Source organism: Nitrincola alkalilacustris (assembly GCF_008973755.1).
Lineage (GTDB): Bacteria > Pseudomonadota > Gammaproteobacteria > Pseudomonadales > Balneatricaceae > Nitrincola > Nitrincola alkalilacustris.
The window spans coordinates 57,672-172,503 of sequence record NZ_WBOM01000002.1; the positions used below are offsets into that span (position 1 = coordinate 57,672).

A 114,832-nucleotide genomic window follows, 5' to 3' on the forward strand; every position below is an offset into this window, starting at 1 on the left:
CATCTGGGCAAGCAGTTGCTGAGCTGTCAGCCTCACGACCTGACAGGCAGATCGGTGGCACTGTTGGCAATCCGTCCTGAAGAGATCCGGTTGCTGACACCGGTAAATGCGATGAACGAGGCGGATCTGATTACGGCAGAAGTCAGATATATCGAGTATCTCGGTGCCTGTCTGCGCCTGCACTGTCAATTGGAAGGTGCGCAGCAACCTGTACTGGTGGATATCGGCCAGACAGCGCTGGATTCGGTTCAGGCTTCTCGCGGCTCACGAGTCTATTTGCAGTTTCCAGAGAGCATGAATCGTATCTACGCACATGAGGGGCATTGAGATGCAGGCTGCGACACGCTATCTGTACGCTCCCGGCAGACTGCAATGGTTGAGAGGAGAGAGCGCCATCCGACTGCTGGCGCTGTTGGCCGCACTGCTGTTGATGCTGATCGGCCTGGCGTTGCCACTGATCACGATGCTGATGAAAAGTCTGCAGAACAGCAGTGGTGAGTTTATCGGACTGGCCAATTACAGGCACTATTTCGACACCCCGGCGCTGGCTGGATCGATTCTCAACTCATTGAAAATCGCACTTATCAGTACGCTGATTGTGGTGGGGCTGGCATTTGTCAGCGCCTATGGTCTGACCCGCACCTGCATGCCTGGCAAGAAGCTATTTCGCATGATCACACTGCTGCCAATTCTGGCTCCTTCGCTGCTCCCTGCGATCAGTCTGGTGTATATGTTCGGCAATCAGGGCTATCTGAAAGGTCTTCTGCAGGACAGCAGTATCTATGGTCCGATCGGGATCGTGTTGGGGATGTGTTTCTGGGTCTTTCCGCACGCTCTGATGATTCTGGTTACGGCGTTGTCGACCAGCGATGCGCGCATGTATGAAGCAGCACGGGCGATGAAAACGCCACAGTGGCGCACCTTTCTTACCATCACTCTGCCAGGTATCCGTTATGGCCTGATCTCCTGCGCATTTGTGGTGTTTACGCTGACGATCACTGACTTCGGAGTGCCCAAGGTGATCGGCGGGCAGTACAACCTGCTTGCGACCGACATATATAAGCAGGTAGTAGGGCAGCAGAATTTTCAGATGGGTGCAGTGGTCAGTGTGATTCTGCTGCTGCCAGCGCTCTTTACCTTTATTGCTGATCGCTGGGTGCAGCGCCGTCAGACGGCACAGCTCTCATCTCGTGCAGTTCCCTACCAGCCATCCCCCAGCCCATTGCGAGACTGGATGCTGGCACTCTTCTGCTATGCCATTGCCGGTATGATTCTGCTGGTGATCGGTACGGCAATCTATGCCTCTTTCATCCATTTCTGGCCCTATAACCTCAGCTTTACTCTGCGTCACTATCAGTTTGACGGACTTGGCGGCAGCGGTTGGGAGTCCTGGTTCAACTCGTTGAAAATGGCCTTCAGCGTGGCGGTGATCGGCACCCTGGTGATCTTCACTAATGCCTGGCTGGTTGAGAAAAGTCGGGATTTCGGCTGGTTGCGTCAACTGGTGCACCTGTTTGCCATTCTGCCGATGGCGGTACCCGGCATGGTGCTGGGTCTGGCCTATATCTTTTTCTTCAATCACCCGGATAATCCGCTGAACGTCATCTACGGCACGCTGACCATTCTGGTACTGAATACACTGATACATTTCTATACCGTCTGTCATCTGACCTCCATGACGGCACTGAAACAGCTGGATCCCGAGTTTGAATCTGTTGGATCATCACTCAAGGTGCCGTTCTGGACTACCTATACCCGCGTGACCCTGCCTGTGTCCTTGCCGGCAGTGCTGGATATATCGGTCTATCTGTTCGTCAATGCGATGACGACAGTATCTGCGGTGATCTTCCTGTATGGCCCGGACACGCGTCTAGCGTCAGTTTCGGTACTGCATCTGGATGAGGCGGGCTATTTTGCCAGTGCGGCGGCGATGGCAGTGCTTATTCTGCTGACCTCATTAGTGGTGAAGCTGTTGCATGCTGGCTTGAGTTGGTTGCTGTTGCGAAAGGCACAGTCCTGGCGACAGCGTTGACGTTAAAGGGCAGGCATCCCTGGGGTGTCTGCCCTGATCAGGCTAAAAAAATTTAATTCAATAATCTGGTATATACCAAATGAAACAAGTACCCTATTTATTGACTCCCGGCCCCCTGACCACCAGTGAAAGCGTCAAGGCGGCGATGCAACAGGACTGGGGCTCCTGGGATGAGGATTTTAATCGGCTGACAACCGGCATCTGCGAGCGGCTGCTGCAGGTGGCGGGTGTGGCTGAGGGTGAGGGCGAGCCCTATGCCTGTGTACCGATTCAGGGCAGCGGAACATTTGCCGTCGAGGCTGTACTGGATACGTTGCTGACGTCCGACAGTAAAACACTGGTGCTGATCAATGGGGCCTATGGACAGCGTCTGGCTCGGATACTGGCACGTCGTGGTCTGGCTCATGTTGTTATCGACAAGGGAGACTATGCGCCACCTCTGCCCGATGAAGTGGAAGCAGCGCTGATAGCTGATTCTGGCATCACACATGTGGCATTGATCCATTGTGAAACCAGCTCCGGTATCCTCAATCCCCTGGAAGCGATTGCAGCTGTTGTGAGTAGCCTGGGGCGGTTGCTGATAGTGGATTCGATGAGTGCTTTCGGTGCTCTGCCGGTGAATCTGCGCGAATTGAACCTTGCGGCGCTGATCTCCTCTGCCAATAAATGCTTTGAAGGCGTGCCGGGGTTTGGCTTCGCCCTGATCCGTCAGGATCTGCTGGAGCAAGCGGCCGGGAATGCACTGTCGCTGTCGCTGGATCTGCATGATCAATGGCAGTACATGCAAAGGGCTGGGCAGTGGCGCTTCACCCCTCCGACGCATGTGGTCGCAGCCTTTGTGCAGGCGCTCCAGGAGCATGAGCAGGAGGGAGGTGTAGCAGGGCGGTTGGCGCGGTATAGCCGTAATCGGGATAGGTTGGTGGCTGGCATGCAGGCGATGGGGTTCTCAACGTTGCTGGAGCCACAATGGCTGTCACCGATTATTGTGACCTTTCTGTCGCCGCAACAGCCCGCATTTGAATTCATGCGTTTTTATGATGAGGTGAAGCAGCGGGGATTTCTGCTATATCCCGGTAAGCTGACAGAGGTGGACAGCTTCCGCATCGGCTGTATCGGACAGTTGTTTGATGAGCAGATTGATGCAGTGCTGCTCGCGATTGGTGAGGCCTGCGAGGTGATGGGGGTAAAGATGAACGGTGTGGTGACGAAACCGAGTGAGGCCAATCATGTATAAGTTTCAGCGCCGATATACTGGCCCGATTCAGGCTGTCATCATGGATATGGCCGGCACCTGTATGGATTTCGGATCAATGGCACCGATCCGTGCTTTTCAGGCGCTCTTTGCTGATGCGGGAGTGCCGGTGACAGAGGCAGAAGCCCGTCGCCCGATGGGGATGGAAAAGCGGGACCATATTCTGGCGCTGTTGGCCGAACCCCGCGTGCATCAGGCCTGGCTGGCGCAATATGGCGAGGTTGCCAGCGTGGCGCAGGTGGATCAGCTGTATCGTGATTTCGTTGTTCATCAACAGCGCGCGATTGCCGAAACATCTGATCTGATACCGGGTGTCACGACGCTGCTTGATTTCTGTGCCGAGCAGCAGATAGGTGTTGGCCTCAACACCGGCTACAGTCGCGAGATGATTGAAGAGCTGCTGCCATTACTGGCTGAGCAGGGCCTGACGCCGCGATCACTGGTCAGCGCCAGTGATGTTCCTATCGGTCGGCCGAGCCCCTGGATGTGTCTGCAGAATGCGCAGGACCTGGGTGTCAATTGTGTTCAAGCCTGTATCAAGGTGGATGATACCGCCGTCGGCATCGAAGAGGGTTTGAACGCAGGTATGTGGACGGTTGCTGTGGCGGTGTCCGGGAATCAGACGGGGCTTACGCTGGCACAGTGGCAGGAGCTTACCTCTGACGAGCAGACAAGGTTATCGGCCAAGGCGCGACAGGCGTTGGCGTGCAGTGGTGCCCACTACGTGATCGACACAGTGGCGCAGTTGCCAGAAGTGATTCTGGAGATCAACCGTCGTCTGGCGATGGAAGAACATCCTTGAGCACCCTGGCCCTGACGTTAGTGCTGATATCCGCCGCAATGCATGCGGGCTGGAATCTGCTGGGCAAGCGTCAGGCGCCATCACTGGCGTTCTTTACACTGGCAATGCTGGCGGGAGGACTGCTGTTGTCGCCGCTGCTGTTGCTGGATCTGAGGTTTATGCAACTGCCAGCCAGTTTCTGGTGGATCTGGCTGGCATCGGGTCTTTGTCAGGCGGTCTATATGGCAGGGCTGGCCTGGGCTTATGCCCGCGGCGAGATCAGTGTGCTCTATCCTCTGGCGCGCGCATTACCGGTGCTTTTGGTGCCTGCTTTCAGTCTGATACTGCTCGACAGACTCAATATCAGTACCCAGGGCTGGTTTGGCATGGCGTTGATCCTGCTGGCCAGCCTGCTGCTGCCGTTGATGCATCTGCGTGATTTTCGGCCGTCGGTCTATCTGACCCCGGCACTGGGATTCATTTTGCTGGCGGCGCTTGGAACAGTGGGCTATTCACTGCTGGATAAGGCGGCGATCGATCTGATGACCGGCAGTGGCCAGTCAGCTGTGCTGGCCGGCACCCATTATATGATTCTGCAGGCTGGGGCAGCATTGATCTGGATGCTGCCGATGGTCTGGCTGATTCCACAGGAGCGTCTTGTACTGCGACAGCTACTATCCAGTAGCCCCATCCCATTTATTATTGCCGGCATCATGGTGCTCTGTACCTATGGTCTGGTACTGGTGGCGATGGCTTTCACTACTGAGGTGAGTTATCTGGTGGCACTGAGGCAAGCGTCCATTCCAATCGGGGCTCTACTGGGAATCTTCTGGCTCAAGGAAACAACCTCTCTACTGAAGTGGGGAGCACTGACAATAATGTTACTGGGGCTGCTGCTGGTTGCCCTGAACTGAAGAGACTCTACACCATGACCTGTAACGCCAATCTGGCTATTTTCGATCTTGATCATACCCTGCTTGCAGCAGACAGCTCCGAAAGCTGGGCTGCCGAGATGCAGCGTCTGGGCTGGATCAAGGATAACGACTTCTGGACACGTCATCGTCAGATGATGGATACCTATAACCATGCTGATCTGGATATGGAAGCTTATCTGGCATTGAATCTGTCCCCCTTGATCGGGCGCCAGATCAGTCAGGTTGAGCTGGCAGCTCGTGCATTTGTACGTGATGAGTTGCTGAAGCTGATCTATCCTGAGGCTAAAGAGCTGGTTGAATCGCATCGCGCGGCGGGTGATCATCTGCTGATGATCTCGGCGAGTGAGTCATTTCTGGTCTCGCCGATTGCTCAGGCGTTGCACTTCGATGGAGTGATCGGTATCGATGTCGAGCTGGATCAAGGCTGTCTGACCGGCAGACCACAGCTGCCGCTGAGTTATCAGGCTGGCAAGATCACCCATCTGCAGGCCTACCTGTCCCGGCAGGCAATGAAGCCGGGCAAAACCTGGTTTTACAGTGATTCGCACAATGACTTACCGCTGTTGCTTAAAGTGGATGAACCACGTCCTACCAACCCTAATCCGCGCCTGTTGCAGGAGTCAATGAGTCGGGGATGGTCCTGTCTACAACTGCAGCCACTGATAAAAGACACAGCCCTTGATCTGGATAGGCATATCACACAAGTGTTATGAGCTAGTATGCGAATGGCTGCGCTGAGGTTGTTGGCAGGTAAGGCGTGATCTGCTTGCTGGAAATCAACAAACTATTTAAGCGGGGATAAGCTACTATGTTATGTCAACCAAGTTTCGATAATGCACACGGGGGTTTTATGTCTGTATGCGCTGATGAGTTCCATATCGTGACTGAGCTGCGAAACAAAGCAGAACAACAGTTGCAGGCAGGCACCACACGGACTGATCCGCAGTGGCCACTGGGAGTTGATGCCCTGCAGATGTTATACCGCATGTCCAGTGATCCCGGCAGAGCGGAAGATGCGTTAAAACTGCTCCATGAATTGCAGGTTCACCAGGTTGAGCTGGACCTGCAGAACGAAGAAATGGCGATGAATGAGCGCGATTTGGCCGAGGATTTATCCCTTTATCGAGAACTTTATGATTCCGCCCCGATAAGCTATTTTGTTGTTGATCTCATGGGTAAAGTCATACAGGGAAATGATGCCGCAGCCGAGCTTCTTAGTCTTGAGCGTGACGAGTTAACAGGGCAGGACCTTAATACCTTCTTGCTTGCACAAAGTCGGCCCTTGTTGCTCGATTTGTTAAAACGCGTGGCGCATAGCGGTAACAAAGATTCCTGTATCGCAGAGCTGGTTAAGGATAAAAACGGATCGCGTGATCTGCGGTTTATGGCATCAACCTGTTCAAGACGTGAACATCTGCTGTTAGCTTGCTGTGAGTGCTGAGATCACGCGTATTGTAGGTCTTGGTGCATCCGCCGGTGGTTTAGCGCCGCTGGAGGCGTTTCTTGCCGGAATCCCGCCTAAAAGTAATATGGCCTATGTGGTGGTGCAGCACCTGGATCCCAACCATAAGGCGTTGTTGGCTGAATTGCTGCAGCGTGTCACCCCCTTGCCAGTGTGTGAAGCAACCCAGGGCATGTCCATCAAGCCCAACTGCGTGTATGTGATCCCACCGAATACCGAGCTGAGTGTGGTTGACGGTTCGCTGCACCTCGCCAAGCCGGTAGAGCCCAGAGGGTTACGTTTACCCATCAATGTGCTGTTTTCATCCCTGGCCAGTGCTCAGGGGGAGCATGCCATCGGAGTTGTGTTATCTGGCATGGGCTCTGATGGCACCCTGGGCCTGCAAGCTATCAAGAGTGTTGGTGGCTTAACTGCTGTGCAGCAGCCCGATACAGCGCAGTACGATGCCATGCCGCAAAGTGCCATCGCAGCAGACTGTGTTGATATCCTTGCCCCTCCCGGCGATTTGCCCGTCCGTATCCTGTCCTGTCTTGCCCAGAAACCGGATCAAGGCACCCCGGAAGTACATTCGGTGGAGCCAGAGGTGACGTCAACACCCTTGCAGCGAATTCTGCGCCTGTTACAAGAGCGAACCCGCCATGATTTTTCGCTCTACAAACCCAGCACACTGCACCGTCGCATGGAGCGGCGCATGGTGATCCACGAAATTGCCACTTTGGCTCTGTATGCGGATTTTCTGGGGAACAACCCCCAGGAGATCGACCTGCTGTTCAAAGAGGTACTGATTGGGGTGACCCGTTTTTTCCGTGATACAGCGGTTTGGCAGCATCTGGCGGAAACCACTCTGGCAGAACTGCTGGCACGAGAGCCCCGAGTGCCCAATCTGCGTGCCTGGGTGGTTGGTTGCTCAACCGGTGAAGAGGCCTACTCCTTGGCCATCATTTTCACCGAGGTGCTAGAAAATCTGCCGAAGCCTCATGGTTTTACGCTGCAGATTTTTGCCTCTGACCTGAGCCCGGATGCCATCGCCACTGCCCGACGCGGTTATTACCCTGCGGAAATCAGCAGCAGCGTTTCGGCGGAGCGTCTGGCACGTTTTTTCAGCCCCCGTAACGAGGGCTACCAGATTAATAGCGATATCCGCGACCTGGTGTTATTCGCCCAGCAGGATGTGGTGCTTGATCCACCCTTTACCCGCCTTGATCTAATCTCCTGTCGCAACCTGCTGATCTATTTTGATCCCAGCCTGCAGCGCAAACTCATTCCGCTGTTTCATTACAGCCTGCGAGACGGGGGAGTACTGCTGCTGGGAAGTTCAGAAACGGTCGGGCGTTATACTCAGTTGTTTGCCCCCATTGAATCAAAACTGCGGCTTTATCGACGCCAGAACAAGGTTCAGAGCGACGACATCCGGTTGCCGGTCAAATCCTTTCCACCCCTGCCACGGATATCCAAGGAGCTTCCTGTGCCCCCAAGTTATTCCCCCCCTACAACAAAGGATAACCTGCAAACGGCAGCCGATCAGGTACTACTGCAGGTTTATGCACCCGCCGCCGTGGTTGTTAACGACGAGGGAGATATTGTTTATATCAGCGGGCGCACAGGAAAGTACCTGGAACCTGCTGCTGGCAAAGCCAATTGGAATTTTCACGCCATGGTTCGGGAAGGCCTGCGAACTCCCATCGGCAGCGCCCTGCGTCAGATCGGAGATCAAAGTGAACCCTTACAACTGCAAACCCTGCAGGTGCAATTACCTGGTGGTGGCACACAGAGTGTTGATGTCACTGTACAAGCGCTGCGAGAACCCACCGCCCTGCGTGGCATGAAGATGATTGTCTTTCGCGACATCGCGCCGCCTCAGTCCGCCCCAATAAGCAAAAACCAATCAAAAACAGCCGCGCAGCAGACCCACACTGTAGAACTACAACAGTGTCAGGATGAAATTCAGGCGTTACAAGAGGAAAACCGCACCTCCAGGGAGGAATTGCAGTCAGCCAACGAAGAGCTGCAATCGACCAATGAGGAATTGCAGTCAACCAATGAAGAGTTGACCACTTCCAAGGAAGAGATGCAGTCGATGAACGAGGAGCTGCAAACCATCAATTCAGAAATGCAGACCAAGCTGGATGATCTCGCCCTTGCTCAAAGTGATATGAGAAATCTGCTTAACAGCATCGAAATTGCCATTCTGTTTCTTGACCAGAATTTGAATCTCCGGCGCTTCACCGACCGGGCCTCAAAAATCATCAGCATTCGAGAAGGTGATATTGGTCGACCGCTGAGTGACCTCACCACCACCCTGCAGTATCCTGAACTCAACGACGATGCCCGTAACACACTGAACACCCTGGTGTTTTCAGAGAAACAGATCACCACCACTGACAACCGCTGGTTTACCGTGCGAATCATGCCTTACTGCCGGTTGGATAACGTTATTGACGGCGTGGTGATTACCCTGCTGGATATCACCGCAACCAAAACCTTAGAGCATTCCCTGCGTGATGATTTGCAGCAAGAGTGAAGGTCATGCATATTCTGCTGCCACAGGTGATATCTCGCCGTTGAATGTCAGGCGACAAAACACTTCGTCCGCACCTGTCTGTACTGCAGCCACTGATAAAAGACACAACCCTTGATCTGGATAGGCATATCACACAAGTGATATGAGCTATACTAGACTCTTGTCTATACAGAGTGACTTGCACAATAGTGTTCAAGAGTGTCGTAAGACCTGTTGTTATTACCGATAAGGGAGAAGGACCGCAATGGCTAAAGAGCAGTATGAGACATTGAAAGAGATGGGCATCGAGGATGTCTCTGAGATCGAGAAATTTTCCTCTCGCATTGAAGGCGATATGGATATCCTGAAAATCTACTTTCACCGTGATCCGGGCGACTGGTTTGCGAAGAGCAAGAAGTTCAAGTTCAAGCGCCTGTACAAGAAAATCCGTGTTAATGAAGGGCTGGTCACTTACCGTGAAACCACTGAGTCCTCACCGCATTTTCTGCGTGCAATGGCCGAACTGGAACAGCTGATTGTTCAGGAAAGCACGACACGCGGCCGCAAGGAACTGCTGCTGGAAGAGATTGATCATCTGGAAAAAGTCGTTCAGCGCAAGATTACTGACCTGCGTCGTCAGATCGAAGAGCTTTGAACCAAGGCTCAGTTGATAAGTCTTTGCCAATCAAGCGTCTGGGGCGGATAAACCGCCCCAGAGCATATCAGGCTTTAACCTGAGTCTTGCCCAGTAACTGACTGATGGCAAAGAAGGGGACGAGCAGGTAGCCGATTGTGGTCCAGACCGGCAGTGGAATACCCAGCACATCTGCTGCCGTGGCGCAGTCTGCAGAGCCCTGCAGCATCTGCATGATCGCCTGACCGAGTGGCATGAAGGCCAGCAGTGTCTCAACATCCATACCGCAACTGGCTGCTTCCGGATTCATCTTGATGTAGATGTGGCGCATCGCGATGCCGATACCCGCCAGCGCTACGGCACTGAACAGTGCTACCAATGGCCAGCGCGCTGCTCGTACGTTCGATAACAGCATCCCCAGCACGGCTACTCCTGCCAGCGCCACGAAAACTCCACGCTGCAACCAGCATAAAGGGCAGGGCTCCATACCCATCACATATTCCAGGAAAAACGCGATGGCGAGAATGCCCAGTGATGCCAGCATGGCGATCAGCAGGCCATGGCGATTCAGAAAGGGCCAGATGCCCCCTGTCGAATGTGAACTCAAGCTAGACTCCGGACAGTTTCAGTTATAAAAGATGTGGATCTGACTGATATCAGGTTATGAAGTTCCAGCCGGATCTGTGGCTGCAGGAAAATTTGCAGTGGCATTAGGGGATTATCGGTGGTGAGCGCAGAACAGGCAAGTGGCGGCCGCAGATCCTGCAGCCGCGATATGTTATTTCAGATCTGACATGTAGCGCTGGCGTTTCTTACTCTTTACCTTGTCCACCTCTACCAGCACCAGACCATCGATACAGTAACCGAAATCGGCATCCACACTGAAATCCAGAAACCTGACGCCACCCGGCTCACATAGCTCAGTGTATTGTTTGTAAAGGGTTGGCACCGTCACACCATACAGATCCAGCCGCTCCTTCAGCGCGATGAAGTCGGTTTTAGCACACTCGTAGCCGAAGAGAATGTCAGCTTCAGCGATCCCGGCAGCGGTTGGTTGATAGGGGGCATTCGGCAGCACTCGTGCTGCAGTGTCGCCATATGTATTGTCTCCATAATAGTGACGATAATAGATCACCAGCAGATCGCGTGCCTGCTGCGGCAGCTTGCTGGAGATAGACACGGGGCCGAGCATGTAGCGTATATCCGGTCGCGAGCGCAAATAGGCACCGATGCCATACCACAGATAGTCCAGGCTGCGTTTGCCCCAGTAACGTGGCTGAACAAAGCTGCGCCCCAGTTCAACCGACTGCCGCAGTACCTCCTGCATGGCTGGCTGATACTGAAACAGGCTGCTGGTGTAGAAATGCTCCATTCCGTTTTGCATCAGCCTCTTTCCCTCGCCGATGCGGTAGGCGCCAACCAGCTCCATCGCTTCCTCATCCCAGAGCAGCAGGTGCTGATAATCACGATCATAGGCATCCAGATCGATACGCTGCCCTGTGCCCTCTCCCACGCGGCGGAAGGTCAACTCCCGCAGTCTGCCCAATTCGCGCATAACGGCTGAGTCTGGACGATAATCAAACAGGTAGATCTGCATGCCATCCTGAGTTTTTCCAAGGCACTCGGCAGATTTAAGCTCGCGTCTGAGCAGCAGTTTCTCTTCCGGGTGAGCGATCGGCTTTTCAGTGACAAACAGTGGTTTCTTTTTCTTGGGCAGACGATAGACATGTTTGCGCAGCAGTTTGACCTTGGTTTTCAGTGGCAGGTCGCTACCATCAAAACGCTCCAGCGGGATCACCTCACCAACGCGCACCGGCAGGTCTTCGGCATACTTCTTGAACATCTCATTGACCAGCATCAGGCCGCCCAGTGGGCGGTAGATCAGGGATAATGAATAGAAGAGTGCCGAGTTTTTGCTGCTCAGGTGTATCGGCAGTATCGGCGCATTGGTCTTGCGGGCAAAGTGGACGAAGCCGCTCTGCCAGGGACCATCCTTAATGCCGGTCGGGCCAGCGCGAGACACTTCGCCGGCGGGGAAAATAATCACCGCTTCATCGCGCATCAGGCAGCGTGTCACTTCGCGAACAGTCCTGCGATAGCCGCTTTGGGTCAGATTGTCGACCGGAATCAGCAGCGGGCGCAGGGGCTCAAACTGCCACAGCAGATCATTGGCAATGATCCTGACATCGCGCCGTACTTCGCCAATCAGCTTCAGCAGTACCAGACCGTCCAGTGTGCCCAGCGGATGATTGGCCACTATCACCACACGCCCCTCGCTGGGAATATTCTCTTTTTCGCGTGCCGACACCAGATAGCTGATACGGAAGTTCTCCAGTACCTTGTCTGTGAACTCGAAAGCGCCCAGACTCTGATGCGTGGTCAGAAACGCATTCACCTCAGACTCATGGAATAACTGACGCAGCAACTGAACGAAGGGTTGGCGAATAAGTGCAGGTTTGGTTTGCAGTGAAGGATATTTTTCGTCCACCAGCTGTTCGATATTGAGCATGATTCACCCCTCTAATCAGACTGGATTCAGCCTAAGGGGCGTCTGTGAAAGCGGCATGACAGGCAGATGTCTGTTTGATGTCAGTGCTTACTCGACTCAGAGACAGCAAAATGTTGCACTGCATTCATCTGCTGACTATTGTTTATGGCAGGGTTGCTCAATTTTGGTGGCACTCATTCCGGGAAGTCAGCATGGCAGAAAATATTGATGTTCATCCAGAGGATGATGCACTGCTGGTGTTTGCTGAAGAAACACCGGCCCTCGAACGTGCAGAGGCTTACTGGAAAGTACTCATAGTGGACGATGAGCCAGAGGTTCATAAAGTGACCAAAGTGGTGCTGCGTGATTTTCTGTTTCAGGGGCTGCATCTTGATTTTATCAGTGCCTACAGTGCCAGCGATGCACGGGAGGTGTTGCAGCAGGAGCCGGATATTGCACTGATCCTGCTCGATGTGGTGATGGAAACGGAGGATGCCGGGCTGCAGCTGGTGCACCATATTCGAGACGAACTGCACAATAAGCGAGTCAGAATCATTCTGCGGACAGGGCAGCCGGGGCATGCCCCTGAGCAACAGGTTGTTCAGGAGTATGATATCAATGACTATCGCTCCAAAACCGAGCTGACGGCTCATCATCTGTTGACCACTGTTATCTCCTCTTTGCGTGCCTATACCGTGATCCGGGATCTGGATACGCTGAACAGCCGGCTTGAGTCGGAAGTGGAGGCGAGAACACGTGAACTGCAACTGGCCCACGACAAACTGAAATCCTCACTGCAGGCGCTTGAGGAGGGTGAGCGCGCAGGAAAACGGGTGCAGTTCAAGTTGCTGCCCGAGCGTCACAAGCAGTTTGGTGAATATCATTTCAGCCACCGCCTGAAGCCCTCGGAGTTCATGAGCGGCGATTTTCTGGATTACTTTCGCATAGACGATGACCGTGTCGGCTTCTATATCGCCGATGTGTCCGGGCATGGTGTCGCCTCGGCTTTTGTCACGGTTTACCTGAAGCGTTTCATGGGCACCAGCCTGTATGGTTTTCAGTGCAAACAGCATGAACGCATTACCGATCCGGCGGCTCTGCTCAGTGAGCTTAACCAGGAGCTGCTGCGTGAACAGATGAGCAAGTATATTGCGATTTTCTATGGCGTCTTGAACATTCGTGACCACACCCTCCGTTATGCCAATGCCGGTGCCTACCCCTGGCCGCTTTACTTCGATGAGCACAATCGTGAGGAGTACATCGAACTCAAGAGTACCCCGGTCGGCATGTTTGATTTTTCCGTTTATCAGAATCACAGCAGGCCACTTCCACCTTCGTGCCGGTTACTGATGTTTTCCGATGGTGTGCTTGATCTGCTGCCGGGAGCGAACAATGACGACAAGCTGCGCAGGCTGACGAGTAGCATCTGCACACCTGAACGCTCGGTGGATGAGATCATCGAGAAGCTCTCCATACCAGAGGATCAGGCTTTGCCCGATGATTTGACCCTACTTAAAATCGAGCGCAGGAGTGACTGAGCCATGCAGGATCAGATACTGTTTGCCCGCCATGAGGGCGTCTGCTATTTCAAACTATGTGGTGAGCTGCGCTACACCCTGGCGAGTGGTCTGGATGATCTGATTGAACGGCTGTTCAAGCAGGATGAGATGGCCTGCTCGCAGGTGGTGATAGACCTGAACGAAGCGAGCTTCATGGACAGTACGCATGTTGGCCTGCTGGCCAGTCTGGCGCGGCACTGTCTGTCCCGCGGTCTGCCACGTCCGACACTCTTCAGCACCCATCCTGAGGTGAACGAGTTGCTGATCAATCTCAATCTGGATCAGGTGTTCGAACTGGTGGCACAGCCAACCGATCAAAAAGTCATCTTTGCCGCCGTCGATGAGGCTGATCATACTGAGCTGGATAAAGCACGGATGATCCTGAGGGCGCATGAAGCTTTGCTGGATCTGAATGATGCCAATCGGATGGCGTTTCAGCCGGTGGTGGATATGCTGCGCAAGGATCTAAGCGACAAGGAGGAGTGACGGGCCCTTACACGTGCTCTCCATATAAGTGATCGGTAAAAAATGTCAGCAAAGTGTGCAGCAGTAAAGAGCTAAGCAAAGAGTTTAACAAAGCGCTCGGCCAAGAGCTCAGTGCGGACTCAGCAGACCCGATGCGCGCGCCTGCTCATTCAGCCAGCGGCGTAAAATCTGTATCCCCGGTTCCTGACGACGACTGCTTTTATAGGCGACATAGAAGCGGTCATGGGTCTTCATGATATGGGTCGGCAGCATCACCAGGTCAGGGTCTTCCGACGGGATATACATGTAATCATTGGTCAGTGCTATGCCCTGATGATGCCGTGCTGCTTCAAGGGTTAATAGCATATGGCTGAAGTGCTGATAGCGTGTCGAGTCCGGGAGGTGAGTGCCAGCTTCCTGAAACCAGCGCCGCCAATCCTCCCCCTTCTCCCCGAAAATACTGTAAGTCGACAGCAGTGGCAGGCGCTTCAGATGCTCAGCCGAGATGCTCTCCGGTTCCATATTGCTGATGAGCCCCTGCTGCAGAAGATCGGCACACAGGCGCTGCCACAGGGTACGGCTGCAGACAGGAAACAGGCGCTCGGAATAGATCAGATCAAAGGTGAATCCGCGCTGCTCATGCTGCAGAGTGATGAAACAGTCAGATATGCGATCCGATAACTGAGGCTCGGCACTCATCATCTCCAGCGTCAGGTTGAGCTGTGGATACTGTCGTTGCAAGCCCGGCAGGCGTGGAATCAGCCAGCGCACGGCAAAGGAGCTGAACAGAGCCAGTCGCACCTGCATATCCTCATGTCCCTGCAGCTGCTCACTTGCACGCTCTATCTGTGACAGAGCTGATGCGATGGTTTCAAAGTAGCTTTTACCCTCCTCGGTCAGGCTCAGGTAGCGCCCGTTGCGCACAAATAGCGCTTCGCCCAGATAATCCTCCAGCAAGCGGATCTGATGGCTCACGGCACTCTGGCTGATGTGCAGCTCCTGCGCCGCACGCGAAAAGCTGTTCAGTCTGGCGACCGCCTCAAACACGGGCAGGGCTTTCAACGGAGGTAATTTCATTATTCAAATAACTAATACTAAGATTAAAAATATCATTATACATGATACAGGCTGCTGTCTATAGTGATCGCATATCAGACCAGTCGGTCAGTTTTTCGGAGAATCAGATGTCAGGCAAGACAGTCACCAGCGCCATTATTCTGCTGATCATCGGCAATGCGTTGGCGGTATTTTCAGATGCGATTATCAAATGGCAGGGCGCCGATATTCCGGTGTTCCAGTTCATCTTTATTCGTGCGCTCTGCACGCTGGGTTTTCTGCTGCCTTTTATCGGCAAGATTGATCGAGACAACCTGTTTGCCGGTAGCAAGGTGCATCTGGTGCGCTCGCATCTGAGTCTGTTTGGCATTTACTGCATGATTATTGCGCTGAACACCCTTCCCCTGGCGACGGCCAATGCGCTCTTCTATTGCGCGCCGTTGCTGGTGATGGTTTTTTCGGTGGTGTTTTTCCGTGAAAAGCTGACCACGCTCTCCCTGGTAGCAGTGGTCAGCGGCTTTTTTGGCATCATCGTTATTCTCAGGCCGCTTGAGATCAACTGGGCCAGCCTCAGCGCACTGGGCGTGGCACTTTCACTTGCGATAGGTGCTGTGTTGATCCGCAAGCTGCCGAAAAAACAGACACTGGTGCACAGCATGTTCATCAGCCATATCTATGTTCTGCCAGCCAGTCTGGCACTGGCGATCTGGGAAGGACACGCCTGGGTACCGGCTCTGTGGTTGACGGCAATAGGCTCTTCGCTGTTTATCATGGCCTATCATATGACTGTGCTGCTGGCCTATCGCCATGTGCCAGCCAACCAGGTCACCAGCGCTGAATACACTGGCCTGTTGTCGGCACTGGCGGTCGGCTGGCTCTGGTTTCAGGAGCTGCCGGATATCTGGTTTATTGCAGGATCGGTGATGATTGTCGGGCCGCTGGTGCTGATCGGATTGCAGGAGCGTCGGCGTACCCGCATGTTGCTGCGACCGACCCCGGGAGCGAAGAGCTCCAGTGCTACCTGAGTGATCGTGCACAAAAAAGGCCGGCAATTTGCCCGGCCTTTTTTACTTTGGGTGTTCAGACCCAAACAGGATTTACACCTTCACTTTGTAGCCGGTTCTGAAGATCCAGCCGATGATGCCCACGCAGGTCAGCATGAACATCAGAATCATGCCCAGGCTCAGGCCAACGTTCACATCCGCCACACCGTAAAAGCTCCAGCGGAAGCCGCTGATCAGATAGACCACCGGATTGAACAGAGTGATGGTCTGCCACACGGGTGGCAGCATGCTGATGGAGTAGAAGCTGCCACCGAGAAAGGTCAGAGGCATGATCACCATCATTGGCACGATCTGCAGCTGTTCAAAGCTGTTTGCCATGACGCCGATGATAAAGCCGAAGAGGCTGAAGGTAATCGCCGTCAGAATCAGGAAACCCAGCATCCAGAAGGGGTGTGCAATGGAGTAGTCGACAAAGATGCGTGCCGTGCCGAGTATGATCAAGCCCAGCAACAGCGACTTGGTGGCGGCAGCCCCGACATAACCCATCACGATTTCGACCGCTGATACAGGCGCTGACAGTATCTCGTAGATCGTACCTGAGAACTTCGGCATGTAGATACCGAAGGATGCATTGGATGTACTCTCGGTCAGCACTGTCAGCATGATCAGGCCGGGTACGATAAAAGCGCCATAGCTGATACCGTCGATCGCTACCATGCGTGAACCGATGGCCGAACCGAAAACGATGAAGTAGAGCGACGTGGAGAGCACCGGCGATGCGATACTCTGCATCAGGGTGCGCCAGGTGCGTGCCAGCTCAAACAGATAGATCGCCTTGATGGCGTGGATGTTCATGCTGTTTCCTCCAGCAGGCCGACAAAGATATCTTCCAGTGAGCTCTGAGTGGTGTGCAGATCGGTGAACTCGATCTCCAGATCCTCAAGCTTGCGCAGCAGATTGACGATCACCTTATGCTCGCTGTCGGAGTCATAACTGAAAATCAGCTGATGTTGATCCTCTGATAGCTGCAGGTTGTAATTATGCAGCTCTGCAGGGATTGTCGGCAGAGGGTGCTGCAGCTGCAGGGTCAGTTGCTTCTTACCCAGTTTCTGCATCAGGCTGTTCTTATCCTCCACCAGCACGATTTCACCCTTGTTGATCACTCCAATGCGGTCGGCCATATCCTCAGCCTCCTCAATATAGTGGGTGGTCAGAATGATGGTGACGCCACTGTCACGCAGGCGTCGGATCATCTGCCACATATCCCGGCGCAGCTCGACATCGACCCCGGCTGTCGGCTCATCCAGAAACAGTATGTCGGGTTGATGCGACAGTGCTTTGGCGATCAGTACGCGACGCTTCATGCCGCCTGACAGCGTGATGATCTTGTTGTTGCGCTTGTCCCACAGGGATAGATCGCGCAGTAGTTGCTCAAGATAGGCAGGGTCACGCGGTTTGCCGAACAGGCCGCGGCTGAAGGTGACGGTGTCCCAGACGGTCTCGAATATACTGACCGACAGTTCCTGAGGGACCAGGCCGATGCGCTGGCGTGCCTGTCTGTAGTCTCTGACAATATCCATGCCATCTACCAACACCTGACCCTCGCCCGGGTTGACGATACCGCAGATCACACTGATCAGCGTGGTCTTTCCGGCGCCGTTGGGGCCGAGCAGCGCAAAGATTTCACCGCGCCTGATCTCCAGCTCGATATTTTTCAACGCATGAAAGCCACCAGGGTAGATCTTGTTGAGCTGTTTAACCTGAATAATGGGTTGCATCTCTCCTCCTTAAGTTGCATCTGAGCCGGGGGCTCAAAACTGGTGTCAAGTATACTGCCATGAGTTCGTGAATTGATCATTTCTGCGGGACATGCTAGAAAATGGCAGCCGAGCAGGGGGCGGAGGTCAATTGATCAACAGAGAAAAGAGTGCATATGACACGATCTATTTTGCCATCCACCACGGCATTGCAGTGTTTTGAGGCGGTGGCCCGTCACTTAAGCTTCACCCGTGCTGCGGATGAGTTGTTTCTGACTCAGAGCGCGGTCAGCAAGCAGGTGGCGCAGTTGGAAGAGCTGCTGCAGCACCAGCTGTTCAGTCGTGCTCGACGTCATCTCAAGCTGACGCCCGCCGGTGTGCTTTATCTGGCTGAGGTTACTCGAATATTGAATCAGGTCGACAGTGCTTCGCGTTATATCCTCTCCTATGGCAGCGAGACCCAGGTGCTGAAAGTGGCGACTCAACCCACCTTTGGTGCACGCTGGCTGATTCCTCAGCTACAGGGATTCAATGATCAGCACCCCAACATACATCTGGATATTCTGAATCAGCTGGAGCCTTTTGATCTGCAGCAGGGTAAAGCGGATATCCTGTTTTTTTTCGGTCAGGGCAGTTGGCCCGGTGCGACCTGTATTGAACTGTTTGGAGAAGATGTAGTGCCGGTCTGTGCGCCCGGGTTGTGCCTTGCTGAAAACATCGAGGAGGCACTGCAGAATGAGAGCCTGACGCTACTTCAGTGTACATCTCGCCCAGAAGTTTGGCAGGAGTGGTTTCAGTATCAAGGTCTACAGATGCAGCAGAGCTATCAGGGGCCGCGCTTTGAAACCTTCTACATGTGTATCTGTGCCGCTCAGGCCCGCCTTGGTGTAGCCATGGTGCCGCGCTACCTGGTTGCTCAGGAGCTGGAGGAGGGAAAGCTCGTCATTCCCTGGGGGAATGCTATGCCCAGTAGTGGTGCACACTATCTAGCGTTTCCTGAAAATGCTGGTGAGGTCCCTAAAATAAAGAAATTTATCGCCTGGATTTTAGCGCGTGACGGGGTTGCTCGAGATGAAATGCAGGATCTGTTTAAATCGTAGTTCATAACTTTATGGAATGATAAGTTCATTTTTTTTCGTTTGAACCTGGCTCTTCTAACTGGTTTCATAGCACCCTGTTGATCCGTGAGATCATGAAACCCATTATCGTCTGATGCATCTGTAAGTTGTGTCGGGCATGAGCCAGAGATTCACCATGACCGTATCTTCTACTACCAATACTCAACCCTCCAACTCTGGGTTCGTCAGTTCTGATCTGATCAGAGCGCGCTTTGCCACTGCCATGTCGACTCTGTACAAGACTGAAGTGCCTCTTTATGGCGATCTGCTGGAGCTGGTTGCCGATGCCAATCGTATTGCGCTGGATCGAGACCCTTCTCTGACGGAAAGCCTGGCCAGTACCGGAGAGTTGTCGCGTATTGATGCTGAGCGCCATGGTGCGATACGTGTTGGTACAGCTGAGGAGCTGTCTACCCTGCGGCGGCTGTTTGCCGTGATGGGGATGTTTCCAGTCGGCTATTATGATCTTTCCACTGCTGGAGTACCGGTCCATTCAACCGCTTTCCGTCCGGTAAGCGAAGCGGCCCTGCAACAGAACCCCTTCCGTGTTTTTACATCATTGCTGCGTCTTGAGTTGATAGAGGATAGTGAGCTGCGTGAGCTGGCAAACGAGACACTCAATCGCCGTCAGATCTTTACCCCGAAGGCGCTGGCACTGATTGAACAGAGTGAGCAGGCAGGTGGCCTGATCGAAGAGGAAGCGGAGCAGTTTGTGCTCGAAGCACTTGAAACCTTCCGCTGGCATCAGCAGGCGACAGTGAGTGCCGAGCTCTATGAGCGGCTAAACCGGCAGCACCGTCTGATCGCTGATGTAGTGGCTTTCAAGGGGCCGCATATCAATCACCTGACGCCCCGCACGCTGGATATTGACCAGGTGCAGGCGCAGATGCCCACACGCGGGATTAATCCCAAGGCTGTGATCGAAGGACCGCCACCGCGTAAATGCCCCATTCTGCTGCGCCAGACCAGCTTCAAGGCGCTGCAGGAGGAGGTCTCCTTTGTTGATAGCGAAGGGCGGTTACAGGCAGGCAAGCACACGGCACGTTTTGGTGAAATCGAGCAGCGTGGTGCGGCACTGACTGAAAAAGGTCGAGCCCTGTATGATCAGTTGCTGAATCAGGTACGTGATGTGATCGGCGGTGCGCCGCACGAGGGTAATGCACAGGAGTATGCCGAGGTGCTGGCAGCTGTGTTTTCTGCCTTTCCTGATGATTATGAGATGCTGCGTCAGCAGGAACTGGCCTGGTTCCATTACAGTGTGACGGAGCTGGGGCTGGCCAATCGTGATAAGATTGAAGCTTCCGATACGCTGGAAGGCCTGGTGCAGGCAGGTTATATCCGCTTCGATCCGCTGGTGTATGAGGATTTTCTGCCAGTCAGTGCTGCAGGGATCTTCCAGTCCAATCTGGGTGATGATCTGCGCGAAGAGTATCGTGCCCGCTCCAGTCAGGCGCAGTTCCAGCAGGCGCTTGGTAGTTCGGTGCTGAATGAGCTGGAGCTGTATCGCGATGCGCAGCAGAACTCTCTGCAGGTGTGCGCCGAGCAGTTGGGGCTCATTGGACTGTTTGTTGCGGCCTGAGATGTTGTCAGCCATGCCTTACTTAAAGGTATGGCTGCCTCGCATTCTTGGGCAGCCCCCTGGTGATAGAGCAGCGTTATAGTGCACAGTTCTTGCACTTGGTTGCATTTAATTTGAGTCAATTCCGCTCTTGGATACAAAGTTGTCTTTAATTTCATGCGTGTCTATGCTATAAAATGCGCTCGAAAAAAATTGTGCTTCGGCACGACATTAAAATCACACACTTACCGACACATGTTCCTGGGTGCCGTTGATACGGTTGGAAGATGGGGTAAGTGGAGGTTAAACCCGTTAAATCAGGAATCAAGAACATGGCAAAAGTTTCAATGCGTGACCTGCTCAAGGCAGGTGTTCACTTTGGTCACCAGACTCGTTACTGGAACCCGAAGATGTCAAAATTCATCTTCGGTGCTCGTAACAAGATCCATATCATCAACCTGGAGCACACCCTGCCTGCGCTGAACAGTGCGCTGGATGTTGTTCAGGGTATGGCTGCAAACAAGAACAAGGTTCTGTTTGTCGGTACCAAGCGTGCGGCCAGCAAGGTGATCAAAGAGGAGGCGTCACGCTCCGGTATGCCTTACGTCAACCATCGCTGGTTGGGTGGCATGCTGACCAACTACAAAACCATTCGTCAGTCTATCCGTCGTCTGCGTGAGCTGGAAACCAGCATGCAGGATGGTACTTTCGACAAGCTGACCAAGAAAGAAGCGCTGATGCGTCGTCGTGAGATGGAAAAGCTCGAGCTGTCCATCGGTGGTATCAAGGATATGGGCGGTCTGCCTGACGCGCTGTTTGTTATCGACGTTGATCACGAGCGTATTGCGATCAATGAAGCCAACAAGCTGGGTATTCCTGTTATCGGTATTGTTGATACCAACAGTAACCCTGATGGTATCGATTACATCATTCCAGGCAACGACGATGCGCTGCGTGCGATTCAGATCTATGCCAAGTCTGTTGCTGATGCCTGCATTGAAGGCGCTGGTAATGGTGCGAATGACAAAAGCGAATTCGTAGAGGTTGAGGAGCAGGCTGCAGCTGAGTAATCAGTCTGTAAACTGTACCCGGTAACCTGGAAGGATTTCGTAGAGGGGGAGCAAAGCTCCCCTTTTTTGAATTCAGATTAACGCGATTAAAATTTAGAGGTAAACAACATGGCGAACATCTCTGCTGCGCAGGTGAAAGAGCTTCGTGAGCGCACTGGTTTGGGCATGATGGAGTGCAAAAAGGCACTGGTTGAAGCGGGTGGCGATATCGAAACTGCGATCGACGATCTGCGTAAATCTTCAGGTCTGAAGGCTGCCAAGAAAGCTGACCGTACTGCTGCAGATGGTGTGGTTGCGGTTAAGGTCGCTGAGGACAACAGCTATGCAGTTGTGCTGGAAGTGAACTCCGAGACTGACTTCGTTGCACGTGATGGCAGCTTCCTGGCATTTGTTGACTCCGTGTTGAGCAAGGCCTTTGCATCCAAGACTACTGATGTTGCTGAGCTGATGGCTGGTGAGCTGGAGTCTGCGCGTGAAGCGCTGGTGCAGAAGATCGGTGAAAACATCTCTGTTCGTCGCGTTGTCGTGGTAGAAGCGCCGGTTGTTGATGCCTATGTTCACAGCAATAACCGTATTGCAGCCGTGGTTGCACTCAGCGGTGGTAATGCTGAAGCGGCGCGCGATGTTGCCATGCACGTTACTGCGGTTAATCCGCGTGTTGTCAAGCCTGAAGATATGCCTCAGGAAGAGCTGGATCGTGAGAAGTCGATCATTATGGCTCAGCCGGATATGGAAGGTAAGCCTCAGGAAATCAAGGAAAAAATGGCTGTTGGCCGCGTCAAGAAATTCCTGGCTGAAAACAGCCTGAATGAGCAGGCATTCGTCAAGAATCCTGAACAGACAGTTGCGCAGATGGTCAAGGCAGCTGGCGCTGAAGTCCTCTCTTTCACTCGCTTTGCCGTAGGTGAAGGTATTGAGGTTGAGAAGAAAGACTTTGCAGCAGAAGTTGCCGAACAGCTGAAAGGCTGATCTGTCCGACTGCCCGCGCTCGTCGGGCAGCACTTGTCGCGCAGGAATTTTTTCTGCGCGACATCGCGTTTTCTTGTAAACTGTGCCATCTCATGAAAGAGCGGAGAATGCATTGATGCCTGCCACAGATAAGCAATCCCGATATAAACGTATACTGCTGAAGCTCAGCGGTGAAGCCCTGGTCGGCGAGGAAAGCTTCGGTATCGATCCGAAGGTGCTGAACCGCATGGCGCTCGAAATTGGCCAGCTTGTCGGTATCGGCGTACAGGTTGGTATAGTCATAGGTGGCGGCAATCTCTTCCGGGGCGCTGCACTGAATGCGGCCGGTCTTGATCGTGTTACCGGTGATCATATGGGTATGCTGGCTACCGTCATGAATGCACTGGCCATGCGGGATGCCCTTGAGCGCTGCAATATTGCTACTCGCGTCATGTCAGCCATTCCGATGAGTGGTGTTGTGGACCATTATGATCGTCGTAATGCCATGCGCTATCTGAGACAGAATGATGTTGTCATCTTCTCAGCCGGTACGGGTAACCCCTTCTTCACTACGGACTCGGCTGCCTGTCTTCGCGGTATTGAGATAGATGCGGATGTTGTGCTTAAAGCAACTAAGGTGGATGGTGTATATACTGCTGACCCATTGAAAGATCCTACCGCCGTCAAATATAGTCATCTGACATTTGATGAAGTGCTGGAAAAGCAGCTGGGTGTGATGGATATGACGGCGATCTGTCTGACACGAGATCACAATATGCCGATCCGTGTATTTAATATGAATAAACCGGGTGCGCTGGTCAATCTGGTTGTAGGCGGGGATGAAGGAACGCTGATCGATTCGGGTTCCTCTGCAGGAGTGGAAAAATGATTAACGAGATTATAAAAGACGCTGAATCACGGATGAAGAAAAGCACGGAGGCGCTGGTCGAGAATTTCAAGAAAATTCGTACCGGCCGTGCTCATCCGAGTCTGCTGGATAGCATAATGGTCCCCTACTATGGTTCACCGGTTCCTATTCAGCAGGTGGCCAATATCATGGTGGAAGATTCGCGTACTCTGACGATTATCCCCTGGGAAAAAAAGATGGTTCCTGAGGTGGAAAAGGCGATCATGAAGTCGGATCTGGGCTTGAACCCGAATACGGCCGGAGATGTTATACGTCTGCCGATGCCGGCGTTGACCGAAGAGTCGCGTAAGGGCTTCGGACGCCAGGCTAAGGTTGAGGCGGAAAACGCCAAGATCGCAATACGAAATATTCGTCGTGACGCTAACAGTTCCATCAAGGATCTGCTGAAAAACAAGGATATCACTGAGGACGATGAGCGTCGTGGTGAGGATCTGGTGCAGAAACTTACCGACAAGTACGTGGCAGAAGTGGATGTGCTGCTGAGTAAAAAAGAGTCGGATCTGATGGAAATCTAAGTGTAACGGAGCGGGGTGCATGCCCCCACGGCTCAATATGTCTGTTCATAATGATATAAACACGGGTGTGCACGCCGAGATACCGGAGCATATTGCCATTATCATGGATGGCAATAACCGCTGGGCAAAGCAGCGGCGCCTGCCGGGTCTAGCCGGTCATAAGGCTGGGGTTGACAGTGTTCGCAGCGTGATAGAAGGCTGTCTTGAACATGGGGTTAAAATCCTGACACTGTTTGCATTCAGCAGTGAGAACTGGAAACGCCCCGAGCTTGAGGTCAGAGGGTTGATGGACCTGTTCATGATCTCTCTTGAGCATGAGGCGAAGAAGCTGCATAAGCATGGTATTTGCCTGCGTATTGTTGGTGACCGCTCAAGATTCAGTTCCAGTCTGCAGCGCAAAATGGCAGAGGTCGAGCGTTTGACGGTGGGCAATCAGGCGTTGGTTCTCAACGTGGCCGCCAACTATGGTGGACGCTGGGATATCGTACAGTCAGTCAGAGCGATCGCATCTGCCTGCATGGCGGGTGACTTGAGCCCTGAACAGATAGATGAGCAATGTTTTTCCGATTACACCAGTCTGAACGGTGTGCCTGATCCCGATCTGTGCATACGTACGGGTGGAGAGAAGCGCATCAGTAACTTTTTGATCTGGCAGCTGGCTTATACCGAGTTCTATTTCACTGATCAGTTCTGGCCCGATTTCGGTAAGCCGGAGCTGACATCAGCAATTCAGGACTTTTCTAGCCGTCAGAGACGGTTTGGCCGAACCAGTGAACAGGTAGAGGCCCTGAAACGTGTTTAAACAACGAGTGATTACGGGCCTGCTGGTCGGGCCAGCGGTGCTGGCCGCGGTATGGTGGTTTCCGATCAGTTGGTTTGCACTTCTTATCGGGGTTGCAACACTCTATGGTGCCTGGGAGTGGTCCAACTTCTGCCGTTATGGGCTCAGAGAGCGTGTTGTATTTGTTGTGCTTATTGCACTGTTGCTGGGTGTTGTATACAGCTTCCTCAATGATGCTCTGGTGTCGACGGTCACTCTTATGGCCGTTCTTTTCTGGTTGGCGGCGCTGATCATGGTGCTGCGCTATCCATCCTCCTCCTTCTGGTCGAATCAGGCCAATAAAATGCTGATCGGTATTGCCGTGCTGGTGCCTGCGTGGTTGGCGATGACGGCTATCAAGGGATGGGTGCATGGTGAGTTTCTGATTCTACTTTTGCTGGCTCTGGTCTGGGGGGCTGACATAGGTGCCTATGCCGCTGGGAAGACATTGGGTAAGCGCAAGCTGCTGCCGGAAGTCAGTCCCGGCAAGACCCGTGAAGGCTGTGTCGGTGGCCTGCTGGTGTGTGTGCTGGTAGGGGTGGGCTACTCCATGTTTCGAGAACTTCCGCTGACGGCTACGGTCTATCTGGTACTCTTGTCACTGATCACAGGTATGGCATCTGTGCTGGGTGATCTGTTCGAGAGTATGCTCAAGCGTGAACGTGGCATCAAGGACAGCGGCCGTCTGCTGCCGGGTCATGGTGGTGTGCTGGATCGCATTGACAGTCTGACAGCCGCCGCGCCTGTTTTCCTCGCTGGGCTTTATATGGCCCCGCAGATCTAGGAGTAGTTGAGTAATGGGTATCGTACAGACGTTGCTGGCAACGTTGGTCACCCTGGGTATTCTGGTTACCATTCATGAATGGGGTCACTACTGGACTGCGCGTCGCTGTGGTGTCAAAGTGCTGCGCTTTTCCGTTGGGTTTGGTAAGCCTTTGTTCATGTGGAAGGGACGTGACGGGACCGAGTACGTTATCGCGGCCATCCCTCTGGGTGGCTATGTGCGCATGCTTGATGAGCGTGAAGGCTCTGTTCCAGAAGATTTGCGCGCCCAGGCATTCAACAACAAGCCGGTGATGCAGCGCTTTGCTATTGTGGCCGCGGGGCCTTTTGTGAATCTGGCTTTCGCAGTGCTTGCCTATTGGTTTCTGTTTGTCATGGGCACCAGCGTGGTTGTGCCAATGGTTGGAGATGTTCGGCCCGGTTCGCCTGCTGCTATCGCAGGTGTTGAGATGGGTTATGAGATTCTCGAGATCGATGGCAGTCCGGTGCGCTCATGGAATGATGTTAACCTGCGCCTGGCGGCCCGGGTAGGCGAAACCGGTGTCATCGAGATGGTGGCAGGGCAGCCGGCTCGCTCATCAGCACGCACCTATCAGGTTCAACTGGATCAGTGGCGAGTGGATCTGGAGCGTGAGTCGCCCATCAGCGCACTGGGGTTGATACCCTGGCGGCCTGATGTGACGCCGGTGCTGGGTCAGTTGGTAGAGGGGGGCGCGGCCGTCGAAGCGGGTCTGCGCAGCGGTGATCAGGTACTGGCTGTTGATGGGGAAACCATTTCGAGCTGGTTGATGCTGGTTGAGCGCATACAACTCAGTGCCGGGACGCCCGTGGATCTGACAGTTGACCGCGATGGCCTCAGAATGACGTTTACTGTGACCCCTGCGTCTCGTGTGGGAGATGATGGTACGGTAACCGGTTTTATCGGTGCAGGGGTTCAGTCAGTCGAGTGGCCGCCCGAGATGATTCGGGAGATCAAGTATAATCCGGTGACTGCCTTGGTCATGGGTTTTGAGAAGACCGGGCAGATGATCGGGCTGACGCTGGATGCGATCAGAAAGATGTTTGTCGGCATGTTGTCCGTAAAAAACTTGAGTGGCCCGATAACCATTGCTAAAGTGGCGGGTGATTCGGCAGCGTCTGGCCTTGAAACCTTTATCAGCTTTCTGGCCTACCTCAGTATCAGTCTCGGGATACTCAATCTGCTCCCGATTCCCATGCTGGATGGCGGACACTTGATGTACTATCTGATCGAGATGGTCAGAGGTAAGCCAGTCAGTGAAAAAACGCAGTTGATCGGTTTGAAAATTGGAATGGCGATGCTCTTCACCTTGATGGCATTTGCGATTCTTAATGATATTGCCCGTCTCTGAAACATCGGACTCTTGATCACATGATGGAACTGAAAAGAATCTTCTCTATGAAACGCTACCTTGCGCTGTTTTTGATTACGCTTTTCTGGGGACTTCAGGCAACTGCATCCTTATCCTTTACTGTCAGCGATATCCGTATCGAGGGCTTGCAGCAGGTTTCGCCAGGTGTCGTGTTCAGGAATTTTCCAATATCGACGGGCGATCAGATCAGTCAGGGTGAACTGACTGCGGCGACCCGAGAACTGTTTCGCTCCGGCTTCTTTGAAGATGTCCAGTTGCTTCGGGATGAAGGGGATGTGCTGGTTGTCCGCGTAAGGGAGCGCCCTTCCGTTGCGTTGATCAGAATTGATGGTAATAAAGCCATTAAAGAAGAGCAGTTACGGGAAGGGTTGCGCCAGGCCGGTCTGCAGGAGGGCGATGTGTTTCGTCGTGCTGCACTGGATCAGATAAGCCTGGAATTGCTGCGTGTATACGGTGCCCAGGGACGCTACAGCGCGGATATTGATACCGAGGTTGAGTATCTGTCCGGCAACCGTGTTGCTTTGAACGTCAATATTCGCGAAGGCCGTATTGCGACCATCCAGCATATCAATATTGTTGGTAACTCTGTCTATTCCAATGAAGAGCTTACAGGTCTGTTCTCTCTGAGCCTGCCGGGGATGTTCAACTTTTTTACCAAAACGGATGAATATTCCCGCGAGAAGCTTGCGGGTGATCTGGAGCGGTTGCGCTCTCATTATCTTGATAATGGTTATATCAACTTCGCCATTGACTCAGCACAGGTGTCGATTACGCCGGACAAGCGCCATGTCTACATCACTATCGATGTGACAGAGGGCGAGCAGTATACGGTTCGTGAGATAAGCCTGGTCGGTAACCTGGTGCTTCCGGAAGATGAACTGCAGGGCAAGATCACAATCGAGCAGGGTGATGTATTTTCGCGTCGTGAAATGACAGATATACAGGAGCGCCTTGTCAATGCGCTGGGTGATCAGGGCTACATGTTTGCCAATATCAGCCCGATGCCTGAGCTGCATGACGATAATACCGTTTCTGTTCGTTACTTTATCGAGCCGGGCCGTCAGACCTTTGTCCGCAGGATCAATATCCGCGGTAATACGCGGACGGCTGATGAGGTGATCCGTCGTGAGCTGGAGCAGATGGAAGCGGGTGTCGCTTCAACCAGAGCCATTGAGCGCTCCAGAACACGTCTCGATCAGACGGGGTACTTCAGAGAGGTCAATGTCGAAACACGTGCAGTTGCCGGAACCGATGATCAGGTCGATCTGGACTACAGTGTGGAAGAGGCTCAGCTGGGTCAGTTGAGCGCAAGTATCGGTTTTTCACAGAGTGACGGGATCATTCTGGACTTTGGTGTCTCTCAGGATAACTTTATCGGTACAGGTAAGAGTGTTTCCTTCAACATCTCCAACAGCAAGACCCGAACCGAATACAGCTTTGACTACCTTGATCCATATTATACGGTCGATGGTGTGAGTCGCGGTTTCAATCTTTACTATCGTGAGCGTGACTTCGAAGAGGATGATATCAGTACCTATACCACGGATGAGATAGGAGGTGGTGTAACCTTCGGTTATCCGATAGATGACTATCAGCGGCTAACTTTCAGTGGTGATGTTGAGTACATCAGGTTGAACACCTATGAGCGAACAGCAACTGAGGTCATTAGATTTATCGAACAGGAGGGTGATGACTTCCTGAACTGGAAGCTGACTGCCGGATGGAGTTATAACAAGCTTAACAGAGCACTGTTTCCGACCAGGGGCTTCTCGCAGGGAGCGACACTTGAGATGAGTCTTCCCGGCAGCGATCTTGGCTATTATCGTGCTCAGTACAATAATCGCTACTTCCACCCGATAGACAGAGATGAGGATTGGGTCGTCGGCTTGCGCAGCCGTGTCGGTTATGCGGATGCCTATGGCAGTAATGCATTTCCATTCTTCAAGAACTACTTTGCTGGTGGTCTTAGAACCGTGCGGGGTTATGACAATAACTCACTCGGCCCTCGTGACTCCAACAACGATGCACTTGGCGGTAATGTACTGATCTCCGGCAGTGCCGAATTGATTTTCCCGATTCCATTCCTGAGAGATAAAACGGCCTGGCGGACACTCCTGTTCATGGATGCGGGTAATGTGTACACCTCCAAGTGCCTGGTTTCAAGTACCAGATGCAGCTCTGGCATAGAGCTTGGTGATCTGAGATATTCAGTAGGTGTCGGGCTGAGCTGGCTGACACCAATAGGCCCGCTCTCCATATCACTGGGTAAAGGCTTGAATTCGAAGTCAGGTGATGATGAACAGGTTTTCCAGTTTGCTCTTGGTCAGACATTTTAAGGGGTTATGATGAAATATTTGTTGGGTCTGGCAGTGGTTCTGTTGACTGCCGGTATGCAGGTGCAGGCTGAAACCATCCGTGTACTCGGTGTTCAGGAGGCACTGTTGAGTTCCAGGGCTGCTGTTGAGTTCAGCGAGCAGTTGGAGAGGGAGTTTGCGGCAGAGGAGCGTCAATTGCTGGAGCTTGAAAAAGAAGCCGTTGGCGTGCGTGAAAGAATTCAGCAGAATATGGGACTGGCATCTGAAGAAGAGATGAACAGAATGCAGCTGCAGTTCCAGAAAGCCGTCAATGAATACCATGAACGTGGTGAAGCGCTGCAGCTCAAACGCATGGAGCGCGAAGAGGCTTTTCTTGCGCAGATGAGACCGCGTCTGGACCAGGCAATACGTACTCTGATAGAGGGTGAGAACATCAATATCATTCTTGCCAAGCAGGCAACAGTTTACAGCAGTGGTACGATTGATCTGACACCTCGTGTCATAGAACTGCTGAACCAGCAGTAAGCGGATGAATGATGACAGCCAGGCACCACTATTCGCTGGTTGAACTGGCTGCCATCGTTGATGGCAGCGTTCAGGGCGAAATCAATACTGTTATTACAGGCCTGGCCACATTGAAATGTGCTGGCCAGGGCCATCTTTCGTTTTTTTCCAATACACGCTATCTCAAGGACCTGCAGTCAAGTGATGCATCTGCCGTGCTTGTGCATGCCGATCATGCAGCGGATGTCCGTCATGCAGCAGTGGTTGTAAAGGACCCTTATCTGGCCTTTGCGAAACTCAGCGCATTGTTTGACTGGCGTCAGCCCCTGGTGCCGGGAATTGCTGCTACAGCGGTTGTCGAGCAGGGAGCCAGGATAGAGCCGAGTGCCGAGATCAGCCATCATGCCGTAGTGGGTGAAGGTGCTCAGATCTCTGCTGAGGTCTATATCGGGGCAAACTCAGTGATCGGCAGTGGCTGCCATATAGGTCCGGGCAGTCGGATTGAGGCGGGGGTGGTTGTGTACCCCGGCACAAAAATCGGCGCACGAGTGATTATTCACAGTGGTGCTATCGTAGGCTCTGATGGCTTTGGGTTTGCCCCTGAAGCAGGTACCTGGCGTAAGATTTATCAGACCGGTGGGGTCAGTATCGGTGATGATGTCGAGATAGGTGCTGGGGTCACAATTGATCGTGGGGCGCTGGATGATACCGTGATCGATAGTGGTGTAAAGCTTGATAATCAGGTTCATGTAGCACATAACGTGGTTATTGGTGAACATACGGCAATTGCCGGTTGTACCGGTATTGCCGGTAGCACTAAAATTGGCAGTCACTGCACCATTGCTGGCATGGCGGGTATTGGAGGGCATCTGAATATTGTTTCAAATACCCATATCACCGCCATGACCATGGTCAGTAAGTCCATCAGCGAGCCTGGAGTCTATTCATCCGGCATCGGGATGGGGCCGCATAAGCAATGGAAGCGCAATGTGATCCGCTTTCGTCAACTTGATGAGATGGCAAAACGGATTCGTACTCTGGAACAGTCGCTCGAGCAAAACTCTACTGAAGGTTGTAATGATGATGGATGTAAATGAGATCCGGGAATATCTGCCACACCGCTATCCGTTCCTGCTGGTAGACCGGGTTATTGAGTTGATACCGGGCGAGTCGATTGTAGCCATCAAGAATGTCACGGTAAACGAACCCTATTTCAATGGCCATTTCCCTGGCCACCCGGTCATGCCGGGTGTGCTGCTGGTTGAGGCTATGGCTCAGGCAGCTGGTATTCTCGGTTTCAAAACCATGAATAAGCGGCCTGAGGATGGCTCCATCTATTATTTTGTCGGCGCAGATGACCTGCGTTTCAAGCGTCCGGTTGTTCCGGGGGATCAGGTCAAGCTTGAGGCTCGAGTGATTTCGGATCGCCGTGGGATCTGGAAATTTGATGTCAAGGCCAGTGTTGATGACAACCTGGTGTGCAGTGCAACTATTCTGTGTGCTGACAGGAAGGTGTGAGATTGATACATCCACAGGCAATCGTTGATCCGTCTGCCAGACTTGCAGATGATGTTGAGGTCGGTCCCTGGACAATCATAGGGGCCGATGTCGAAATTGGTGCCGGTACGGTTATCGGCCCGCATGTCGTTATCAATGGTCCTACTCGTATCGGCAGGAACAACCGGATCTTCCAGTTCGCTTCGGTTGGTGAAGAGTGTCAGGATAAAAAGTACAAGGGTGAGCCTACACGTCTGGAGATTGGTGATAACAATATCATCCGGGAAGGCTGTACGATTCATCGCGGTACCATACAGGATCAGGGACTGACACGTCTTGGCAGCCATAACCTGCTGATGGCCTACACGCATGTCGCGCATGACTGTGTGGTGGGTGATCATGTGATTCTGGCCAATAATGCGGCGCTGGCAGGCCATGTTCATGTGGGAGATCATACCATTCTGGGTGGTTTTACTGCGGTGCATCAGTTCTGCCGTATCGGTGCACATGTGATGTGCGGCGCCGGTAGTGTCGTACTCAAGGATATTCCGGCGTTTGTCATGGCAAACGGCAACAGTGCCAAACCTCATGGCATCAATGCAGAAGGGTTGCGTCGCCGTGGATTTGATACGGAGCAGATCCGTGCCATACGCCAGGGTTACAAAATTCTCTATCGTCAGAACCTGATATTGGCTGATGCCCTTCAATCCCTGCATACACTGGCGGCACAGGTTCCTGTTATCCAATTACTGATCGATTCACTGGTGGTTTCCGAACGCGGCATCATCCGTTAAGGTGCTGCAACGTTAAGGTACTGCCATGAGCGAAGTGTTATGAGCCGCGTGCTGAAGGTCGCAATCGTAGCTGGTGAGGCATCCGGAGATATTCTGGGTGCCGGTCTTATTCAGGCACTTAAACAGCAATATCCTCAGCTGCAGGTTGAGGGTATCGGTGGTGAGCTGATGCAGGCTCAGGGCTGCGAGAGTCTCTACCCGATGGAGCGTCTATCGGTAATGGGGCTGGTTGAGGTGTTGGGGCGTTTGCGTGAACTGCTCAGCATTCGTCGAGGGCTAGTCAGGCGCTGGACACAGCAGCCGCCAGATCTTTTTATCGGCATAGATGCCCCGGATTTCAATCTTGGTCTGGAGCAGAGCCTGCACGATGCAGGTGTCACGACCGTACACTATGTCAGTCCTTCAGTCTGGGCATGGCGCAAAAAACGTGTGCACAAGATCAAGCGCAGTACCGATCTGATGTTGACTCTCTTCCCATTTGAAGCAGCCTTCTATCAGGAGCATCAGCAGCGTGTGGCCTTTGTCGGGCACCCTCTGGCTGATCAGATTCCGCTGCAGCCGGATCGCCTTGCTGCACGTATATCCCTGGGGCTGGATCAAAACGCCGAGGTGATTGCGCTGCTGCCCGGTAGTCGTGCCGGCGAGGTTTCTCAACTGGCAACACCTTTTCTTGATGCGGCACGGATACTGACACAGAGGCGTCCCGGCGTTGCCTTTGTACTGCCAGCGGCAAGCCAGCAGCGCTATGATGAGCTGCTGAAACTGATTCAGAGCCACTATGACGAGCTGAAGGTTCACCTGTTTCTGAAACAATCGCATAAGGCGCTTTATGCCTGTGATGCGGTTTTGATTGCATCCGGAACGGCCACACTCGAGGCAATGCTGTGTAAGCGCCCGATGGTGGTTGCTTATCGCATGTCTCCTATCACCTTTCGCATACTCTCTTATCTGGTATCCATCACCTCTGTGTCGCTGCCGAATCTGCTGGCAGGACGCCAGTTGGTTCCTGAGGTGCTGCAGGATGAAGTCACCCCTCAGAGACTGGCAGATGAGATCGAGCGCTTGCTGGATGACAAGGCGGAGCGTGAGGCGCTGCTGGCGGAATTTGCGCACTTGCATCAGTCCTTGCGGTTGAATGCTGATGTGCAGGCAGCCAGAGCGATCACTGAACTGCTGGAACAGAAGGGGCAGTTGTGATGGAGCCCTTTACGCTTGATCATATCCCGACACACTTGATTGCCGGTGTGGATGAAGTGGGTCGTGGCCCGCTGGTGGGTAATGTGGTAGCTGCTGCCGTGATTCTGGACCCGGCCAGGCCTGTTGCTGGTCTGATGGATTCCAAGAAGCTCAGTGCTGTAAAGCGCGAAGCGCTGGCTATGCAGATACGGGAACAGGCTCTGTGCTGGTCGATTGCCTGGGCCACGCCTGCCGAAATTGATGAATTGAATATTCTGCATGCCACCATGCTGGCAATGCAGCGTGCCGTTGCATCCCTGGCACCTGCTGCCGAGTTTGCCTTGATCGACGGCAATCGCTGTCCGGCGCTGCCCTGTCCCTCGCAACCTGTAGTCAAGGGAGATGCGCGCGTCCAGTGTATTTCTGCTGCATCAATCCTGGCGAAGGTTTTCCGTGATCAGGAGATGGCCCAGCTGGATCAGCAATACCCCGATTATGGGTTTGCCCAGCATAAGGGCTACCCGACACCTGAACATCTACAGGCACTGAAGGCATATGGTGCGCTGGCTGAGCATCGGCGTAGTTTCCGGCCGGTGCGTGAACTGCTGACAGAAGGTTTTACTGATGACTGATCCCGCTTTTGTCCATCTTCGTGTGCATACGGAGTTCTCTCTCTATGATGGGCTGGTCAAGGTCAAGCAACTGGTGGCCGAGGCAGCGCGCCAGAAGATGCCGGCCGTTGCGGTGACCGATCAGACCAACCTCTATGCTCTGATCAAGTTTTATAAGGGGGCGCTGGGAGCCGGTATCAAGCCGATCTGTGGTGTGGACTTCTGGGTGCATGATCCAGAGGAGCCCTTGGCAGATCCGGCCAGAATAACGCTGCTGGTCCGTAATGGACGAGGCTATCGGAACCTGATGGAGCTGGTTTCGCGTGCCTATGCTGAAGGGCAGAACCTGGTGCAGGATCGTGCCGTTATCCTGTTTGACTGGATTGCAGAGAAGTCTGAGGGGCTGATAGCTCTGTCCGGTGCGCGTGAGGGGGAGATAGGACGTGCGCTGCTGGCGGGTCATGAGGCGCATGCCAGACAGTCTCTGCAGCGCTGGATGGAGCTGTTTCCGGATGCTTTTTACCTGGAAATACAGCGCACAGGGCGTGTCGGTGATGAAGAGGTGGTGCATGGCAGTGTTGAGCTGTCGCATGAAACAGGCTGCCCTCTGGTCGCCACCAATGAGGTGATGTTTCTGCGTCAGGATGACTTTGACGCCCATGAGGTACGTGTCTGTATCAACCAGAGTGTTACTCTTGAAGATCCTACTCGGCCACATGCCTATTCGGATCAGCAGTATTTTCGTACTGCTGATGAGATGGCTGAGATTTTTGCTGATATTCCGAGTGCTCTGGCCAACAGCGTCGAGATAGCCAAGCGCTGCAATATCGAGCTCGAGCTGGGCGTCTACTATCTGCCCAAATACCCCGTGCCCGAAGGGATGCTGATGGATGACTACTTCCGTCTGGTATCCAAAGAAGGTTTGGAAGAGCGGCTTGAGGTTCTGCTGGATCGGGACGCTCCGGATTATGCAGAGCAGCGAAAAGTGTATGAGGAGCGCCTTGATTTTGAGCTGGATATCATTATCCAGATGGGTTTCCCCGGCTACTTTCTTATCGTCATGGACTTTATCCGCTGGGCCAAGGATAACGGTATTCCGGTTGGTCCCGGACGTGGCTCGGGTGCCGGCTCACTGGTGGCCTATGTGCAGAAGATCACCGATCTGGATCCGCTGGAGTATGACCTGCTGTTTGAACGTTTCCTTAACCCGGAACGTGTCTCCATGCCTGACTTTGATATCGACTTCTGCATGGATAATCGCGATAAGGTGATCGACTATGTGGCCCAGACCTATGGCCGTGATGCGGTGTCACAGATCATCACCTTCGGTACCATGGCGGCGAAGGCAGTGGTGCGAGATGTGGCCAGAGTACAGGGTAAACCCTTCGGTCTGGCGGATCGTCTCTCCAAGCTGATCCCCTTTGAGGTGGGCATGACGCTAGGCAAGGCCTGGGAGCAGGAGGAGGCGCTGCGTGACTTCGTCAACTCCAGCGAAGAGGCCCAGGAGATCATGGAGATGGCCTATAAGCTGGAGGGCGTGACGCGTAACGTCGGCAAGCATGCCGGTGGTGTTGTGATTGCCCCGACCCGGCTGACCGACTTTTCCGCAACCTACTGCGATGAGCATGGCCAGGGTCTGGTGACCCAGTTTGACAAGAATGATGTCGAGGAAGCAGGGCTGGTGAAGTTCGACTTCCTCGGCCTGCGTACGTTGACCATCATCGACTGGGCACTGCGAACGGTGAATACCCTGCGCAGACGCCAGGGTGAGGTGGATATCGAGATAGAACATATCGATCTTGAGGATCCGACTGTTTTCAAGCTGCTGCAGCGGGCAGAAACGACGGCGGTGTTCCAGCTTGAGTCGAGCGGCATGAAGGATCTGATTCGTCGTCTGCAGCCAAGCCGCTTCGAGGATATCATCGCACTGGTGGCGCTGTTCCGTCCCGGTCCACTGCAGTCAGGCATGGTGGATGACTTCATCAACCGTAAGCATGGCCGTGCCGAGATGGCCTGGCCTCATACCGATTACCAGCTCGACAGCCTGCAGCCGGTACTGGAGCCGACCTACGGTATCATCCTGTATCAGGAGCAGGTGATGCAGATAGCGCAGGTGATGGCGGGTTACAGCCTGGGCGAAGCAGACCTGCTGCGTCGTGCGATGGGTAAGAAGAAGCCCGAAGAGATGGCCAAGCAGCGTCAGGGCTTTCTGGATGGATCGGCTCGTAATGGGATAGATGTCGGGCTTGCCGGCAACATCTTCGATCTTGTGGAGAAGTTCGCCGGATATGGTTTCAACAAGTCGCACTCTGCCGCCTATGCACTGGTTTCCTATCAGACAGCCTGGCTGAAAACGCACTATCCTGCGCCCTTTATGGCGGCGGTCATGTCCTCGGATATGCAGAACACCGACAAGGTGGTGATCTTCATTGAAGAGTGCCGTCAGATGGGGCTGACACTCAGATTGCCCGACGTCAATGCCGGTGAGTTCATGTTCACCGTTAATGATGCCAATGAGATCATCTATGGCCTCGGTGCGATCAAGGGAGTGGGTGAGGGGCCGGTTGAGGCAATAGTCGAGGCGCGCAGCGAGGGCGGTCCATTTATCGATCTTTTTGATTTTTGCGCCCGTGTCGGTGCCAAGAAGCTGAACAAGCGCGTGCTTGAAGCCCTGGTGCGCTGCGGTGCGCTGGATAGTCTCGGACCACACAGAGCGATCCTGTGGGAGTCGATAGGTGCGGCGCTGCAGGCGGCGGACCAGGCTGCCCGTAACGTCGATGCAGGGATGTTTGATCTGTTCGGTGAAGTCGAGGCAGAATCGCCGTCTGATCCCTATGTCGAATTTGCGCGCGCCCGTGAATGGACTGACAAGGAGCGCTTGCAGGGCGAGAAAGAGACGCTGGGGCTCTATGTTACCGGTCATCCCATTGATGAGTATGAGCGAGAGCTGACATATGTGATCAGCAAAAAGCTGGTTGAGATACAGCCCGCCCGCGGGCGTTCGCAGAAGATGGCCGGACTGGTTGTGGATCTGCGCATGAAGAAAACCAAGAAAGGGCATCCTCTGTGCTTCATCACCCTGGATGATCGCAGTGCGCGCATGGAGGTGACACTCTTTGGTGAAGCCTATGAGCAGTTCAAGCACCTGGTGGCTCGCGATGTGATACTGATCATTGAGGGTGAGGTGGCGCAGGATGATTATAATGGTGGCATCAAGGTGCGTGGTAACTCAGTGGCCACACTGGCACAGGCACGCGCTCGCTATGCCGAAGCCGTCCGGGTTGATTGCACGGAAAAGCAGTTGGGTCGGTTACAGATGAAGCAGTTTTCTGAACTGCTCAAGCGCCATGCCACACCGGCGGATACGCTGCCGGTAGCACTGCGTTACAGGCGGAGGGACGCTCAGGGGCTGGTCCAGCTGGGCGATAAATGGCGCGTTGCAGCCAGCGATGAATTGCTGATAGCGCTCAAGGATCAGTTTGGTGACAAGGCCGTTTCTCTGGTCTATCCGGGTTCATGATCAGGCTGGTGATCCCTGCTGGCAACAGGTAGAATCGTTTGCTTAACTGAGCTCTGGTATTTACACTCAAAAAGTTTACATTTAAAAAGATATGGAAGCACATGAATCCTAACTACCTCGATTTTGAACAGCCTATTGCGGATCTGGTAGCCAAAATCAATGAGTTACGCCATGTTGGTGCAGGTAACGAAGAGCTCAATCTGTCAGAAGAGATTGAGCGCCTGCAGGAGAAAAGTCGCAAGCTGACCCGGTCGATTTTTGCAGACCTGAGTGCCTGGCAGATCTCTCAGCTGGCGAGGCATCCTCAGCGCCCTTATACACTGGATTACGTGGCTCAGGCCTTTGATGATTTTGACGAGCTGCATGGCGATCGTCACTTTGCCGATGATCAGGCGATCGTAGGTGGTCTGGCACGCCTGGATGGTCGTCCGGTGGTTGTGATAGGTCATCAGAAAGGGCGTGAAGTCAAAGAGAAGGTAAAGCGCAATTTTGGTATGCCACGCCCTGAAGGCTACCGTAAGGCTTTGCGACTCATGGAGATGGCAGAGCGCTTCAGCCTGCCGCTGCTGACCTTTATCGATACGCCGGGTGCTTATCCAGGCATAGATGCCGAAGAGCGCGGGCAGTCTGAGGCGATCGCATTCAATCTGGCGAAAATGTCCCAGTTGAGAACGCCGATTATCTCTACCGTCATCGGCGAAGGTGGCTCGGGTGGAGCGCTGGCTATCGGTGTCTGTGATGAGCTGCTGATGCTGCAGTATGGTACCTATTCCGTGATCTCTCCTGAAGGTTGCGCGTCTATTCTGTGGAAAAGCGCCGAGCGTGCTTCTGACGCAGCCAAGGCGATGGGGATCACCTCCGACAGACTGCATGAGCTGGGACTGGTGGATCAGGTCATTCCCGAGCCTCTGGGTGGCGCACATCGTGATCCTGCGGCTATGGCGCAGAGCATCAAGCAGCACCTGCTGGAAACGCTGGATCGTCTGGATCGCTTTTCACATGATGAGTTGCTGGAACGTCGCTATGCTCGCCTGCTCTCCTACGGCCTGCATGAAGATTAAACAGCGCATCTGTTGAGCGCCATGTCGGATCTGCTGTCTGAATTTCGACAGGCGCTTGCTGATCAGCATCAGGTCAGTCGCTGGGTCATCGGCTACAGCGGCGGCCTCGACTCTACCGTTCTGCTGGTCCTGGCGGCCAGACTTTTCCCGCCTGCTTCCCTGCATGCACTGCATATCCATCATCAGCTGCAGCCCCAGGCTGATGCCTGGGCTGATCATTGCGAAGCGATCTGCAATCAGTTGGGTGTTTCATGTACGGTGATCCGTGTTCAGCCTGAGGGGAGTTCCGAGAACGCAGCACGTGAAGCGCGTTATCAGGCGTTCACTCAATGGCTAACGCCAGGTGATTGCCTGCTGCTTGGGCACCATGCCGGTGATCAGAGCGAAACTCTGCTGTATCGGCTGATCCGGGGAGCCGGGGTGAATGGGTTGGCCGGCATTCCGGTCAGGCGTACCCTCGGGAAGGCGTTGTTGCTGCGTCCGCTACTGCAGTTCAGCCGTTCACAGCTTGAGGGCTGGGCCAGAGATCAGGGTTTGAACTGGATAGAGGATCCAAGTAATCAACTTGAACATTATGATCGTAACTTTCTGCGGCATCAGGTGCTGGATCCACTGCGTGAGCGCTGGTCCCATCTTGATCATCGCTTCGCTGAAACCGCTCAAATGATGGTTGAGGCACGTGATCTGCTTGAACAGTTGGCCCGGCAGGATCTGCTGCTCCTGCAGAGTGAGGCAGGAGCCCTGGATCTGGTTGCTCTGAAGCAGCTGGCTGAATCACGCCAGCATAATCTGCTCAGATACTGGGTGGGAGAGTCGGGTTATCTCCTTAATCGCAAGGATCTGCTGGCGATCAGGCGGCAGTTTCTGGAATCAAAAGAGGATGCTCAGCCGCAGATGCGACTGGGTCGAGCCTTGCTCCGGCGCTATCGCCAACATCTGTTTCTGCTGCAGGGTGAGTCAGTCTCGCAACCGACGGCAGATTCGGCGTCTGTCCGGATAGCGCTCGACAGGGCAATGACGCTGGAGTTGCGTGGCGGAGAGCTTGAAGTGGTGCCGGGTGACTATGCCGACCAGGCAGATCTGGCGGATGAGACGATGCCGCAACTCTCGATTCTATACAGATCCGGGGGGGAGGTGCTGTGCCCGCTGGGTAAAGGGTTTTCGGTCAGTCTCAAGCAGTTGTTTCAGGATGCGGGTGTGCCGCCATGGTTGAGACAGGAGTGGCCTCTGCTGATGTTGGATAATCAGATTGCGGCAGTGCCGGGTATCTGTAACACGGAGCTGCTGGCCGACTATCCGGGGCTAAATTTTATCTGGCGCCCTTTTTCGTTGTCGGGACGTGCTTTTTTTGTTAGTCTGTAGCCCCATCTTGATTACGTTTTTTCCCTCCAAACATCACGATCTTACGGGTTTTGCATGACGCGCTATATATTCGTCACCGGCGGTGTAGTGTCCTCTTTGGGCAAAGGTATCGCTTCAGCTTCGCTGGCGGCCATCCTTGAGGCCCGCGGGCTTAAAGTTACCATGCTCAAGCTGGATCCCTATATTAATGTGGATCCCGGCACTATGAGTCCTTTCCAGCATGGCGAGGTTTTTGTCACCGATGATGGTGCTGAAACCGACCTTGATCTGGGTCATTATGAGCGCTTCATTCGTACCACCATGACGCGTCGAAACAACTTCACGGCAGGCCGGGTTTACCAGCATGTACTGAGCAAGGAGCGTCGCGGCGACTACCTGGGCGGCACGGTGCAGGTGATTCCGCATATCACGGATGAGATCAAGCGTCGCGTTATTGAGGGAGCCAGTGGTGCGGATGTCGCACTGGTCGAAATCGGTGGAACAGTGGGCGATATCGAGTCCTTGCCATTCCTTGAGGCGGTCAGGCAGTTGCGTACCGAACTGGGAATAGGTAAGGCGATGTTCATGCACCTGACACTGGTGCCCTATATCGCCACGGCCGGTGAGACCAAAACCAAGCCGACCCAGCACTCCGTCAAGGAGTTGCGCTCCATCGGTATCCAGCCGGATATTCTGGTCTGCCGTTCCGAGCAGCCTCTGCAGGACTCATCCCGTCGCAAGCTGGCCCTGTTCACCAACGTTGAAGAGCGTGCGGTGATCTCCCTGCCCGATGCCAACTCCATCTATGCGATTCCTCGAATGCTGGCTGAGCAGGGGCTGGATGAGATCGTTATTGATCGCTTCCGTCTTGAGTGCAAACCGGCCGATCTGAGTGACTGGGATCGTGTAGTGGATGGTATGCTGAACCCCGATGGCGAGGTGAAAATCGCCATGGTCGGCAAGTATATGGAGCTGCTGGATGCCTACAAGTCGCTGATAGAATCGATCACTCATGCTGGAATCGCACTGCACAAGAAGGTTCGAATCGAGTACATCGACTCCGAGCGAGTTGAGAAAGAGGGTGTCGATATACTCAGGGATGCACATGCGATTCTGGTGCCGGGTGGTTTTGGTGAGCGTGGTGTGGAAGGCAAAATTCTGGCGGCGCGTTATGCCCGTGAGAACAAAGTCCCTTATCTGGGTATCTGTCTGGGCATGCAGGTCGCTGTTATCGAATATGCGCGGCATATGGCGGGGCTGGAAGGTGCCAACTCGACCGAGTTCAATAAGCAGTCACCGCATCCTGTGATAGGTCTGATTACAGAGTGGACTGACCTGAGCGGCAAAGTAGAGCAGCGTTCTGATCAAACCGATCTGGGTGGAACCATGCGCCTCGGTGCGCAGTTGTGCCATCTGCTCGAAGGCTCCAAAGTGGCTCAGGTGTATGGCTCGACTGAAGTTCGCGAGCGCCATCGTCATCGCTATGAGGTGAACAACCATTACGTTCCCCTTCTGGAAGAGGCTGGGCTGGTGATTTCCGGTCGTTCCGAAGATGGTGAGCTGGTAGAGGTGATTGAGGTGCCTGATCATCCCTGGTTTGTTGCCTGTCAGTTTCATCCGGAATTTACCTCGACGCCACGTGATGGTCATGGCCTGTTCACCGGTTTTATTCAGGCCGCACTGGATCATCAGGCGCAAAGCTGACCGTTTTTTGATTTAAAACCTGTTGGAGAGTTGTGGAAATGCAGATCGCAGATATCAAAGCCCGTGAAGTGCTGGACTCGCGCGGTAATCCGACCGTTGAAGCCGATGTGATCCTGAGCAATGGCATCACCGGCAGTGCTTGTGCTCCCTCTGGTGCATCCACCGGTTCGCGCGAAGCGTTGGAGCTGCGTGACGGTGACAAGGGACGCTATCTGGGTAAGGGTGTTCTGAAAGCTGTTGCTGCAATCAAGGGCGAGATTCGTGATGCCTTGCTGGGTATGGATGTGACCGACCAGCGCGCACTTGATGATAAGATGCTGGCACTGGATGGCACCGAGAACAAATCCAAGCTGGGTGCCAATGCGATTCTGGCTGTCTCTCTGGCTGCGGCCAAGGCTGCTGCAGTCGCCAAGGGTATCCCTCTCTACGCGCATATTGCAGAACTTAACGGTACTCCAGGCCAGTTCTCCATGCCGGTTCCGATGATGAATATCATCAATGGTGGTGAGCATGCCGACAACAACGTCGATATACAGGAGTTCATGGTTCAGCCTGTGAACTTCACCTCTTTCTCTGATGCGCTGCGCTGCGGTACGGAAATTTTCCATGCCCTCAAGGCTGTACTGCAGTCTCGTGGTCTGAGCACTGCTGTAGGTGATGAGGGTGGATTTGCTCCGGATCTCGGCTCCAATGAAGAGGCACTGGTGGTCATTCGTGAAGCGGTGGAAAAAGCCGGTTACGAGCTGGGCAAGGATGTCACGCTGGCTCTGGATTGCGCATCTTCCGAATTCTACAAGGATGGCAAGTATGATCTGGCGGGTGAAGGTCAGGTGTTTGACCCTGCCGGCTTTGCAGATTATCTTGCGCGCCTGAGCAATGACTACCCGATCATCTCTATCGAAGATGGTATGGATGAATCCGACTGGGCTGGTTGGGCTGATCTGACCAACAAGATCGGTGACCGTGTGCAGTTGGTGGGTGATGACCTGTTTGTAACCAATACACGTATTCTCAAGCGTGGTATTGATGAAGGTATTGCCAACTCCATCCTGATCAAGTTCAATCAGATAGGGTCCTTGTCTGAAACCCTGGATGCGATCAGAATGGCGCAGGCTGCAGGCTTTACTGCCGTTATCTCTCATCGCTCCGGTGAAACGGAAGATACCACGATCGCTGACCTGGCCGTTGGAACAGCGGCCGGGCAGATCAAGACCGGCTCTCTGTGTCGCTCTGATCGTGTCGCCAAGTATAACCGCCTGCTTCGTATCGAAGAGGAGCTGGGTGTGAAGGCGATCTATAAAGGCCGCTCCGAAATCAAGGGTCAGAGCTGAGAAATCACTGAACAGATAGGGGGGCTACGGCCCCCCTATCTATATGTACATGAGGTATGGCGTGTTTCGGTGGCTGTTGATTCTTCTGGTGTTGATGCTGATCGGGTTGCAATACCGACTCTGGTTCGGTGAGCCAAGCCTGCGCCAGGTATGGGAGCTGGAAAAACAGATCCAGTCTCAGATTGAGGAAAATCAGCAGTTGGCTGAGCGCAATCAGCGTCTGGAGGCTGAGGTAATGGATTTGAAACAGGGGCTGAAGGCGATTGAAGAGCGTGCGCGCAGCGAGATGGGTATGGTACGTGAAGGAGAAACCTTCTATCAACTGGTTGAACCTGCTCCTGAAAGGCGTCGGCGATGACACTGTTGAAGGCTGATCCGGAACAGCTGCCCTGGCTATATGAGAAACCTCAAGGCAGTGCCCGGATAAGGGTGCAGCCAGAGGACTTCTGTGTGACTGAAGAGCTGGGTTTCGAGCCCTGTGGAGAAGGTGAGCATCTTTTCCTGCAGATCCGCAAGACGGGTGAGAATACCGATTGGGTTGCGCGCCAGTTGGCTAAGTTCTGTGCCATCGATCCGCGTCATGTCACCTATGCTGGAAAGAAGGATCGTCATGCCATAACCGATCAGTGGTTCTGTGTACACTGGCCGATCGCTTCACGCGAGCCTGCCTGGTCGCTGTTCGAATCTGATAGCATCAAAGTGTTGCGTAGCATACGCCATCAACGCAAACTCAAGCTGGGTACTCTCAAAGCCAATCACTTCAGTATAAGATTACGTGATGTGACGCATCCCGATGAGCTGGAAAGGCGACTCGGTTTGATCGCATCCGGGGTGCCAAACTACTTTGGTGAACAGCGTTTCGGTCATGCCGGGGGGAATCTGCTGAAGGGTGATGCGCTTATCAGTGGAGCGCTCAAAGAGCGGCAGCGGCATAAACGCGGCCTGTATATCTCGGCACTGAGGTCCTGGTTGTTCAACAGCGTGGTTGCAGGGCGTATCCGTCAGGAGTTATGGGACAGGTTGCTGCCTGGAGATGTGCTGATGCAGCGTGAAGGGCAGAGCTGCTTTGTCGAGGATGGCAGTGCTGGCCTGTCTGACAGGATCAGAGCAGGAGAGCTGCACCTGACGGCACCCATGTGGGGCCGGGGCGATCTGATGACGCAAGGTGTCGCCGCAGATCTGGAACGCAGTCTGATTTCGGACTGGCAAGCCTGGGCTGATGGCCTGGTACAGTTGGGATTGAACCAGGAGCGTCGTGCAATCAAATTGATACCGGGTGATATGAAGGTGTCTGCCGAGAAGGACCGGCAGTGGGTGGTCAGCTTCAGTCTGGGAACAGGTTCCTTTGCAACCAGTGTACTGCGCGAAGTGTGTCATCTGGAAAATGAACAGCAGATTCATACCTTAACAGACTAACGTTATATTAGAATAAAATCAGAAAATTATTGGCGTCACTGTGCAGACGCGTGAGAGTTGAAATGAAAATACTGATCTCCAATGATGATGGAGTCTATGCGCCGGGGCTGGCTGCCCTGGCGGCTGCTCTGGCAAAGGATGCCGAAATTTGTGTTGTTGCACCTGATCGCAATCGTAGTGGTGCGAGTAATTCACTGACCCTGGATCGACCGTTGGAATCTCATCTGCATGAGAATGGTTTTTTCAGCCTGAATGGTACACCGACAGACTGTGTGCATCTTGGGCGAAGCGGTCTGTATGTTGAGGGCTTTGAACCGGATATCGTGGTGTCGGGCATCAACGCCGGTGCCAATCTGGGGGATGATGTCCTGTATTCGGGTACGGTGGCCGCTGCAACAGAGGGGCGAACCTGTCGATTGCCACCTATCGCGGTTTCTTCCAACAGCTTTTTTCCGGAACACTATGAGGTTGCTGCCGAGGTGATCAGAATGCTGGTGCGCAATCTGGAGTCGCTGGTCGTTGCACCGCGTACTGTGTTGAATGTGAATATACCGGATCTGCCGATGGAGCAGATTCGTGGTGTGCATGTCACTCGGTTGGGGCACAGGGTTGCAGCAGACAAGCCGGTTGAAGTGCTTGACCCCCGCGGGCGCAAGCGATACTGGATAGCAGGTGCCGGCGATGCCGCGGACCGTGAGCCCGGTACTGATTTTTTTGCAGTCGAAAATGGATTTGTCTCCGTGACTCCGTTGCAGATCGACATGACTCACTACTCAGGGATGGATAATCTTGCCAGCTGGTTAGAGGAAAAACTGTGACCGAGTTTGATGTTCAGGGGATCGGCATGACATCTCGCCGTACTCGCGAGCGACTGATACAGCGTCTGCGGGAGCAGGGTATCAGTGATATGCGTGTTCTGGATGTCATGCTCGATACACCGCGTCATCTTTTTCTGGATGAGGCGTTGGCCCACAGAGCCTATGAAGATACGGCCCTGCCGATCGGCTTTAACCAGACTATCTCCCAGCCATATATCGTTGCACGCATGACAGAGGTGCTGCTGGCAGCAGGTCCCTTGGACAAGGTGCTTGAGGTGGGGACAGGGTCAGGCTATCAGACCGCCGTGCTGGCACGTCTTGTGGGTCAGGTCTATTCCGTCGAGCGGATACGTCCGTTGCAGGAAAAGGCCAAGGATAGATTCAAACGACTGAAACTTTATAACATCATCTGCCGTCACAGTGATGGTACGATGGGTTGGCCCGAAAAAATGCAGTTTGATGGTATTCTTGTAACGGCCGCGCCCGAACAGGTGCCTGATGAGTTGCTGCAGCAGTTGGCTCCAGGCGGGCGGCTGGTGATTCCGGTGGGTAGAGATCAGCAGCAACTGAAGCTGATCACACGACTGGATGGTGATGGCTTTGATACTCAGGTACTGGAATTTGTCCGTTTTGTACCGCTGGTAAGTGGCACAATTCGCTGAACAGGAAAGATCTATGCAGCAGCGTAATTTCCGTCAGTATCTCTGTCTGACGGGCAAGGGCTTGTTGATGGGAGCGGCAGATGTCGTGCCGGGTGTGTCCGGGGGCACTATTGCTTTTATCACCGGTATCTATGAAGAGTTGATTTTCAGTATCAGGCGTTTTGATATTCAGGCGCTCAAGATGCTTTTCCAGCAGGGCCCTGTGGCTTGCTGGCAATATGTCAATGGCAGCTTTCTGCTGGCGCTGGTCAGCGGTATCCTGCTGAGTATTCTGAGTATCGCTCAGGTGGTGCTCTATCTGCTGGAGAATCATCCCATTCCTCTGTGGTCCTTCTTTTTCGGATTGATTCTGGCTTCCTGCTGGACGGTGATGCGGCATATTGACCGTATCACGCTGGATCGCTTGCTGGCCTTCTGTTTTGGGGTGGTGGTTGCTCTGCTGATCACTTCACTGTCGCCTGCGATTGTGCAGCCGGGAATGGGGATGATCTTTTTTTCGGGCATGATAGCCATCTGCGCGATGATTCTGCCCGGTATCTCAGGCAGCTTTATTCTGCTGCTGCTGGGGATGTATGCGCCGGTTCTCTCTGCTTTGAGAGGGTTCGATCTGCAGTTCTTGATGCTGTTTACTACCGGTTGTATTCTTGGTTTGATGAGTTTTTCAAGAGTGCTGAGCTGGGCATTTACCAATTACCGTCCTCTCACACTGTCATTGCTGGGCGGGTTCATGCTGGGGTCGCTGAATAAAGTCTGGCCCTGGAAGTACACCATGTCCTATACCATCAATCGTCATGGTGATGAAATACCACTGGTGCAGGATAATATCCTTCCGGCAGCTTATGCCGAGCTGACCGGGCATGATCCGCTGGTCTGGTTCGCACTATGCCTTATTCTGGCTGGTGGTGCGCTGGTTCTGCTGCTGGACAGGAAATAGTGAAAGGAGGTGTGGGTGATCAAGTCTTGTGACTGGCTCAGGGTGCCATTGGCCGCATCTCTGGCAGTCTGGTTGACTGCCTGCTCCAGCGGTTATGCCCCCGTATCCGACCGAACCCGTTCGGCGACATCATCCACGCAGCCTGCCACTAGCTCAGGTAATCGGGCTGCGCTGCCCAATCCCGGAAGTTATACCGTAGTCCGTGGCGATACCCTCTATTCAATCTCCTGGCGCTATGGCCTTGATTATCGGCAGGTTGCAGCCTGGAATAACATAGATGGACGTTATCAGATATTTCCGGGACAGAAGCTGACGCTGCTGCCAGCCGGTCAGCCTGCAGCGGTATCTGCAACGCCGGCGCGTACACAGGCGCCTGCTTCTACAACCCCAGCACAGGCAGAAGGCTCCACGACACCGGCTGCTGCCGCACCAGCCAGACCGGCTGAGCAGACTGCCAGCAGGCCAGTGGCAACTCCATCTGTGCCTGCTGCGCGACCTGTCACGACATCAGCTCCGGCATCGACTGGGCCAGTCAGATGGCAGTGGCCAGCCGCCGGGAATATCATCGCAGGCTTTTCTACTCGCGCCGATGGCAATAAAGGCGTAGATATTGCCGGTAACGCTGGTGATCCGGTTTTTGCTGCTTCGGATGGGCGTGTGGTGTACGCAGGCAGCGGACTGCTTGGATATGGTAATCTGGTCATCATCAATCATAACCATCAGTTTTTAAGTGCGTATGCCCATAACAGTCGCATTCTGGTTAATGAAAATGATATGGTTAAAGGCGGTGAAAAAATTGCCGAAATGGGTAATACGGGAACTGACCGTGTCAAATTGCACTTTGAAATAAGGCAGGATGGAAAACCGGTTGATCCAGTGCGTTTTTTACCGAAAAGGTAGTAATATCAGGTAAATTCCTGAACAGCTAGAGGTGATCAGATGGAGTCGGTCGACAATAATGACAAGCATGATGATGAGTTTGGTCTGGATCTTGAGCTTGATGCTGAAGACACTGATGATGACTCGCTTGAAGATGCTGTCGATGATGAAGATCTGGCGCAGTTGATGGCGGGAGGTCGAGGTCGAGGCACGCCTGCCCACAAGGACCTTATGAATGCCAAAAGCCTGGATGCAACACAGTTGTATCTGAATGAAATAGGCTTCTCTCCACTGCTGTCCGCTGAGGAAGAGGTGTATTTTTCGCGTCTCGCGCTTCAGGGGCAGGAGGCTGCTCGCAAGCGGATGATCGAGAGCAATCTGCGTCTGGTCGTGAAGATTGCCCGCCGCTATATCAATCGTGGCCTGACACTGCTGGATTTGATTGAAGAGGGTAACCTCGGGCTTATTCGTGCGGTCGAGAAGTTCGATCCAGAGCGTGGTTTTCGCTTCTCCACCTATGCTACCTGGTGGATACGTCAGACGATTGAGCGTGCCATCATGAACCAGACCCGAACGATCAGGCTGCCCATTCATGTCGTCAAGGAGCTTAACCTGTACCTCCGTGCATCACGTGAACTGGCGCAGAAGCTTGATCATGAGCCACGGGCGGATGAGATTGCCGAACTGGTAGACAGGCCGGTGGCCAGTGTTGAACGGATGCTGGGGCTGAATGAGCGGGTGTCCTCAATCGACATCCCGGCTGGTGGAGGCAGTGACAAGCCACTGCTGGAGACCATTGCCGATCAGGAGTCTTCAGATCCTGAAACTCTGTTGCAGAATACCAATATCAGCGGCAATCTGAACCGCTGGCTGGATATGCTGCCTGAAAAGCACGCAGAAGTCCTGTCCAGGCGCTTTGGTCTGCGCGGCTACGAGATGAGTACGCTGGAGCAGGTAGGGCTTGAAATAGGTCTGACCCGTGAGCGTGTGCGTCAGATACAGGTAGAGGGGCTGCGCAAGCTGCGTGAAATCGTTGAAAAGAACGGCCTCAGTGGTGAAGACTTGCTGCAGTGACCTCTCATTCAGCCGGACGACAGTTAGCTCGTCCGGCTGAATGTGTCAGCGCTCAAGGTATTTGAACTTGTCTTTCACGCCATCCCACTCCTTGGCATCTTCCAGTGGCTCCTTGCGCTCGCTGATATTGGGCCATACCTCTGCCAACTCTCTGTTCAACTCATAGAAGTGCTGCTGATCTGCAGGCAGGTCATCCTCGTGATGTATCGCTTCTGCCGGACACTCCGGTTCGCATAGTGCACAATCAATGCACTCATCAGGATTGATTACCAGAAAGTTCGGCCCTTCATAGAAACAATCAACCGGACACACCTCAACGCAGTCGGTATATTTGCAACGGATGCAGTTCTCGGTAACGATAAACGCCATGTGTTGTCCCTCTGGCTGTATTGAATAGTTTAACTATAGTGATTGTTGCTGCGCCTGCTTGTCTTAGCGGGCAATTTTTTTCAGCTCATACAAAAGATCCAGTGCTTCTCTTGGTGAGAGGTCATCCGGTCGAATCTGTGCAAGCCTCTTTTCCACCTCGGATGGTACGGGGGCAATGAACAGGTCGGATTGCAGCGGTTGTTCTGATGTTCTCTGGCGCGTCGGGGCCGGGCGCATTTCGCTGGCGCGGCTGTCCTGCTCCAGTTGAATCAGCTTGTCCTGTGCTTCCTCTATGACGCTGCGCGGAACGCCGGCAAGTCTGGCAACTTGCAGCCCGTAGCTCTGGCTTGCGGCTCCCTCCTGAACCTCGTGCATGAACACGATATGATCATTGTGCTCCACAGCGGTCAGATGCACATTAGCGATCCCTTCGCCTTTCTCCGGCAGGGTGGTCAGTTCAAAATAGTGTGTTGCAAAAAGGGTGAAGGCACGAATCTCACGGGCCAGATACTCGGCGCAGGACCAGGCTAGTGACAGGCCGTCAAAGGTACTGGTGCCGCGTCCGACCTCATCCATCAGCACCAGACTGCGTTCAGTTGCATTATGCAGGATGTTGGCTGTCTCGTTCATCTCGACCATGAAGGTGGAGCGGCCACCGGCCAGGTCATCAGAGGAGCCCATGCGGGTGAAGATCCTGTCCACTATGCCAATACGGGAGCTGGCAGCGGGTACATGGCTGCCGATATGTGCGAGCAGCGTGATCAGAGCAGTCTGGCGCATATAGGTGGACTTACCGCCCATGTTCGGGCCGGTGATGATCAGCATGCGTCGCTCTGGGTTGAGGCGGAGATCATTGGCAATAAATGGTTCCGACGATACGGCTTCAACGACCGGGTGGCGCCCCTGAATGATCTCGATACCCGGCTCATCTGTCAGCACTGGGGCACTGTAGTTCAGCGTGTCGGCACGTTCTGCCAGGGTATTGAGGACATCCAGCTCGGCAAGAGCGCTGGCGCTGTTCTGCAGTGGTGTCAGTTGCTCAGCAATCTTGTCCAGCAGCTCATCATAGAGCTGTTTTTCTCTGGCCAGAGCGCGGCCCTTGGCACTTAATGCCTTGTCTTCAAACTCCTTCAGCTCTGGAGTGATAAAACGCTCGGCATTTTTCAGCGTCTGACGACGGATGTAGTCTGCCGGCACCGATTCAGCCTGATTGCGGCTGAGTTCGATGAAGTAACCATGCACACGATTGTAGCCAACCTTTAGTGTTGCCAGACCAGTCCGTTCACGCTCGCGCAGCTCCAGTTGCACCAGATAGTCACCAGCGTTCTCGCTGATACCGCGCAGCTCATCCAGTTCGGCGTCATAACCGGGAGCGATCACACCACCTTCACGCATCACCACGGGTGGTCCATCAATGATGGCAGTTGCGAGCAGTTGTGCCAGACCGGGGAATTCATGGATCTCGGATGCGATGCGCGTCACCAGCTCTGAGTCGGTGCTGCCCAGATGTGTCTGCAGCGCAGGTAAGGCATCCAGAGCATGACGCAGGCGCTCAAGGTCGCGTGGGCGGGCTGAGCGCAGGGCAACCCGGGACAGGATACGCTCGACATCACCGATAGGGCGCAGACCCTCGGCGATCTGCTCATGCCGATACTCCTGCTTGAGCCAGCGTATCGCATCCTGTCTCGCATGAAGCGCGCTGATACTGCGCAGAGGACGATGCAGCCAGCGCCTGAGCAGTCGGCTGCCCATGGGGGTGTGGCACTTGTCCAGAACGGAACACAGGGTGTTGTCACGACCGCCGCTGAGATTGGTATCCAGCTCCAGATTGCGTCGGGTAGAGGCATCCATGACCACTGCGTCCTGACGCTGCTCAACCTGCAGGCGGCGGATATGTGGCAGGGCGGTGCGCTGTGTATCGCGGGCATACTGCAGCAGGCATCCTGCGGCAGCAATGGCCAGCGGTAGGTGGCTACAACCGAAGCCACTGAGATCGCGGGTGTTGAACTGCTGGCAGAGCAGAGAAACGGCGGTATCCTGCTCAAACAGCCAGGGACCCTGCAAGCGCAGCCCACGGCGCTTGCGGTATAGTTCGGCAGCGCGACCCTGGTCCGGACAGAGGAGCTCGGCAGGTTGCAGTCGCTCAATTTCACTGAGTAACCCTTCTTCCGAATCCAACTCCAGGATACTGAAGCGACCGGAACTGATATCCACCTGAGCCAGGCCGTAATGCCCATTGTGCTCACTGATGGCCACCAGCAGGTTGTCGCGGGCGGAGTCCAGAAAGGCCTCTTCGCTGAGTGTGCCGGGTGTGACTATCCGCATCACCTGGCGCTCAACAGGCCCCTTGCTGGTGGCTGGATCACCTATCTGCTCGCAGATCGCAACTGATTCACCCGCCTTGACGATGCGGGCGATATAGTTCTCGGCGGCATGATAGGGAATGCCTGCCATAGGGATCGGCTGACCGCCGGATTTGCCGCGGGCAGTGAGTGAAATATCGAGCAGTTGCGAGGCGCGTTTGGCATCATCAAAGAACAGCTCATAAAAATCACCCATACGGTAAAAGAGCAGTTGGTGCGGGTGCTGAGCCTTGATGCGCAGATACTGCTGCATCATCGGGGTATGCTGTTGCAGTTGCGTGCTAGTATCTGAATTCATGGTAACCGGGATCTGCCTTGTCGGAGAGTTGAAACCGCGCATAGCGAAGAAAGCAAACAGGCATTCTACGTCAAACGGCAGTCTGATCGTAGTCGTGAAGAGGATGGAGTAATGAAAAATCTGGCAGAAAGAGTGGCACAGCATCTTATGCAAAGCGGTGCGACCATGGCAGCAGCCGAGTCCTGCACCGGTGGCTGGGTGTCACAAGCTGTGACAGCGCTACCAGGCAGCTCGCACTGGTTCGATTGTGGGTTTGTTACCTACTCGAATCATGCCAAGCAACAGATGCTGGGTGTTCCAGCGGCGCTGATTGATAGTCATGGTGCGGTCAGCGAGCCGGTAGTCGTGGCCATGGCCGAGGGTGCTCTGCAGCGGAGTCAGGCAACAATAGCGGTGTCCATCAGTGGAGTCGCTGGGCCGGATGGTGGGACGGAGCGCAAACCGGTCGGGACCGTCTGGTTTGCCTGGGCTGTGCGGGGGGGGGCGACTGTTTCCTGTCTGAGCTACTTCAGTGGAGACAGAGAAGAGGTGCGCAGGCAGGCGGTTGAGCAGGCGCTGGAAGGGATTATTGCTTATTTGCCACACTAGACTTGCATTCTGAAATCGATGTGGAATAATACTGTCCAGATATACAGTATTTTGACCGCAACGGGCAGAGGTGAGTAATGGACGATAATAGAAAGAAGGCGCTGGATGCTGCGCTTTCCCAGATCGAACGTCAGTTTGGTAAAGGCGCAGTCATGCGCATGGGTGATCATCCGCGTGAAGCGATTCCCAGCGTCTCAACCGGCTCCCTCGGTCTGGATATTGCTCTGGGGCTGGGTGGGCTGCCTTATGGTCGTGTTGTCGAGATCTACGGGCCTGAATCGTCCGGTAAAACCACTCTGACACTGCAGGTGATTGCTCAGGCTCAAAAGCAGGGTAAGACTTGCGCCTTTGTCGATGCCGAGCATGCGCTGGACCCCATCTATGCCGAAAAACTGGGTGTCAATGTCGATAACCTGCTGGTTTCTCAGCCGGACACGGGAGAGCAGGCGCTCGAAATCACCGATATGCTGGTGCGCTCCAATGCGGTCGATGTGATTATCGTCGATTCGGTTGCGGCACTGACGCCAAAAGCCGAGATTGAGGGTGATATGGGGGATTCACATGTCGGTCTGCAGGCTCGCTTGATGTCTCAAGCGCTGCGTAAACTGACCGGCAGTGTCAAGAATGCGAACTGCCTGCTGGTGTTCATCAACCAGATTCGTATGAAAATTGGCGTCATGTTCGGCTCGCCTGAAACCACTACCGGTGGTAATGCGCTCAAGTTTTATGCCTCAGTGCGTCTGGATATCCGCCGTATCGGTTCGGTGAAACAGGGTGAAGAGGTGGTCGGCAACGAAACCCGCGTCAAGGTGGTGAAGAACAAGGTTGCCCCGCCGTTCAAGCAGGCCGAGTTCCAGATCATGTATGGCAGCGGTATTTACCGCTTGGGTGAAGTGATCGATCTGGGTGTCAAGGAGGGGTTGGTAGACAAATCCGGTGCCTGGTATGCCTATAAGGGTGAAAAAATAGGTCAGGGTAAGGCGAATGCGGCCAAGTATCTGGAAGAGCATCCTGAAATGGGGCTGGAGATCGAGACTGAAATTCGCAAACGTCTGCTTGCGGTTGTACCACCCAAAGCGGAAGTGGAAGAGAAGGAATCAGCGCAGCTGGATCTTTCCTGATATGTTAAACCGGAGGGCAGGGATGCCCTCTTGTATGAGTAGAGGGATGGCAATGTCGGATACCGTCACTGATTCAGAGCTTAGAGTCTCAGCGATAGGGTTGCTGGCCAGACGTGAGTACTCACGTGCGGAGTTGCAGCAGAAGTTGCTGCGCAAGGGGTCAGTTGAACAGGTCGAGTCCGTTCTGGACCGGCTTCAAAATGATGGGTACCAAAGTGACAAGCGTTTTGCTGAGGTATTTATCCGCAACAGAATCTCCCAGGGTCATGGGGAGATCAAGATTCGCTATGAACTGCGCCAGAAGGGTATTACCGATGATATGGTCAGTGCTGCTCTGCAGGAGGCTGATCCCGACTGGTTTGCACTGGCGTTGAGCGTGCGTGAAAGGAGTTTTCCAGGTACCCCCTCTAGTGATCCAAAAACTCAGGTCAAACAGCTTCGCCATCTTGTCGGACGCGGATTTTCCTATGAGCAGGCGCGTTATGCACTGAGTGCATCAGATATCCCTGATTTTGATATATAAAAATTATCGTACATTTTCTGCACACGTTATATAATACGTCCCCATTTTTGCATCAAAAACACCGGTTGACGCCAGATCACTCGAGTCGTCCGGTTGGGCTCTGCAAACCGTACCCAGGCAACGGAACGTTATATGAAATACATGACAAGTGCACAGATACGTCAGGCTTTTCTTGACTACTTCAATCAGCAGGGACACGAGATTGTTCCCTCAAGCTCACTGATTCCGGGCAATGATCCGACTCTGCTGTTTACCAATGCGGGTATGGTGCAGTTCAAGGACGTGTTTCTGGGTACTGACAAGCGTTCCTACAGTCGCGCGGTGACTTCGCAGCGCTGCGTGCGTGCCGGCGGCAAGCATAATGATCTGGAAAATGTCGGTTATACGGCACGCCACCACACCTTCTTCGAAATGCTGGGCAACTTCAGCTTCGGTGACTACTTCAAGCCGGAAGCGATCCGTTTTGCCTGGACCTTCCTGACGGAGGTGATGGGCTTGCCGAAAGAGCGTTTATGGGTGACTGTCCATCACAGTGATGATGAGGCTGAAAAGATCTGGAAAGAGGAGATCGGTGTCGATCCGGAACGTTTCTCCAAACTGGATGAAGATAACTTCTGGTCCATGGGTGATACCGGTCCGTGCGGCCCTTGCACCGAGATCTTCTTTGATCATGGTCCTGAGGTGGCAGGTGGCCCTCCGGGCAGCCCTGATGAAGATGGCGACCGCTATATCGAGATCTGGAATATCGTTTTCATGCAGTACAACCGCTCAGGTGACGGCAGCATGACACCTCTGCCCAAGCCATCAGTAGATACTGGTATGGGGCTTGAGCGTGTCTCTGCTGTGCTGCAGCATGTTCACAGCAACTATGAGATAGATCTGTTCCAGAGTCTGCTCAAGGCTGCTGCAGCGGTGCTGGGTTATCAGGATACAACTCACAAGTCTTTGCGTGTGATCGCCGACCATATCCGTTCCAGTGTGTTCCTGGTGATTGATGGTGTGGTGCCCTCCAACGAGGGGCGTGGTTATGTTCTGCGCAGAATCATCCGTCGTGCAATTCGTCATGGCAACAAGCTGGGTGCCCGTGATGCCTTCTTCCATAAACTGGTGGCTGCACTGGTCGCCGAGATGGGTGAGGCCTATCCGGAGCTGGTCAGAATGCAGGCTCAGGTAGAGCAGGTGTTGCTGAAAGAGGAGCAGCAGTTTGCCCGCACGCTTGAAAATGGCATGAGTATTCTGGAGCAGGCGATTGCGGATCTGCAGGGCAGGATTATTCCAGGCGATACCGTGTTCAAGCTGTATGATACCTATGGCTTCCCCGTCGATCTGACCGCTGATGTTGCGCGTGAGCATGATCTGACGCTGGATATGGACGGTTTCGAGCGCGAGATGGAGCAGCAGAAAGCACGTGCGCGTGCTGCTGGGCAGTTCAATGTCGACTACAACGCACAGCTGGATATTGAAGGGGAAACCCGTTTCAGCGGCTATGAAGCACTGGAAGACCGCTCAACCGTGCTGGCACTCTTTCGCGATGGGCAGGAGGTGAAGCAGCTGGCCGCTGGCGAAGCCGGTATGGTAGTGTTGGAAAATACCGCCTTTTACGCCGAATCCGGTGGTCAGGTCGGTGATGCCGGTTACTTGCGTTGGGATCGTGGACAGTTCGTTGTCAACGACTGCACCAAGGAGAGTGGGCATCATCTGCATCATGGCCAGCTGGCTGAGGGTGTGTTGTCTGTCGGAGATACAGTGATCACTGAAGTGGATCGCGGCCGGCGTCAGGCAACAGCACTGAATCATTCCGCCACTCATTTGCTGCATGCGGCGCTGCGTCAGGTGCTGGGAGATCATGTGCTGCAGAAGGGTTCACTGGTGGATGCTGAGCGCCTGCGTTTCGATTTTTCCCATTTTGAGGCTGTCACGCCTGATCAGTTGCGTGAGATCGAAGCGCTGGTTAATGATCAGATCCGCATGAACAATGCTGTTGAAACCGAAGTGATGTCACTTGAGGATGCCAAGGCCAAAGGGGCTATGGCGCTGTTCGGTGAGAAGTATGACAATGATGTGCGTGTGCTCAGAATGGGTGAGTTTTCCATAGAGCTCTGTGGTGGCACACATGCGGCGCGCACCGGAGATATAGGCCTGCTCAAGATCACTGCGGAAAGCGGTATTGCTGCAGGTGTGCGCAGAATAGAAGCGGTGACGGGCGTGAATGCGCTGGCGCGTCTTGAAGAAGCTGAAAACACCATCAATGAGATAGCGGCCCTGCTGAAAGGGTCGAAAAACCTCGTGCTGGATAAAGTGCGTGCGCTGCATGAGCGCAACCGTCAGCTGGAAAAGGAAATTGAGCGTCTGAGTGCCAAGCTGGCATCAGCGCAAAGTGGTGATCTGCTCTCTCAGGCTGTTGAGGTCAAAGGCATCAAAGTACTGGCCACAAAGGTGGACGGTGTGGATGCCAAGGGGCTGCGTGAACTGCTGGATCAACTTAAAAGCAAGATTGGGAGTGGCGTGATCGTGCTGCTCGCTGAGCAGGAGGGTAAGGTCAGTATTGTTGCCGGTGTCACTCAGGATCTGACCGCACAGGTAAAAGCAGGAGATCTGGTGCGTGAGCTGGCTGCGCGACTCGGTGGCAAGGGTGGTGGTCGTCCGGATATGGCTCAGGGCGGCGGTATAGATGTTGCGGGTATTGCTGATGCGCTGGCAATGGTGCCGGGGCTGGTTGAGTCAGTAGCCTAGTTTTCATGTTGCCTGCAGGCCAGGCAGACCAGGAGAGAGTGATAAGATGGCATTGTACGTACAGAAGTACGGAGGTACCTCGGTCGGCTCTGTCGAGCGCATTGAGGCCGTGGCCGATAAGGTCAAGGGCTTCAGGGATCGTGGTGATGATGTTGTGGTGGTGCTGTCTGCGATGAGTGGAGAGACCAACCGTCTGATCGGATTGGCGAAAGATATCCAGGCACAGCCCAATGCGCGTGAGCTTGATGTGCTGGTATCGACCGGTGAGCAGGTCACGATAGCCCTGTTGTGCATGGCATTGCACAAGCGCGGTGTCGATGCTCGCTCCTACACTGGTGGTCAGGTGCGTATCAGAACGGATAATACCCATACCAAGGCGCGTATTCAGGATATCGAGACCGAGCGCATGCGTGCCGATCTTGATGCCGGTCGTGTTGTGGTTGTGGCCGGATTTCAGGGCGTGGATGATAATGGCAATATTACGACTCTGGGGCGCGGTGGCTCTGATACCACGGGTGTGGCTCTGGCGGCTGCTTTGAAGGCGGATGAGTGCCAGATCTACACCGATGTCGATGGTGTATACACCACTGATCCGCGAGTGGTGGAAGATGCCAGAAGACTGGATAAGATTACTTTCGAAGAGATGCTGGAAATGGCCAGTCTGGGGTCCAAGGTACTTCAGATTCGCAGTGTGGAATTTGCTGGCAAGTACAAGGTGCCCCTGCGTGTGCTGTCCAGCTTTGTCGATGGTCCGGGCACATTGATCACAATAGAGGATGACAATACTGTGGAAAAACCGGTTATCTCAGGCATTGCGTTCAATCGTGATGAGGCAAAACTGACTGTTATCGGCGTGCCGGATATACCGGGTGTTGCTTCGCGCATTCTTGGTCCTATCAGTCGTGCTAACATAGAAGTGGATATGATCGTGCAGAATGTGGCGGCTGATCAGACCACAGACTTCACTTTCACTGTGCATCGTAATGATTACGATAAAGCGCAGAAGATCCTTGAGCAGGTTGTGGCTGAGCTGGGTGCGCGTGAGTGTGCCGGCGATAACAAGATTGCCAAGGTGTCTATCGTTGGTGTGGGCATGCGTTCCCATGCCGGAGTTGCCAGCAAGATGTTTGATGCGTTGGCAAATGAGAATATCAATATACAGATGATCTCGACCTCTGAAATCAAGGTGTCGGTGGTTATTGCAGAGAAGTACCTGGAGCTTGCAGTCAGGGCCCTGCACTCTTCGTTTAACCTGGACTCTTCGGATACCGTATCGGAGTGACGAAAACAGCATGTTGCTCTATAGTGATATGCTGCAGGCCCGGAAAATGGAATGCAGCAAGCGCTGCGTTGAATCTGTATGTTGCCACGGCACAGACAGTTCACGAAAGTGGTGCGGTGTTCCATGAAGTGACGGAATTCAGCTAACAGGACATAAAAGGAGATTCATATGCTGATTCTTACGCGTCGCGTTGGAGAGACGCTCATGGTGGGTGACGATGTCACAGTGACAGTACTTGGGGTCAAGGGGAACCAGGTTCGTATCGGTGTCAATGCGCCTAAAGATGTTTCAGTACATCGTGAAGAGATTTACCAGCGCATTCAGCGCGAAAAGAGCGAAGGTGAAAATAAAGAGTAAGTTTTTGAAAATTTACCTTTTAATTTGCGCGAGTCTTTTGTAACATACGCGCCGTTGTCGAGGTGAGATGGCCGAGTGGCTGAAGGCGCGCCCCTGCTAAGGGCGTATAGGGGAAACTCTATCGAGGGTTCGAATCCCTCTCTCACCGCCATTTTTTGTGTATGCGCCCGTAGCTCAGCTGGATAGAGTACCTGGCTACGAACCAGGCGGTCAGAGGTTCGAATCCTCTCGGGCGCGCCACACAAGAAAATATTCAAGGCAACGGCATCATGTGTGCGCCCGTAGCTCAGCTGGATAGAGTACCTGGCTACGAACCAGGCGGTCAGAGGTTCGAATCCTCTCGGGCGCGCCATTTCTTCAAAGCTTCATACCTCCTGTGTCAGACCACTCCTATTCATACAATGTGATGCAGAATCTGGCAGACCTGATTCCATATCTGTAGCGGTTCAGCTTGTCCGTGGCTACCAAAAAGAATGCCCGCTTTTCCTGATCTGCATATCCATGTTTTGCAACTGCCGCACTGTAGCTCATTGATTTCATCTCATCTGTGTAAAAAAACTACATTCCGAGACAATTATTGCATCTGCTTGCAGATCTGAGCTTAAATAGACTAAAAGATGCTCTAGTAATCTGTATTCTGATAACTTTCGGGAGTCCACCTGATGGATGAACTGTTGGCTGAAGGCTTGACCCTCATGGCCTTTGGAATGGGTTTTGTTGTCGTCTTTCTGACACTCTTGATCATCGTCACCATGTTCATGTCATGGCTGGTGGTGCGCTTTGAGCCTGCACCTGTGATCAAACCGGTGAAAGCAAAGACAGCGCCTGCTCAGGCAGCTTCAAGCGATGCGCAATTGACAGCCGTCATGACAGCTGCCATACACAAATATCGCTCCCGCCGTAACGGTCAGTAATTTCCTTATTTCAATAATTAAAGAGAAAGGCAATCTCATGTCAGACGTAAAGAACCCGCTTGGCATTACCGAGCTCGTGCTGCGAGATGGACATCAGTCACTGTTGGCGACCCGTATGCGCCTGGATGACATGCTACCCATCGCCGACAAACTGGATAAAGTCGGCTACTGGTCTACTGAGAGCTGGGGTGGTGCTACCTTTGATTCCTGCATCCGCTATCTTGGAGAAGATCCCTGGGTGCGTATCCGTGAACTGAAGGCTGCGATGCCCAATACACGTCAGCAGATGTTGCTGCGTGGCCAGAATCTACTCGGCTACCGTCACTATGCTGATGACGTAGTGGCTCGGTTTGTTGAACGCGCTGCGAAAAACGGTGTGGATGTGTTCCGTATCTTCGATGCGATGAATGATCCGCGTAATCTTGAAGCTGCGATCAAGGCTGTCAAGGAAACCGGCAAACATGCGCAGGGCACCATGTCTTACACCACCAGTCGCGTTCATACGCTGGATATGTGGGTGGATTATGCCAAGCGTCTGGAAGATATGGGTGCAGACTCCATCGCCATCAAGGATATGTCAGGCATTCTGACCCCTTATGATGCCTATGATCTGGTGTCTCGTCTGAAGTCGCAGACACAGCTTGAAGTACAGCTGCAGTCACATGCAACGTCGGGTCTGGCGGATATGACGCTGTTGAAGGCGATAGAAGCGGGCATTGATCGCGTTGACGCCTCTATCTCTTCCATGTCGATGACCTATGGCCATACAGCGACAGAAACCGTTGTGGCCGCCTTGCAGGGCCAGGAGCGTGATACCGGTCTGAATCTTGAACTGCTTGAAGAGATCGCCGCTTATTTCCGCCATGTGCGGAAAAAGTACGCAAAATTCGAGGGATCACTGCGTGGTACCGATTCGCGCATCCTGCTGGCTCAGGTGCCAGGTGGCATGCTGACCAACATGGAGAGCCAGCTCAAGGAGCAGGGCGCTGCCGATAAGTTTGACGAAGTACTGGCCGAGATCCCCAAAGTACGTGAAGACCTGGGTCTGATCCCGCTGGTGACGCCGACGTCTCAGATCGTGGGTACCCAGGCGGTGATCAACGTACTGGTGGGTGAGCGCTACAAGTCCATCTCCAAAGAGGTGCAGGCGATTCTCAAGGGCGAATATGGTGCTGCACCGGCTCCTTACAACAAAGAGTTGCAGGATCGTGTATTGAATGGCGCCGAGCCGATCACCTGTCGCCCTGCGGATATGATCGATGATGAGATGGATAAGCTCAGCACGGAACTGAAGCAGATCGCAGCGGATAAGGGTGTCAAACTCGAGTCGGGTGAGCGTCTGGTGGATGATGTTCTGACCTATGCACTGTTTCCACAGATAGGCCTCAAGTTCCTCGAAAATCGCGGTAACCCCGATGCCTTTGAACCAGCTCCGACAGAGGCCGGCGTACCAGCTGTTCAGGCTGAAGCAGCGCTACCGGCAACCAAGGCTGCTGCTTCCGGGCCAGAGGTATATACGCTGACAGTCAACGGACAGAAGTATGTGGTTGAAGTGAACGAGGGTGGTGATATCACCTCCGTCAATCAGTCTTCCGCTGCGCCAGCCGCCGCACCGGCAGCAGCGCCTGTGGCAGCCGCTGCTGCCGGTGAAGCCGTACCCGCACCACTGGCCGGTAATATCTGGAAAGTCGAAGTCGCGGCCGGGCAGGCGGTTCAGGAGGGTGATGTACTGTTGATCCTTGAAGCGATGAAAATGGAAACCGAGGTCCGTGCCGCGCGTGACGGTACTGTGGTCACTGTTGATGTTAAAGAGGGTGATGCCGTGCAGGTTGGCGATACCCTGATTACTCTGGCGTGAGGCATCGTTTAAATGGATAATCTCCTGGAAATCTGGTTAGCCTCTGGGGCGTACAACCTCAAGGCTGGTCAGTTGGTGATGATCATAGTGGGTCTGTTTCTGCTTTATCTTGCTATCAAGAAAAAGTTTGAGCCACTACTACTTCTGCCGATCGGTTTTGGCGGCATACTTGCCAACATCCCGCAAGCGGGCCTGGCACTGTCGGCCGTTGAAAATGCGATCTACATGGGTGGGCCTCAGTTCCTGACCGAACTGTCCAGTCTGCTTGGTGTTGCATCAGGGGCTGTAACCGAGCTGACTGAAGCCTATCGAGGTGCTGAGCCATCGCTGAAGTCAGCGGCCACGCTGCTGGCTCAGGATGCCGGATACAATCATGGTATGCTCTACACCTTCTACTCAGTGACCGTTGCGTCAGGTGCTGCACCACTGATTATTTTCATGGGTGTTGGCGCCATGACCGATTTCGGTCCGCTGTTGGCTAACCCGAGAACTCTCTGGCTGGGTGCTGCTGCTCAGTTCGGCATCTTTGCCACAGTACTGGGTGCCATCGGCATGACCATGCTCGGCATAGTGGACTTCTCGATCCAGGATGCTGCTGCTATCGGCATCATCGGTGGTGCTGATGGTCCGACAGCGATCTATGTGGCAACTGTTCTGGCCCCTCATCTGCTGGGTGCCATTGCCGTCTCTGCCTATGCCTACATGGCATTGGTGCCGATGGTGCAACCACCGATCATGCGTCTGCTGACCACGCAGCGTGAGCGTCAGATCAAGATGAGCCAGTTGCGCCCTGTGTCTAAGACAGAGAAGATCCTCTTCCCGGTTTTGCTGATGATGCTGGTGGGTATGCTGTTGCCGGATGCAGCGCCGCTGCTGGGTATGTTCTGCTTTGGTAACCTGATGCGTGAGTGTGGCGTGGTTGACAGGCTGAGTGATACGGCCCAGAACGCGCTGATCAACATTGTCACGATCTTTCTGGGTCTCTCTATCGGTTCTCAGCTGGTGGCCAGCAAGTTCCTGGATATTCAGACTCTGGGTATCATGGTTCTGGGTATCGTGGCATTTGCCATCGGTACCGCGTCAGGGGTCATCATGGCCAAGATCATGAATGTCCTGATGGGTGGTAATGCGATCAATCCGTTGATCGGTTCCGCTGGTGTATCGGCGGTGCCTATGGCGGCTCGCGTATCCAACAAGCTGGGTCTGGAAGCCAACTCTCAGAACTTCCTGCTGATGCATGCGATGGGCCCGAATGTGGCGGGTGTCATCGGATCTGCGATTGCTGCAGGTGTGATGATCAAGTTCGTAGGCTGATCCGTTAAACGGACAGGCTGAATCACAGGCCTAAACCGATCGGGTGGTACCGATGGCAAACTGACTGATCTGCTGCCTTGCTTCCTGCAGGGCAGCAAACAGACTGTTCGGTACCGCCTGATGCTTGTCATGAGTCAGGCCAACGTGTCTGACCAGATGCACCCCCTCTATCTCACGAATACAGATATCCGTCCGTTGATTATGCGAATGCAGCGGAATAATGGATACGCCCACCCCCGCGGCCACCAGATCCAGTGCATACTCCTCAGTCTTGACGACTGCTTTCACGTTCAGTGAGATATGCTGACGCTGAGTCAGATAATTCCATTGTTGAATCACATCACAGGGTGTACGGCTGACAAATGGCATCTGATCGAGCTGATTGAGTGAGATCTGTTCCTGCTCAGACAGTTCATGGCCGACCGGCATGGCCAGAACATAGTGATCATCCCACAGGTGATGAAACGCCTCTTTCTGATTATTGCACAGACTCTGACAGGTCAGTCTGAGCTCTGCCGCCTCATCAAAGTCCACCAGCGTAAGATCAACACCTGGTATCGTTTGCAGCAGGGTTTTCAGCAGCAGGCTGACGCGCTGCCCCGAAAGAAACGGCATCAATGAGATGCTCAGTGGCAGCCGGTCGGCAGGTTCGTCAAACAGGGTTTTGATTGCCCGTGATGCTTGCAGCAGGCTGCAGGCTTGTGGATAAAGTTTAGTTGCCTGAGCGGTGGGGGTCACTCCCTTCGCGTGTCGGATGAACAGCGGCTGTCCGAGTTGATCTTCCAGTATCGAGATAGCTGCAGAAATAGAGGGCTGTGAGATAAAGCAGCGCTTAGATGCAGCGCTCAGGCTCAGTTCCTCGTAGGCCGCGACAAAGTAACGAAGATTTCTCAGTTCCATTTTTGCACACTCATCTGTCAGGATAGAGAACCAATATAGGCAATAGCTTCAAATATTTCCATATGGTAAAGCTTTTATCTATGCCTGATGCAGGAAAAGGATATTTCACTGTCACGTTTGAACGCGCTAAGGTGTTGTCATCAAGCATTGGGTGATAGGGGTTGGAGATGGATATGGGAGACAAAGAGATGGGCAAAGATTTTCTGGAGTCGCTGGGTGTCAATCAGTTGATGCATCAGGGTGAGTATTGCAGCCTGCTCAGTGGCGGCAAGGCAGAAGCAGGTAAGGGAGAGTTGTTCACTATCACGACCCCTGTGGATGGTTCAGTGGTTGGGCGATTCCGTGATGCAGGAGCCGATCAGCTTGACCAACTGGTAGCGGAGATGGAGCAAGCCTTTATCGAGTTTCGTACCGTACCGGCTCCACTGAGGGGTGAACTGGTGCGTCGTATCGGTGAGTTTGCGCGTGTACACAAGGAGGAGTTGGCGCAGGTGATCACGCTCGAAGCGGGCAAGATTCTGCCGGAAGCGCTGGGAGAGGTGCAAGAGTGGATCGATGTCTGTGATTTTGCGGTCGGCTTGTCACGTCAGTTGCATGGTCTGACCATCGCCAGTGAAAGGCCGGGTCATCGCATGATGGAGCAGTGGCATCCGCTGGGGCCAGTCGCTGTGATTACTGCTTTCAACTTTCCGATGGCGGTCTGGTCCTGGAACGCGATGCTGGGGCTGGTCTGCGGTAACCCGATTCTGCACAAACCTTCCGAAAAGGCACCACTGTGCGCGCTGGCCTGCTTTGCGATTGTTCAAAAAGCACTGGATACCATGCCTGAGCTGCCCAAGGCTATCTGTAATGTGGTCATTGGCAGACGTGCAACAGGCGAAGCAATTGCTGCAGATCGCCGTTTCCCACTGGTTTCTGCGACAGGATCAACCGGCATGGGCAAGGCGGTAGCGGCGACGGTCGGTGCGAGGCTGGGGCGTTCACTTCTGGAGCTGGGTGGCAATAATGCGATGATTGTCAGTGATGCGGCTGATCTGGAACTGGCTTCGCGCGCTATCGTGTTTTCTGCCGTGGGTACTGCGGGACAACGCTGTACGACACTGCGACGCTTGATTGTGCAGTCATCTGTGCTGGATCAGCTGTTACCGAAACTGCTGAAGGCCTATGGCTCTCTGCCTGTTGGCAACCCATTGGAAGAGGGGACTCTGGTTGGCCCGCTGATTGATGAGCAGAGTTATGGGGCGATGCAGAGTGCTCTGCAGCAGGCGCGTGATCAGGGTGGCGAAATCCTCTTCGGCGGCGAGCGTGTCACGGCTGGTGTACCTGAAGGCGGTTTCTATGTCAGACCGGCTATCGTCAGCATCGCACATGATGCCCCAATTGTTCATGAAGAGACCTTTGCACCGATTCTCTATGTCATGACCTATGATCGCTTTGAAGAGGCGATCGCGATTCAGAATGAAGTACCACAGGGGCTCTCATCGGCAGTGTTCACCGAGCGCATGCGTGAAGCCGAGCTGTTCCTGTCGGCTGCCGGTTCTGATTGCGGCATCTCCAATGTCAATATCGGTACATCCGGCGCAGAGATAGGCGGCGCCTTCGGTGGCGAAAAAGACACGGGCGGTGGTCGTGAAAGCGGCTCCGATGCCTGGAAGAACTATATGCGCCGTAGCACCAATACGGTCAACTATGGTGGTGACCTGCCGCTGGCGCAGGGCATCCGTTTCGAATAGCCGCTAGCCGCAAGGGGTTATCAGATGCAGCAGGCCGAAAGTCTATGGAGTGCCAGTGCTGTCGAAGCCGCAGTGGGTGATCCACTGCAGGAGTCGATGAGTGCGGATGTTGTGGTGGTCGGCGGTGGTTTTACCGGCTTGTCCACGGCATTGCATCTGGCGCGTCAGGGTGTCAGCGTCATTGTGCTGGAAGCGCAGGAGATAGGGCATGGTGGCTCGGGTCGCAATGTCGGGTTGGCAAACGCCGGGCTATGGATGGAGCCGGATCAGATGGCCAGTAAGCTGGGCGAGGGGCCTGGCGAGCGTCTCTATCATGAGTTGGCACAGGCGCCAGACCTGGTGTTTTCGCTGATCGAACAGCATCAGATCGCGTGTGAGCCGGTGCGTAACGGAACGCTGCATCTCGCCCACTCTGGCATGGGTGAGCGAGAACTGCAGCGGCGCTGGAGGCAACTCAATGCCCGGGGAGCACCTGTAACGTTGCTGGATCGTGCACAGACTCGCAAACGCACCGGCGCTGAAGGTTATCAGGCAGCGCTGTTTGATCCTCGTGCCGGCACGATACAGCCGCTTGCCTATGCAAGAGGTCTGGCGCGTGCGGCACAGGAGGCGGGTGCCATCATCGCAACGCAGACGCCGGTAACAGCGCTGGATCGCCAGGCACCTTCAGGCTGGCTGCTGCACACCCCCAGTGGCACTGTGGCAGCGGCTCAGGTAGTGCTGGCGACCAACGCCTATTCCGGACCGCTCTACCCATCACTGGTACAGAGCTTTGTACCGATCAACTTTTTCCAATATGCCAGCGAGCCACTGAGCGAAACACAGTTGGCACGTATACTCCCAGGCAGGGAGGGTACCTGGGATACGCGCAGTATCATGAACGCCTTCAGGCTGGATCAGCAGGGGCGTTTTATTCTTGGCAGCATGGGTGATCTGTTGCCGGCTGACCGTCTGGCGGACTGGGCCGATAACTGGATCACCCGCAGTTATCCTGAGCTGGGGCGACTCAGCTGGCAGCATCGCTGGGTGGGACAGATCGCTTTCAGTCAGGATCACTTGCCGCATTTTCATGAACTGGCCAGTGGTCTCTACAGTTGCATGGGATACAGTGGGCGGGGAATCGGACCTGGCACCTGGATGGGACGAGCGTTGGCGCAGTACCTGTGCACGGGGGATACCACTGTGATGCCCCTGCCGGTGACTCAGCCCTCGCGTGTTCCTTTGCGGGATCTGCAGGCGGCATTCTATGAGGTTGCCGCCAGAACGGCGCATCGCTTTCCACGGCTCAGTTAAAGGTGGTGTTGAAGGTGGTGTTGAAAGGGGAGGTAAAAGAGTGCTGAGCGGGATCAGTATCCCGCCAGCACCTCAATATGTGCCTGAACACTGAACGCCAGTGCGACTGGATTGTAGCCACCTTCTAGGACTGACACGATACGACCGCGGCTGTACTCCTCGGCAACGGCCATGATCTGTTGGGTCACCCAGCGATAATCCTCTTCATCCAGGTTCAGGTCGGCCATCGGGTCTTCCTTGTGTGCATCAAAACCGGCTGAGATAAATATCATATCGGGCTTGTGCGCTTTCAAAGCGGGCAGCCATCTGTTTTCCACCGCATCGCGAAAGAGTTTACTGTCACTGTGTGCCGGTAGCGGGCAGTTGACAATGTTGGGCCGCGCCAGATCGTGATAGCGCATCGGGTAGTAGGGGTGTTGGAAGGTGGAGCAGACCAGTACTTCCGGGCGATCCTTGAAGATATCCACAGTGCCGTTGCCATGGTGTACATCGAAATCGAGAATCGCAACCCGTTCAATACCGGGCTGCTTCAGCGCATAACCGGCGCCGATGGCGACATTATTGTAAAAGCAAAAGCCCATCGCCGCGCTGTATTCGGCATGGTGTCCGGGTGGGCGCACGGCACAGAAGGCGTTGTGATTATGGCCAGCCAGCACACGGTCAGCAGCCAGAATAACGCTTCCGGCCGCCAGGCTGGCAGCATGCAGCGAGTCAGGGCAGAGTGCCGTGTCGTCATCGGCATAGACGATGCCCTGTTGAGGGCTGAGGATCTCAAGTTTGCTGTGATGCAGTCTGGCATGCACCAGCTGTATCTGTTCCTGAGTGATGGCCACTGAGTCCGTCTGATCCAGGTGGTCAATCAATCCGGTACGCTCCAGCACCTTGCGGATCGCCTGAAGACGGATCGGACTTTCAGGGTGATCCGGTCCCATATTATGCAGCAGGCAATCCTGATGGCTGATGTAAGCGGTGTTCATTTTATTATTATCTCCCGGTGAAGCGGCCAGGAATATTCAATTAGAGGCGTGTCACACTTGTCATGAATATCAGGCCGCCAGACAGACATTGATACACAGCATTGTAGAGCAAAATGGGCTCTGGAGACGTTAGCCCTTGGTTGTATGCGATTTTTTTTGCTGCGCAGGCCAATACTTGATCCAGATCATGATTCGGAATCAGAACGGGGCGTAGTATTGGCCTTACAGCATAGAACTGTCTTGGGGCATCAGACGCTGTTCACCCTGCGTCCGGTGTCCCTCTTTTTTTCAGTGGTGCAAAACCGTCACTGATCACGCTGGGTTCTGCTTTTTTCTCCACTGACCTCTTCTCCACTGCCTTTTCTGCCGAAGGTACACGCCGTTTACCTATGGACTTCTGATCACGCAAGCGCTTCTTCACCTTGACGGTTTCCACGCTGCCCTTTCTGTCCGGCTCTTTCTTCTTACCGACCGCTTTGCCTGAACTGCGCACCTTTTTCGGTCCGGTATAGCTGCCTTTCAAACCCGGCAGGGCACGACGCTCGAAGCTGGTTTTCAGATAGCGTTCGATGCTCGACATCAGGTTCCACTCGTAATGAGCGATCAGCGTCACCGCCAGCCCTTCTTTACCGGCACGCGCGGTGCGGCCGATACGATGCACATACTCATCACCGCTGCGCGCCATATCAAAATTGATTACCAGATCGATACCGTCTATATCCAAACCACGTGCGGCGACATCAGTGGCGACAAGTACTTTGACCTTGTTCTGGCGCAGCAGGTTGAGCACCTGGCGGCGTTGCGGTTGTTGCATCTCACCATGCAGGACAGCTGCGCGATGCTTGTTATAGCGCAGTATGCCGCCCAGATGATCGGCTTGAACGCGGGTATTGGTAAACACCAGCGCCCGGTCGTAGGTTTCGTTGTTGAGAAGCCAGTTGAGCTCCTTTTCCTTATGCTGGTTATCATCTGCCAGTACGATCTGCTGGCGGACATGATCTGATGAGGTCTGTGCCGTACTCAACAGAACCTGAATCGGATCCTTCAGCACACGTTCGACCAGGTCGTTGATCTCGCGACGATTCAGCGTGGCAGAAAAAAGCATGGTCTGGCGTTCAGGCTGACAGGCATCGGTAATTGTCAACACCTCATCACGAAAACCCATATCCAGCATACGATCGGCTTCATCGAGTACCAGACATTCCAGATCCTTGAAGTCCAGGGTGTTGCGTTCGATATGCTCCACCAGACGACCAGGGGTACCGACAATGACTTCAGGATTGCGTCTTATACGTGCCGACTGCTCCTTGAAGCCTTCGCCACCGCAGACCTGTATCACCTTGATACTACTGAAGGCGACCAGTGATTCACAGACCTTGCAGACCTGCTCCGCGAGTTCCCGGGTCGGTGTCAGAATCAGTGCACGGGTACCGCTGCGAGGCGCATCTTTCTGCATCAACTGGTGCAGAATCGGCAGCAGGAAGGCCAGGGTTTTACCGCTGCCGGTTTCAGCACCGACCATCAGGTCACGTCCTGCCATGGCATCTTTGATGGTGCTGGACTGAACCGGGGTTGGCTCGGTAAAGCCGAGGGTTTCGATCGCCTTGTTCAGGCTGGAATCCAGGGTAATGTCAGTAAACACGCGTGTTAATTCTCACTGAGGATATATTAACCGTGATGCTAGCAGAAAATGAGGCGTTTGTCGGTCTGAGTTGGTGGTGATGACGTAGATAGTGGTACAGAGGCAGGCTTTTCAGCCCTGTTGATATCTGTCCTGTGAATCCTGTCCCATGACTGCTCTTTGACTGTATTGTGATTGCCTTGTGATTGCCCTGTGAATAGTCCCGTGGATTTAACCTGCCAGTGATGGATAAGTGCACGGGATTTCGCATTTATACAGGTCGGAAATGAGCTGTGGCTATAGGAGTGCAGGTTGAGTTGAAAATGGTTGTGCATAAAATTTCAACATCCTTCATTTACAAGCTCTTCTGTCTGCTATTTAAGGTAAATTAGCATTCTGGCCGGGTTGACTTTCTCGGCCTGTTTATAATAGTGCCGGGGGTGAGTATCTTTTGACCTGTTTTTTCAAAGCCAGTATTGACGGGGCTTGCAGCTCTGTCTCCTAGCCCTGTCCCTAACTTGTTCACTGTTTTACGCACAGAAACTGTGTGCAACCGCAGCAGTTGATATGGGTTGAGGATAAACTACCGTCAACTTAGCCTTATTTGTGTATAAGGTGTTGATGGAACTGCATGAGAAGTACCTTGTGGAAGCTCATTTCAGCTTCCGCATAAGTCTTCAGTGTTAGAAAGAGTGTTTGTGTATAAATAGCTGTGGAAATGTGTTTCTGGTTGCCGAATTCAGGCATGGCGGGCAGTTAGAAAATAACCCCCACCTTGCAACAGCAATAAAAAAGCCTCCAATGTGGAGGCTTTCGAGTTGATGGGGTAAATCAGTCTGCTTGCGATGCCGCCTCAGCGACCCATGCGGCGAATCGCCTGCGGGGTGAAGTCCGCATAGTCGAAGCGCTGGGTGAAGTCGAAACCGATACCCTCTTCGTTGGTCAGACTGCCGACCAGATAGCGACCGGACTGCAGATCGTACAGGGTTTCAGCGACATACCAGGGCACGTCGACATCTCGATACTGGAAGTGGTGGGCTTCACCGACACGCCATAGTTCGCCACGGCCATCATAGTGATCCACAACGGCAACCTGCCAGGTATCCTCGTCGATGTAGAAGCTGCGCTTGCCGTAGATATGGCGCTGGCCCTCTTTCAACGTTGCTTCCACATGCCAGACGCGGTGCAGTTCATAGCGGGTGTGCTCGGGGTTCAGATGGCCAGTGTGCAGAATATCGCTGTACTTCAGTGAGCGATCAGCCAGCTTGAAGCTGTTGTAGGGGATGTACATCTCCTTCTTGCCGACCAGTTCCCAGTTATAGCGGTCAGGTGCACCGTTGAACAGATCCAGGTTATCGGTAGTACGCTGGCCGTCAGTGGCAGTACCCGGCGCATCGTAGGCGATGTTCGGTGCCAGACGGACGCGGCGTTGACCGGCATTGTAGGTCCAGGCCTGACGTGGCTGGGTGATCTGATTCAGGGTTTCATGTACCAGCAGGATGTTACCTGTCAGGCGGGCAGGTGCTGTCACCTCCTGCACGAAGTAGAACAGGATATTGTCGGTACGATCTTCGCCGGTGGATTTCAGATAGTTAGGGAAAGCCATCTTTTCATTGATTCTGACCGGTGTGAAGGAACCGTTCGCCTGCACCGGAACCTGCACGAAAGTGCGTTCCAGAGAGCCGCCACGGTAACGGGTAAGGTGATTCCAGATCACTTCGAGTCCAGTATCTGGTACTGGAAATGCCAGCGCTTCCTGGAAATTGACCAGACCATTGCCATCGTCTGTCAGGCGTGTGTTGGCCGCATTGTGGCTGGCTGCATCATAGATTTTCTGGGGCATTGCTGCAGTGCGGTGGGTCGGGTAGACCGGCATTCTGAAGCTGTCCGGATAGCGCTGGAACATCGCCAGTTGCCCTGGGCTCAGTTGTGCACTGTATTCAGCGGCGTTGGCTGCAGTGATCACAAACAGGGGCTGCTCATCCGCAAAGGGGTTGCTGTAGCGATCGTTGCTGCTCGGCAGGCCACCATCCCAGGCAGGGATGGTGCCGTCTGCATTGCCGGCGCGTTCAGCTCCAACAGGCGTCAGATCCTGGCCCAGGCGGTCGGCGCTGGCCATGCCAGCTGTGGATAAGGTGGACAGAGCCAGTATCAGTGCTGAGCTGAGCAGTAGCTTTGGATATTTGAAACCAGGTGTTCTTACATTCATTTTATTATTCTCCCGTCAGGCTCAGAAGGCTACTGATGCGCTTAAAGCGATGAAATCACGATCTTTGTCGGCATTGAACTTGCCACCGAAGAAACTGGTGTAGGACAGGCCAACCGAATACTTGTTCATGTACTCGCCTGTCAGACCCAGGTTGATGGAGCGCTCACCCTCACGAAATGCTGCTCCTGGCTCAGGGCCAAAGCCTTTTACACCATGACGGAAGCTGGCTTCAGGAATCAGCGTCACGCCGGAGAAGGCGTTCGGGTATTCCAGGCTGCCGCGCAGGACATAACCGAAGGAGTTCTTGGTGACAAAGCCTTTTGTATCGCCGGATGCATATCCATAGACACCGTTTCGACCATATTTCAGAGCATTAGCGCCCTCATCCAGACCATGCACATGGGTCCAGCCGAGTTCTGCAACGGTTGCCAGGCGGCTGGCGCCGAGAACATTGTCATAGAACTTGATGAAGGTAGTCTGTGCCTGAGTGACATCAAAGGTTGAGTAGCCGGGCACTGTGGCACCGGGTCCTGCGTTGAGCACCAACTGATCGGCAGCATGGTTGCCTATGCCCTGACCAGTCAACTGATAGCCGAACTGGCGCAGGATCGCACCGACCAGCAGCGGACCATTCACCTGAACCGGTACATCACGCTTGTGGCTGATCTCACCGGACCAGGCGATATCGCCCAGATTGGTATTGAAGCTCAGACCCAGCATGTCGATATTTTCAGGATAGCTGACAAAGTAGGTGCTGCTGAAGGGCGCTGCTGTTGCCATACCCTGTACCGTGGCCATGGCTGTTGCCTGTGCCGCGGCCATTTCAGCCTGTGTCGGGCTCATGGGATTGACAGCATTGTTCATGATATAGCGGGTGGCGGCGGCCTGGCCTGCAGCCTGGATCTGTGCGCCCGACACCGGTGTGTTAACGCCACTGATCATTGGCAGGCGGCTGTGGTAACGTGTGAAGTAGAGCCCGAACTCGGTGTTGTTCAGCTCTTCAGCGAAGTAGCGAAAAGCCACCCCGAACTGGCCGCTGTCTTTCGCTTCACGGCGCCCGTTGGCATTGCGGTAAACCACCGGATCAAACCCGACAGCGGCCTGAGTGAAGGCTGGGTTGAAGTACAGACGATCAGGTACCCCGGCAAATGGAGTGCCGGCACCCACACGTATGCCGTTACAGCCTTGTGGCGCAAAGTCATTGCTGGAGAAGTAGGTACCGCAACCGTCTACCGCGGTGGGTTCCCACTTGAACTGGTAGAAGGCCTCAGCGCTGAGATTATCGGTCAGGCCGAGAGAGGCAAATGCCATGTTGACCGGCAGCAGGCCCTCGCGCAGTTCAGCACCTGGACGACGGAAAGCGGCAACATCGACCGGATTGATGACGTTAATGCCGCCCTGAATGAAAGTGCTTTCACCCCAGTTGACGACCTGACGACCCAGGCGAAGATCGAGAGGCTTGCCACCGACATCAAAGAAACCGTAAACATAGGCATCCAGCAGCTCAGCACCGGAGAATTTGGCGAAGCTGTTGAAGTCACGATCGTTCAGGCGGGCGCCAGGAACATAGCCATTGGGGCTGTGGCCATGAGCACGGCTGCCATCCTTGCCTTCAAAGTCATACCAGTATTTACCACGGACGAAGGCACCGAAGTTTTCGTAACGCAGGTCGAGCTCATGCAGTCCTTTGAAGACCCGGGAGAAAGTCTCGCCCTTCTTGAAGTTCTGGGTACCGTCGTCATAGCTGCCAGAGCCCAGACTGGTGCCACCATTGGGTGGAGAGACCACAGCCACACTAGGGTCCTTCAAGCGCCAACTGGCACCGACTGAGAGGTTGGAGTCCAGGCGGCCCTGAATCTCACCGATCTGAAATTCCAGTGATTGTGCCTGGCTGCTGAGTCCTGCGGCTATCAGGCCGGCCAGCAGGGCGCGTTTGAATCCCGGACGTGCAGGAAGGGCTGCACGGGGTGCATGTGATTTCATTCCCATTTCGTTCATTCCGCCTTGTTATTGTTTTTTAACATTTATCTGCGTCACAGGTGGCTGATAATATTCTTTATTATTAGTTACTTGTATTGGCTGCAGATAGTTTTCATAAAAATGGATAGAGTGATAATGGATCAGAAGTGTCAATGCAACAATGACAATAATCTCCAGAATTTCTGACAAAAGTGTGCTTCTGTGCTTGCATGAAGAGGATTTCATGCCTTTAATTGATACAAAAATAAGAGAGAGCGAAATGGAACGTACCGTAACAGTGCCCGCCGGTTATGTGAGGTATCTGCTGGATCTGGCAGAGGATCAGGGATTTGATGTGGATGAACTGTTGCAGCATGTTGAGCTGAACCGCGAAGATATTACCGGGCGCAATGAGCTGCCAGCCATTCAGCTTGGTTTACTTTACCAGCACATCATGTGGATAGCGCAGGATGAATCATTCGGCATGCTCAGTGGCGGTCGCGTGCCGAATGGCACCTTCCGCATGATGTGTCACTGCATTATCCACTGCCGTACGCTGGAGCGGGCGCTCTGGCGCTGCAGTGATTTTTACGAGATCTGTCGCGGCTCCAAGATCAAACCTCAGCTCGTGCGCCGTGGGCGCTATGCCAAGATATCCTTTGCCCCGATCGACTCGCTGTCTGATGCCGAGTTTGCACAGATGATGGCTCAGGAATCACCCACAAGAATCCGTACCTCTCTATCGATGTGGCATCATTTCATCAGTTGGTTGATCGGTTGTCGATTGGAGCTTAAAGCGGCCTATTTTGCTTTTCCCGAGCCGGACGATACGGATATGTTCCGGACACTGTTTCAATCCGAGATCAAGTTTGATCAGCACGAGAATGCTATCGTGTTTCCGTCACGTTTTCTGGATCTGCCATTGGCGCAGGATGAGGATACTCTGCGAGGTTTTCTGAAGACGGCACCCTTCCAGCTGATTGTGATGGTGGAGGACGATAACAGCCTCAAATCGCAGGTGATCTCGATGATCGGTAAGGATTTCAGCCGTAACCTGCCCAGTGCAGATGAGGTTGCTCACTCTCTGCATATGTCGGTGTCCACACTTCGCAGGCGTCTGCTGGAGGAGGGGACCTCTTATCAGAAGATCAAGGATGAGGCGCGGCGTGCTGCTGCGATCAACTACATGAACTCACCACAGCTGTCGATCAATGATGTGGCCATATTGATGGGTTTTGACGAGCCCTCGGCCTTCTTCCGATCTTTCAAGAAATGGACCGGAATGACGCCTGGTGATTACCGTCGCAGTGAGAATTATACACAGCTCTATCAGCGTTGATCCTGTCGCTTACAGGGCTCTGAACTCTGAGGTGGTACAAATTTTTTATTAAATATAATGAGTTTATCGTAAGTAAGGGTTGACATAATTTTCGAAGACGTTAGAATTTGCGCCCATCCTTTGGAGGGATGGCTGAGTGGTTGAAAGCACCGGTCTTGAAAACCGACGAGTCGCGAGGCTCCCAGGGTTCGAATCCCTGTCCCTCCGCCAAAGGATGAAAGTTGCAAACTGGATATTCCCTGATAGCTCAGTTGGTAGAGCAGTAGACTGTTAATCTATTGGTCGCTGGTTCGAGTCCAGCTCGGGGAGCCATCCTGGATAAAGAGCGGGTCGTTAGCTCAGTTGGTAGAGCAGTTGGCTTTTAACCAATTGGTCATAGGTTCGAATCCTATACGACCCACCACTCTTGACTCCGAATTTGAAGGGTCGTTAGCTCAGTTGGTAGAGCAGTTGGCTTTTAACCAATTGGTCATAGGTTCGAATCCTATACGACCCACCATTTTCATCTGTAGTTCTTCTGTAGTTCTTCTGTAGTTCTTCTGTAGTGCATCTTTAGCTCTTCTCCTCGTTTCTCAGACCTATGGCAATCACCTCCGTGTGATACAGGTCAGCATATCTGCTACAGCTCAGCTGTCCGGCTCCGGGCGATAATCGATTTGCAGCACCTCGTACCAGATCTCCTGACCATCAGGTTTTTGCAGCGTGATCTCATCACCGACGCTTTTCTTCAGTAATTGACGAGCCATGGGCGAGTCGACGCTGATATAACCCGGCTGGTCATCTATCTCGTCTGGGCCGACGATGCGATAACAAAACGTTCTATCCGCTTCATCACAGACGGTGACCCAGGCGCCGAAGTATACATGGCTGCGATCATCCGGCAGACGATCCACTACACTCATATCTTCCAGGCGCTTGGCCAGATAGCGCACGCGGCGATCAATTTCACGCAACTGCTTTTTACCATAGATGTACTCGGCATTTTCCGAGCGGTCGCCCTGTGCAGCGGCCTCTTTAACCGACTGTGTCACCTCTGGACGTTTAACTTTCCACAGATATTTCAGCTCCTCATTCAGGCGTTTATAGCCGGCTGCGGTGATATATTTTGCACTGCGAGGAGGGGGTTCGCGCCAACGTCCCATAACTATCTGATTTCCTGAATATAATCTTAAAGAAAAAAAGCTCTCTGCCGATTATAAAGGGACAGAGTCGGAGGTGCGATGCAGACAGAGATTATTCAGGCCAGAATTGAGACCTATACCGCCAGTCTGCCTCAGGCAGTGCAGGGCGGTGGTGGTGCTCAGTTCGGCTTCCTGCTGAGCCTGATCGCCTCCAATCTGGAGCGTACACCTGCGCCCACGAATCAAGCAGCAGTCGCTGATGGCAGTTTTACTCTGCCACAGACACACTCCCGTTACCCCGATCCCAACAGTCTGTTCAGTGATGAGGTGGTGGGGCGGCTGAATCAGTCGGTCAACAAGCGCCAGAGGGGGGAGTTCGCCTATCTGGTCAGTTATCTGGATATCAGGGCGCACACCCCTCAACGAGCGCCACTGCGCAACGATCACATTGCTCAGATGGGACTGGCCTCCCTCGGTGGCAAGATGCTGGCGCATATCGAACAGGCGCGCTCGACGCTGCAGGCTGTCGCCTGACATTCATGCCCTATTCTGCTAGGCTTGCCATCCTTTTCATATCTGGATCTATCATCTGTCCATGCAGGTCAAGAATCAACGTCAGGCGATGCTGCTGGCTTTAGCGGCTGTTTTTTTCTGGTCCACTGCGGCGACTGCGTTCAAACTGTCGCTGCAGGTGATGACACCTACCCAGCTGCTGGCCTGGTCAAGCCTGATCTCGATGCTGGTTCTGGCTGCTTTTGTCACTCACGAGAAGTGCTGGGGTGAGGCGTTCTCTGCGCTTCGGGCCAGGCCTGTCTATTATTTGGCGATGGGAGCACTCAATCCGTGCTGTTACTATCTGATTCTGTTTCAGGCTTATGATATGCTGCCGGCGCAACAGGCGCAGGCGCTCAACTATACCTGGGCGCTGATGCTGTCGGTGCTGGCCGTCCCACTGCTTAAACAACGCCTGACGCGGCGCGATATTGCGGCACTGTTGCTGGGCTATTCCGGCGCAGTGATTATTGCGACACGTGGTAATCTGCTGTCGCTGGAGTTCGACAGTGGGCTGGGTGTGTTGCTGGCGCTTGCCAGCACGGTTTTGTGGGCGCTCTACTGGATTCTCAACACCCGCTCTGCCACTACCCCTTCAGTCTCGCTGCTGCTGTGTTTCCTGCTCGGTACGCCTTTGGTGTGGCTGGTTATGCTGCTTCAGGGAGAAGTGGCGCTACCGGTCTGGCAGGGGCTTCTGGGGGCCGTATATGTCGGGCTGTTCGAGATGGGGTTGACCTTCATGCTCTGGCTGGCTGCCTTGCGCAGGGCCGAGCAGGTGAGTCGGATCGGGAACCTGATTTTTCTGTCCCCCTTTTTATCCTTGATTTTCATCAATCTGTTTCTGGGCGAAAGCGTTGTGGCAGCGACCTGGCTGGGGTTGGTGCTGATCATCACAGCGGTGATTTTTCAGCAGCGGGGCCGAACCGGCACTGCCGGTGGATGATCTTTCAGTCGGCTCCCCACTGGATTTTTTCCACAGAGCCCGCTTCAATGCGCCACCATTCGTCCGGATCATCACCTTCGCTCCATCCATTAGCGATGCATCTGACCTGAGCCTGCAGTTGCTCTGACGCCTCTGCCGCGCAATCCAGATCTTTTTCCCAGGGCGTGCTGTCGGAGCGAAACCAGACACTGGTCCAGGCTTTGCCGACCGCTTTCTCGTGGATCATCAATGACAGTGTCTTGCCCTGATAGCCAACCGTAATGTTGTGGATAAGACTGCCGCCAGGCTGTACCTGAACATCGTCGAAGCGAGTTTTCAGCCAGTCGGTGATAGTGCTCAGGGAGCAGTTCTTGATATAGATTTCAATGTCGGGATGGCGGTTTGTTGTCATCGTCCTGATCCAGAAAACGGAATATGCGAAGTATGCTGAGGCTGAGAAACCCCACAGCAGCGAGTATGCAGCCCAAACCCAGCAGGATCAAGCCAAACAGAGCAGTCAGCTCGGCTGTCAGAGAGGGTGTTATCAGAAACTCGGCACTGCCGATCAGTAGCAGCCCCACGAAAAAAACAGCGAATCCGGCACCTGTCAGTGCCAGATTCTCATAGTGTGCGTCGGCTCGACGGCGCAACCAGAGCCGCAGACGCGAAGGTTTCATCATCTGGCCAGCAGGCGCGCCAGAATATTCTCGTAAATATCTGACAGGGTATCGAGGTCCTTTACCCGCACGCGCTCATCAATCTTGTGGATCGTGGCATTGACCGGTCCTATCTCGACCACCTGCGCGCCAGTCGGTGCAATGAAGCGCCCGTCTGATGTGCCACCGGCTGTGGATAGTTCGGTATTGATGCCAGTTACGCTGTGAATCGCTGCGCGGCTGGCCTCCACGAGATCACCTGCCGCGGTCAGGAAGGGGTTGCCGGAGAGCACCCAGTCGATGTCCCACTCCAGCTTGTGGCGATCCAGTATCTCGCGTACGCGCTCCTTGAGCTGGTCGGCAGTGACTTCGGTCGAGAAACGGAAGTTGAATACCACCTCCATCTGCCCGGGTACAACGTTGGCAGCACCGGTGCCGGCGTGGATATTGGAGATCTGGAAACTGGTGGGCGGGAAGAACTCATTTCCTTCATCCCAGACTTCGGCGGCCAGTTCGGCCAGCGCGGCTGCGGCTTCATGTACTGGATTACGCACCAGGTGAGGATAGGCGACATGACCCTGTACTCCGCGCACAATCAGTGTGCCGGTGATGGAGCCACGACGGCCATTCTTTATCACATCCCCCACCTCGTCGGTGCTGGATGGTTCACCGACGATGCACCAGTCGATCTTCTCATTACGCGCTTCGAGGTGGTCCACGACACGTGTGGTGCCGTTGATAAACGGCCCTTCTTCATCACTGGTGATCAGCAGTGCAATGGAACCCTGATGATCCGGATGGTTGGCTATAAAGCGCTCCAGAGCCGTGATGAAGGAGGCGATGCCGCCTTTCATATCGGCAGCGCCGCGGCCATAGAGATAGCCCTCACGGAAGGTCGGCTCGAAAGGTGGTGACTGCCAGCGCTCCACCGGACCGGTTGGTACAACATCCGTGTGTCCTGCAAAGCAGAAGAGTGGGCGTTGCGTACCGCGGCGTGCCCAGAAATTGCTGACATCTTCAAACTGCATGCGCTCGATCGTGAAGCCCAGCGCCTCCAGTCGGCTGATCAGCAGCTCCTGACAACCGGCATCCTCCGGTGTGATGGAGGGACGGCTGATCAGGTCACAGGCAAGCTGCAGGGTTTCGGAGTGCTGGGTCATGTCAGATAGTTCCTTTGCTCAGGGTGCTTCCGTTGTTACGGCTTAAGAGTTGAATCAGTTATGCTTGTGCAGCTCTTCGTTAAGGGCGATCGCACTTTTATTGGTTTTCACCTCAATGCGGCCATTCAATGAGTTACGGCGGAACAGCAGATCGCTTTTACCGGCCAGTTCAGCTGCCTTGATCACGCTTACTTCCTGATTCTGGTCATCCAGCAGGACCACTTTGCTGCCACCCGTCACATAAAGACCTGCTTCAATCGTGCAACGATCACCCAGAGGGAGTCCCAGACCTGCGTTGGCACCCAGCAGGCAGTTTTCACCTACGGAGATCAAGACACTATTGCCGCCCGACAAGGTACCCATGGTTGAGCAGCCACCACCAAGATCCGAGCCATTACCGACCACGACACCTGCGGAGATGCGTCCTTCGACCATGCTGACGCCGAGTGTACCTGCGTTGAAGTTGATGAAGCCTTCATGCATCACTGTGGTGCCTTCGCCGACATGAGCACCGAGGCGGATACGGCTGGCATCGCCGACGCGTATCCCGGCAGGTACGACATAGTTGGTCATTTTCGGGAACTTGTCGACGGAGATCACATCCAGAACACGACCACTGGCACGAGCGGCCAGTTGGCGTTTAGGCAGGTCTTCCAGTGCAATGGCGCCCTCGGAGGTCCAGGCTACATTCGGCAGCAGGCCAAAAATGCCGCTCAGGTTCAGGCCATGCGGCTTGACCAGGCGATGTGACAGCAGGCTCAGTTTCAGATAAGCCTCTGCCGTGCTGGTGGGTTCTGCGTCAGTTTCCAGAAAGGTGACGACCAGAGGCTGTGGGGTACCCTCCAGAACCTCGGTTACTTCTGCCTGAGCTTCGGCGCCGACAGATAGAAAGGCAATCTCCAGATCTTTCAACTGTGCAGCACTGATTTCGATCGCCTGATTACCGCCGGTATAGCCCAGTTTCTCGGCTACGGCACTGATGATTGACTGTTCTGCGTTCAGCAGCGGGGCATTGTAATAGACCTCCAGCCACTGCCCGCTGGATGACTTGGTACCGACACCGACACCGAATGCAAAATTGCTCATGGGATACTCCAGAATGATTCGTTCAAAATAAAATTGTGAAAAAAAGGGTTCTTTACTCAGTTCAGCAATAGGCTCCGCCAGATATCAGTTCGGCAACAAACGAGACGCGTATTCATTTTCCTTGAAGCCGACATGGCAGCCATCGGCATAGGTCAGCACCGGGCGCTTGATCAGTGCCGGATGCTTCAGCATCAACGCCAGCAGGCCCGCATCATCCAGGCCGTCACGCTCACGTGCAGGCAACTGGCGCCAGGTGGTGCCGCGCTTGTTCAGCAGCGTGTCGATACCGACCGCCTTGCACCAGTCGGACAGCTGCTCGGCGCTCAGGCCATCTCGGCGAAAATCATGAAACTGATGTTCAAGCTGGTTGGCTTCAAGCCACTTGCGTGCCTTGCGCACCGTATCACAGTTGCTGATGCCATAAAGGGTAATCATTGTGCTCTCCTTGTTCAGTATTCAGAGCGACTCGATATAGGCTCTGATGCGCTCGGCAGCCTCAACGCACTCTTCAACCGTGGCCACCAGAGCCATGCGGATATAACCGGCACCTGGCAGTTGGCCATCCACCTCACGTGACAGATAGCGTCCTGGCAGTACGGTCAGATTCTGCTGTTCGAACAGTCCTCTGGCAAACAGGTCATCGGCGATGGGGGTTCTGGCCCAGAGATAGAAGCTGGCATCGGGAGCCTGCACATCCATCACCGGTGACAGTATCTCCACAACACGGGCAAATTTCTCACGGTACTGATTGCGGTTGTCGAGGACATGCCCCTCATCATGCCAGGCGGCGATGGATGCCAACTGGTGCTGAACCGGCATTGAACTGCCGTGATAGGTGCGATAGAGCAAGAATGGCTGCATCAGGCGTGCATCACCGGCAATGAAACCGGAGCGCATGCCGGGCAGGTTGGAGCGCTTGGACAGACTATGGAACACCACGCAGTTGCGATAGTCATGGCGCCCCAGCTCGGCACAGGCTTGCAGCAGGCCGGCCGGTGGCTGCTGTTCGTCCAGGTAGATCTCCGAGTAGCACTCATCAGAAGCGATGATGAAGTCGTGTTCATCTGCCAGCGCAATCAGTTTTTTCAGCGTTGCGATGTCGTGTACTGCACCGGTTGGGTTGCCGGGTGAGCAGATGAACAGCAACTGGCAACGCTGCCAGATCTCGGCCGGCACGGCATCGTAGTCGGGAATGAATCCCCTGTCAGCAACACAGTTCAGATACCAGGGTTCAGCACCGGCCAGATAGGCGGAGCCTTCGTAGATCTGATAAAAGGGGTTGGGCGAAATCACCAGGGCATCGGGTTTGCGCTCAACCGCCGCCTGGGTGAAGGCAAAGATCGCTTCACGGGTACCGTTCACTGGCAGGACATGCTGCTCGGGATCAAGGCTGCCAGCCTCTAACAGGAAGCGTTTTTCACACCAGCCGGCAATCGCCTGGCGCAGCTCCAGCAGCCCCTTGGTTGTAGGGTAGTTGGACAGCAGCGACAGGTTGTTACGCAGCACATCCGTGACGAAAGAGGGTGAAGCATGTTTTGGCTCACCGATACCGAGTGAGATATGCTCCAGGTCTGCATTCGGCGTGACACCTGCCTTCAGGGCGGCCAGTTTTTCAAATGGGTAGGGCTGAAGTCTGTCGAGATCAAGGTTCATGCGATCATCACTCTGGCGGCTGCTGAAAAGTCGGACCAGAAAGTATACCGGATGGCGCTCTTCTGGCCAATTCACGCTGCCAACAATTTGACCGGCGCTCCTGAGTTGTTATCTCCTGGCTGTCACTCCTGGCCGGTCAGGTGCATCGGATCAAGCAGCTTCTGCAGTCTGGCGCGGCTGATATCGGTTTCTTCTGCCGCAACATCGATAATCGGTCGCCCCTGCTGGTAGGCGCTTTTGGCTACGGCTGCGGCTTTTTCATAACCGATCAGGGAGTTGAGCGCGGTTACCAGAATCGGGTTTCTGGCCAGTACCTCCTCGATTCGCGCCTGATTCACGGTGAAGCCTGCGATCGCCTTGTCAGCCAGCGTCACGGCGGAGTTGGCCAGCAACATTTCGCTTTGCAACAGGTTATAGGCGATCAGAGGCAACATCGTATTCAGCTGAAAGTTGCCATGCTGGGCACAGATCATGACTGTGGTGTCGTTGCCCATCACCTGAGCGGCCACCATCATCACCGATTCCGAGATCACCGGATTGACCTTGCCCGGCATGATGGAGGAGCCGGGCTGCAGGGCTGGCAGGGCTATCTCGCCCAGGCCCGCCAGGGGCCCCGAGTTCATCCAGCGCAGATCATTGGCGATCTTCATCAATGCTGTGGCGCAGACTTTCAACTGACCTGATAACTCCAGTGCCGTATCCTGGCTCGACAGCAGGATAAAACGGTTATTGGCTGTCTGTACTTTGAGTCCGGTTCGTTCGCGCAGATGGTGGGCAAACAGGTGTGGAAAGCCTTCAGGTGCATTCAAACCTGTCCCCACGGCTGTCCCTCCCTGGGCCAGAAGTGACAGGCGTGGTTTGACTTGCTGCAGACGCTGGATGCAATCATGAATCTGTGCAGCCCAGGCAGACACCTCCTGACTCAGGCTGATCGGCACGGCATCCATCAGGTGAGTGCGCCCGGTTTTGACAATACCACTGAGGCTATCCGACTTCAGCTCCAGTACCTCCATCAGATGATTCAGTGCGGGAAGCAGTGTATGTTCCAGCGCCTGCAGAGCGCTCAGATGAATCGCGGTGGGAATGACATCATTGGAGCTCTGGCTCATGTTCACCTGGTCATTGGGGTGCACCCTGAGCTGACGATCGCGCCAGATCAACCCGCTGATCACCTCATTCATGTTCATGTTGGTACTGGTGCCTGAACCAGTCTGGAACAGATCAACCGGGAACTGATCTGCCGCTTCACCGGCAATGATCTGATCACAGGCAGCGATGATCGCTTCAGCCACCTCTGGCTCCAGCAGCTCCAGTTCAGCGTTGGTCAGGGCGGCTGCGGCCTTGATCTGGGCAACGGCTGCGATGAAAGAGGCAGGGAGGCGCAGGTCGCTGATCTGAAAGTTATCCACAGCGCGCTGAGTCTGAGCGCCATAAAGGGCATGATCCGGTACCTGCACCTCTCCCATGCTGTCATGTTCTGTGCGTTGTCTGATCATGGTTCCTCCTGTTGTTGGCCTGATTCAAGTATGGATCCGATGGCTGGAATTACCAACTTACTGTAAACAAGGCATAATGGCGGGCAACGACAGTAACAGAGGTTATTGCATGAGTGTACTGGCACACTGGCCCAGGCGGAGCTTCGGGCTCAGTCAGCAGGAGTTGCAGCAGGCAGTACGTGCGGTGGAGGCTGAATTTGCTTCAACGCTGGAGTCGCTGCGTGTGGATATCGGCCTCAAGGAGATGATCGAAGAGATCTATGTGCCTCTGGGTGGCTGGATCACGTCGATTCAACGTCGCAAGGGTGGTCCCCTGGTGGTCGGGATCAACGGTGCTCAGGGGGCTGGGAAATCGACCTTGTCGAATCTGTTGGAGGTGACGCTGGGTGAGGGGTTTGGCCTCCGTGTTGTCAGCTTTTCGATTGATGATCTCTATAAGACCCGGGCCGAGAGAGAGATTTTGTCCAGAGATGTGCACCCTTTGCTCCTTACCCGAGGTGTACCCGGTACCCATGATGTGGCACTTGGCATGGAGATACTGGCCTCCCTGATGTCAGCAGAACCTGATCGGGTCACCAAGATACCGGTGTTTGATAAATCGATTGATGATCGTTGCCCGACCTCGGTGTGGCAGGAATGGGTGGGGCCAGCGGATGTGATTCTGTTTGAAGGCTGGTGTGTAGGTGCCAGAGAGCAGAGTGATGCTGAACTGCGGCACCCGATCAATGCGCTGGAGCAAGAAGAGGATGCTGATGGCAGCTGGCGGCACTATGTCAACAAACAACTCGGCAGTGTTTATGCAGAGTTGTTTGCAAAGGTCGATCTGTTGCTGATGCTGCAGGTGCCCAGTATGCAGGCGGTATATGAATGGCGTTCGCAACAGGAAAAAAAACTGGCTGAGCGGATGCGCTATATCCATGATACCCAGTTACCGGCGGATCATCTGAAAATCATGAATGAGTCGCAGATAGAGCGTTTCATACAGCACTATGAAAGACTCACCTGTGCCATGCTGTCTGAGATGCCCGCACGTGCCGATGTAACGCTGCGCCTGAATCAGAACCACAAGATCAGCGATATTCTGGTGAACCGCAACGGTTGATTTTTTGAGTCAGATAGGCAGCAGCGTAAAGGACGCCACGCTGTGCACCACTTTATTGATGCTGCGATTCGTCTTGTCTGAAATGATGCGTGCCATCATATCCTGATGGGCTATCAGTTTACCGAACAGGCGTTCAAAACTGAGATTCTGTGCATACTCATCCAGCCCGTTGGTCAGCAAAAAAAGTTCGCCGTTGCTCTGTCGTCTGTTACTGAGCTGCCAGACCACGACTTCAATATTACGCGCGCTATTATAGAGCTTCTGCTGATTGATCTCATCCAGTATGTAGAAGGTGTCCTTGTAGTTATAGGCGGCATGAAGCATGCCGCTGATCCCTACCATCAGAGCAAAGACCCTGTCGCCCTGAAATGCCGGGTCAAACGCAAGGGGTACCGCATCAACCCCATAGCGATTGTTCAGCTCAGGATGAGTGATCAGACGAGGTGAGCTGAACAGCAGATCAAGCCGCTGATCCAGGGTCATTCCGGGTGGCCCCTTTGCCATCTCGCGGGGGTTGCGAAGATAGAGCTTGATGGTCAGCTCTCGAGCCAGGGCGGTCACCTCTTCGACATGTGCATCAGCTACCATGTCGATATCGGTTTTAGCGAGGCTCTTGATATTGAAAGGGCGATCACCGGGCGTGGCGCAACCTGACAACAGCATCAGGGACAGGCAGTAAAGCAGGTATTTGAACGTTGTGTATCTTTTTCTTATCACCTTCATCCCTTATCTTTGTCCGTCCTGTCAGCGGTTGTCGGCCTGCAGCAACTGAAAGTGCGAGCCATCACTCACCGGCTCAGCTGCATCCGGTGTGGTGAATTCTATGCCACCGGCCAGGATCGTTTCCAGACTTTGTGCACTGATATCAACACCTTTGAATAAACCGGCACTGGCTCTGAGCCCACCGATATTACGAAAAACACTGCTCTGATTGATCAGTTGTTCATATCGAGGTCGGATATTGGCGTAGATTTCGACTCGACTGGCATCCTGACTGAGCTGGAATCCGGTGATCTGACCGACAGCCACGCCGCGATGAAACACATTGCTGCCGACAGCGATTGATCCCAGTGTTGGCGAGGTCAGGACCAGGTTGAGCCCGGGTCTGGGGCGCCACGCAGGGGGTTCATCAAGCGCGACAAAACGGCTCGTCTCCTCACCTCTGCCCGGCTCGACAGCGACATGATTGCCGGTAAGCAGCCCCTCGGCATGCTCGATTCCTGTCAGGCGGATCTGAGGCTCCACCACCCAGAAAGCGGTGCCACTGCGAGCCAGGAAATGCCCCTCCTGATAGAGGATTGCCTGGGCCAGCAGTCGCCCGGTACTGTCGAGCACCTTCAGATTATCGATCATGCCCACCACCTGATCACGAAAGCGTATCTGGCTGCCGGCCTGCAGCGATGGGCCGGGTGGGAACTCTATCTGAATGGATAAGTAATTCTCCCGGCTGGCTCGCTCATCAGGGTAAAGTGTGAAGGGCTGTCCGGCAATTGCCGGAGCCCCATTGGTGTCGGATGAGAAGGCAATGCCGCCGGTGGCAATTGCAGCCAGACTGGAGGTCTCTACCTGCAGACCCTGTTGCAGATCAAAGCGGGAGCGTATACCGCTGGCATTCCAGAAGCGTGAACCTTCCCGCACCAGATGCTGATAGCGTTGACGGATCATGGCGTGAACGATCACCTCATCGCCTGAGTCGCTCAACTCATGACCGAGCACTTCACCAACGGCCATTTCGCGATAGAGTATCGGGCTGCCGCGTCGGATAGATCCCAGGGTATCGGCTCTCAACTGAACTGCCAGTCCAGTGAAGCTGGCCGGAAGAATCGCAGGTGTTTCAACGGCACGAAAACGAAAACGTTCACCTCCGGCCCCCGGGATCAGCTCAACATGCTGGCCACGCAGCAGGTTCTGCAGACTGGGTTGTTCGTTGAACAGGTCTGCACGGCTGATCCAGAAACGGCTGCCTTCCCTGAGCAGCCCACGGGCACGAGGGTCTATCAGCAGGCGTGCCTGCAGGTTTTGCAGATCATCGCTGATACGGGTTCCGGTAACGCGACCTATCTGTACACCACGACTGAACACCTCGGTTCCCTCCTTTAGGTAGGTGGTGCCGGGAAACTCCACATACACCTGAATACCATCTGCAGCTGCTTCGTAGCTTGGATAGAGCATGAACTGATCACCCCGCTCAGCCAGGGGCACATCGCCGTTATCGGGTGTATGTACCTGAATACCACCGGCCAGAATTGAGGCCAGTGAGCCCATGCGAAGCGTAAGGTCCGGCAGGTTGGCACTGACCTCTATGCCACTGGCATTCCAGAAGCGTGAATGCTTGCGAATCAGGTGGCTGTAGTGCGGATCTATGTAGAGATCGACAATGACCTGCTGATAGTCGTCAGTCAGCCGGTAGTCGAGTACTCTGCCAATCTCCATATCACGGAAATAAACCGGAGAGCCGCGGTTGAGTGAGCGGGCAGATTCGGCATAGAGGGAGATATACAACCCCTCCTCATCATGTTCTGCGATGAGTGCATCCGGTGTGGCAGTGAACTGACGTGCGGGTGCTCCTGTACCGGGTCTGACACCGATGTAGTAGCCTGAAAGGAGTGTTTCCAGCCCGCTGACGCCGGACAGGGATACCTCAGGCTTGACCAGCCAGAACAGCGTATCCTCTGTCAGCAGGGGTTCGGCGCTGGCGTGCATCTCAATCCGCGCGGTGATGGTGCGCATATCTTCATTCAGATGCATGGAGCGGACTTCACCGGTGGGCAGACCCTTGTACAGCACGCGTGTTTTGCCCGATTCCAGTCCCTCGGCCGAATTGAACACCACATTAATCATGATGCCGGCTTCGGTGTAGCTCTTGTATCCCAGCCAGCCTGCAATCAGGGCGGCCAGCAGTGGCAGCAGCCATACGACAGAGGGCCCCTTGTGTTGACGGATCACCGCCCGCTCAGGTATCGGCTCGTTGCTCATCAGTATGCGTATCCTGTGTCATATGTCGGTCCCAGATGAGACGTGTATCAAAACTGTTGGCGGCCAGCATGGTGCAGATCACTACACCAGCAAAAGCGGTTGCTCCCGGCTGTCCGCTGATCTGGGCAATATTGCCCAGTTGGACCAGTGCGACCAGAGCGGCGACAACAAAAATATCCAGCATCGACCAGCGGCCTATCCAGTGAACAATACGAAACATGGCCATCTTCTGTTGCATGTTGGTCGTCCACCCCAGTTGCAACGCGGCCAGCATGATCAGCAATCCCAGTAGTTTGCCGAGTGGTATCAGTACACTGGCAGCCAGGACCACGAACGCAATACCGTACATGCCATGACTGCCCAGTTCAATGACACCGCCGATGATGGTGGCCGGTTGCTGATGGCCTAGGCTGGTGATCTGCATGATGGGCAGAAGATTTGCTGGCAAAAGCAGAAAAGAGGCGGTCAGAATCAGTGCCCAGGTGCGGATCATGGCGTTGGGCTTGCGCACATGCAACTCGGCACCACAGCGTCTGCAGTATTCGCCCTCCATGCTCAGCGGCCAGAGTGCGTGGCAGTCAGGGCAGGTGAGTAGCCCGGCGTCCATTGCATTATTTCCGATCCCCGGTCTGCTATTCATGCTGCTTCTTACCTATCTGATGCCAGAACAGATCATGATCCAGCATCGACGAACTCAGCGTGGTCACGATAATCAACCCACCCAGACAGAGGAGGCCGATGCCGGGTAGCAGAGTGGCCATGGAGCTGAGTTTGATGATCGATACCAGAGTGCCGAGCAGGTAGACCTCCAGCATGCCCCATTCATCAAGATGTTGATAACTGCGCATGGCGAAAGGCATCCCCGGCAGTTTTATGGATAAATGCAGTGCCAGGCTGACCCAGAAGAGTAGCAGCAGCTTGCAGGCAGGCACGATCATGGCAAACAACAGTACCAGCAGAGCCAGAAACCACAGGCCATCACTGAACAGTGCCATGGCGCTGGTGAAGATGGTCTGACTTTGAGCATTGCCCATCAACTCAAGTGTCAGCAGGGGATAAGAGACTGCAGGTAGAATCAGAATCAGACCAGCACAGGAAAGCGCCAGGCTGCGCTCGATACTGTTGTGTCTGGCGGAAATGAGTGTGGAACCGCAACGCGGGCATCGTGCCGCCTGACTATCCAGAATGATAGGGCGTTGCAGCAGCAGGTCACACTCGTGACAGGCGATCAGTTCGGCTTGTTCAGGAGTCATTGGCAGCATCTGGCAGTGTGTAGAAGCCTGCATCAAATTTCTGGAAATACTGTTGGTAGCGTCCGGTGTCTCGAAAAATCTTTAAACGCCTGTTAAATCGTGTCATCAAGTCACCACTGGTGTCCAGCGATCTGGGAAAGAGTAGAAAACTGTTATTATTCAAAAGTGGTAAAGGGTGGTGGGTAAAAAGTGACGCATCAACCTGAGGTAGACTCTGGTTCAGAGTGTAGTACCCGACACTGCGCTCTTCGGGAAATGCATCGATATAGCCTGCCAGCAAACGCATGAAATTCTGCTGTGTTGAACCGACACGTTCGATAGAGAAGAGTCCGGACTCAAGAGCTCGGTCAAAATCCGGTCCATAGCTGTAGCCGATACCACCACCCAGCGCCATACCTTCCAGATCCTCCACGTTTGTCCAATCAAACGCTTGTTCGGCCAGATGGAAAAATACGAACTGCTCCTCCAGTACGGGGTCACTGTAATGAAAATCTGTCTCACGATCCGGCTGGTGCATCCAGATAGCTGTTGCAGCAAAGTGGCCGTCAGCCGCATCTGTATAGGCCCTGCCCCAGGGAAGAAACTCAAAACGGGCTTCGATATTTTCGGCCGCGAAAATATCGGAAATCAGATGAGCGATGAAACCCTGATGCATCTGCTGCTGAGAAAGAAAAGGTGGCCATTCACCGACACTGATAGTGATTTCATGCTCTGCCGCAAACGACGTCACTGAATTAATCAGTACAGTGAAAATAAAAATCAGGCGCAAAATGCGCATCATCTGCTGCTCCCTTGATATTAAGGCAATACTATTGAAATCATCCTTGATGGCAGCGTGGCACGACAGAAATTGATCTGAGGCACTGCAAGAAAAGTAAATTCGTTTATAGTATGACCGACTTGAAATCGGAGATCTAGGAATGAAAGACCAGGATATCAGTGCTCTGAGGCGAGAGTATGTCGCCGAGGGCTTACACCGCAGAGATCTGTTGGCAGATCCGACGGCTCAGTTCGCTCAATGGCTTGAGGCTGCCCGCCTTGCTCACCCGGATGATGCGACCTCCATGGCGCTTGCCACGGCAGACAGCGAGGGGATGCCAGCTGTGCGTATCGTGTTGCTTAAGCGCTTTGATGCACAGGGGTTTGCCTGGTTCACCAACTATGAAAGTGAAAAGGGGCAGCATCTGCTCAGTAATCCACAGGCAGAGCTTCTTTTCTATTGGAAAGGGTTGGAGCGACAGGTAAGGGTGCGCGGCAGTGTTGCACGTTTGAATCATGATGAGGCTCAGGCCTACTTCAGTGAGAGACCTCTGGGGAGTCAGTTGAGTGCTGCAGTGTCCAGACAGAGTGCTCCTGTTGCTTCTCGTGAAGTACTTGAAGAGGCGGTGAAAAATCTGCAGGAGCGGTTGGGTGATGCTGGTGTGATCTGTCCTGAGTCCTGGGGGGGGTACTTGCTGAAGCCACAGCGTTTCGAGTTCTGGCAGGGGCGTGAAAACCGTCTGCATGATCGTTTTATCTACACCCTTGATCAGCAGGGGCAGTGGATACTGAGTCGTCTTCAGCCTTGATGATGACGCCTGACTTGTCATGATACTTGGGTTACCTGTCGGCTGTGAGTCGATCAGGTAACCTTGTTTACGCCACCTTCTCGCGCCACTTCAACTCACCTATCTGCACATTCAACCAGTCAAATCCCACTCTGCGTGCGACAGCCGCGGCACCATCCAGACTTTTGAACTCCCGTTCAGTAGCAGAGCGCTGCAGATTCAGCGTCACCACTTCCTGATTATGTGTGATGAACTTCAGCGTCCAGCCCCGTGACATGGCGATGGGAATAGCCTGACAGGATTCAAATACGCCCGCCTTGAAAAGAAGTCTGATCTCTTTTTCCTGCATAATCCATATCCGTTTAAGATTAATCATATTTCTATAATTACAATTATATATTCGATATTGATTTATCACAAGTTTATATGGGTAAAAAATAACCTGTAAGGCATTGATGCAAAAGGATTTTTAAATTTCTTCATGGCAATGGCGATGTGTTGATGTGATTGTTTTCAAGTAATTGAAAATAAAGGATATTTAAGATTTGTCTGGTTAGACTTTACGGTACGTAGAGAGAGGGTTTTTATAATTTCCAGCAATCAAAATCTGAATTTGATGCTGTCTGGATGATTTTCAGCTAATCATGCAAATGATGATCATGCTTTTTCATGAATATCATCAGAACGAGTATTCAGCGGGGTTTATCAGGCGGCTCGAGAGGTGAGTTCAGGTGTCGGAGAGCTGAACCCGGGCGTACTGCTCCGGGTTCAGCCGGTTAGTGAGGAGTTATTGGGTCTGTTTGGCGTTCAGGCGAAGCTCAAGGGCTTCTTCTACGGCATCCAGCTTGGCTTTCATCTGAGCAATAGACATATCGTCTTCACCGTTATCCGGTGAGAACTTGATCATGTCCAGCACTTCAACCATGAAGGCCTCTTCATTCATCTTAAGCACCTGAGCTGCATTCCAGGATTTCACTCGTTTAGGCATCGTTTGCTCCTCACATTAATGGCATCTGATCTCAGTTTAGTTGGATATATCAGATTTTCCTGCTTTCAGCCGGTCTGAAAAGCCTGATCTTATTCTGACAACAGAGAACCGAGCAGTTCCTTGAGCTGCGTCAATATAGCCAGTGAGTGGAGGCGGTATGCTTGTATAAAGTTTGAACAGTAACAAGTGAGGTGACATATGTTCGGTATTGATGTGCATAGCCTGGAAGTCCTGATTCCCAGTCTGATTGGTATCGTCGGTATTACTGCTGTGATGATCTGGTCCGGCATCAAGGTGCGCCAACTGATGAATGAGAGTGGCAGCAAGAAGTGATCCAGTGCATGCTCGGCGTGCGGGAATTGTTATGGCGACATTATAATTCTTGCGCGCTGGTGAGCGCCGGTTACACTGCAATAGACTGAGTTTTCAACACCTTCACCCGAATGCCGACAGCTTCCGGGTTATGTTTGAGGTCAGACTATTGCAATGACTACTTATCAGTTTTACCAGAATGCCTATCAGGCAGAGCTGGATACTTCCGTTGTCTCGCTGACAGATCAGCGCCTGACACTGTCGGAAACGATTTTTTACCCTCATGGTGGCGGTCAACCGGGTGATACCGGGGTGCTGCTGGTTGATGGACGTCGTATCGATATACTGGATACCCGTTACAGTCAGGATCGCAGCCAGATCGAGCATTATCTTGCACAACCGCTTCAGCTTGAACCTGGCACCAGAGTCGCTCTGCAGCTTGACTGGGAGCGGCGCTATCGGCTGATGCGCATGCACACCTGTTTGCACCTGCTGTGTCATCTGATCAAGGATCCGGTCACTGGTGGTAATGTCGGCGAGCAGCAGAGTCGGGCCGAGTTTGATCTGACCGAGCCGCTGGATAAACATCTGCTGGAGCAGCAACTGAACGATCTTATAGCGCATGGCGCTGAGGTCTCGACTGAATGGTTGCCTGAGTCAGTGCTGGATGAACAGCCGGATCTGGTCAGAACCATGAGTGTTAAGCCACCACGAGGGCAGGGATCGATTCGTATGGTGAGGATTGCCAGGAATGACTATCTGTTGGATTACCAGCCGTGTGGTGGTACACATCTGCACAATATTGCTGAGGTGGGGCAGGTGAGAGTGCCCAGCATCAAGAGCAAGGGCAAGCAGAATAAGCGGATCAATATCGAGCTGGTTGACTGAGGCCTCTGGTCCGTGTCGGGCACCGGGTGTACCTATCCGGGGTCGGCGTAAATCCGTCCATGGAGCCTAGACCGCAACATCCCTGTTGCGGACTCCCCCTGATAGACACACCCGGCACCCGACACTCATCTCGGCGCGAACTCCGAAACTTGAGTTGTCTAAATGGCGCTGATACTCGTCTGCTGATCCTGCAGGCGGGTGAAGGCTTCGCGCATCTCGGTGAGTTTGGCGCGCTCCTTCTCCACGACATCGGCAGGGGCTTTGCTGACAAATCCGGCATTGCTCAGCTTGCCATCCAGTCGAGCGATCTCCTTCTGCAGCTTGTCCAGCTCTTTGGCCAGACGGGCCAGCTCTGCATCCTTGTCGATCAACCCTGCCATGGGTACCAGAATCTCCATGCTGCCGACCAGACCGGTGGCTGACATGGGGGCTTCTTCGCCTTCCGCGAGTATGGTGATCTGATCCAGTTTTGCCAGCTTGACCAGCGAAGTGCGATTGGCTTCCAGACGACTCAGATCTTCGGCAGAGGCGTTGCGCAGCAGAATATTGATCGCCTTGCCGGGACCGATATTCATCTCGCCACGGATATTACGAATCGCCAGCATCACTGCCTTCAGCCACTCGATATCTGCAGTTGCCTGCGGATCAAGCTTGTGCTCCTCGGCCAGTGGGTAAGGCTGCAGCATGATGGTATCACCCTGCTTGCCTGCCAGCGGTGCAACACGTTGCCAGATCGCTTCGGTGATATAAGGCATCATCGGGTGAGCCAGGCGCAGTATCGCCTCCAGTACGCGCACCAGTGTGCGGCGTGTACCGCGCAGTCGCGCAGTTGGTGCCTGCTCATCCCAGAGTACCGGTTTTGAGAGCTCCAGATACCAGTCGCAGTATTCGTTCCAGACAAACTCATACAGCGCGCTCGACAGCAGATCGAAACGATACTCCTCGAAGTGACGCGCAATCTGCTGCTCGGTTTCCTGCAGACGGGAGATGATCCAGCGGTCTGCCAGTGTCAGCTCCACTTCGCCACCCTCGACACCGCAGTCATGCTCTTCGGTGTTCATCAGTACATAACGGGCCGCATTCCACAGCTTGTTGCAGAAGTTGCGGTAACCCTCCATACGGTTCATGTCGAACTTGATATCACGACCGGTGGAGGCCAGCGACAGGAAGGTGAAGCGCAGCGCATCGGTACCATAGGCATCAATCCCCTCGGGGAAGTGCTTGCGCGTCTGCTGTTCGATCTTCTTCGCCAACTGAGGCTGCATCATGTTGCCGGTACGCTTGTCGACCAGCTCTTCGAGCTTGATACCGTCGATCAGATCCAGTGGATCAAGGACATTACCCTTGGATTTGGACATCTTCTGTCCATCCTGATCACGCACCAGGCCGTGCACATACACGGTCTTGAAGGGCACCTCATCAGTGAACTTCAGCGTGAACATGATCATTCTGGCGACCCAGAAGAAAATGATGTCAAACCCTGTCACCAGCACACTGCTGGGGTGGAAGGTTTTCAGATCTTCGGTCTGCTCAGGCCAGCCCAGCGTACCGAAAGTCCACAGCGCAGAGGAGAACCAGGTGTCCAGAACGTCGTCGTCCTGCTTCAGTGGCAGGTCGTGGCCGAGTTGATATTTTTCACGTGCTTCGAGTTCGGTACGGGCAACGTAGATATTCCCGACATCATCATACCAGGCCGGAATGCGGTGGCCCCACCAGAGCTGGCGCGAAATGCACCAATCCTGCAGGTCACGCATCCAGGAGAAGTACATGTTTTCGTACTGCTTGGGCACAAACTGAATATCGCCGTTTTCAACCGCGGCAATGGCCGGTTTGGCCAGATCAGCTACTGCAACAAACCACTGATCGGTCAGCAGGGGTTCAATCACCACGCCGGAGCGATCGCCATAGGGGACTTTCAGGGCATGGTCATCAACTTTCTCAAGCAGTCCGGCTGCTTCAAACTCGCTGATGATCAGTTTGCGCGCATCGAAACGATCCAGATGGTGATACTGCTCAGGTAGGCGATCATCCAGATCACCATTGACACTGCCGTCACTGTTGTAGATCTCGCAGCGAGTCAGGATGGCGGCATCGTGATTCAGAATGTTGATCAGAGGCAGATGATGGCGTTTGCCAACGGCATAGTCATTGAAGTCATGTGCCGGGGTGATCTTGACGCAGCCACTGCCGAAATCAGCCTCGACATAGTCGTCGGCAATGATCGGAATGCGGCGATCGACCAGCGGCAGGGTGATGAATTTGCCGACCAGAGAGGTGTAGCGTGGATCTTTCGGATTCACCGCCACGGCGCTGTCGCCGAGGATGGTTTCGGGGCGCGTAGTGGCGACCACGATATAGTCTTTGCCATCAGCGGTGGTGGCGCCATCGGCCAGCGGGTAGCGGAAGTGCCAGAGGTTGCCGCTCAGGTCCTTGTTCTCGACCTCGAGATCGGAGATCGCCGTGTGCAGTTTCGGATCCCAGTTGACCAGACGCTTGCCGCGGTAGATCAGTTTGTCGTCATACAGGCGGATGAACACCTCCTGCACCGCCTTGTAAAAGCCCTCGTCCATCGTGAAGCGCTCGCGGCTCCAGTCGATCGACGTACCCATGCGGCGCAACTGACGAGTGATGGAACCACCGGACTCCTCTTTCCATTCCCAGACCTTCTCGATGAAGGCGTCACGGCCCAGATCGTGGCGTGACTTGCCCTCTTCATTAGCGATCTTGCGTTCGACCAGCATCTGTGTGGCGATACCGGCATGATCCATGCCTGACTGCCACAGGGTATTTTTACCCAGCATGCGCTGATGACGGATCAGGCTATCCATGATGGTGTCCTGGAAAGCATGCCCCATGTGCAGACTGCCGGTGACATTGGGCGGGGGGATCATGATGCTGTAGGGATCACCCTTTCCTGATGGGGCAAAATAGTTGCTCTGCTCCCATTTTTCATACCAGAAGCTTTCGATTTCGTGGGGCTGATAAGTCTTGTCCATGCTGATCTCGGTCTAAATGAAACGGGGCCTGTTTTCAGGGCACTGAGTGACGCGGTTGCAGCGCGATACGTCGGGTCTGCCTGAACGCTGAAGCCGGCCATTATAGCCTTTTGCGCAGGCTGATTGTAGTTTGCAGCGCTGTTTTTACCGGGTCATCACTTGTGAAGAATATAAGCAGTTGTTCAACGTGAAGCAGGTGTTTTCTGCGTCTGCATCTCATAACCGGCAGATTTGCAGCGCTGAAAATTGCTGCGGGTTGCTGCCAGTATCTCTTCCTGCTGAATCACTACCTCGACAAGGCGCTCAAAAGTGAGAGCGCTGTCGGGTAGTTCGCCAGCCAGATTCAGAAAAACCTGACGATGGCTTGGCAATTGATCGCCATGACCTATCTCGATAGGGGCTGCTGGCATCTGGCCCAGCAGTTGATGCGGTACAAAGCTGTCCGGCCTGAAGGACCAGAGCAACTGGTCCAACCGTTTGGCACTGCTTTCGCTGTGCGTCAGGATAAATACCGACAGCTGCTGCGCCAGAATCTTTTCACACAGCCGACAGGCGAAGCGCATACGGCTGTCTTCGTCACTGTCGCTGAGGATGTAGTAGCTTGCCTTGGGCATGATAGGGACGCGTATCGGTTTATTCTGCGGCTTCAACCAGATTAACCAGATACTGGCTCAGCAGCGGTACGCAACGACCAGTAGCGCCTTTCTCTTTGCCATTGCTGTTCCAGGCAACACCGGCAATATCGAGATGCGCCCAGCGATACTCTTTGGTGAAGCGGGACAGGAAACAGCCAGCTGTGATGGTGCCGGCAGAGCGTCCACCGATGTTGGCGATATCCGCGAAGTTGCTGTCCAGCAGTTCCTGATAGTCATCCCACAGTGGTAGTGGCCATGCGCGATCGGATGCATAGTCGCCTGCCTGCAGCAGACTGTCGGCCAGCTCTTCGTTGTTGGACATCAACCCAGTGGCGTGATGTCCCAGTGCGATGATGCAGGCACCGGTCAGCGTAGCAACATCCACAACGCTGGCAGGATTGAAACGCTTGGCGTAGGTCAGAGCATCACAGAGTACCAGGCGGCCTTCAGCATCAGTGTTGAGTATCTCAACCGTCTGGCCAGACATGGTAGTGACGACATCACCCGGCTTGCTGGCACGATCACTCGGCATGTTTTCAGCTGCAGCCACAATCACAACAACATTGATCGGCAACTGCATCTCTGCGATCGCTTCTGCTGTGCCTATAACACTGGCTGCACCGCACATATCAAATTTCATCTCGTCCATGCCGGCGCCTGGCTTCAGGCTGATGCCGCCAGTGTCAAAGGTGATCCCCTTGCCGACCAGAACGTGCGGATCGCTGCCGCTGTCATCACCGCTATACTTGATCACGATCAGGCGCGATGGCTCAGCGCTGCCCTTGCCGACTGACAGCAGGCTGTTCATGCCCAGTTCGCCCATCGCCTCTTCATCAAGAATCTCTACCTCGATGGAGTCAAATTCTTCAGCCAGGGCAATGGCGCGCTCTGCCAGATAGCTCGGAGTGCAGATATTACCCGGCAGATTGCCGAGTTCACGTGCCGTATTGACACCATTGGCGATAGCCACGCCATCCAGCAGCGCACTTTCACCCAGTTCGGTATCCTTGTCCGAGAGCAGGATTGAGATCTGTTCCAGCTTGATAGCATCTGCCTTCTTGCTCTTGGTCGTGTCGTACTGATAAAAATCGGTGGAGACCCACTCTACCAGCAGGCGTGTCTGGCGATAGACATCATCACTGGCGCTGGCCAGACCATCCAGTGCAAAAACCACCTGGCTGATGCCGCTCTTTGACAGTGTTGCATCCACTGCCTTGATCAGTTTACGGTAGTGGCGGTCCTTGCGCTCTTCGGAAGTACCAACACCGACGAGCAGGACACGTCTGGCGGCAACGCCTGGCAGTTTGTGCAGCAGCACCAGTTCACCGGCCTTGCCAGTGATGTCACCTGTTTCGATCAGGTCGCTGATATAGCCCTTACTGGTTTTGTCCAGAGCCGTGGCTGTAGGTGAGAGGCTGGCGTTTGCTTCCACTGCCACGATCAGACAACCGGTTTCGATCTTTGCAGCCTTACCGTTAACGATCTCGAAATTCATGATGACTCCATACAAGACATTGCATACTGATTAAGTAATAATGCGGCCCAGATTACGTTTGGGCCATGTTGGGTGTCACTATAAACTATTTACCCATCATCTAACCATGTTCAGAACCAGGATTGTTGCTTGATCATATTTCGCTATCTGACCCGAGAAGTGTTGCAGAGCACCTTCGCCGTGACAGCGGTGTTGATGCTGATCATCACCAGTGCACGCTTGATAAAATACCTTGCTGATGCGGCGGCAGGAAAACTGGATGCCAGCGCTGTGTTTCTGGTGCTGATGTACCGTTTACCGGGATTTCTGGAGTTACTGCTCCCGTTGGGACTGTTTCTCGGTATCCTGCTCGCATATGGACGTCTCTATCTCGACAGTGAAATGGTGGTGTTCAGTGCTACAGGCTTCAGCCCCAACCGGCTGTTACTGTATACACTGGGGCCAGCCTGCCTGGTGGCGGTGATTGTAGCCAGCTTGTCTCTTTATGTATCGCCTACGGGGCTGGCAAGAGCCGAGCAGGTGTTTGTGCAGCAGGAGAGTCGCAGCGAACTGGATCTGGTGACGCCAGGGCGCTTCCTGTCGCAATCGGGGCAGGGGCAGGTAACTTATGCCGAAGCGCTGGAAGAGGGGCGGCTCAAGCAGGTGTTCATCACGCAGCGCGGTAACAGCGGCAAGCCGGTAGTGCTGGTGGCCGAAAGCGCCGAGCGTCGTATCATGCCGGAAAATGGTAAACGCTTTCTGGTACTGCTTGAGGGTAACCGATTTGATGGTCAGCCAGGGAGAGCTGACTTCAGACACACGCAATTCTCAGAATACGGTGTGCAGTTACCAGAGCCTGAATTGACCGCCGAGATCCGTGATCTTGATGCGCAGCCGACAGGCCTGCTGCTGCGCAGTGACGATCAGCGTGAACGTGCAACTTTGCACTGGCGTTTGTCCTTACCGGTGCTGGCGCTGGTGGTGGCAATGATGGCGGTTCCCTTGAGTCATACCAACCCGAGACAGGGCCGCTTTGCCAAGCTGATCCCTTCCATTCTGGTTTATCTGTTATACCTCGGGATTCTGACAACCGTTCGTTCCTCCATGGAAAAAGGGCAGCTGCCGGTCGCCGCTCTGTGGCTGACGCATCTGCTGTTCATTATTCTGGCCGCGAATCTGATGTATGCCGGGCGTTTCTGGTCACGCATGTTTCAGTACCTGATACCTCATGAGCTGTTGAGAAAAATCAGGAGAACACGGGCATGAATATTCTTGATCGCTATATTGCCAGTCATGTGGCATCCGCCATCGCTGTTGTATTACTGATCATTCTCGGGCTGGATTGTCTTATGGCATTGATCGATCAGTTGGATCGCATCAATGATCACTATACCTTTGCTGGCGCGCTGCACTATGTGGCGCTGACGTCACCACGCAGGCTCTATGAATTTATTCCACTGGGTGGGCTGGTCGGCGCCATGATCGGCCTGGGTATGCTGGCTTCTCACAGTGAGCTGACAGTCATGCGGGCGGCGGGTTTTTCCACCCAGCGTATTCTGCTTGCAGTATTCAAGCCTGTGTTGCTGCTGGCGGTACTGGGTATGGTGATTGGTCAGTTCGTCGCTCCGGTGACTGAGCGCAAGGCTCAGAGTGCCAGAGCGGTGGCGCTTTCCGGCGACGGCACCTTCTTTGTCCGTGGCGGTGTGTGGCACAAGGAGGGAACGGAATATATTCACATCAATGCCGTTCAGTCGGGTGATGTGATCCACGGCGTGACACGCTATGAGTTTGATGATCAGATGGGGCTGCTGCGCAGCAGCCATGCCCGGGTCGGCCGTTATGATGGTGATGTCTGGGTACTTGAGCAGGTGCAGGAAACACGCCTGCTGGGGACGCACACTGAAGTTGGATTGCTGAGTGAGGAGCGTTGGCGTACCGGTCTGACACCTGATCTGCTGGCGGTGGTGGTGCTTGAGCCTGAGGATTTGTCTATCAGTGGGCTCTGGTCCTACACCGCTTATCTGGAGGCGCAGGGGATCAAGGCAGATATCTATCTCTTGGCATTCTGGAGCAAACTGTTGCAGCCCCTGTCTATCGGTGCGCTGGTGCTGGTCGGTATCTCATTCATCTTCGGACCGCTGCGCTCAGTGCCGATCGGGCAGCGGGTGATCAGTGGGGTGGTGCTGGGTCTGGTATTCAAATTTGCTCAGGATCTGCTGGGGCCGGCGAGTACCGTTTTTGGCTTCCCCCCTTTCCTGGCTATTCTGATACCGATTCTGATTTGCGGTGGCGCTGGTTGGCTGATGTTGCGCCGGGCCGGTTAGCAGCCTGTTCGAGGGCAGGCTGCTCGTTGCTTATTTTCTTTCCAGTTTGGGCAGCAGAACCACGCAGGTATCACTGAGGCGATCGTGCCAGGTCAGTCGTTCATCACCGAACAACATCCAGAAATACCCCAGTCCAAATACCAGCAGTGATGGGATGGCCAACATGTAGCGCAGCAGTGCCTTCCACCAGCTCAATCGTCGACCATCCATTGTCTGCACGCGAAGCCGCCAGGCCTGCATGCCCAGCGTCTGACCATTACGAGTCCAGAAAAAACCGAAAAACAGGAAGGTGGCCGAGAATAGAGTGGCTTTCATTATCGGCCCCTCAACAGCCTCGCCGTCATTGATGGCCACCGCGATAAAACCGATGATCATCCAGATGGAGAGTATCAGTAGCAGGTCATAGAACATGGCCATCAGGCGTCTGCCGAGACCAGCTGGAGAAGTGCGGATTTCATCGTTGTAGGGGCGTGACATGTAACTTTTCCATTATTGTGTATGAGGCATGTATCAGCCGCGAGGGAGACTGAACAGAGGGCGCAGGCGTGTACCGACCAATCCGCCGAAGAAAGCCGCCAGCATCCATAACCAACCATGCAGGCTACCGGAAGCGATACCGCTGAAGAAGGCGCCTATATTGCAGCCAAAGGCGATGGTGGCACCATAACCGAGCAGGAGTCCTCCCACCACGGCGGCCACCCACTGCATGGGCGGCAGTCGCCAGGCGATTGAAAAGTGACCGGACAGCGCTGCTGCCAGAAAGGCACCGATGAAAATGCCGATATTCATGACGCTGGCCGAATCAAACGCCAGCGGCGCCATCAGTGCAGCATCACGCCCAGTCATCACCCAGTAGTCCCAGAATTCGAAATCGATACCCAGTCCCAGCAGTTCCGACATCTTTGCGCCCCACAGAGGATAGGCCAGCGAGACCGCCCAGGGGCGCCCGGTCAGGGCCAGCGTGGCGAAGTTCAGCAGAGCCAGAACAACGGCACCCCAGATGAAGGGCCAGGGGCCGGACAGCAGGCGGACTTTAAGCGGCAGGCCCTTACCTGCATCGTCGGCTTCGATCTGGCCGTGTCTGCGCTTTTCCAGCCAGATAGTCAGCAGGGCGATGCCGGCAAATAAAAGAAGGTTCAACACTATGGCCAGCAGAACGCCGAATTGATCTATGCTGGAAAAGGGCGGTAACTGAGGCTGTGCCATCCACCAGTCATAATCATGAGTGGCCCAGAGGGCGCCGGCCATAAACCCGAGAATGCTGGGAATGGCTCTGATCTGCCCGCCGCCGGCGTGATACAGGTTGCCGGAGGCACAGCCATTGGCAATCTGCATGCCGACACCAAACAGAAAGGCGCCGACAACCACCGAGGTTCCCAGGGGCCGGACAAATCCGTTGACACTCTGGCCAAGCAGTTCACCGGCACCCAGTACCGGGAAAAACAGACAAACAGCAACCGCCAGCATCAGCATCTGAGCACGCAGCCCCTTGCCCCGGCGCTCCACAATCAGGGTGCGCCAGGCAGTGGAAAAGCCAAAGGCGGCGTGGTAGAGCGTCAGACCCAGTGCAATACCAAGCAGCATGATCACCCCCTGGCGTGGGCCAACCACCACAGCATGATAGGCGATTGCCAGCAGTGACAGGGCAACAGCTGCCGTCAAGACGAGCCGTTGTCGGGGTTGGATGAGTGGTGCCTGTATTATGCTGCTCTGGGACATAGTCGAGATTTGCAGTTAACGGTATGGAGCAACATAGCGCTCTCTGTAGCGCTCTGCCAGCTTCTCAGCCATTTCGGTCTGCTCGGCATCAAGCTTCATCAGCAGGCGCTGAGCGATCGGCTGAGCGGTCTGATTGCCCAGGGCGGCAGCATTCTGCATCCAGGCATAGGCGATGATATCCGGCTCATATTCGGTATTGCCGCCGTGATCCGTGGCATAGAGTGTGCCGAGGAAGAACAGGGAATCGGTGTAGCCACGTTCAGCCGCCCGCAGGTACCAGGTTTCCGCTTCGGCAAAGTCCTGCTCGGTACCCGTGCCGAAGTTATAGCTGCGTGCCAGGTTGTGCCAGGCAGAAACAATCATCTGTTCTGCAGCGCGCTGGTACCACTCAAAAGCCGCCTCCGGATCGCGCTCGACACCGTTACCGAACTCATACATCACACCGATCTGGTTCTGCGCATCGCCGTCACCTGCCTCAGCCAGCGGCAGCAGGCGATTGAACTCTATGGCATGAGTCTTGTTGCGCATGGCTCTCAGGCTAGTGACACTGTCAAAGTGCCCCTGACGTGCGCCGATATCATACAGGCGCATCGCTTCGCGCTCGTCGGCCTCAACGCCCCAGCCATTTTCATACAGGGTTCCCAGCAGGTGAGTGGCATCAAGATCACCATCGCGTACCAGCGGTTGAAGCTGGGTAACGGCGGTGGTGTAGTCCTGAGACTGGATCGATTGCTGAATCTGATTCAGCGTGTTTGCACTGGCATACGCCACTGACACGGATAGTGTCAGTCCAAACAGGGCCATGCGAACGGAGTTCTTCATTAAATTCATGCCTTTGTCAGTCTGTGAGCAAAAATCAACTACAGGAACGGCATGCATTCGTGATCAAGATCTGTTGCTGTTATTGTCGAATGCTCAGGTTCTGTATTCGGGTTCAGTATTCTGGTTCAGCCGTGCTGGTGCGCAATTTTACAACAAAACCGTGTGTTTCTGCACCGTAGTTTCAGTTAGACATCTGATCAGTCTTTACGTTTCGGTGTCAGCAGCTCAATCATATAACCATCAGGATCACGAACGAAGGCCAGTACACTACTGCCATGCTTCATCGGACCCGCCTCGCGCACCACTTCACCGCCACGCGCCTTGATCTCATCACAGGCGGCATAGACATCATCCACCTCTATCGCGATATGGCCATAGCCCTTGCCCAGATCATAATGATCGGTATCCCAGTTGTGTGTCAGCTCCAGCACGGTATTAGTGGCCTCATCACCGTAACCGACGAATGCAAGAGTGAAGCGCCCATCAGGATAATCGTTCCTGCGTAACAGGGTCATGCCCAGTACTTCGGTATAGAACTTCAGTGACTTATCAAGGTCTCCTACCCGTAACATGGTATGTAATAAACGCATGATGACTCCTTTTGACTGTTTAAGATTTTACAGGGGTACTATAGTTAGGGCTGCTATAGTAAAGGTACTTGCCATGAAGTGGCTACAATGGATTATCATGAATATAAGAATATTGTAATATCAGATGCGGGTATGAATACTCCTTTGGCCTGCAATTGCTCTAATAAACACCGAGGATAGAATCATGTTTCAGGATATGACCAAACACATCACCGACTCGATGGAACCTTTCAAGGATCTCGTGAATATCCAGACAAAGATGCTGGAAGATCTGACCCGTCAGCAGATGGAGTGCACCAAAGCCTGCATCGAAGCTACCATGCAGCAGACCAAGGAGTTGCAGAATTGTAAAACACCCGCTGATCTGATGGCACTGCAGCAGGCCTACGCCAAGGGGTTGGAAGAGACTCTGCGTTCCGCCAATGAACATAATCTGCAAGCGGTAAATGATGCTCGTGAAGCGATTGAAAAGCTTACCAAAGGTGCGATGGACTCCATTACCGGCAAAAAGTGATAGATACTTGTGACTAATGCGAAACCGATAGGCCTTTTCTATGCCAGCACGACGGGTAATACAGAGGATGTTGCGCAGTTGATTGCTGATCGGCTTGAGCCCTGGGTTCAGGTTCATGATATTGCGGTTGAGGGTGTCGAAGCAATGCAGCAATACGGTTGTTTAATCATGGGAATTCCCACCTGGGATTACGGCGAGTTGCAGGAGGATTGGCAAGAATGCTGGCAGGCGATAGCTGCGCAGAACTTTGTCGGCAAGCGTGTTGCGTTATTTGGTCTGGGAGATCAGATGGGCTATGGCGAATGGTTTCAGGATGCCATGGGTGAGTTGCACCAGTTGCTGACGTCTGTCGGTGCAACGCTGGTAGTGCCTTGGTCGGTCGAGGGCTACAGGTTTGAAGCATCCAGAGCACTGACTGATGATGGGCGCAGTTTTGTCGGTCTGGCACTGGATGAGGATGGCCAGCATGGTGTAACTGAGGAGCGATTGGATCAATGGATTCCTCAGGTATGTCGGGCGTTTGATCTGCCTTCGGATGGCTGAGCAGGAAGTGGGTGTCTGGATGAGGCATCCGGGTTAAAACAATAACAGGAAAAGCAGATGAATAGATTAATGAGTCTCGGGTGGTTTGCGGTGCTGACGGCAATAACGGCTCCGGTGGTTGCTGACCTTCGGGATGCGGAGGAAGCCATTGAGTATCGCCAGTCTGTGTATAAGGCGATCAAGTGGCACATGGATCCGATGACTGCGATGGTGCGTGGTGATATCGATTATGATGCCGTCAGGTTGACCCGTCATGCTCAGAATGTGCATGCCTTGAGTGAGATGTTGATCGAAGGGTTTGTGCCTGGCTCTGATTTGGGTGCTTATCAGGGGGTCACTGGTGCCCGTTCAGAGATCTGGGAGCGCTGGGAAGAGTTTGAAGAAAAGATGGGTGCCCTGAATGAGCAGTCGCAGGCGCTGGTGATTGCATCCACCAGCGGCGATATGCGGGGTAATATCCGGCCCGCTTTTGCCGCACTCGGACAGGCCTGTAAGTCATGCCATGATGAGTTCCGCCAGCGCCGCTGAGTATTATCAGAACAGCCGGTTGACCGCATACCAGATGATCGCAGCTGACAGGCAGGCGATCATCGTGCCCAGCCAGACAGGCGCAAAGGGGCGGCGAGGTTCGCTCATATCAGCCGGTTTCCTGCCATGGATCATCGCCTGAACCAGAGGCTCTCTCTTGATGAACTGGTGATAGGCGACTCCCAGCAGGTGAAGCCCGACGGCAAGCAGGAAGTAATCGACCAGAGTCTTATGCCAGGAAGTCATCAGTCTGACGGTATCGCTGTCTACGGAGCGTGCCAGTGGGCCTTCGATGAAGATGTCGTCACTGGCAAACAGGCCCAGCCCTGCCTGTGTCGCACTGAGCAGTAACAGCAGATATACCATCCAGCTACCCAGAGGGTTATGGCCCATGTAGGTTGGCGCACGATTGGACAGCAGCTGGCGCAGGTAGGTCAGGGTCGTGATCGGGCTGTAAGAGAACTGTCCGAAGCGCGAATAATGACTGCCAATGATGCCCCAGATAACACGAAACAGTATCAGCCCCAGCACGGTATAGCCTGCGATCATATGCCATTCCATCAGGTCGAAATCACCCTGATCTCCTGTCCACCAGGCGACGGCCAGCGCCGCTACCAGCAACCAGTGGAACGCTCTTGTAAACAGATCCCACACCGGAGTCAGGTCGTGTTGTTTCGTGTCTGTACTGCTTTCAGCTTTTTGTGTTCTGGTATCCATCGGGCAAGGCTCCATTTTCGTTTGGCGTGCTGAAAGGTATATGGCAGATATCTGCTGCAACCGCATGGCAACAATTCACACCGCTCATTCAAACCGCTGCGTAATTCGGGTAGAATGGCGTACTTTTTCCGAACAACGAGCTCCGAAGTCCCGACATGGAAATTAACCCGATTCTGAACAGCCTGAAAGATTTTGCCGAGCGGACGCGCACGCTGCGTCAATACATGGATTATGACGGTAAAAAAGAGCGACTTGAAGAGGTTGAGCGCGAGCTTGAAGATCCGACAGTCTGGAATAATCCTGAAAATGCCCAGCAACTCGGTCGCGAGCGCAACTCTCTGGCGTCCACCGTTGCTACTCTGGATGAACTGACCACAGGCATAGAAGAAGCACGCGAACTGCTTGATCTGGCCGTTGAAGAAGATGATGCCGATACTGTCACCGAGGTGGAGGCGGAAGTCGAAGCCCTGGGGGCAAAACTCGAGAACCTTGAGTTTCGCCGCATGTTCTCCGGCGAAGCCGATGCCAATAATGCCTATGTCGATATCCAGGCAGGCTCCGGTGGTACCGAAGCCCAGGACTGGGCGAACATGATGCTGCGCATGTACCTGCGCTGGGGCGAAGACAAGGGCTTCAAGACCGAGCTGATAGAGGTATCAGAGGGTGAGGTTGCCGGCATCAAGAGTGCCACGATCCGCTTCGAGGGGGAATATGCCTTTGGTTGGCTGCGCACCGAGATAGGTGTGCATCGTCTGGTGCGTAAGTCACCGTTTGATTCCGGTGGCCGACGCCATACCTCCTTTGCATCTGTATTCGTCTCTCCCGAAATCGATGATAATGTCGAGATAGATATCAATCCGGCGGATCTGCGTGTGGATGTATACCGTGCCTCCGGTGCCGGTGGTCAGCACGTCAACCGAACCGAGTCAGCCGTGCGTATCACGCATGAACCGAGCGGTATCGTGGTGCAGAGTCAGTCGGCGCGATCTCAGCATCAAAACCGTGATACCTGTATGAAGCAGCTGCGGGCAAAACTCTATGAGATGGAGATGCTGAAACGTCAGGCAGTGGCGCAGGAGTTGGAGGATTCCAAATCCGATATCGGCTGGGGTAGCCAGATCCGCTCCTATGTACTGGATGATCAGCGTATCAAGGATCTTCGCACCAATGTCCAGACCTCCAATTGTGACCGCGTGCTGGATGGCGAGCTGGATCAGTTCATCGTCGCCAGTCTGAAAGCGGGTCTGTAATTTTTCGAATCTGATCGAACAGGGTAACTAGTTAAATGACTGATACAACTCAGCCGCAGGATGAAAACCGTCTCATAGCAGAGCGCCGTGAAAAGCTTCAGGCACTGCGTGAACAGGGTAATGCCTTTCCCAGCAACTTCCGTCGTGACAGCTATGCTGAGGATCTGCAGCAGACTTACGGCGACAAGACCAAGGAGGAGCTGGAAGAAGCCGGTATCATCGTTGCGGTGGCGGGTCGAGTCATGCTCAATCGTGGTGCCTTTGCCGTGCTCCAGGATATGACCGGGCGTATTCAGCTCTATGTCAATAAAGACGCACGCGCCTTTGCCAAGGCGATGGATCTGGGCGACATAGTCGGTATTCGTGGTCAGCTGCATAAATCTGGCAAGGGTGATCTCTATGTCGATATGGCTGAGACACAGTTGCTGACCAAAAACCTGCGCCCGCTGCCCGACAAGCACAAGGGGCTGCAGGATACCGAAATGCGTTATCGTCAGCGCTATGTTGATCTGATCACCAATGAGCAGTCGCGTCGTGTGTTCGAGGTGCGCTCGCGTATTGTTGCCGGCATCAGGCAGTACCTGTCGGAGAGGCGATTTGTCGAGGCTGAAACGCCGATGCTGCACTCCATTCCCGGTGGTGCTTCAGCCCGTCCTTTCACCACGCATCATAATGCGCTGGATCTGGATATGTATCTGCGTATCGCGCCGGAGCTGTTCCTCAAGCGCCTGGTGGTGGGTGGCTTTGAGCGGGTGTTCGAGATCAACCGCAACTTCCGAAATGAGGGGCTGTCAACGCGTCACAACCCTGAGTTCACGATGATCGAGTTTTATCAGGCCTATGCCGATTATCATGATCTGATGGATCTGACGGAGGATATGCTGCGCACCCTGGCTCAGAATATTCTGGGTACCACTACGTTGGTGAACACTGTGCGCAATGAAGAGGGTGAGGTGCTGGAGCGTTTTGAGTACGACCTCGGCAAGCCTTTCCGTCGCATGTCGGTGTTTGATTCCATTTTGCACTTCAACCCCGATATTGCACCAGAGGCTCTGGCGGATCTGCATGCGGCACGCCAGATTGCCGAGCGCATGGATATTGATATCAAGGATAGCTGGGGTCTGGGCAAGGTTCATATCGAAATCTTCGAAAAAACCGTGGAGCACCGTTTGGATCAGCCGACCTTCATCACTGAATATCCGACTGAGGTCAGTCCACTGGCGCGTCGCAGCGATCACAATCCAATGGTGACGGATCGCTTCGAGTTCTTTGTTGGTGGTCGAGAGCTGGCCAACGGCTTCTCCGAGTTGAATGATGCTGAAGATCAGGCCGAGCGCTTCCGCAAGCAGGTTGCGGAGATGGAAGCGGGGGATGATGAGGCGATGCATTATGACGCTGATTACATCAATGCGCTTGAGTATGGTTTGCCACCGACAGCTGGTGAGGGTATCGGGATAGATCGTCTGGTGATGCTGTTTACCGACTCTCCCTCGATTCGCGACGTCATACTCTTCCCTGCGATGCGCCCGCGTCAGCAGCAGTAAAGGCTGATCAGAACAGGTTAGAGAGGAGGGCATATGGCGCTGGAAGCGGCACCAAGCTGGAAGGCAGAGCTTGAAGGGGAGTTTTTCAAACCCTACATGCAGGAGTTGAAAGCCTTTCTGCGGCGAGAGAAGGATCAGCAGAAGGTGATCTTTCCGCCCTCTGCAGAGTGGTTTCATGCGCTGGAGGCAACGCCTCTGCCTGACGTGCGGGTGGTGATTCTGGGGCAGGACCCCTATCACCAGCCGGGGCAGGCGCATGGGCTGTGCTTCTCTGTTCGTCCCGGTGTGCGCACACCGCCATCGCTGATCAATATCTACAAGGAGCTGCAGGGTGATCTGGGTATTCAGCCACCGTCTCATGGTTATCTTGAATCCTGGGCGCAGCAGGGTGTGCTGCTGCTGAATGCTGTGCTTACGGTGGAGCAAAGCAATGCCAATGCTCATCAGGGCAAGGGCTGGGAGCAGTTCACGGATCGCATTATCCATCTGGTGAATGAGCGCTGCGAATCAGTGGTGTTCATGCTCTGGGGCAGTTATGCACAGAAAAAAGGTGCCTTTATCGATACCGGACGTCATCTGGTATTGAAGGCACCTCATCCTTCACCGCTATCTGCGCATCGAGGTTTTCTCGGGTGTGGTCATTTCAGCCAGGCGAATTACTATCTGAAAGCGCAGGGTCGCAGTGAGATCAACTGGCAGCTGCCAGCTTCTGTCTAGTCAGTGTCTGAATAAGTCACCGGGCACGACCTGATGGTCGTGACCCGGCAGCTTCAGGTGGGCTGGTGCTTATAAACTTAGCGAGCACCCGGAGAAGGCAGCATGGCGCGGATGTCGCGATTCAGCGGCAGACGCAGATCTTTTGATCCCAGAATCACATTGTCGGTAGTGCGCACGATGCGAATATTCACATAAACATGTGTACCGCCCTGGGCATAGGTTCCCAACAATACTGCCTGAGAATCATGAGAGGCTGACAGGCTGCGCACTTCACGTGACAGGATCAGCTCTCCGGTGCGTTCCTGAATGAACAGGCTATCCCGCATTTTCACTTCGATAACCGTCTGACCGCTACGAGTCAGTGATGATGAGAAGGTTTCAGACAACATGCGCCCAAGAGTAGATGTTTGCTGCAGGTTGTCGACATTGACAAATGTAGCTGCGATCAGAGGTTTTCCGGGTGCCAGGCCTCGGGTGTTTTTCAACAGGTCACCGGCTGCCTGCTGGATCACGCCTTGAATATCAACATCAACATCCTGTGTTCGGTTTGCTGTTGTATTGCTGGCACAACCTGTGAGCAATAGCAGTATTAGCAGCAGAGTGATGGCATGAACTTGCTTTGGGAGCGTAAAGTATTTCATCGGGGTCTCCTTACCAGGTGCCGGTCACAGGAACTGCTTTGGTGACACTCCGTTGAGCCTGGTAGTGATCACTGTCCCCTGGGTTGATGTAATAGATATTCGAAGATGAATACAGGATTCTGCCATGTTCGGTGACCTGTGTGGTGATGATCACTTCAGAGCTGGTTTCGCTGGTCCAACTGCCACTCCAGAAGTCGGCTGCTGCAGCAAACGGGATCAGAGCAAGTGCCGGCTCACCCCAGCTGTTATAGGCCATCGCAGCAAACCCGACACTGGCTGTGAGTGCCGTCCAGGTACCTTCTGGAGCCCGGATGTAGCCACGATCCTTATGCCGCACTACCTGAACCTTGTAGTTGACGTGCGCAGTATTCATCGGTTCGGTTCTGACATGTGCGCCAGCATTGACCAGTTGGCTGGTCAGTAGTGAGTCAAAACCTTGTGAGAAGGCGCTGCCATTGTCATCGTGGTGAATATAAAAGGCTTTGCCAGAGAGAAAATCGGACTCCATCAGTAATTGTGCCTGATGTTCCGCAAGAACATCCCAATGGTGTGCGGCTTGCATCTTCTGTTGGTGGGTTATGGGATAGGTTTTGGCAATGGGTGCCTGCGACTGGTGGGTGTTGAAACAGCCGCTGAGAAAAGCGGCACTCACTCCGATGATACAAAGCTGGCGCAGCATGATCAGAATCCTTTTTTGGTCCGTTTGCGACAGTATAGCTTTTATGAAAAGCCTGTCATCTTTTTTCTGGTGAACTTTTCGTCAGCTATTGGTCTAACTTACCTTTTGCTTTCAAAGAGTCTTTTGTCAAGCTGGTATGGCAGATCGAGTATTTCAAGTACCTCTCTTGCTGGTGAGCCCAGCAACATCGGCTCCTGCTCAACCCGATCCTTGACCATGACAGCCAGTAGTTCAAACTCCTGAGGAGCGCTCGTGGCTGCGCACAGAAGCACCTGCCCCTGATTATCGCGGCTCTGGGCATGTATGGCCATGCCAGGTTCAGGAGCTCGCTCACTGATCACGCGGGCACGATACATGGGGCGTTTGAGCTGTCCTCTGTGTTGCAGTCGAGTGACTATTTCCTGGCCTGTATAGCACCCTTTTGTGAAGCTGACGCCTTCAAACACCTGCAGATTGGTCATCTGAGGAATAAAACCTTCACTGGTCTCGGGTCTCAGATCCGGTATGCCTGCCTGAATTTCAGAGAGTACCCAGGCATTGGTTGTACCGGCTGCCGCCTTGGTTGACAGCTGTGCAAGTACGGATTCGCCATTTTGCACAGGGAACCAGATCTCAAAGCGGTTACCCGGCAGGCTTACGGCAACCATGCCGTTCTGCTTGCTGACGCTGTCGGTTTCGTCTGAATCCAGCTTAATCAGGCTGTTTACCAGAGAACTGGCATCAGGGCCGGAAATGCCTATGCCTGCCAGCGTTTCGCTGCACTCTTTCGCCTCGGCCTTGGAAAAGATGATGTAGCGCTTCAGGGCGCTCAGAGCTGATTCCATAAGGCGTCGGTCTGTTCTCAGCCAGTAGGTATCTACATCCGCGTGCATGACGCGATAAAGGCTGATCATATGTCCCTTGATATTGCAGTGTGCGCCCAGACGTGAACCAGATGCATCGACCTGTTTGATATCACAGCTGAGCTGTCCCTGCAGAAACTTTCCGGCATCAGGCCCCGAAACGCTGATGATTCCCTGATGCAGCAGTGGATAGTATCGATTCGGATTATCAGACGCAGGTACGGACTCAATCGATAGCTGATTTGTATCGATTTCCATCTTCAGCGCTTTCAAGTGATTCAGCCACTGGGCAGTCATAGTGATCTCCGCATGTCATCCTGATTGCAGTGGGCTATCGCCTTGCCTAATTGCAAAGGGGAGCCGGCGGTCAGTTGCTCATGCCAGTTGACTGCGCCAGCTCCGAACAGCAGTACGACGGTCGACCCGAGGTGGAAGCGTCCCATCTCTTCGCCTTTTTCCAGTGAGACAGGATTCTTGCGGCCAGTGAAATCATCCAGTACAAGCGGTTTGCGTGGCAGCGGAGCCACAGCTCCCTGCCAGACAGTTTCAATTCCGGCAACTATCATGGCGCCTACCATCACCATCGCCATGGGGCCCAGCTCTGTATCAAAGATCGCAACCAGGCGTTCGTTACGTGCAAACAGATTTTCAACCTCCTCGGCCGTTGTCTGATTGACTGAATAGAGATCACCGGGCACGTAAATACTTTCTCTCAGTGTGCCGGTGAACGGCATATGCACGCGATGGTAGTCGCGGGGTGAGAGATAGATGGTGGCAAAGCTGCCATTGGTAAAAAGGGCTGCTCGCTCTTCACAGCCACCAAGTAGTGTTGTCAGCCCATAGCTGCGCCCCTTGGCCTGAAAAATACGGCCATGCTCGATCTGGCCAAGTTGACTGATGGCGCCGTCTGCCGGTGAAGTGATGCTGTGAGTGTCCGGGTCAACGGGGCGTATGCCTGGTTTCAGGCTACGAGTGAAAAAGGCATTGAAGGAGGGGTAATCCTCAGCATTTTCATGTATCGCCTCCGACATGTTGACTCGATAGCGCTTGATGAACCAGTTGATGAAGCGGTTTTTGAACCACGGAGCATCGCACTCGGCAACACGCCCGGCCAGTCGGGAGATGAGGTGCTGAGGGGCAATATGCTGAAGTAGAATGAATAACGTTTTTTTCACGGTACGTCCTGTTGGATTCAGGGGGCGGCAACGGATTTCAGAGCCACATTGGCGGCCGCGCAGAGTTTGCGGAAGTGATCATAGTAAAAATCGGACATGGGTGCAGCTCTTTCTCCCTGATCTGCATATAAGATGGCGATGGGTTTGCCACCCATGAAAATGGATATCAGCAGGCAGTCATCGCCCGGCAGCAGGGCGCGAAAACTATCGGGCAGGGTAGTCAGAGAGCGGTTGCGTGTGCGCTGGTTGATGCTGATACAGGCCGGTTCCTTACACAGGCGCTTGAAAAGGCTCGGTACTGAAAGGTCGAATTCGAAGCTCAGTATGGGGTGGTTTGCTTCAAAACCGATTACCTGAACAGTGCGCAGTTGCTGCTGTCCGACATGTGTTCGCAGCAGAGCGACACGCCTCAGGCCAATCCCCTGATTCAGCCCATGCATCAGGTCACGCAGGATGGAGCCCGGTTTTCTGTTTGGGTCCGGCGCGCGGAACCGCTGTTGCAGGCGTTCCACCAGCTGCGGATTGGTCAGGATGTCATTTTTGGCTGCAGCGTGACCTCCTGCGCCGGTCTCTTTGGCTTGCCTGGATATGGCACTGTTGGCAGAGTGCTGCTCGATTTCATGGATGCTCTCAGGCATATCGGGTTTGGGGTATTCTTCAAGGTAGCTCTGCCACTGCCTGATCTCAAGCAGGTCTGTGTCACCGATGAGGGTTTCGTTCATCAACAGTTCGGCAGCAGGCGAGAGAGTGCCCGGCACATGATACTGGCGAGCAGCTTCTGCGCAGTTGGCATGGAGTCTGGCGCGGGTGTTATCTATCTCCTGTCCGAGAAGATCACTGACAATATCGCTTAGGCGGGTGGCTTTGCTGGACCCCCAGCCAAGAGTAACCGTCAGTGCCAGCCAGTTGCTCAGTTTTACCGGGAACAGAGGCTGTTGAACGAAGTGGCTGACCTCTCTGAGCTTTTCCGAATCGAGCTGAGGGTCTTTCATGGCTCGTTGATGCAGTTTCTGCAGCATCTGGGCAGTGGGTGATGTGCCGTGATCCAGCGCTTTCACCACCAGTTCGGGCAGGCCCCAGATAATGCCCAGACGTCGTCCGATAGATTGCAGTGTACAGCCATAAACATCCTGCTCTGCCAGTGCGCTGTCGACCTCTTCGCGATCGGTTTTCTGAAACAGCAGGCGTTGATGCAACGGGGCATGCAGCCAGAGTAGCCAGTGAGTAAAGCCATAGAGCATGGAGGCCAGTCTGGCTTCTTCATTGAACTGTGCCTTCCGGCCGCTCAGCCAGTCAGCAAGCTGGACAGATGCGTGCATGCTGTTGGCGATGGAGCGGAAATACATTTTCTGGACCGGGTTGCGAGGGTTCAATCTGAGTGTCTGCAGGCTGTCCAGCAGCGGAGTGAGCTGATCCAGCCCCAGTGTTTGAACGGCATGATCTATGCCGGTTACCCGAGTACTTTGTCCAGAATCCTTGTGCAGTGCCTGTGCCTGACGTGCAACATGCAGGCAGATGACCGGATCCTGGGCAATCAGTCTGGCAAGGTGCTGCACAGAAATATCGTTCTCAGACTCGCCGAGTTTTTTTTGCAGGCGCAGGACGGAGCTGCCTCTGGCTGGCAGAGGTTTATCGGCCAGAAATCTGACCCAGGCGTCTGTACCTCTCAGCTTTTCTGCTCGACTCATCAGATCATACCCAGTGCATTAATGAACTTCTGTCAGCGAGAGCAGTATCTGCCGATAGCTGGCAAAGCGCTGTTCGCTGATGGCGCCGCTTTCAACCGCTCCCAGAAGAGCGCAACCCGGTTCCTGTTCATGTTTGCAGTCACGAAAGCGGCAATGACCGATAAAAGGCCTGAATTCCTTGAAACCGTATAATAGATCTTCAGGATCTATGTGCCAGAGTGCAAACTCCCTGATGCCAGGGGAGTCAATCAGATCTCCACCTTCCGGGAAGTGAAACAGGCGTGCGGTTGTTGTTGTATGGCGTCCCTTGCCACTCTGCTCCGACAAGGCGCCGACGCGCAGATCCACTCCCGGCAGCAGGCTGTTGACCAGTGATGACTTGCCGACACCGGATTGTCCGACAAAGACGCTGATCTGCTGGTCCAGGCGTCTCTGTAAGGGTATCAGGCCATCGCGGCTGGTGGTTGATGCCTGCAGCAGGGTATAACCGAGTTGAGTATAAAGTTCAATCATCGGATCCAGCCAGGTGCGATTATCCTCATTCAACAGGTCGACTTTGTTCAGCAGCAGTAGTGGCTCTATTTCACACAGTTCAGCTGCGACAAGATAGCGATCGATGAGGTTGAGGTGTGCCCGCGGCTCCGGTGCAATGGTGATGACGATCAGGTCTATATTTGCAGCGACAGGTTTCAGTTCACCGCGGTTGTTGGGGCGTTGCAGCTGCGTCTTGCGCGGGTGCACTGCTACCACGACACCTCCCCCTTCGGCGGATTCGCGCCAGACTACCCTGTCCCCTGTGACGAGTTGCCCCAGATGTGTGCGCATATGGCAACGCACAATTGTGCCCTGTAACTCCCCTTCCAGTGCTTCAACGTCCAGTTGCTTGCCAAAATGGGAGATGATCAGTCCGTTCTGCTCCGGACCCAGATCGCCACCTTCCAGCTGTTCCTGGATGTTCTGATCCAGTCGAGTGGCGCGCTCTGTGCGCTCCTTTTGAATCTTTTCTACACGCCATGACTGGCGGCGGGTCAGTTTACGCTTTGACATGAATAAGTATTGCCGGCTTCGCTTTTGTTGATGGCGCTCTTGTTGATGATGCTAAGGTATTCTAATCTGAGTAGAATTGACAGTTTAGTTCTTCAGGAGTGAGTCATGTCGCGTCAAAATAATCTGGTTTGGATCGATCTGGAGATGACGGGGCTTGATCCCGAGCAGCACCGCATTATAGAAATGGCGGCAATTGTCACCGACTCCGACCTGAATACTCTGGCTGAGGGG

108 protein-coding genes and 7 tRNA genes (2 of these 115 only partly in view) are annotated in these 114,832 nt (G+C 54.0%); 74 read left to right on the forward strand and 41 right to left on the reverse strand.

Going from position 1 to position 114,832, the window contains the following annotated elements:
• From F7R27_RS03085 to F7R27_RS03125, 9 genes are all read left to right on the forward strand, one after another.
• Positions 1-327, forward strand: partial view of a putative 2-aminoethylphosphonate ABC transporter ATP-binding protein gene (locus F7R27_RS03085; RefSeq protein ID WP_476739162.1) — the 3' portion only. The gene continues 819 nt to the left of window position 1, outside the view; only the last 327 of its 1,146 coding nucleotides appear in the window; its start codon lies beyond the left edge, outside the window; its stop codon occupies positions 325-327.
• A 1-nt stretch (position 328) separates the two neighbouring features.
• The gene (locus F7R27_RS03090; protein WP_151702776.1) at positions 329-2,032 is read left to right on the forward strand and encodes a putative 2-aminoethylphosphonate ABC transporter permease subunit; all 1,704 of its coding nucleotides are present in this window, start codon (positions 329-331) and stop codon (positions 2,030-2,032) included.
• A 79-nt stretch (positions 2,033-2,111) separates the two neighbouring features.
• Positions 2,112-3,266, forward strand: a complete 1,155-nt coding sequence (locus F7R27_RS03095) for a 2-aminoethylphosphonate--pyruvate transaminase (RefSeq protein ID WP_151702777.1) — start codon at positions 2,112-2,114, stop codon at positions 3,264-3,266.
• Positions 3,259-4,086, forward strand: a complete 828-nt coding sequence (gene phnX / locus F7R27_RS03100; protein ID WP_206060358.1) for a phosphonoacetaldehyde hydrolase — start codon at positions 3,259-3,261, stop codon at positions 4,084-4,086. The genes F7R27_RS03095 and phnX overlap by 8 nt, the downstream gene beginning before the upstream one ends.
• A complete protein-coding gene (locus F7R27_RS03105) occupies positions 4,083-4,979 on the forward strand; it encodes an EamA family transporter (protein WP_206060359.1) in 897 nt (298 codons plus the stop codon). Before phnX ends, F7R27_RS03105 begins: the two co-directional genes overlap by 4 nt.
• A 14-nt stretch (positions 4,980-4,993) precedes the next feature.
• Positions 4,994-5,713: an HAD family hydrolase gene (locus tag F7R27_RS03110; RefSeq protein ID WP_151702778.1), complete on the forward strand. Its 720-nt coding sequence runs from the start codon at positions 4,994-4,996 to the stop codon at positions 5,711-5,713.
• Positions 5,714-5,880: 167 nt separating this feature from the next.
• A complete protein-coding gene (locus tag F7R27_RS03115) occupies positions 5,881-6,441 on the forward strand; it encodes a PAS domain-containing protein (RefSeq protein ID WP_168927413.1) in 561 nt (186 codons plus the stop codon).
• On the forward strand, positions 6,431-8,983 hold the full coding sequence (locus F7R27_RS03120) for a chemotaxis protein CheB (RefSeq protein ID WP_206060360.1): 2,553 nt from the start codon (positions 6,431-6,433) through the stop codon (positions 8,981-8,983). Before F7R27_RS03115 ends, F7R27_RS03120 begins: the two co-directional genes overlap by 11 nt.
• Before the next feature lie 244 nt (positions 8,984-9,227).
• Positions 9,228-9,617, forward strand: a complete 390-nt coding sequence (locus F7R27_RS03125; protein ID WP_151702780.1) for a DUF3461 family protein — start codon at positions 9,228-9,230, stop codon at positions 9,615-9,617.
• A 67-nt stretch (positions 9,618-9,684) separates the two neighbouring features.
• On the opposite strand, the gene F7R27_RS03130 is transcribed toward F7R27_RS03125, so the two are convergent.
• Together F7R27_RS03130 and olsF are read right to left on the reverse strand one after the other, a co-directional pair.
• Positions 9,685-10,203 carry a disulfide bond formation protein B gene (locus F7R27_RS03130; protein ID WP_151702781.1) on the reverse strand — a complete coding sequence of 173 codons (519 nt, stop codon included), beginning with the start codon at positions 10,201-10,203 and terminating at the stop codon, positions 9,685-9,687.
• A gap of 171 nt (positions 10,204-10,374) precedes the next feature.
• The gene (gene olsF / locus F7R27_RS03135; protein WP_151702782.1) at positions 10,375-12,105 is read right to left on the reverse strand and encodes a bifunctional ornithine lipid synthase OlsF; all 1,731 of its coding nucleotides are present in this window, start codon (positions 12,103-12,105) and stop codon (positions 10,375-10,377) included.
• A gap of 191 nt (positions 12,106-12,296) precedes the next feature.
• On the opposite strand from olsF, the gene F7R27_RS03140 reads away from it, so the two are divergent.
• Positions 12,297-13,622 carry a PP2C family protein-serine/threonine phosphatase gene (locus F7R27_RS03140; RefSeq protein WP_151702783.1) on the forward strand — a complete coding sequence of 442 codons (1,326 nt, stop codon included), beginning with the start codon at positions 12,297-12,299 and terminating at the stop codon, positions 13,620-13,622.
• 3 nt (positions 13,623-13,625) lie between these two features.
• Positions 13,626-14,129 carry an STAS domain-containing protein gene (locus F7R27_RS03145; RefSeq protein ID WP_151702784.1) on the forward strand — a complete coding sequence of 168 codons (504 nt, stop codon included), beginning with the start codon at positions 13,626-13,628 and terminating at the stop codon, positions 14,127-14,129.
• Positions 14,130-14,237: 108 nt separating this feature from the next.
• Here F7R27_RS03145 and F7R27_RS03150 read toward each other — a convergent pair whose 3' ends face one another.
• Positions 14,238-15,170, reverse strand: a complete 933-nt coding sequence (locus F7R27_RS03150) for a LysR family transcriptional regulator (protein ID WP_240776201.1) — start codon at positions 15,168-15,170, stop codon at positions 14,238-14,240.
• 122 nt (positions 15,171-15,292) lie between these two features.
• On the opposite strand from F7R27_RS03150, the gene F7R27_RS03155 reads away from it, so the two are divergent.
• The gene (locus tag F7R27_RS03155; protein WP_151702786.1) at positions 15,293-16,189 is read left to right on the forward strand and encodes a DMT family transporter; all 897 of its coding nucleotides are present in this window, start codon (positions 15,293-15,295) and stop codon (positions 16,187-16,189) included.
• Positions 16,190-16,261: 72 nt separating this feature from the next.
• On the opposite strand, the gene F7R27_RS03160 is transcribed toward F7R27_RS03155, so the two are convergent.
• Both F7R27_RS03160 and F7R27_RS03165 read right to left on the reverse strand, forming a co-directional pair.
• The gene (locus F7R27_RS03160; protein WP_151702787.1) at positions 16,262-17,023 is read right to left on the reverse strand and encodes an ABC transporter permease; all 762 of its coding nucleotides are present in this window, start codon (positions 17,021-17,023) and stop codon (positions 16,262-16,264) included.
• Positions 17,020-17,946 carry an ABC transporter ATP-binding protein gene (locus F7R27_RS03165; protein WP_151702788.1) on the reverse strand — a complete coding sequence of 309 codons (927 nt, stop codon included), beginning with the start codon at positions 17,944-17,946 and terminating at the stop codon, positions 17,020-17,022. Before F7R27_RS03165 ends, F7R27_RS03160 begins: the two co-directional genes overlap by 4 nt.
• Before the next feature lie 155 nt (positions 17,947-18,101).
• Here F7R27_RS03165 and F7R27_RS03170 point away from each other — a divergent pair, with 155 nt between their 5' ends.
• The 28 genes from F7R27_RS03170 to rpoS all read left to right on the forward strand — a co-directional run bounded on the left by F7R27_RS03170 (position 18,102) and on the right by rpoS (position 48,693).
• Positions 18,102-19,025 carry a LysR substrate-binding domain-containing protein gene (locus tag F7R27_RS03170; protein ID WP_151702789.1) on the forward strand — a complete coding sequence of 308 codons (924 nt, stop codon included), beginning with the start codon at positions 18,102-18,104 and terminating at the stop codon, positions 19,023-19,025.
• 154 nt (positions 19,026-19,179) lie between these two features.
• Positions 19,180-20,622: a 2-oxoadipate dioxygenase/decarboxylase HglS gene (hglS, locus tag F7R27_RS03175; RefSeq protein ID WP_151702790.1), complete on the forward strand. Its 1,443-nt coding sequence runs from the start codon at positions 19,180-19,182 to the stop codon at positions 20,620-20,622.
• 311 nt (positions 20,623-20,933) lie between these two features.
• Positions 20,934-21,671, forward strand: coding sequence for a 30S ribosomal protein S2 (rpsB, locus tag F7R27_RS03180; protein ID WP_151702791.1), 738 nt, complete (start codon positions 20,934-20,936; stop codon positions 21,669-21,671).
• 108 nt (positions 21,672-21,779) lie between these two features.
• Complete coding sequence (tsf, locus tag F7R27_RS03185; RefSeq protein WP_151702792.1) at positions 21,780-22,640, forward strand: translation elongation factor Ts; 861 nt, start codon at positions 21,780-21,782, stop codon at positions 22,638-22,640.
• Positions 22,641-22,755: 115 nt separating this feature from the next.
• A complete protein-coding gene (gene pyrH / locus F7R27_RS03190; RefSeq protein WP_151702793.1) occupies positions 22,756-23,508 on the forward strand; it encodes a UMP kinase in 753 nt (250 codons plus the stop codon).
• The gene (frr, locus tag F7R27_RS03195; RefSeq protein WP_151702794.1) at positions 23,505-24,062 is read left to right on the forward strand and encodes a ribosome recycling factor; all 558 of its coding nucleotides are present in this window, start codon (positions 23,505-23,507) and stop codon (positions 24,060-24,062) included. The genes pyrH and frr overlap by 4 nt, the downstream gene beginning before the upstream one ends.
• Positions 24,063-24,081: 19 nt before the next feature.
• Positions 24,082-24,864 carry a polyprenyl diphosphate synthase gene (gene uppS / locus F7R27_RS03200; protein WP_240776203.1) on the forward strand — a complete coding sequence of 261 codons (783 nt, stop codon included), beginning with the start codon at positions 24,082-24,084 and terminating at the stop codon, positions 24,862-24,864.
• Positions 24,857-25,666 carry a phosphatidate cytidylyltransferase gene (locus tag F7R27_RS03205; protein ID WP_151702795.1) on the forward strand — a complete coding sequence of 270 codons (810 nt, stop codon included), beginning with the start codon at positions 24,857-24,859 and terminating at the stop codon, positions 25,664-25,666. The genes uppS and F7R27_RS03205 overlap by 8 nt, the downstream gene beginning before the upstream one ends.
• 13 nt (positions 25,667-25,679) lie before the next feature.
• Positions 25,680-27,035: an RIP metalloprotease RseP gene (gene rseP / locus F7R27_RS03210; protein ID WP_151702796.1), complete on the forward strand. Its 1,356-nt coding sequence runs from the start codon at positions 25,680-25,682 to the stop codon at positions 27,033-27,035.
• A 47-nt stretch (positions 27,036-27,082) separates the two neighbouring features.
• Entirely contained in the window at positions 27,083-29,392 is a 2,310-nt protein-coding gene (gene bamA / locus F7R27_RS03215) for an outer membrane protein assembly factor BamA (RefSeq protein WP_151702797.1), read from the forward strand.
• 9 nt (positions 29,393-29,401) lie between these two features.
• Positions 29,402-29,896, forward strand: a complete 495-nt coding sequence (locus F7R27_RS03220) for an OmpH/Skp family outer membrane protein (RefSeq protein ID WP_240776205.1) — start codon at positions 29,402-29,404, stop codon at positions 29,894-29,896.
• Between the two features lie 11 nt (positions 29,897-29,907).
• The gene (gene lpxD / locus F7R27_RS03225; RefSeq protein WP_151702799.1) at positions 29,908-30,972 is read left to right on the forward strand and encodes a UDP-3-O-(3-hydroxymyristoyl)glucosamine N-acyltransferase; all 1,065 of its coding nucleotides are present in this window, start codon (positions 29,908-29,910) and stop codon (positions 30,970-30,972) included.
• Positions 30,953-31,393, forward strand: coding sequence for a 3-hydroxyacyl-ACP dehydratase FabZ (fabZ, locus tag F7R27_RS03230; RefSeq protein WP_240776207.1), 441 nt, complete (start codon positions 30,953-30,955; stop codon positions 31,391-31,393). The genes lpxD and fabZ overlap by 20 nt, the downstream gene beginning before the upstream one ends.
• Positions 31,394-31,395: 2 nt before the next feature.
• Entirely contained in the window at positions 31,396-32,166 is a 771-nt protein-coding gene (lpxA, locus tag F7R27_RS03235; protein ID WP_151703230.1) for an acyl-ACP--UDP-N-acetylglucosamine O-acyltransferase, read from the forward strand.
• A gap of 39 nt (positions 32,167-32,205) precedes the next feature.
• On the forward strand, positions 32,206-33,363 hold the full coding sequence (gene lpxB / locus F7R27_RS03240; RefSeq protein ID WP_151702800.1) for a lipid-A-disaccharide synthase: 1,158 nt from the start codon (positions 32,206-32,208) through the stop codon (positions 33,361-33,363).
• Complete coding sequence (gene rnhB, locus F7R27_RS03245; RefSeq protein WP_151702801.1) at positions 33,363-33,974, forward strand: ribonuclease HII; 612 nt, start codon at positions 33,363-33,365, stop codon at positions 33,972-33,974. The genes lpxB and rnhB overlap by 1 nt, the downstream gene beginning before the upstream one ends.
• Complete coding sequence (gene dnaE, locus F7R27_RS03250) at positions 33,967-37,473, forward strand: DNA polymerase III subunit alpha (protein ID WP_151702802.1); 3,507 nt, start codon at positions 33,967-33,969, stop codon at positions 37,471-37,473. Before rnhB ends, dnaE begins: the two co-directional genes overlap by 8 nt.
• 101 nt (positions 37,474-37,574) lie before the next feature.
• Positions 37,575-38,534: an acetyl-CoA carboxylase carboxyl transferase subunit alpha gene (gene accA / locus F7R27_RS03255; protein ID WP_151702803.1), complete on the forward strand. Its 960-nt coding sequence runs from the start codon at positions 37,575-37,577 to the stop codon at positions 38,532-38,534.
• A gap of 21 nt (positions 38,535-38,555) precedes the next feature.
• Positions 38,556-39,896 (forward strand): tRNA lysidine(34) synthetase TilS, encoded by a 1,341-nt coding sequence (tilS, locus tag F7R27_RS03260; RefSeq protein ID WP_151702804.1) that lies wholly within the window; start codon positions 38,556-38,558, stop codon positions 39,894-39,896.
• A 54-nt stretch (positions 39,897-39,950) separates the two neighbouring features.
• Entirely contained in the window at positions 39,951-41,579 is a 1,629-nt protein-coding gene (locus F7R27_RS03265) for a CTP synthase (RefSeq protein ID WP_151702805.1), read from the forward strand.
• Between the two features lie 38 nt (positions 41,580-41,617).
• Positions 41,618-42,910 (forward strand): phosphopyruvate hydratase, encoded by a 1,293-nt coding sequence (eno, locus tag F7R27_RS03270; protein ID WP_151702806.1) that lies wholly within the window; start codon positions 41,618-41,620, stop codon positions 42,908-42,910.
• A gap of 61 nt (positions 42,911-42,971) precedes the next feature.
• Positions 42,972-43,268, forward strand: a complete 297-nt coding sequence (gene ftsB / locus F7R27_RS03275; RefSeq protein ID WP_476739163.1) for a cell division protein FtsB — start codon at positions 42,972-42,974, stop codon at positions 43,266-43,268.
• Positions 43,265-44,326: a tRNA pseudouridine(13) synthase TruD gene (truD, locus tag F7R27_RS03280; protein WP_151702807.1), complete on the forward strand. Its 1,062-nt coding sequence runs from the start codon at positions 43,265-43,267 to the stop codon at positions 44,324-44,326. The genes ftsB and truD overlap by 4 nt, the downstream gene beginning before the upstream one ends.
• 62 nt (positions 44,327-44,388) lie before the next feature.
• The gene (gene surE, locus F7R27_RS03285; protein WP_151702808.1) at positions 44,389-45,144 is read left to right on the forward strand and encodes a 5'/3'-nucleotidase SurE; all 756 of its coding nucleotides are present in this window, start codon (positions 44,389-44,391) and stop codon (positions 45,142-45,144) included.
• A 26-nt stretch (positions 45,145-45,170) separates the two neighbouring features.
• Positions 45,171-45,806 carry a protein-L-isoaspartate(D-aspartate) O-methyltransferase gene (locus tag F7R27_RS03290; RefSeq protein WP_151703232.1) on the forward strand — a complete coding sequence of 212 codons (636 nt, stop codon included), beginning with the start codon at positions 45,171-45,173 and terminating at the stop codon, positions 45,804-45,806.
• Between the two features lie 13 nt (positions 45,807-45,819).
• Complete coding sequence (locus F7R27_RS03295; protein WP_206060361.1) at positions 45,820-46,740, forward strand: polyprenyl-phosphate transporter; 921 nt, start codon at positions 45,820-45,822, stop codon at positions 46,738-46,740.
• Between the two features lie 15 nt (positions 46,741-46,755).
• Entirely contained in the window at positions 46,756-47,640 is an 885-nt protein-coding gene (locus F7R27_RS03300) for a peptidoglycan DD-metalloendopeptidase family protein (protein WP_151702809.1), read from the forward strand.
• A 39-nt stretch (positions 47,641-47,679) separates the two neighbouring features.
• The gene (rpoS, locus tag F7R27_RS03305; protein ID WP_151702810.1) at positions 47,680-48,693 is read left to right on the forward strand and encodes an RNA polymerase sigma factor RpoS; all 1,014 of its coding nucleotides are present in this window, start codon (positions 47,680-47,682) and stop codon (positions 48,691-48,693) included.
• Between the two features lie 45 nt (positions 48,694-48,738).
• Here rpoS and fdxA read toward each other — a convergent pair whose 3' ends face one another.
• Together fdxA and mutS are read right to left on the reverse strand one after the other, a co-directional pair.
• Positions 48,739-49,062 carry a ferredoxin FdxA gene (fdxA, locus tag F7R27_RS03310; RefSeq protein ID WP_151702811.1) on the reverse strand — a complete coding sequence of 108 codons (324 nt, stop codon included), beginning with the start codon at positions 49,060-49,062 and terminating at the stop codon, positions 48,739-48,741.
• Positions 49,063-49,125: 63 nt separating this feature from the next.
• Positions 49,126-51,723 (reverse strand): DNA mismatch repair protein MutS, encoded by a 2,598-nt coding sequence (gene mutS / locus F7R27_RS03315; RefSeq protein ID WP_151702812.1) that lies wholly within the window; start codon positions 51,721-51,723, stop codon positions 49,126-49,128.
• 111 nt (positions 51,724-51,834) lie between these two features.
• On the opposite strand from mutS, the gene F7R27_RS03320 reads away from it, so the two are divergent.
• The 12 genes from F7R27_RS03320 to F7R27_RS03375 all read left to right on the forward strand — a co-directional run bounded on the left by F7R27_RS03320 (position 51,835) and on the right by F7R27_RS03375 (position 62,413).
• The gene (locus F7R27_RS03320) at positions 51,835-52,311 is read left to right on the forward strand and encodes a CinA family protein (RefSeq protein ID WP_151702813.1); all 477 of its coding nucleotides are present in this window, start codon (positions 51,835-51,837) and stop codon (positions 52,309-52,311) included.
• 77 nt (positions 52,312-52,388) lie between these two features.
• Positions 52,389-53,432 (forward strand): recombinase RecA, encoded by a 1,044-nt coding sequence (recA, locus tag F7R27_RS03325; protein WP_151702814.1) that lies wholly within the window; start codon positions 52,389-52,391, stop codon positions 53,430-53,432.
• 34 nt (positions 53,433-53,466) lie between these two features.
• A complete protein-coding gene (locus F7R27_RS03330; protein ID WP_240776209.1) occupies positions 53,467-53,955 on the forward strand; it encodes a regulatory protein RecX in 489 nt (162 codons plus the stop codon).
• Between the two features lie 141 nt (positions 53,956-54,096).
• Positions 54,097-56,688: an alanine--tRNA ligase gene (gene alaS, locus F7R27_RS03335; RefSeq protein WP_151703235.1), complete on the forward strand. Its 2,592-nt coding sequence runs from the start codon at positions 54,097-54,099 to the stop codon at positions 56,686-56,688.
• 46 nt (positions 56,689-56,734) lie between these two features.
• On the forward strand, positions 56,735-57,970 hold the full coding sequence (locus F7R27_RS03340; protein ID WP_151702815.1) for an aspartate kinase: 1,236 nt from the start codon (positions 56,735-56,737) through the stop codon (positions 57,968-57,970).
• Positions 57,971-58,138: 168 nt separating this feature from the next.
• Positions 58,139-58,327 carry a carbon storage regulator CsrA gene (gene csrA, locus F7R27_RS03345; protein WP_151702816.1) on the forward strand — a complete coding sequence of 63 codons (189 nt, stop codon included), beginning with the start codon at positions 58,139-58,141 and terminating at the stop codon, positions 58,325-58,327.
• 61 nt (positions 58,328-58,388) lie between these two features.
• A tRNA-Ser gene (locus F7R27_RS03350) sits at positions 58,389-58,478 on the forward strand.
• Positions 58,479-58,490: 12 nt separating this feature from the next.
• A tRNA-Arg gene (locus F7R27_RS03355) sits at positions 58,491-58,567 on the forward strand.
• Positions 58,568-58,602: 35 nt separating this feature from the next.
• A tRNA-Arg gene (locus F7R27_RS03360) sits at positions 58,603-58,679 on the forward strand.
• A 310-nt stretch (positions 58,680-58,989) separates the two neighbouring features.
• Positions 58,990-59,241, forward strand: coding sequence for an OadG family protein (locus tag F7R27_RS03365; RefSeq protein WP_151702817.1), 252 nt, complete (start codon positions 58,990-58,992; stop codon positions 59,239-59,241).
• A gap of 37 nt (positions 59,242-59,278) precedes the next feature.
• Complete coding sequence (gene oadA, locus F7R27_RS03370; RefSeq protein WP_151702818.1) at positions 59,279-61,099, forward strand: sodium-extruding oxaloacetate decarboxylase subunit alpha; 1,821 nt, start codon at positions 59,279-59,281, stop codon at positions 61,097-61,099.
• Between the two features lie 12 nt (positions 61,100-61,111).
• Positions 61,112-62,413, forward strand: a complete 1,302-nt coding sequence (locus F7R27_RS03375) for a sodium ion-translocating decarboxylase subunit beta (RefSeq protein ID WP_151702819.1) — start codon at positions 61,112-61,114, stop codon at positions 62,411-62,413.
• A 30-nt stretch (positions 62,414-62,443) separates the two neighbouring features.
• Here the strand turns inward: F7R27_RS03375 and F7R27_RS03380 are convergent, their stop codons facing one another.
• The gene (locus F7R27_RS03380) at positions 62,444-63,313 is read right to left on the reverse strand and encodes a LysR family transcriptional regulator (protein WP_151702820.1); all 870 of its coding nucleotides are present in this window, start codon (positions 63,311-63,313) and stop codon (positions 62,444-62,446) included.
• Between the two features lie 173 nt (positions 63,314-63,486).
• Between F7R27_RS03380 and amaB the strand changes: the two genes are divergently transcribed.
• Together amaB and F7R27_RS03390 are read left to right on the forward strand one after the other, a co-directional pair.
• Positions 63,487-65,046, forward strand: a complete 1,560-nt coding sequence (gene amaB, locus F7R27_RS03385) for an L-piperidine-6-carboxylate dehydrogenase (RefSeq protein ID WP_240776212.1) — start codon at positions 63,487-63,489, stop codon at positions 65,044-65,046.
• A 24-nt stretch (positions 65,047-65,070) separates the two neighbouring features.
• Entirely contained in the window at positions 65,071-66,339 is a 1,269-nt protein-coding gene (locus tag F7R27_RS03390) for an NAD(P)/FAD-dependent oxidoreductase (RefSeq protein WP_151702821.1), read from the forward strand.
• Between the two features lie 53 nt (positions 66,340-66,392).
• Here the strand turns inward: F7R27_RS03390 and F7R27_RS03395 are convergent, their stop codons facing one another.
• The 4 genes from F7R27_RS03395 to F7R27_RS03410 form a co-directional block, all read right to left on the reverse strand.
• Entirely contained in the window at positions 66,393-67,316 is a 924-nt protein-coding gene (locus F7R27_RS03395; RefSeq protein ID WP_151702822.1) for a histone deacetylase family protein, read from the reverse strand.
• 259 nt (positions 67,317-67,575) lie between these two features.
• A complete protein-coding gene (locus F7R27_RS03400; RefSeq protein WP_151702823.1) occupies positions 67,576-68,958 on the reverse strand; it encodes a DEAD/DEAH box helicase in 1,383 nt (460 codons plus the stop codon).
• An 832-nt stretch (positions 68,959-69,790) separates the two neighbouring features.
• Complete coding sequence (locus F7R27_RS03405) at positions 69,791-71,146, reverse strand: DUF1329 domain-containing protein (protein WP_151702824.1); 1,356 nt, start codon at positions 71,144-71,146, stop codon at positions 69,791-69,793.
• A 21-nt stretch (positions 71,147-71,167) separates the two neighbouring features.
• Positions 71,168-73,135, reverse strand: a complete 1,968-nt coding sequence (locus F7R27_RS03410) for a DUF1302 domain-containing protein (protein ID WP_151702825.1) — start codon at positions 73,133-73,135, stop codon at positions 71,168-71,170.
• Positions 73,136-73,385: 250 nt separating this feature from the next.
• On the opposite strand from F7R27_RS03410, the gene F7R27_RS03415 reads away from it, so the two are divergent.
• The 5 genes from F7R27_RS03415 to F7R27_RS03435 all read left to right on the forward strand — a co-directional run bounded on the left by F7R27_RS03415 (position 73,386) and on the right by F7R27_RS03435 (position 74,943).
• Positions 73,386-74,444: an AraC family transcriptional regulator gene (locus F7R27_RS03415; protein WP_151702826.1), complete on the forward strand. Its 1,059-nt coding sequence runs from the start codon at positions 73,386-73,388 to the stop codon at positions 74,442-74,444.
• Between the two features lie 122 nt (positions 74,445-74,566).
• Positions 74,567-74,654: transfer RNA gene (locus F7R27_RS03420), tRNA-Ser, on the forward strand.
• 26 nt (positions 74,655-74,680) lie between these two features.
• Positions 74,681-74,756, forward strand: a tRNA-Asn gene (locus F7R27_RS03425).
• Positions 74,757-74,771: 15 nt separating this feature from the next.
• Positions 74,772-74,847 (forward strand) — tRNA-Lys (locus tag F7R27_RS03430).
• A gap of 20 nt (positions 74,848-74,867) precedes the next feature.
• Positions 74,868-74,943 (forward strand) — tRNA-Lys (locus F7R27_RS03435).
• A 127-nt stretch (positions 74,944-75,070) separates the two neighbouring features.
• Here F7R27_RS03435 and greB read toward each other — a convergent pair.
• A complete protein-coding gene (gene greB / locus F7R27_RS03440) occupies positions 75,071-75,586 on the reverse strand; it encodes a transcription elongation factor GreB (RefSeq protein ID WP_151702827.1) in 516 nt (171 codons plus the stop codon).
• A gap of 78 nt (positions 75,587-75,664) precedes the next feature.
• Between greB and F7R27_RS03445 the strand changes: the two genes are divergently transcribed.
• Entirely contained in the window at positions 75,665-76,099 is a 435-nt protein-coding gene (locus tag F7R27_RS03445; protein WP_151702828.1) for a hypothetical protein, read from the forward strand.
• A gap of 61 nt (positions 76,100-76,160) precedes the next feature.
• Positions 76,161-77,060, forward strand: coding sequence for a DMT family transporter (locus F7R27_RS03450; RefSeq protein ID WP_151702829.1), 900 nt, complete (start codon positions 76,161-76,163; stop codon positions 77,058-77,060).
• Between the two features lie 4 nt (positions 77,061-77,064).
• On the opposite strand, the gene F7R27_RS03455 is transcribed toward F7R27_RS03450, so the two are convergent.
• The 7 genes from F7R27_RS03455 to F7R27_RS03485 form a co-directional block, all read right to left on the reverse strand.
• Positions 77,065-77,451 carry a hypothetical protein gene (locus tag F7R27_RS03455; protein WP_151702830.1) on the reverse strand — a complete coding sequence of 129 codons (387 nt, stop codon included), beginning with the start codon at positions 77,449-77,451 and terminating at the stop codon, positions 77,065-77,067.
• The gene (locus F7R27_RS03460; protein WP_151702831.1) at positions 77,423-77,719 is read right to left on the reverse strand and encodes a hypothetical protein; all 297 of its coding nucleotides are present in this window, start codon (positions 77,717-77,719) and stop codon (positions 77,423-77,425) included. Before F7R27_RS03460 ends, F7R27_RS03455 begins: the two co-directional genes overlap by 29 nt.
• Positions 77,716-78,855 carry a succinyl-diaminopimelate desuccinylase gene (dapE, locus tag F7R27_RS03465; RefSeq protein ID WP_151702832.1) on the reverse strand — a complete coding sequence of 380 codons (1,140 nt, stop codon included), beginning with the start codon at positions 78,853-78,855 and terminating at the stop codon, positions 77,716-77,718. The genes F7R27_RS03460 and dapE overlap by 4 nt, the downstream gene beginning before the upstream one ends.
• 54 nt (positions 78,856-78,909) lie before the next feature.
• Positions 78,910-79,941 (reverse strand): 2,3,4,5-tetrahydropyridine-2,6-dicarboxylate N-succinyltransferase, encoded by a 1,032-nt coding sequence (dapD, locus tag F7R27_RS03470; RefSeq protein ID WP_151702833.1) that lies wholly within the window; start codon positions 79,939-79,941, stop codon positions 78,910-78,912.
• Positions 79,942-80,025: 84 nt separating this feature from the next.
• The gene (locus F7R27_RS03475) at positions 80,026-80,376 is read right to left on the reverse strand and encodes an ArsC family reductase (protein WP_151702834.1); all 351 of its coding nucleotides are present in this window, start codon (positions 80,374-80,376) and stop codon (positions 80,026-80,028) included.
• 21 nt (positions 80,377-80,397) lie between these two features.
• Positions 80,398-81,594: a succinyldiaminopimelate transaminase gene (gene dapC / locus F7R27_RS03480; RefSeq protein WP_151703237.1), complete on the reverse strand. Its 1,197-nt coding sequence runs from the start codon at positions 81,592-81,594 to the stop codon at positions 80,398-80,400.
• A 122-nt stretch (positions 81,595-81,716) separates the two neighbouring features.
• Positions 81,717-83,090, reverse strand: coding sequence for a class II fumarate hydratase (locus F7R27_RS03485; RefSeq protein WP_151702835.1), 1,374 nt, complete (start codon positions 83,088-83,090; stop codon positions 81,717-81,719).
• A 109-nt stretch (positions 83,091-83,199) separates the two neighbouring features.
• On the opposite strand from F7R27_RS03485, the gene F7R27_RS03490 reads away from it, so the two are divergent.
• The gene (locus F7R27_RS03490) at positions 83,200-84,192 is read left to right on the forward strand and encodes a hypothetical protein (protein ID WP_151702836.1); all 993 of its coding nucleotides are present in this window, start codon (positions 83,200-83,202) and stop codon (positions 84,190-84,192) included.
• A gap of 9 nt (positions 84,193-84,201) precedes the next feature.
• Here the strand turns inward: F7R27_RS03490 and F7R27_RS03495 are convergent, their stop codons facing one another.
• From F7R27_RS03495 to F7R27_RS03515, 5 genes are read right to left on the reverse strand one after another with little or no spacing between them, the layout of a single operon-like run.
• Positions 84,202-84,909, reverse strand: a complete 708-nt coding sequence (locus F7R27_RS03495; RefSeq protein WP_240776214.1) for a hypothetical protein — start codon at positions 84,907-84,909, stop codon at positions 84,202-84,204.
• Positions 84,910-84,936: 27 nt separating this feature from the next.
• Positions 84,937-87,168, reverse strand: coding sequence for a PqiB family protein (locus F7R27_RS03500; protein ID WP_151702838.1), 2,232 nt, complete (start codon positions 87,166-87,168; stop codon positions 84,937-84,939).
• Entirely contained in the window at positions 87,146-87,808 is a 663-nt protein-coding gene (locus F7R27_RS03505) for a paraquat-inducible protein A (protein ID WP_151702839.1), read from the reverse strand. The genes F7R27_RS03500 and F7R27_RS03505 overlap by 23 nt, the downstream gene beginning before the upstream one ends.
• Complete coding sequence (locus F7R27_RS03510) at positions 87,801-88,421, reverse strand: paraquat-inducible protein A (RefSeq protein WP_168927415.1); 621 nt, start codon at positions 88,419-88,421, stop codon at positions 87,801-87,803. Before F7R27_RS03510 ends, F7R27_RS03505 begins: the two co-directional genes overlap by 8 nt.
• Positions 88,411-89,202, reverse strand: a complete 792-nt coding sequence (locus tag F7R27_RS03515) for a substrate-binding periplasmic protein (protein WP_151702841.1) — start codon at positions 89,200-89,202, stop codon at positions 88,411-88,413. The genes F7R27_RS03510 and F7R27_RS03515 overlap by 11 nt, the downstream gene beginning before the upstream one ends.
• A gap of 139 nt (positions 89,203-89,341) precedes the next feature.
• Here F7R27_RS03515 and pdxH point away from each other — a divergent pair, with 139 nt between their 5' ends.
• Entirely contained in the window at positions 89,342-89,989 is a 648-nt protein-coding gene (gene pdxH / locus F7R27_RS03520) for a pyridoxamine 5'-phosphate oxidase (protein ID WP_151702842.1), read from the forward strand.
• A 67-nt stretch (positions 89,990-90,056) separates the two neighbouring features.
• Here the strand turns inward: pdxH and F7R27_RS03525 are convergent, their stop codons facing one another.
• A complete protein-coding gene (locus F7R27_RS03525; RefSeq protein ID WP_151702843.1) occupies positions 90,057-90,317 on the reverse strand; it encodes a hypothetical protein in 261 nt (86 codons plus the stop codon).
• A gap of 438 nt (positions 90,318-90,755) precedes the next feature.
• Positions 90,756-90,956: a hypothetical protein gene (locus F7R27_RS03530; protein WP_151702844.1), complete on the reverse strand. Its 201-nt coding sequence runs from the start codon at positions 90,954-90,956 to the stop codon at positions 90,756-90,758.
• A 198-nt stretch (positions 90,957-91,154) separates the two neighbouring features.
• Here F7R27_RS03530 and F7R27_RS18900 point away from each other — a divergent pair, with 198 nt between their 5' ends.
• Both F7R27_RS18900 and F7R27_RS03535 read left to right on the forward strand, forming a co-directional pair.
• Positions 91,155-91,289 (forward strand): hypothetical protein, encoded by a 135-nt coding sequence (locus F7R27_RS18900; RefSeq protein ID WP_276612553.1) that lies wholly within the window; start codon positions 91,155-91,157, stop codon positions 91,287-91,289.
• 153 nt (positions 91,290-91,442) lie between these two features.
• Complete coding sequence (locus tag F7R27_RS03535) at positions 91,443-92,156, forward strand: alanyl-tRNA editing protein (RefSeq protein WP_151702845.1); 714 nt, start codon at positions 91,443-91,445, stop codon at positions 92,154-92,156.
• A gap of 158 nt (positions 92,157-92,314) precedes the next feature.
• Here F7R27_RS03535 and F7R27_RS03540 read toward each other — a convergent pair whose 3' ends face one another.
• From F7R27_RS03540 to F7R27_RS03550, 3 genes are all read right to left on the reverse strand, one after another.
• Positions 92,315-95,152, reverse strand: coding sequence for a valine--tRNA ligase (locus F7R27_RS03540; protein WP_151702846.1), 2,838 nt, complete (start codon positions 95,150-95,152; stop codon positions 92,315-92,317).
• Positions 95,153-95,334: 182 nt separating this feature from the next.
• Positions 95,335-95,802, reverse strand: coding sequence for a DNA polymerase III subunit chi (locus F7R27_RS03545; protein WP_240776215.1), 468 nt, complete (start codon positions 95,800-95,802; stop codon positions 95,335-95,337).
• The gene (locus tag F7R27_RS03550) at positions 95,786-97,282 is read right to left on the reverse strand and encodes a leucyl aminopeptidase (protein ID WP_151702847.1); all 1,497 of its coding nucleotides are present in this window, start codon (positions 97,280-97,282) and stop codon (positions 95,786-95,788) included. Before F7R27_RS03550 ends, F7R27_RS03545 begins: the two co-directional genes overlap by 17 nt.
• 129 nt (positions 97,283-97,411) lie before the next feature.
• On the opposite strand from F7R27_RS03550, the gene lptF reads away from it, so the two are divergent.
• Both lptF and lptG read left to right on the forward strand, forming a co-directional pair.
• Positions 97,412-98,527: an LPS export ABC transporter permease LptF gene (gene lptF, locus F7R27_RS03555; RefSeq protein ID WP_151702848.1), complete on the forward strand. Its 1,116-nt coding sequence runs from the start codon at positions 97,412-97,414 to the stop codon at positions 98,525-98,527.
• Positions 98,524-99,585 carry an LPS export ABC transporter permease LptG gene (lptG, locus tag F7R27_RS03560; RefSeq protein ID WP_151702849.1) on the forward strand — a complete coding sequence of 354 codons (1,062 nt, stop codon included), beginning with the start codon at positions 98,524-98,526 and terminating at the stop codon, positions 99,583-99,585. Before lptF ends, lptG begins: the two co-directional genes overlap by 4 nt.
• Positions 99,586-99,615: 30 nt before the next feature.
• On the opposite strand, the gene F7R27_RS03565 is transcribed toward lptG, so the two are convergent.
• The 4 genes from F7R27_RS03565 to gloA all read right to left on the reverse strand — a co-directional run bounded on the left by F7R27_RS03565 (position 99,616) and on the right by gloA (position 102,716).
• Complete coding sequence (locus F7R27_RS03565) at positions 99,616-100,062, reverse strand: RDD family protein (RefSeq protein ID WP_151702850.1); 447 nt, start codon at positions 100,060-100,062, stop codon at positions 99,616-99,618.
• Positions 100,063-100,095: 33 nt separating this feature from the next.
• Complete coding sequence (locus tag F7R27_RS03570) at positions 100,096-101,247, reverse strand: YeeE/YedE family protein (RefSeq protein ID WP_240776217.1); 1,152 nt, start codon at positions 101,245-101,247, stop codon at positions 100,096-100,098.
• Between the two features lie 72 nt (positions 101,248-101,319).
• Positions 101,320-102,126: a tetratricopeptide repeat protein gene (locus F7R27_RS03575; RefSeq protein ID WP_151702852.1), complete on the reverse strand. Its 807-nt coding sequence runs from the start codon at positions 102,124-102,126 to the stop codon at positions 101,320-101,322.
• Between the two features lie 197 nt (positions 102,127-102,323).
• A complete protein-coding gene (gene gloA, locus F7R27_RS03580) occupies positions 102,324-102,716 on the reverse strand; it encodes a lactoylglutathione lyase (RefSeq protein WP_151702853.1) in 393 nt (130 codons plus the stop codon).
• A 184-nt stretch (positions 102,717-102,900) separates the two neighbouring features.
• Between gloA and F7R27_RS03585 the strand changes: the two genes are divergently transcribed.
• Genes F7R27_RS03585 through F7R27_RS03595 form a run of 3 tightly spaced genes read left to right on the forward strand, consistent with a single transcriptional unit; the run spans position 102,901 to position 104,301 of the window.
• Positions 102,901-103,230, forward strand: coding sequence for a phasin family protein (locus F7R27_RS03585; protein WP_151702854.1), 330 nt, complete (start codon positions 102,901-102,903; stop codon positions 103,228-103,230).
• Between the two features lie 9 nt (positions 103,231-103,239).
• Positions 103,240-103,773: a flavodoxin gene (locus F7R27_RS03590; RefSeq protein WP_206060362.1), complete on the forward strand. Its 534-nt coding sequence runs from the start codon at positions 103,240-103,242 to the stop codon at positions 103,771-103,773.
• Between the two features lie 57 nt (positions 103,774-103,830).
• The gene (locus F7R27_RS03595) at positions 103,831-104,301 is read left to right on the forward strand and encodes a c-type cytochrome (RefSeq protein ID WP_151702855.1); all 471 of its coding nucleotides are present in this window, start codon (positions 103,831-103,833) and stop codon (positions 104,299-104,301) included.
• A gap of 6 nt (positions 104,302-104,307) precedes the next feature.
• Here the strand turns inward: F7R27_RS03595 and F7R27_RS03600 are convergent, their stop codons facing one another.
• Positions 104,308-105,018 (reverse strand): cytochrome b/b6 domain-containing protein, encoded by a 711-nt coding sequence (locus F7R27_RS03600; protein WP_168927416.1) that lies wholly within the window; start codon positions 105,016-105,018, stop codon positions 104,308-104,310.
• Positions 105,019-105,173: 155 nt separating this feature from the next.
• Between F7R27_RS03600 and prfB the strand changes: the two genes are divergently transcribed.
• Genes prfB through ung form a run of 3 tightly spaced genes read left to right on the forward strand, consistent with a single transcriptional unit; the run spans position 105,174 to position 108,529 of the window.
• Positions 105,174-106,268, forward strand: coding sequence for a peptide chain release factor 2 (gene prfB, locus F7R27_RS03605; protein WP_151702857.1), 1,095 nt, complete (start codon positions 105,174-105,176; stop codon positions 106,266-106,268).
• Positions 106,269-106,303: 35 nt separating this feature from the next.
• Entirely contained in the window at positions 106,304-107,812 is a 1,509-nt protein-coding gene (lysS, locus tag F7R27_RS03610) for a lysine--tRNA ligase (protein WP_151702858.1), read from the forward strand.
• A 33-nt stretch (positions 107,813-107,845) separates the two neighbouring features.
• Positions 107,846-108,529 carry a uracil-DNA glycosylase gene (gene ung, locus F7R27_RS03615; protein ID WP_151702859.1) on the forward strand — a complete coding sequence of 228 codons (684 nt, stop codon included), beginning with the start codon at positions 107,846-107,848 and terminating at the stop codon, positions 108,527-108,529.
• 77 nt (positions 108,530-108,606) lie between these two features.
• Here the strand turns inward: ung and F7R27_RS03620 are convergent, their stop codons facing one another.
• The 6 genes from F7R27_RS03620 to rsgA all read right to left on the reverse strand — a co-directional run bounded on the left by F7R27_RS03620 (position 108,607) and on the right by rsgA (position 114,601).
• Positions 108,607-109,170 carry a FlgO family outer membrane protein gene (locus F7R27_RS03620; protein ID WP_151702860.1) on the reverse strand — a complete coding sequence of 188 codons (564 nt, stop codon included), beginning with the start codon at positions 109,168-109,170 and terminating at the stop codon, positions 108,607-108,609.
• A gap of 10 nt (positions 109,171-109,180) precedes the next feature.
• Positions 109,181-109,849: a hypothetical protein gene (locus tag F7R27_RS03625; RefSeq protein ID WP_151702861.1), complete on the reverse strand. Its 669-nt coding sequence runs from the start codon at positions 109,847-109,849 to the stop codon at positions 109,181-109,183.
• A 98-nt stretch (positions 109,850-109,947) separates the two neighbouring features.
• Positions 109,948-110,988 carry a CAF17-like 4Fe-4S cluster assembly/insertion protein YgfZ gene (gene ygfZ / locus F7R27_RS03630; RefSeq protein WP_151702862.1) on the reverse strand — a complete coding sequence of 347 codons (1,041 nt, stop codon included), beginning with the start codon at positions 110,986-110,988 and terminating at the stop codon, positions 109,948-109,950.
• A complete protein-coding gene (gene asd / locus F7R27_RS03635) occupies positions 110,985-111,866 on the reverse strand; it encodes an archaetidylserine decarboxylase (protein WP_151702863.1) in 882 nt (293 codons plus the stop codon). The genes ygfZ and asd overlap by 4 nt, the downstream gene beginning before the upstream one ends.
• Positions 111,867-111,883: 17 nt before the next feature.
• Entirely contained in the window at positions 111,884-113,554 is a 1,671-nt protein-coding gene (locus F7R27_RS03640) for an HDOD domain-containing protein (protein WP_151702864.1), read from the reverse strand.
• A gap of 18 nt (positions 113,555-113,572) precedes the next feature.
• Complete coding sequence (gene rsgA / locus F7R27_RS03645) at positions 113,573-114,601, reverse strand: small ribosomal subunit biogenesis GTPase RsgA (protein WP_151702865.1); 1,029 nt, start codon at positions 114,599-114,601, stop codon at positions 113,573-113,575.
• Between the two features lie 105 nt (positions 114,602-114,706).
• Between rsgA and orn the strand changes: the two genes are divergently transcribed.
• On the forward strand, positions 114,707-114,832 hold the 5' end (the start) of the coding sequence (gene orn, locus F7R27_RS03650) for an oligoribonuclease (RefSeq protein ID WP_151702866.1). The gene runs 417 nt beyond the window's last position; only the first 126 of its 543 coding nucleotides appear in the window; the start codon lies at positions 114,707-114,709; its stop codon lies beyond the right edge, outside the window.

Excerpts from the sequence above, each read along its gene's own strand:
- F7R27_RS03090 (WP_151702776.1), top strand. The coding sequence starts at position 329 with ATGCAGGCTGCGACACGCTATCTGTACGCTCCCGGCAGACTGCAATGG.
- F7R27_RS03095 (WP_151702777.1), top strand. The coding sequence starts at position 2,112 with ATGAAACAAGTACCCTATTTATTGACTCCCGGCCCCCTGACCACCAGT.
- phnX (WP_206060358.1), top strand. The coding sequence starts at position 3,259 with ATGTATAAGTTTCAGCGCCGATATACTGGCCCGATTCAGGCTGTCATC.
- F7R27_RS03110 (WP_151702778.1), top strand. The coding sequence starts at position 4,994 with ATGACCTGTAACGCCAATCTGGCTATTTTCGATCTTGATCATACCCTG.
- F7R27_RS03125 (WP_151702780.1), top strand. The coding sequence starts at position 9,228 with ATGGCTAAAGAGCAGTATGAGACATTGAAAGAGATGGGCATCGAGGAT.
- olsF (WP_151702782.1), bottom strand. The coding sequence starts at position 12,105 with ATGCTCAATATCGAACAGCTGGTGGACGAAAAATATCCTTCACTGCAA.
- F7R27_RS03140 (WP_151702783.1), top strand. The coding sequence starts at position 12,297 with ATGGCAGAAAATATTGATGTTCATCCAGAGGATGATGCACTGCTGGTG.
- F7R27_RS03145 (WP_151702784.1), top strand. The coding sequence starts at position 13,626 with ATGCAGGATCAGATACTGTTTGCCCGCCATGAGGGCGTCTGCTATTTC.
- F7R27_RS03155 (WP_151702786.1), top strand. The coding sequence starts at position 15,293 with ATGTCAGGCAAGACAGTCACCAGCGCCATTATTCTGCTGATCATCGGC.
- F7R27_RS03160 (WP_151702787.1), bottom strand. The coding sequence starts at position 17,023 with ATGAACATCCACGCCATCAAGGCGATCTATCTGTTTGAGCTGGCACGC.
- F7R27_RS03165 (WP_151702788.1), bottom strand. The coding sequence starts at position 17,946 with ATGCAACCCATTATTCAGGTTAAACAGCTCAACAAGATCTACCCTGGT.
- F7R27_RS03170 (WP_151702789.1), top strand. The coding sequence starts at position 18,102 with ATGACACGATCTATTTTGCCATCCACCACGGCATTGCAGTGTTTTGAG.
- hglS (WP_151702790.1), top strand. The coding sequence starts at position 19,180 with ATGACCGTATCTTCTACTACCAATACTCAACCCTCCAACTCTGGGTTC.
- rpsB (WP_151702791.1), top strand. The coding sequence starts at position 20,934 with ATGGCAAAAGTTTCAATGCGTGACCTGCTCAAGGCAGGTGTTCACTTT.
- tsf (WP_151702792.1), top strand. The coding sequence starts at position 21,780 with ATGGCGAACATCTCTGCTGCGCAGGTGAAAGAGCTTCGTGAGCGCACT.
- pyrH (WP_151702793.1), top strand. The coding sequence starts at position 22,756 with ATGCCTGCCACAGATAAGCAATCCCGATATAAACGTATACTGCTGAAG.
- frr (WP_151702794.1), top strand. The coding sequence starts at position 23,505 with ATGATTAACGAGATTATAAAAGACGCTGAATCACGGATGAAGAAAAGC.
- uppS (WP_240776203.1), top strand. The coding sequence starts at position 24,082 with ATGCCCCCACGGCTCAATATGTCTGTTCATAATGATATAAACACGGGT.
- rseP (WP_151702796.1), top strand. The coding sequence starts at position 25,680 with ATGGGTATCGTACAGACGTTGCTGGCAACGTTGGTCACCCTGGGTATT.
- bamA (WP_151702797.1), top strand. The coding sequence starts at position 27,083 with ATGAAACGCTACCTTGCGCTGTTTTTGATTACGCTTTTCTGGGGACTT.
- F7R27_RS03220 (WP_240776205.1), top strand. The coding sequence starts at position 29,402 with ATGAAATATTTGTTGGGTCTGGCAGTGGTTCTGTTGACTGCCGGTATG.
- lpxD (WP_151702799.1), top strand. The coding sequence starts at position 29,908 with ATGACAGCCAGGCACCACTATTCGCTGGTTGAACTGGCTGCCATCGTT.
- fabZ (WP_240776207.1), top strand. The coding sequence starts at position 30,953 with ATGATGATGGATGTAAATGAGATCCGGGAATATCTGCCACACCGCTAT.
- lpxB (WP_151702800.1), top strand. The coding sequence starts at position 32,206 with ATGAGCCGCGTGCTGAAGGTCGCAATCGTAGCTGGTGAGGCATCCGGA.
- rnhB (WP_151702801.1), top strand. The coding sequence starts at position 33,363 with ATGGAGCCCTTTACGCTTGATCATATCCCGACACACTTGATTGCCGGT.
- dnaE (WP_151702802.1), top strand. The coding sequence starts at position 33,967 with ATGACTGATCCCGCTTTTGTCCATCTTCGTGTGCATACGGAGTTCTCT.
- accA (WP_151702803.1), top strand. The coding sequence starts at position 37,575 with ATGAATCCTAACTACCTCGATTTTGAACAGCCTATTGCGGATCTGGTA.
- tilS (WP_151702804.1), top strand. The coding sequence starts at position 38,556 with ATGTCGGATCTGCTGTCTGAATTTCGACAGGCGCTTGCTGATCAGCAT.
- F7R27_RS03265 (WP_151702805.1), top strand. The coding sequence starts at position 39,951 with ATGACGCGCTATATATTCGTCACCGGCGGTGTAGTGTCCTCTTTGGGC.
- eno (WP_151702806.1), top strand. The coding sequence starts at position 41,618 with ATGCAGATCGCAGATATCAAAGCCCGTGAAGTGCTGGACTCGCGCGGT.
- truD (WP_151702807.1), top strand. The coding sequence starts at position 43,265 with ATGACACTGTTGAAGGCTGATCCGGAACAGCTGCCCTGGCTATATGAG.
- surE (WP_151702808.1), top strand. The coding sequence starts at position 44,389 with ATGAAAATACTGATCTCCAATGATGATGGAGTCTATGCGCCGGGGCTG.
- F7R27_RS03290 (WP_151703232.1), top strand. The coding sequence starts at position 45,171 with ATGACATCTCGCCGTACTCGCGAGCGACTGATACAGCGTCTGCGGGAG.
- F7R27_RS03295 (WP_206060361.1), top strand. The coding sequence starts at position 45,820 with ATGCAGCAGCGTAATTTCCGTCAGTATCTCTGTCTGACGGGCAAGGGC.
- rpoS (WP_151702810.1), top strand. The coding sequence starts at position 47,680 with ATGGAGTCGGTCGACAATAATGACAAGCATGATGATGAGTTTGGTCTG.
- fdxA (WP_151702811.1), bottom strand. The coding sequence starts at position 49,062 with ATGGCGTTTATCGTTACCGAGAACTGCATCCGTTGCAAATATACCGAC.
- mutS (WP_151702812.1), bottom strand. The coding sequence starts at position 51,723 with ATGAATTCAGATACTAGCACGCAACTGCAACAGCATACCCCGATGATG.
- F7R27_RS03320 (WP_151702813.1), top strand. The coding sequence starts at position 51,835 with ATGAAAAATCTGGCAGAAAGAGTGGCACAGCATCTTATGCAAAGCGGT.
- recA (WP_151702814.1), top strand. The coding sequence starts at position 52,389 with ATGGACGATAATAGAAAGAAGGCGCTGGATGCTGCGCTTTCCCAGATC.
- F7R27_RS03330 (WP_240776209.1), top strand. The coding sequence starts at position 53,467 with ATGAGTAGAGGGATGGCAATGTCGGATACCGTCACTGATTCAGAGCTT.
- alaS (WP_151703235.1), top strand. The coding sequence starts at position 54,097 with ATGACAAGTGCACAGATACGTCAGGCTTTTCTTGACTACTTCAATCAG.
- F7R27_RS03340 (WP_151702815.1), top strand. The coding sequence starts at position 56,735 with ATGGCATTGTACGTACAGAAGTACGGAGGTACCTCGGTCGGCTCTGTC.
- csrA (WP_151702816.1), top strand. The coding sequence starts at position 58,139 with ATGCTGATTCTTACGCGTCGCGTTGGAGAGACGCTCATGGTGGGTGAC.
- F7R27_RS03365 (WP_151702817.1), top strand. The coding sequence starts at position 58,990 with ATGGATGAACTGTTGGCTGAAGGCTTGACCCTCATGGCCTTTGGAATG.
- oadA (WP_151702818.1), top strand. The coding sequence starts at position 59,279 with ATGTCAGACGTAAAGAACCCGCTTGGCATTACCGAGCTCGTGCTGCGA.
- F7R27_RS03375 (WP_151702819.1), top strand. The coding sequence starts at position 61,112 with ATGGATAATCTCCTGGAAATCTGGTTAGCCTCTGGGGCGTACAACCTC.
- F7R27_RS03380 (WP_151702820.1), bottom strand. The coding sequence starts at position 63,313 with ATGGAACTGAGAAATCTTCGTTACTTTGTCGCGGCCTACGAGGAACTG.
- amaB (WP_240776212.1), top strand. The coding sequence starts at position 63,487 with ATGGGAGACAAAGAGATGGGCAAAGATTTTCTGGAGTCGCTGGGTGTC.
- F7R27_RS03390 (WP_151702821.1), top strand. The coding sequence starts at position 65,071 with ATGCAGCAGGCCGAAAGTCTATGGAGTGCCAGTGCTGTCGAAGCCGCA.
- F7R27_RS03395 (WP_151702822.1), bottom strand. The coding sequence starts at position 67,316 with ATGAACACCGCTTACATCAGCCATCAGGATTGCCTGCTGCATAATATG.
- F7R27_RS03405 (WP_151702824.1), bottom strand. The coding sequence starts at position 71,146 with ATGAATGTAAGAACACCTGGTTTCAAATATCCAAAGCTACTGCTCAGC.
- F7R27_RS03410 (WP_151702825.1), bottom strand. The coding sequence starts at position 73,135 with ATGGGAATGAAATCACATGCACCCCGTGCAGCCCTTCCTGCACGTCCG.
- F7R27_RS03415 (WP_151702826.1), top strand. The coding sequence starts at position 73,386 with ATGGAACGTACCGTAACAGTGCCCGCCGGTTATGTGAGGTATCTGCTG.
- greB (WP_151702827.1), bottom strand. The coding sequence starts at position 75,586 with ATGGGACGTTGGCGCGAACCCCCTCCTCGCAGTGCAAAATATATCACC.
- F7R27_RS03445 (WP_151702828.1), top strand. The coding sequence starts at position 75,665 with ATGCAGACAGAGATTATTCAGGCCAGAATTGAGACCTATACCGCCAGT.
- F7R27_RS03450 (WP_151702829.1), top strand. The coding sequence starts at position 76,161 with ATGCAGGTCAAGAATCAACGTCAGGCGATGCTGCTGGCTTTAGCGGCT.
- F7R27_RS03455 (WP_151702830.1), bottom strand. The coding sequence starts at position 77,451 with ATGACAACAAACCGCCATCCCGACATTGAAATCTATATCAAGAACTGC.
- F7R27_RS03460 (WP_151702831.1), bottom strand. The coding sequence starts at position 77,719 with ATGATGAAACCTTCGCGTCTGCGGCTCTGGTTGCGCCGTCGAGCCGAC.
- dapE (WP_151702832.1), bottom strand. The coding sequence starts at position 78,855 with ATGACCCAGCACTCCGAAACCCTGCAGCTTGCCTGTGACCTGATCAGC.
- dapD (WP_151702833.1), bottom strand. The coding sequence starts at position 79,941 with ATGAGCAATTTTGCATTCGGTGTCGGTGTCGGTACCAAGTCATCCAGC.
- F7R27_RS03475 (WP_151702834.1), bottom strand. The coding sequence starts at position 80,376 with ATGATTACCCTTTATGGCATCAGCAACTGTGATACGGTGCGCAAGGCA.
- dapC (WP_151703237.1), bottom strand. The coding sequence starts at position 81,594 with ATGAACCTTGATCTCGACAGACTTCAGCCCTACCCATTTGAAAAACTG.
- F7R27_RS03485 (WP_151702835.1), bottom strand. The coding sequence starts at position 83,090 with ATGATCAGACAACGCACAGAACATGACAGCATGGGAGAGGTGCAGGTA.
- F7R27_RS03490 (WP_151702836.1), top strand. The coding sequence starts at position 83,200 with ATGAGTGTACTGGCACACTGGCCCAGGCGGAGCTTCGGGCTCAGTCAG.
- F7R27_RS03500 (WP_151702838.1), bottom strand. The coding sequence starts at position 87,168 with ATGAGCAACGAGCCGATACCTGAGCGGGCGGTGATCCGTCAACACAAG.
- F7R27_RS03505 (WP_151702839.1), bottom strand. The coding sequence starts at position 87,808 with ATGAATAGCAGACCGGGGATCGGAAATAATGCAATGGACGCCGGGCTA.
- F7R27_RS03510 (WP_168927415.1), bottom strand. The coding sequence starts at position 88,421 with ATGACTCCTGAACAAGCCGAACTGATCGCCTGTCACGAGTGTGACCTG.
- F7R27_RS03515 (WP_151702841.1), bottom strand. The coding sequence starts at position 89,202 with ATGATGCGCATTTTGCGCCTGATTTTTATTTTCACTGTACTGATTAAT.
- pdxH (WP_151702842.1), top strand. The coding sequence starts at position 89,342 with ATGAAAGACCAGGATATCAGTGCTCTGAGGCGAGAGTATGTCGCCGAG.
- F7R27_RS03525 (WP_151702843.1), bottom strand. The coding sequence starts at position 90,317 with ATGCAGGAAAAAGAGATCAGACTTCTTTTCAAGGCGGGCGTATTTGAA.
- F7R27_RS03530 (WP_151702844.1), bottom strand. The coding sequence starts at position 90,956 with ATGCCTAAACGAGTGAAATCCTGGAATGCAGCTCAGGTGCTTAAGATG.
- F7R27_RS18900 (WP_276612553.1), top strand. The coding sequence starts at position 91,155 with ATGTTCGGTATTGATGTGCATAGCCTGGAAGTCCTGATTCCCAGTCTG.
- F7R27_RS03535 (WP_151702845.1), top strand. The coding sequence starts at position 91,443 with ATGACTACTTATCAGTTTTACCAGAATGCCTATCAGGCAGAGCTGGAT.
- F7R27_RS03540 (WP_151702846.1), bottom strand. The coding sequence starts at position 95,152 with ATGGACAAGACTTATCAGCCCCACGAAATCGAAAGCTTCTGGTATGAA.
- F7R27_RS03550 (WP_151702847.1), bottom strand. The coding sequence starts at position 97,282 with ATGAATTTCGAGATCGTTAACGGTAAGGCTGCAAAGATCGAAACCGGT.
- lptG (WP_151702849.1), top strand. The coding sequence starts at position 98,524 with ATGAATATTCTTGATCGCTATATTGCCAGTCATGTGGCATCCGCCATC.
- F7R27_RS03565 (WP_151702850.1), bottom strand. The coding sequence starts at position 100,062 with ATGTCACGCCCCTACAACGATGAAATCCGCACTTCTCCAGCTGGTCTC.
- F7R27_RS03575 (WP_151702852.1), bottom strand. The coding sequence starts at position 102,126 with ATGAAGAACTCCGTTCGCATGGCCCTGTTTGGACTGACACTATCCGTG.
- gloA (WP_151702853.1), bottom strand. The coding sequence starts at position 102,716 with ATGCGTTTATTACATACCATGTTACGGGTAGGAGACCTTGATAAGTCA.
- F7R27_RS03585 (WP_151702854.1), top strand. The coding sequence starts at position 102,901 with ATGTTTCAGGATATGACCAAACACATCACCGACTCGATGGAACCTTTC.
- F7R27_RS03595 (WP_151702855.1), top strand. The coding sequence starts at position 103,831 with ATGAATAGATTAATGAGTCTCGGGTGGTTTGCGGTGCTGACGGCAATA.
- F7R27_RS03600 (WP_168927416.1), bottom strand. The coding sequence starts at position 105,018 with ATGGATACCAGAACACAAAAAGCTGAAAGCAGTACAGACACGAAACAA.
- prfB (WP_151702857.1), top strand. The coding sequence starts at position 105,174 with ATGGAAATTAACCCGATTCTGAACAGCCTGAAAGATTTTGCCGAGCGG.
- lysS (WP_151702858.1), top strand. The coding sequence starts at position 106,304 with ATGACTGATACAACTCAGCCGCAGGATGAAAACCGTCTCATAGCAGAG.
- ung (WP_151702859.1), top strand. The coding sequence starts at position 107,846 with ATGGCGCTGGAAGCGGCACCAAGCTGGAAGGCAGAGCTTGAAGGGGAG.
- F7R27_RS03620 (WP_151702860.1), bottom strand. The coding sequence starts at position 109,170 with ATGAAATACTTTACGCTCCCAAAGCAAGTTCATGCCATCACTCTGCTG.
- F7R27_RS03625 (WP_151702861.1), bottom strand. The coding sequence starts at position 109,849 with ATGCTGCGCCAGCTTTGTATCATCGGAGTGAGTGCCGCTTTTCTCAGC.
- ygfZ (WP_151702862.1), bottom strand. The coding sequence starts at position 110,988 with ATGACTGCCCAGTGGCTGAATCACTTGAAAGCGCTGAAGATGGAAATC.
- F7R27_RS03640 (WP_151702864.1), bottom strand. The coding sequence starts at position 113,554 with ATGAGTCGAGCAGAAAAGCTGAGAGGTACAGACGCCTGGGTCAGATTT.
- rsgA (WP_151702865.1), bottom strand. The coding sequence starts at position 114,601 with ATGTCAAAGCGTAAACTGACCCGCCGCCAGTCATGGCGTGTAGAAAAG.